Here is a 115,343-nt window from a genome sequence, read left to right on the forward strand (position 1 = left end):
GGGCGACGCCATCGCGGCGTCGCCCCCTCGTCGTTCGTTCAGGTCACGGGTTCCCGCGGGTCCAGAGCAGAAGGATCGCGACGACCTGCAGGACAAGGCACCCGACCAGGATCGCGGCACGGCGACGCGGGGTCGACGACCAGCGCTCGTCGGCCATCATCGGCGCCATCGGCATGAGCAGACGGAACGTGCTCTGCTGCGGAAGGAACACCGCGAGGATGTAGACCCCGTAACTGAACGCGTACGACACGACCATGAGTCCGAGACGGCGGACCGGACGCGACCACATCAGCGCGACGAAGGCGACGATCAGGGCGATCACCAGCACGATGCCGACGACGCCGAGGTGCGTGCCCGCCTGGCGGAACCACGGCGTGAACGGCGTGAACGCGTCGTTGCCGACGTAGTCGAGCCACCAGCCGAGCTCGGTGCGGATGTAGGCGTTGTGGGTCCCGGTCACGTACTGCGCGATGTGGTTCCACGACAGACCGGCGATCGCGATGGTTCCGCCGGTGACCATGAGAGACGCCCACTCGCGGACGGGGAACGGATCCACGCGGCGACGGAAGAACCGCACCAGGAAGACGATCCCGAGAGCGAGCCCGAGGGCGAGGACACCCGGCCGCGTGTAGGCGGTGATGAGGCCGATGGGGAGGATCCAGAGGTACTTGCGCTTGATAGCGAGCAGCATCGCTCCGAACATCAGCGCCATGAACAGGCCCTCGCTGTACCCGATGACGAAGAGGAACGACATCGGCGCGAAGGAGAAGAACACGACCGCCCACCAGGCCGGCTGGGGCTTGGTGACGGTGCGCAGCAGGAGGAAGAGCAGCCAGGTGGCGCCGAGGCTCGCGCCGAGGCTGAGGAGCACCGCGATGGGCTGCCACCCGAGGCCCGTGGCATCCGAGAGAACCCGGACGAGTCCGGGGAAGACGGGCAGGAACGCCCAGTTGTTGGGGAGGATGTCGCCCGACACGTTCATCGGGAGCGACATCGGGTACCCCTGCGCCGCGATCTGCCCGTAACGGTCGGCGTCCCAGCCGGTGAGGTAGTCGAAGAAGGTGCCGAGGCGCTCGCTGTCGGGACCGAAGCCCCAGCGGGCGGCCTTCGCGATCGAGTAGAAGCCCCAGAGGAATCCGAAGTTCACCGCGCGCGCGACGGCCCAGAGCAGCAGAACCCGGGTGAACGATCCGCGCTCCACGGGCACCGCGCCCTGCGGCGGACGCAGGACGTCTTCGCCGTACTGCCGCAGTGCACGGCCGATGCGCGACCCGCGCAGGCGGTCGAGGCGACGGTATCGGCTCGGGCGCTCGATGACGCGCGAGGGACGCGTCGGGGAGGCAAGCTCGCTCGGCGGTGCGCTCACTCGGAACCTTTCACAGAGGAAGATGTGGGCGAGTGACGACGGTGTCGGGCCCGGACAAGTGCAGTGAAGCCAGATCGTAGCGGATCAAACCGAACGTTCCATCCGGTTGACTTTCAGGAAAAGTCCCTGGTCAGTGGGTGTCGCTGACCAGCTTGAGGCCGACGACGCACCCGACGAGCCCCAGCACGAGCAGCACCTTGACCACCGAGAGCGCCTCAGCTCCCGTGGCCATGGCGAAGACGACCGTCAGGGCCGCACCGATTCCGACCCACACCGCGTACGCGGTGCCGGTGGGAATCTCGCGCATCGCGAAGGCGAGTCCGCCCATGGATGCCACGAGCGCGACGCCGAAGACCACGGTCGGCCAGAGCCTGGTGAAGCCCTCCGAGCGGCCGAGCGCGGTGGCCCAGACCGCCTCGAGGATTCCGGACACGATGAGGACGATCCACGACATGGCTGTACTCCCTGGCCAGTCTTGTCGCGCTCCGGGTACTGATCCCTCGTCCGGGGACGCGATCGAGCGTCCTCCTCCTACGGTAGGGAACGCGCCTGGGCAGAGCCCGTGCGGGGCACCGGGGGTCGGCATCCGCTCGTCCGTGATGTGGGTTGCCGGAGCGGGGCGGGTCCTGCGCGGGGTGCGGGTGCGGGCGGGTCCTGCGCGGGGTGCGGGTGCGGGCGGGCGCATAAACGCGATTCGCGCACGGAAACACGCTCTCCTCGCGTTTCTGTGCGCGAACGGCGTTTATGCGCGAGGCGGCGGCTCTGCGGAGCCCGGCCGGGGCACCGACGGCACCTCCGCGCGCGTCAGAGCAGGAAGACGGATGCCGCCGACGGATTGTGCGCGTGCACGAGCACGCCGAAGACCACGGCGTCGAAGAGCAGGTGCACCGTCACGACGTACCAGAGCGAGCGGGTCTTCAGGAACAGGAAGCCCTGGACGATCGCGAAGGGCACGGTGAGCAGCGGTCCCCACGCCTGGTAGCCGAGCTCCCACAGGAACGAGACGAACACGATCGCCTGCAGGAGGTTCGCTGTCAGGTCGGGGAAGTGCCGGCGCAGCAGCACGAACACGGTGCAGATGAAGAAGAGCTCGTCCCAGATGCCGACCGCGCCGACCCCCACGAACAGGCGCGCGATGAGGTCGGGGGTGTCCACGACGGGCCAGTTCATGTAGACGCCCGAGGTGATGAAGTAGAACGGCAGGATCAGATACCCCAGCACGATCACCCCGGCGAGCCACACCCACTGCCACCACGTCCACCGGCCGCCGCCGCGCCAGGGGAAGCGGATCGCATAGTCGCGGTAGACGAAACGCGAAACGACGTAGGGAACGACCACCGCGCCGCCCAGGGCGAGGGTGAACCGCACGAAGGCGGCGTTGTCGAGCTCGGCGTGCAACGGGATCAGGCTGACGATGAACTGCCCGATCGCCACGAGCGACACGTCGCGGGCGATGCTGGGCTCTTCGCTCCGGGCGAGGGCGACCCCGTTGCGGCGGTCGACGAGGACCGCGGATGCCACGGCGAGAGCCAGCAGCAACCACCCGAGCCACACGATCTGGACGACGAACAACACCGGGGCGGCGAGGCACACCAACAGCGCCGGGAGGAGCTTCGGCGTCCAGGTGGAACGCTCGCGCACCGGCACCGCGGTGTGCGCGGTCACGGGGAGACCCGTGTATAGGTCAGGTCGCGGATGTCGCGGCCGACCCGGAGCCCCTTGCGCTCGAAGGCGGTGAGCAGCCGGCCGTCGAAACGCTCGGCCCACTCCCCCGTGAACGCCCGCTCGAAGCCGTCGGCCTCGTCGAGGACGTCGCGCATCTGGTCGGCGTAGTCCTGCCAGTCGGTGGCGAGGCGCAGGGTTCCGCCCGGGCGGATCGCCTGAGCGGCGATGCGCGTGAACTCCGGGGCGACGAGCCGGCGCTTGGTGTGCTTGTTCTTGTGCCACGGGTCGGGGAAGAAGACCCAGAGCTCGTCGACGGATGCCGCGGGCAGCATATGCTCCAGCACCTCGGGGGCATTGGCCTCGACGAGGCGGAGATTCTTCACGCCCTCGCGGTCGGCGTCGAGCATGGTGCGCGCGAGGCCCGCCGTGAACACCTCGACCGCGAGGAAGTTGGTCTCGGGGTCGCTGGCTGCGGCCGAAACGATCTGGTGGCCTTGCCCCGAGCCGATCTCGACGACGAGGCGGGCCGAGCGCCCGTAGACCTGCGCGAGGTCGACAGTCGCACCGGCCTTGACGCTCGTCGCCGCCGCGGCGCGCTCCACGGGCAGCAGGTAGAACGGCGAGAGCTCGGCCCACGCGCGGTCCTGCGCCTCGGACATGCGGCCGCTTCGACGCACGAACGACACCGGCTTGTCGCGGAACACGGGCGCGGCATCCATGGCATCCGGGTTATCCGCCGCGTGAGGGGTCATTTTCTGTCGCTCGAGCGACGCGGAAGCGACAGATTCTGACCCCTCACGCGAGAGGGCACGCTTGCGGCCGCTCACGGGACGGTCACGAAATCGATGAGCTCCTCGACGCGGCCGAGCAGGGCCGGTTCGAGGTCGCGGAACGTGGTCACTCTCGACAGGATGTGCTGCCAGGCGCGGGCGAGGTCGGCCTGCTCTTCCGCGGGCCAGCCGAGGGCGCGGCACACGCCGACCTTCCACTCGATCGAGCGGGGGACCTCGGGCCAAGCGGCGATCCCCAGGGCACGGGGCGTGACGCACTGCCACACGTCGACGAAGGGGTGACCGACGATGCGTACGTGGGCGCCGTGGCGGCCGCGTGCGATCTTCTCGGCGATGCGCGACTCCTTGGAGCCCGCGACGAGGTGATCGACGAGCACGCCGTAGCGTCGCTCGGCGGTCGGGGGCTCGGCATCCAGGGTCTGTTCGAGCAGGTCGACGCCCTCGAGATACTCGACGACGACGCCCTCGGCGCGCAGGTCGGCGCCCCAGACCTTCTCGACGAGCTCGGCGTCGTGCTTGCCCTCGACGAAGATGCGGCTCGCGCGCGCCGTGCGGGCGCGCTGGTCGTCGACGGCGAAGGACCCGGATGCCGTGCGTGTACGACCCTTCGCGGCGGCGGCCGGGCCGGTCAGCACGACCGGCTTGCCGTCGACGAGGAAGCCTCCGCCGAGGGGGAAGAGCCTGCGCTTGCCGAAGCGGTCCTCGAGCTCGACGTTCATGCCCTCGACCCGGGTCACGGCGCCCACGTAATCCGTGCCGGCGACCTCGACCACCAGATCGACGGATGCCGCCACCCGGGCGGGCTTCACTCGTCCGGCGTCGCGCCAGCCGCGGGCGAGCACATCGGTGCCGTAGCGGTCGTCCATTCCTACCTCCGAGCGTCCGAGCCTATGCGGCGCTCCTGTGCGCTGAGAGCGGACGCGCCGCTCCTACCCCCGTGTCGGAGGTCGTTTATAGAGTGGACGGGTCCGGCAGCCGAAGGGGGAGGCATGCGAAAGCCCAGTGCCGCGAAAGCGACGGTGGCTCTGCTCGTGCTGATCGCCGGGGTGCTCGGGTGGCCGCTGTCCGCCGCGGCCGTTCCGCCGCCGTCACTGGGTTCGAGCTTCGTCCTCGACCAGGCCGACGTCCTCACCAACGCGCAAGAGGCCGAGGTGCAGTCGCGACTCGTGCGGCTCACCGACGACACCGGCTTCGACATGTGGGTCGCGTACGTCGACGAGTTCACGCAGCCCGAGGCGGCCGCGGACTGGGCCAACGAGACGGCCAACCGCAACAACCTCGGTCCGCACCAGTACCTTCTCGCCGTCTCGGTCGGCGGCCGCGCCTACTACCTGTCGGGCGACGTCGACGACGGTGCCCTCACGTCGACGCAGCTGGCCGACATCGAGCAGGACCTCGTCCAGCCCGCCCTCTCGAACGGTGACTGGGCCGGGGCGGCGATCACGGCCGCGGACGGGCTCACGGCCGCCGAGCGCGCCGCTCCCGCACCCGCCCCGCCGACGCCCGCCGGGAGCGGGCCCGACATCGGCCTCATCGCGCTCCTCGTCGTGCTCGTGCTGGCGATCGGCGGCGGCCTGCTGTGGTTCGGGCTGCGCCGTCGGCGCGCGGCATCCGGGGGCTCGTCGACGCGCGAGGAAGACATCGACGATCTCGCGAAGCGGGCGGGGTCGGCGCTCGTCGCCACCGATGACGCGATCAAGAACAGCGAGCAAGAACTCGGGTTCGCCCGCGCGCAGTTCGGCGACGAGGCCGCGGCCCCGTTCGTCGAGGTCCTCGCGCAAGCGAAGGCCGACCTCGACCGTGCCTTCACGATCTCGCAGCAGCTCGACGACGAGACGCCGGAAAGTCCCGAACAGCGCCGCGCGGGGTACACCGAGATCCTCCGCCTGTGCGCGTCGGCCGATGAGGCCCTGGATGCCAAGGCGACGGCGTTCGAAGAGCTTCGCGCTCTCGAGGCCGAGGCCCCGGAGGCCCTGGCGCGCGTGCAGGAGCAGCACGCCGCGGCTGCGGCCGCGCTCCCCGGCGCCGAGGCCGAGCTCGCGCGACTACGCCGGCGATATGCCGACACCGCTCTCGCCCCCGTCGCCGACAACCCGGCGCAGGCGCGCGCACGGCTGGACCTCGCCGCGCAACAGATCGCCGCGGCCTCGAGCGCTCTCGCCGCGGGTGAGAAAGGCGATGCGGCCGTCGCTCTGCGCGCGAGCCAAGCCGCCGTGAGTCAGGCCGAGACGCTCGAGAAGGCCGTGTCGACGCTGGCCGCCGACCTGGCGACCGCTGAGCGGCGGTGCGCCGACCTCTCGGCCGAGATCGACGGCGACATCGCCGCCGCGGGCGCTCTCCCCGACCCTGACGGCCGGATCGCGGGAGCCGTGGCGGCCGCGACGGCGCAACGCAACGCGGCACGCGCCTCGCTCGGCGGGGAGCGCTCGGACCCTCTCGGAGCACTCGGCACGCTCGAGAAGGCCAACGCGACCATCGATGCGGTCCTCGCCGAAGCGCGCGACGCGGCCGAGCGCCAGCGTCGCGCCGCCTCACAGCTCGACAGCACCCTCGTGCAAGCGCGCGCTCAGGTGTCGTCGACCGAGAGCTTCATCGCCGCGCGGCGAGGAGCCGTCGGGCCCACGGCCCGGACGCGTCTGGCCGAAGCCGGTGCCGCCCTCGTGCAGGCCGAGCAGTTGCGCGCGAGCGATCCGGTGACGGCGCTATCGCTCGCTCAGCGCGCGGTCCAGCTCTCCGGCGAGGCCGGATCGCTCGCCCAGAACGACGTGGGCGGTTTCAGCGGCGGCTCCGGTGGCGGACCTGATGTGCTCGGCGCGATCCTGGGCGGGATCGCGGTGAACTCGCTGCTCGGCGGGGGCGGTTCGCGCTCGCGCGGCGGCTTCGGCGGTGGTTTCGGTGGGAGCGTGCGCTCCGGCGGCTCCCGGTCGCGCTCCGGCGGTGGCGGCATGCGTTCGGGCGGGTCGCGGAGCAGTGGCGGCGGCCGGTCGCGTCGCGGAGGCGGGCGCTTCTGAGCCACCGCCGCAAGCCGATCCCGGCCGTCACAGAAAATTCGTAGCATTCGACACCAGACTCGACATCGTCGCCCTAGGAAGGAACCCCCGCATGGCCAAGCAGTCCATCTTCGGTCGCATGACCACCCTCGTCCGCGCGAACATCAACGCGCTCCTCGACCAGGCCGAGGACCCGCAGAAGATGCTGGATCAGCTCGTCCGCGACTACTCCAACTCGATCGCCGACGCCGAATCGGCGATCGCCGAGACCATCGGCAACCTGCGCCTCCTCGAGCGCGACCACCAGGAAGACCGCCAGGCCGCCGCGGAGTGGGGCAACAAGGCCCTCGCCGCGAGCCGCAAGGGCGACGAGCTCCGCGCGTCGGGCAACATCGCCGAGGCCGACAAGTTCGACAACCTCGCCAAGATCGCTCTCCAGCGTCAGATCACCGCCGAGGGCGAGGCCAAGGCCGCCGAGCCGACCATCGCCGCGCAGACCGAGGTCGTCGACAAGCTCAAAGACGGTCTCAACGGCATGAAGACCAAGCTCGAGCAGCTCAAGGCCAAGCGCAACGAGCTCACGGCACGGGCGAAGGTCGCCGAGGCGCAGAACAAGGTGCACGACGCGGTCCGCTCGATCGACGTCCTCGACCCGACGAGCGAGCTCGGCCGCTTCGAAGACAAGATCCGCCGTCAGGAGGCCCTGGCCGCCGGAAAGCAGGAGCTGGCCGCTTCGAGCATCGACGCGCAGTTCAACGCTCTGGAGGACGTGGGCGAGCTCACCGAGGTCGAGGCACGCCTCGCCGCCCTCAAGGTCGGCGGCCCCCAGCGCGCCGCGATCGACGCCCCGAGCCCCGACCAGGTCTGATCCGTTCCGAGAGTGCATCGCCCGGCCCGCCGGGCGGTGCACTCTCGGTCTCTTCCGGAGGTACCCATGGCGCGTTTCATCGTCGCTCCCCAGTGGCAGGGATCTTCCTCGTCTCGGGCGATGCAGCTCATCGACGGGGCCGAGGCGATCGCGGGCGACCTGCCGCGCGCCTCCACCACGGTGCTCGACGCCGTACCCGAGGCCGGCGACGCCCAGGGCACCCCCGTGCATCGGCTCAGCGCCCTGATGCGGATGCGCGAGCGGATCGAAGACGCCGTCCGCGCGAGTGCCGATCCCGCGATCGTCGTCGGCGGCGACTGCGGCGTGGCCCTCGGCGCGGTCTCCCCCGTCGCGGGCGACGACCTCGCCGTGGTCTGGATCGACGCGCACGCCGACCTGAACACCCCCACCTCCTCCCCCAGCGGCGCCTTCCACGGGATGGTCCTACGCGCGATCGCCGGAGAGGGCGACGACCTCCACCGCCTCGAGCCCGGAATCTCGCCGACCCGGATCGTTCTCGCGGGAACTCGGGCTCTGGATGCCGAGGAGCAGCGCTTCATCGACGAGCACGGCATCCGTGTCATCGCGCCGGACGCTCTCGCCGACCCCGAGGTGCTGGCCGACGCGGTGCAGGCGACCGGAGCCTCCCGTGTGTACGTGCACGTCGACCTCGACGTGCTCGACCCGGCGGAGATGACCGGCGTCGCCCTGCCCGAGCCCTTCGGCGCGCGCACGACCGACGTCGTGGCATCCCTTCGTCTTCTGCGAGAGCGGGTGCCTCTCGCGGGGGCCACGCTCACCGAGTTCTCGCCGTCGTCGCCCGCGGCCGCCGTCGACGACCTGGGGACGATCCTCCGGCTCATCGGGGCCTTGGCGTGAGCCGGATCCCGAGGCCGCCGGTCGGATGGCGTGAGCGCGCCGACCGGGCTGTCGCGCGGGGGCGCTTCTGGGACCGCTTCATTCCCGGCTTCCTGCTCGACTCCCCCGTCAGCCGCGTCGGGTACTGGTACGGCTGCACCGTCGGATGGGTGTGGGGATCCCTCTGGAGCACCGGTCGCGTCGAGAAGCGACACGGCCTGTGGGTGTTCCGCGGGCTGCCCTCGTGGGCGTATCCCCGCGGCGGCGTCTGCGTCGGCGGGTGCTTCCTCACCGGCGACGCCCGCCCGACCGACACCGTGCTCGGCCACGAGGCCGTGCACAAACGCCAGTGGCAGCGCTACGGCTTCCTCATGCCGGTCCTTTACGCCCTCGCCGGCCGCGACCCCTTGCGCAACCGCTTCGAGATCGAGGCGGGGCTGGCCGAGGGCAACTACCTGCCGCGCGGCAGCTGAGCGGCGCGGTCTCGCGGCGGCGCGGTGTCGGTGCCGCCTCGTTCCCCGCCGCCCCGGCGCTCCGCGCGCCGGCGCACGGCACCGCCGCCGAACGCGCATAAACGCCATCCGCTCACAGAAACACGAGCACAGCGCGTTTATGCGCGCGGATCGCGTTTATGCCGTACCGAAAGCGCGCACGCGCCGGCGCTCCGGGGCCCAGCGCTCCGCGGGCCCGCGCACGCCGTGCGACGCGACGCCGTGCACGCGCATAAACGCCATCCACTCACAGAAACACGAGCACAGCGCGTTTATGCGCGCGGATCGCGTTTATGCAGCCCCGAACGGGCGCACACGCACCAGTCGCGCGTTGGCGAGACGATCCTCAGCGCGCGGTCGCGAGACCGAAGCGCTCGGGCGTGTGGATCGACTGCGCATCGACGCCGTGGCGGGCGACGAGCTCGTCCACGATCTCGGCCGTGCCGAGGTATCCGCCCAGCAGGAAGATGCGGGTGTCGTCGTCGTCGCAGCACAGCATCTCGCCGGCCCAGCCCGAGACCGCGCGGACGAGCGCCTCGCCCGCGGCGCAGCAGCGGCCGGTCCCCGGCGCGCCACCGCGGCGGGAACGATCGAGCCAGGTCAGGGTCATGCGCGCGGGAGCCGCGATCCGGCCGATCCACGACGCGTCGGGGACCTCGACGAACACGCGCCCCGTCGAGCAGATCGGCAGCGTCGCCAGCAGGGCCTCGAGCTCGGCGAGAGAGGTCTCGTCGGCGGTCACGAGGTGCTGCACACGGGTGTGCCGCGACGCACGGCAGGCGGCGTCGTTGTGCTCGGAAGAAAGGGACATGATGCCCCCACTATACCCGCGAAGAAGGGTTGCCTAACCTGAGTTCCCGCTTTGTATCGCGACGTCGAGCAATCGCTCAGTCGATCAGCACGTCGTGCAGGCGGCGCACCTCGTCGTCGCTCATCCCGTGGGCCCGGAGGTATCCGGCGGGTGAGCCGTACGCGCGATCGAGACGGTCCAGCAGAGCACGCATCGCGGGGGCCGGTGACCGGGTCGCCAAGGCCTCGGCGTTGACGTTCTCGGGATGGAACGCCCGGATCGCCCGCAGCACGGCAGCGTTGCGCTCGGGCGGCAGGAGGGCCTCGGTACGCGCGTAATCGGCGACCACGGCCTCGCGGTCGACGCCCGCAGCCGCGAGCGCGATCGCGACCGTCACCCCGGTGCGATCCTTGCCCACCGTGCAGTGCACGAGTACGGGCTGGGCCTTCAGGATGCCGCGCACCGCCGACACGATCCGTTCGGCGGACTCCTCGACGAGCTCCGCGTAGAGCTCGTCGAGCGTCACGTCACGGGCGAAGAACGAGTCGACGGAGCCGAGGAACAGCGGCTCGTGCTGCACTTCGACCGGAAGGTCGTCGAAGCGGCTCGGCGCGTGGGCGAGCTCGGTCTCATCGCGCAGGTCGATGACGCGGCGGATGCCCAGCGCGCGCAGCGTGTCGATGCCGTCGTCGTCGACCGCGACGAGATTGCCGGAGCGGAAGAGGACCCCGGCTCGCGTCCGGCGGTCACCCGCGGGCAGCCCGCCGACGTCGCGGAAGTTCGCCGCCCCCGAGACCAGCGACGTCACGCGTTCTCCCCGTGGTCGTGAGCAGCCCGTGGCGGGACGGGGTATCGTCCGGCGATCGCCACGCGGTTGAAGGCGTTGATCGCGATAAGGATCCAACTGAGCGCGACGTACTCTTCTTCACTCAGGATGCCGCCGGCCCGGTCGTAGACGTCGTCGGGGATGCCGTCCTCGTGGATGAAGGTGAACGACTCGGTGAGCTCGAGGGCCGCCCGCTCACGCTCGTCGAACACGCCGGACTCCCGCCAGCTGGCGATCTGCGCGATCACATCGGCGTCGAGGCCGGCCTTCACCGCCGCGTCGACGTGCAGACGCACGCAGTAAGCGCAGCCGTTGAGCTGGGAGGCGTGGATCTGCACGATCTCGCGCACACGCGCGTCGACACCGGCTTCGGCGGCGAGCCGCCCGACGGTGCTCGAGAACGATCGCAGTGCGGCGTACGCCTCGGGGGCCTTCTTCGACAGATGAACGCGCTTCTCCTCACCCATGGCGACAGCCTACGGCGAGCGCGCGACGCGGGCGCGGAAAGGGACGGCGCAGTGGCGGCGCGCGGGCACGGAATGGGAGGGTGGATGCCATGCCCGAGGTCGACGAGTTCTCGTTCCTTCCCGCCCAGGCCGCCGAGGCCGGCCGCCCGACACCGACCGTCGAGCGCGTGCAGCTGACGCTCGACGACGGGCGCGTCCTGAGCGGTCTGCGGTGGGGCGACGCTCCCCCCGCGGTGACGCTCCTCCACGGCGCGGGCCTGAACGCCCACACCTGGGACACGACGCTGCTGCACCTCGGGCTCCCCGCGCTCGCGCTCGACCTCCCGGGGCACGGCGACTCGTCGTGGCGCGACGACGCCGCCTACGTCGCCCGCGTCCTCGCCCCCGACGTGGTGACAGCTATCGAGACATGGGCGGAGGGACCGCAGACGCTGATCGGCCACTCGCTCGGCGGTCTCACGGGTGCCGCGGTCGCGGCATCCCGTCCCGATCTCGTCTCACGACTCCTCGTCGTCGACATCACGCCGGGCATCGACCCGAGCGGCGGTCCCGCGCAGTTGCGGGCGTTCTTCGCCGGCCCCACCGACTGGGCGTCGCGCGACGAGCTGGTGGAGCGCGCGCTGTCGTTCGGTCTCGGCGGATCGCGCGCCGCCGCGGAACGCGGGGTGTTCCACAACTCCCGCGTGCGCCCCGACGGTCGGGTGGAGTGGAAGCACCACTTCGCGCACCTCGCCGCCGCCGCGGTGAACGCCGGGGCGGATCCCTCGACCCCGGATGCCGTGCGCGCGGTGCTCGCGACGACGGGCTGGGACGATGTGGCCCAGGTCACCTCCCCGATCACCCTGATCCGCGGCGAGCGCGGCTTCGTGACCGCCGACGACGCCGACGACCTCGTGCGGCGGGTGCCGACGGCCGACGTCCGCGTCCTCTCGACCGGGCACAACGCCCAGGAGGAGGACCCCGCCGGTCTCGCCGCCCTGATCCGCGAGGTCGCGTCCGCGCACTGACGCCCTGCGCGCGGCGTCATCCTGCGTCGCGCGGCGTCATCAACGGCGTGCGGGGAATACGGGTGAAAGTAGGCTGTTTGCACCCCTGCACGGCATCCACAGCACTCGGATGCCTTCGGCCTGCGAAAGGACATCCCGCAATGCTGCGCCGCACTGCCCTCGCCACGAGCGCGCTCCTGATCTCAGCCCTGCTGCTCACCTCGTGCACGGGCTCGAACACCGCGCCCGGCCCGACCGGCGAGGCCGACCCGAACGCCACTCTCACGGTGCGCCTGTCGCTCGAGCCGTCGAACCTCGACATCCGCCACACCAGCGGAGCCGCCCTCGAGCAAGCCCTCGTCGACAACGTCTACCAGGGCCTCGTGACCCGCAACGGCGACGAGAACAACGCGATCGTGCCCGCGCTGGCCACCGAGTGGAACGTCTCGCCCGACGGTCTGACGTACACGTTCACGCTCCGTCAGGGCGTCACGTTCCACGACGGCAGCGCGCTCACCGCCGACGACGTCGTCACCTCGCTGCAGACCGCGAAAGACGACGCGACGGTGCAGAGCAGCGCCGACCTCGCGAATGTGGCATCCCTCTCCTCCCCCGACGCGTCCACCGTCGTCGTCACGCTCGCGAAGCCCAACATCGACTTCCTGTTCGCGCTGACGGGTCGCGCGGGCCTGATCTTCAAGAACGGCGACACGACGAGCCTCCAAACCGCCGAGAACGGCACGGGTCCCTTCCGCGTCGCGTCGTGGAACACGGGACAGAGCCTCACGCTCGCCCGGTACGACGGCTACTGGGGCGACAAGGCGGGAGTCGCCGAAGTCGTGCTCGACTACATCCCCGACCAGAGCGCGGCCACCAATGCGGCGGTCAGCGGCGACGTCGATGTCGCGCTCGAGATCGACCCCGACCTGCAGGGCCAGATCGAGGGGACCGGCAACTTCACGATCGAGTCCGGGCTCACCACCGACAAGGGCACCCTCGCGTTCAACAACCAGCGCGCCCCCCTGAACGACCAGCGCGTGCGCGAGGCCCTGCGTCTCGCGGTCGACCACAACGCGCTCGTCGAAACGCTGGTCACGGCGCAGCCGCTGAACGGTCCGATCCCCCCGCTCGACCCCGGCTACGAAGACCTCACGGGCAGCGTGTCGTACAACCCCGATCGTGCGCGCGAGCTGCTCGCCGAGGCGGGGGCCGACAACCTCACGCTCACGCTGAAGATCCCGAACGTCTACCCGAGCACGCTCGCCACCTTCCTCGTGTCGTCGTACGCCGATGTGGGAGTCACGCTCAAGGTCGACTCCGTCGACTTCTCCACGTGGCTGACCGACGTGTACACCAACCACGACTACGACCTGAGCTTCGTGCGCCACGTCGAGGCCCGGGACTTCGGCAACTGGGCCGACCCGACCTACTACTTCGGCTTCGACAACGCCGAGGTCCAGCGACTGTACGCGGAGGCCCTGGCGAGCACCGACGACCAGCAGTCGTCCGACCTCCTCGCCGAAGCCGCGCAGATCGTCGATGATCAGGATGCCGCCGACTGGCTGTTCCTCTCGGCCCCGCGCACCGCGGTCGCCACGAACGTGTCGAACTTCCCGAAGAACTCGCTGAACGTGCGCCTGCCGCTGGCGGGCGTGACCGTCTCGTCGGAGTGATCCGCTACGCGCTGACACGGCTGGGCCTGCTCGTGCTGGGCCTGGCCGTGGCCAGCGCGCTGATCTTCCTCTCGCTCCGGGTGCTCCCGGGCGACGTCGCCCAGCTGGTCGGGGGCACGCAGGCGAGCCCCGAGCAGGTCGCCGCGTTGCGCGAGAGGCTCGGGCTGAACGTCCCGCTGTGGCAGCAGTACCTCGACTGGATCGGCGGACTCTTCCGCGGCGACCTCGGCAGCTCGCTTCTCACGGGTACGCCGGTGATGAGCGAGCTGCTCAGCAAGGCGCAGGTGACCGTGCCCCTCGCGGCGATGTCGCTCACGGTGGCCCTCGTCGTCGGCATCCCCCTCGGAGTGATGTCGGCCCTGGGCCGTCGGAGCGCGGGCGGGACCGCGATCAGCGTCGGGGCGCAGGCTCTCGCAGCCGTCCCCGTCGTGTGGGCGGGGATGATGCTCGTCGTCGTGTTCGCCGTGTGGCTGGGGTGGCTCCCACCGCAGGGCTTCCCCCGTGCCGGCTGGAACGATCCGGCTGCGGCGTTCCGGGCGCTCGTGCTGCCGGCGGTGACGATCGGCGTGGTCGAGGGGGCGATGCTCCTCCGCTTCGTGCGGAGCGCGACCCTGCAGGCGCTCGGCCAGGACTACGTGCGCACGGCGGCCGCGAAGGGCCTCACCCGGACGGCGGGCACTGCTGCGCCACGGCCTGCCCAACGTGGGCCTGTCGATCATCACGGTGCTGGGGCTCCAGATCGCGGGGATCATCGTGGGCGCTGTCGTCATCGAGCAGCTGTTCACCCTCCCCGGCGTGGGGCGCATGCTGGTCGCCGACGTGGCGGCGCGCGACCTCCCCAAGGTGCAGGGAGAGCTGCTCGCCCTGACCGGTTTCGTGCTCATCGTCGGCTTCGTCGTCGATCTCGTCCACCGGCTGATCGACCCCCGGCAGAGGGAGGCCTCGTGAGCACCCTCAGACGTCTCTGGGCCCTCGGCACCGGGCGGTTCGGCATCCTGATCGTCGTTCTGCTGGTCGTGGTCGCCCTCGTCTCGTTCGTGTGGACGCCGTTCGACCCCGCCGCGGTCGATGCCCGCGCGCGCTGGACCGACCCGTCCTGGCCGCACGTACTCGGCACCGACAACAACGGCCGCGACATCGCGAGCCTCCTCATGGCCGGCACGCGCACGACGATCGCGGTCGCGGTGGGCGCCGGGGTCGTCGCCTCGGTGCTCGGCATCGCCCTCGCCGCTCTCGGCTCGCTCACCGCCCGGTGGATCCGCGAAAGCGTCGCGGTGCTCGTCGACATCCTCGTCGCCTTCCCCGTGCTGATCATCGCGATGATGATCTCGGCCGTGTGGGGCGGCTCGCTCGCCGTGGTGATCTGGGCCGTCGGGATCGGCTTCGGCGTGAACATCGCGCGCGTCACCCGACCGGAGCTGCGCCGGGTGCTGCAGAGCGACTTCGTCCTGGCGGGGCGCGCGAGCGGGCTCACGACGTGGCAGAACCTCACGCGGCACCTGCTCCCGAACGTCGCGCCCGTCTTCATCGTGCAGTTGTCGTGGGGCATGGCCGTCGCCGTCCTCGCGGAGGCGGGCCTGTCGTACCTCGGCTTCGGCGCCCCGATCACCCAGCCGTCGTGGGGGGTGCTTCTCAACGACCTGCAGGCCTACATCGCCGTGCACCCGCTGACGGTGGTGTGGCCGGGGCTCGCGATCACCCTCACCGTGCTCGGACTCAATCTGCTCGGAGACGCTCTCCGCGAGGCCGCCGATCCGACGCTCGCCGAGCGCACGTCCGCCGCTCGCACCCATGTGCCGGGGGTGGTCGCGTGAGTCTCCGGGTGACCGACCTGCGCGTCGAGATCGACGGTCGCGCCGTCGTCGACGGGATCTCGTTCGAGGTGCCCGACGGTGCCCGCGTCGGCCTCATCGGAGAGTCCGGTTCGGGCAAGTCGCTGACGGCCCTCGCGATCCTCGGGCTGCTCCCCGACGGCGCTCGCGCCACCGGTAGCGTCCGCTGGAACGACCTCGAGATCCTCGGCCTTCCGGATCGCGACCTCGCCACCCTGCGGGGCGACGACATCGGCATGGTCTTCCAGGAACCCCGCACCGCTCTCAACCCCCTCCACACGGTGGGCCGACAGATCGGCGAATCCGTGCGCATCCACGAGAGGGTCTCGCGTCGTGAAGCGCTCCGACGCGCCGTCATCGAGGCCGAGCGCGTGGCCCTGCCCGACCCCGAGCGCATCGTGTCGCGCTACCCGCACCAGCTCTCGGGCGGTCAGCGTCAGCGGGTCGCGATCGCGATGGCGCTCGCATGCCGTCCGCGTCTGCTCATCGCCGACGAGCCGACCACCGCTCTCGACGTGACCATCCAGGCCGGTGTCCTCTCGCTGTTGCGTGAACTGGTCCAGGATGCCGGGATGTCGCTCGTCTTCATCACCCACGACCTCGCGGTCCTCGCGCAGGTCGCGACCCACGCGGTCGTCCTCGAGCACGGACGCGTGGTCGAGCGGGGCGAGGTCTCGGAGCTGCTGCGCGCACCGTCGTCCCCGATCACGCAGGCCCTGCTGCGGGATGCGACGGCGACGCTGTGGCATCCGGAGCATCCTGGTCGGGATGCCGGGACCCCGGACGATCCGCCCACGTTCGCGCACGGCGAAGGTTTCGCGGACGAGGAGGCGCCGTGAGCGAGACGCTGATCCACGCGCGCGGCCTGTCGCGGAGCTACCCCGCACCCCGCCGCGGCTTCGGCCGGCCCGAACGCACGGTCGGTCTCGACGACGTCGACCTGACGGTCCGCGCGGGCTCCGCCGTGGGTGTCATCGGCGAATCGGGATCGGGCAAATCGACGCTCGTCCGCCTGCTGCTGGGTCTCGACGTGCCGACGACCGGCACCGTCGAGGTCGACGGTCGGGCCGTCGACGCGCGCGGGTCGGCCCGGTCGCTGCACTGGCTGCGGCGGGCGACGGGCATCGTCTTCCAGGACCCGTACGCCTCGCTCGACCCCCGCATGAGCGTCGGCCGGATCGTCGGCGAGCCGCTCTGGGCGCTCGGCATCGAGGGCGACCGGCGCGCGCGCGTGCGCGAGGTGCTCGAGCAGGTCGGGCTCGATGCCGACATCGCCGCGCGCTTCCCGCACGAGTTCTCGGGAGGCCAGCGCCAGAGGATCGCCCTCGCGCGCGCGATCGTGCACCGCCCGCGCATCCTCGTCGGCGATGAGCCGCTGTCGGCGCTCGACGTGACCGTGCGCGCGCAGATCCTGCGGCTGCTCGCCCGCCTGCGCGCGGAAGAAGACCTGACGCTCCTGCTCGTCTCGCACGACATCGGTGTGGTGCAGAACGTGTGCGACCAGGTCGTCGTCATGAAGGACGGCCGCGTCGTCGAGCAGGGACCGACCGAGAAGGTGCTGTTGCAGCCCCAGGCCGCGTACACGCGGCAACTGTTGGCATCCGTTCCGACGCTTCCGCGCTGAGCGCACGGATCACTTTGGCGCCACGCGCGAGGTCGGGCACCTGGGCGTGCCGGCGACCGAGGCACGAGAACCGCGAGAGCCGACCCGTCCTCGTCTCGTCCCGTGCTCGGGGCGACGGATGCCGCGCCCCGGCGCCCGCGGACTCTTCGCGCAACTGTGGACAAGGGATGTCTCAACGTCGGAGGTCGGCGCTAGCCTCGGCGCATGATCCCCGGAATCGTTCCCCCCTTCCTGCTCGATCGGCTCGCCTCGACCGATGACCCCCGTCTCGCGCGAGCGGCCGCCGCCGCGCGGAAGACGCTCGCGATGCCGCGGCCGCAGCGTGCCACCCGTCGACGGCTGCGCCTGTCGATCGACGGCGATGCGCTCGTCGCCGAGGCCGTACCGGCACCCGACCGGGTCGTCTCCGACGCACGGAACACCGAGAACCTGCCCGGCCGCCGGGTGCGCAGTGAAGACGAGCCGCCGTCCGTCGACAGCGCCGTCGACGAGGCATACGACGGCCTCGGGGCCACGTACGACTTCTTCTGGGACGCCTTCGCTCGCGACGGCATCGACGCCGCCGGCGGCTCGCTGCTCGCGACCGTCCACTTCGGGGACGACTACGACAACGCGTTCTGGAACGGCGAGCGCATGGTCTTCGGCGACGGCGACGGCGAGGTGTTCGTGGGGTTCACGCGATCACTGAGCGTCATCGCGCACGAGCTGGGGCACGGGGTGACCGAGGCCGCCGGGGGCCTCGAGTACCAGGGGCAGTCGGGTGCGCTGAACGAGTCGCTGTCGGACGTGTTCGGGGCACTCGCCGAGCAGCACCACCGCGGCGAGCGGGCCGACGAGGCGTCGTGGCTGATCGGGTCCGGCATCTTCGCCGAGGCCGTCCAGGGCGAGGCGCTGAGGTCGATGAAGGCGCCGGGTACCGCGTACGACGACGACGTCCTCGGCAAGGACCCGCAGCCGGGGCACATGCGTGACTACGTCGAGACCGACGACGACAACGGCGGTGTACACATCAACTCCGGCATCCCCAACCGGGCCTTCTTCCTGGTCGCGACCCAGCTCGGCGGGTTCGCGTGGGAGCGTGCGGGCCTCATCTGGTACCGCACCCTGACCGCCGGAACGCTCTCGCCCACGGCCGACTTCGCCGCGTTTGCCCGCGCCACCCTGGCCGCGGCGGCGACCGAGTACGGTGAGAAGTCGGAGGAGGTCGCCGCCGTCCGCGCCGCGTGGGCCGGCGTCGGCGTCGAGGAGGATGCCGCAGCCTGACACCGACGAACGCTTCGCCATCGTGGTGGTGCGCTCCGGTGGGATCACCGGCCTGTCGAAGCAGTGGCGGGCGGAACCCGATCCCGAACGGACACCGCACTGGCGCGAGCTCGTCGAGAGCTGCCCGTGGGATGCGCCTCCGACCCCCGCCACCGGGGCCGATCGGTTCCAGTGGCGCATCGAGGTGCGTCGTGGCGACACGGCGGTGCGCCAGGCGCGGCTCAGCGACCAGCAGGTCGAGGGGCCGTGGCGGTCGCTCGTCGACGAAGTGCGCCGGATCGCGGTTCAGGACCGACCGAGCGGGCAGAACTCCTGAGAAACCGGACGTCGATCCTCCCGCAAGCGCGGCACGCGGCATCCGGGGCGGAAACTCACGAGTTCCGCCCGCCTCCCGGCCGCCGACACCGCGCGCGGCTCAGCCGAACAGCTTCCGCCGCTTCTTCTTCGACGGGATGCTCTTCTGCAGGTAGACCACGCCGAGCCACCGCCCGAACTTGAAGCCGACGCGGCCCATACGGCCCACCTCGGTGAAGCCGAGCTTCTCGTGCAGGGCGATCGAGGCGTCGGCGCCCTTGTCGCTGATCGCGGCGACCATCTCTCGGATGCCGAGATCCTGGCACGCCGCGATCAGCGCCTCGAGCAGCGCGCGGCCGAGCCCCTTGCCCGCGGCCGCCTGGCCCAGGTAGATCGAGTTCTCGACCGTGTACCGGTAGGCGGACTTCGACTGCCACGGCTGCACGAGCGCGTACCCGAGCAGTTGGCCGCTCGGCGACTCCGCCACGAGGAACGGAAGTCCGAGCCGCTTCAGCGTCGCGAACTTGTCGCGCCACTTGGCGATCGACCACGCCTTCTCGTCGAAGGTGACCACGGAGTTGCGGACGTAGTAGTTGTAGATCTCGCGGATGTCGGGGATGTCCGCTTCCGTCGCGGGGCGGATCTCGTACGAGAAGGGGCGTTCCGGCTCGGGTGCGCGACGCAGGTGCGCCGGCAGCCGCCGACGGCTCTTCTCGTACTCTTCTTCCAGCACGCACGCCACTCTACGCAGACAGGCGTTTCGGGCGTATGACCCGAGCCGCGTCGACCCCAGCCGCGCGAGGACGTCCTCAGGCCGGAAGGCGCCAGTCCACGGGCTCCGCGCCCTGTTCCTCGAGCAGCGCGTTGACCCGCGAGAACGGCTTCGACCCGAAGAACCCGCGACTCGCCGACAGGGGTGACGGATGCGGCGACGAGACGATCGCCGTGTCGCCGAGCAGGGGCGTGAGGTTCATGGCGTCCCGGCCCCACAGCACCGCCACCAGCGGGGCGTCGCGCGCGACGAGGCAGCGGATCGCGTGCTCGGTGACACGCTCCCAGCCCCAGCCGCGGTGGGAAGCCGGGGCTCCCGGCGCCACCGTCAGCACCCTGTTCAGGAGCATGACGCCCTGCGCCGCCCATGCCGAGAGGTCGCCGTGGGGAGCGGGCGAGATGCCGAGATCGTCGGACAGCTCGCGGTAGATGTTCCCGAGGCTGCGGGGCAGCGGCCGGACGTGCGGGTCGACCGCGAAGGACAGGCCAATCGGATGCCCGGGCGTCGGGTACGGATCCTGGCCGACGATCAGCACGCGCACCGCGTCGATCGGCGTGCGGAATGCCCGCAGCACGAGGTCCCCCGCCGGCAGATAGGGCTTAGCCTCGCTGCGCAGACGCTCACCGATCGCGGCGATGTCGGCGGCCACCGGGGCCAGCGGCTCGACCCACGACGCGTTGATCAGCCCGGCATCCGCGAGCTCGACGAGAGACTTCGCCGTCACGCCGCGTCTTCTTCGTGCACCGACCCCTGGAACGACCAGGGGAAGTCGATCCACAGGTCGGTGTCTTTCCACGAGTAATCGGGCGTGATGATCGTCGACGGCTTGGTGTAGATCACCGCGGATCGCGTCTCGGCACCGTGCCGGGTGAGGAGCTTCACGGCGAGGTCCAGCGTGCGGCCGCTGTCGGCGACGTCGTCGACGAGGAGCACGCGGCGCCCGCTCAGGTACGACAGGTCGAGGGCGGGAGGGAGGACCTCGGGGTCGTCGAGCACCGTGCCGACCCCGGTGTAGAACTCGACGTTCAGCGCCCCGCAGTTCTTGGCTCCCAGGCCGTAGGCGATCGCGCCACCGGGGAGCAGTCCGCCGCGTGCGATCGCGACGACGACCTCGGGCTCGAAGCCATCCGCCACGATCGCTCGCGAGATGTCGCGGGTCGCCGCTCCGAAATCGTCCCAGCTCAACCGCTCACGCTCGTCCGTCACGCCGGACTCCTCTCATCGACTGCTTTCACCCTAGGGCGCGGGCCGCCGCTCTCGCGCCGCGCGCTCGCGAAAGCGACTACCGGATGCCACGCCCCCGCGGTGCTATCGTCGCGCCATGTCGCGCGTCTCCGGCGCGGTCGGCCGGGTGCGCGGGTCCGCGCTCGGGGTGACCGCGGGTCTCATCGGCTGGTTCGTCGTGGTCGAGCTCGCCAGCGGCATCCTGCAGGGGTACTACGTGCCGCTGCTGCCGAACATCGTCGCGCATCTCGGCATCCGCGATGCCGACGTCAACTGGTTCGAGGCCGCCCAGCTCCTGCTGTCGGCGCTCGTCCTCCCGATCCTCGCCAAGCTCGGCGACATGTTCGGGCACAAGCGCATCCTGCTCGCGTCCGCGATCGCGACCGCCGCGGCCAGCTGGTGGCTCGTCTTCGCCGACTCGTTCACGTCGTTCCTGCTCGCGTGGGCGCTGCAGGGGTTCTACGTCGTATGGCTGCCGCTCGAGATCGCCCTCATCTTCGACCGCGGCCGACGCCTCCAGCGCGGCGTCTCGCGCACCCGCAGCGCCGCGGGCCTGCTCGTCGTCGGCCTGCAAGCGGGCGCCATCATCGGCGCTCTCGCTGCCGGCCGCCTGTTCGCCGCGACGGGCGGAGACCTGCGACTCGCCCTCGCCGTCCCCGCGGTGGTGGTGACCCTCGTCTGCCTCGTCATCTGGCTGGGCGTTCCCGAGTCGGAGCGTACTTCCGACCCGCGGCGACTCGATGTCGGCGGCTTCGCGATCCTCGCGGGTGCACTCCTGTGCGTCACGGGCGCCCTCTCGTTCGTCCGGCTGCCGGAGGGGCCCGGACCCGTCGCGATCGGTGCGCTCCTCGTCGCGGGCGTCGCACTCGGCGCGATCTTCGTCTTGTTCGAGCTGCGTCAGCCCGATCCGGCGGTCGACATCCGCGTCCTCCGTCGCCCCGAGATGTGGCCGGTGCAGACGACCGCCTTCCTCGTCGGCATCAGCCTGCTCGGCGCGCAGGGCCCCCTCGCCACGTACGCCGGAACCGACCGGGCGCTCGGGTACGGACTGGGATTGGATGCCACCGACCGCTCGAACGTGATCGGTGTCTACCTCGTCTCGCTCATCGTGGGGGCCGTGCTGTTCGCCGTGACCTCGCGCCGCGCGAGTCCGCGGGCGGTGCTGATCGGCGCGGCGGTCCTCGTCGGTGCGGGATACGCGTTGCTCCTCCCCCTGCACGTCGAGCTGTGGCAGGTGCTGATGTGCCTCGCGATCGCCGGGCTCGGCTCGGGAGCGCTCGTCGCGGCGATGCCCGCGGCAGCCGCCGCCGCCGCACCGCGCGGGCAGACGGGTGTGGCATCCGCTCTCACGAACACGACGAAGACCGTGGGCGGAACGATGTCGTCCGCGGTGTTCGGGGTGGTGCTGGCGGCCGGGGCGGGCTCGGCGGTGGCGGCGACGGCCGCTCCCCTCGCGGGTTACCTGACCGTGTGGTCGATCTGCGCCGCCGGCGGGTTCGCCGCGGCGGTGCTGCTGCTCTTCGTCCCCCGCGTCGCGTTCGCCGACCGCCCCGAGGCCGAGGTGGATGCGCGCGCCGCGCAGGGCGACGTGAGCTGATCCTCGCCGTTCAGGGGCGCCCGAGGAGGAAGAACCCGACGACCAGCGCCACGACGATGCCGAACGACACCCAGGCCGCGAGGCCCCACGACGTCCTCAGACGGCGACCGGCCGGCGCCACCTCACCGGTGTCGCGCCGGAGCCCCGTCACCGCGGGGTCGTCTCGGAGCTGGCCCTCGCGCCAGCGCTCCCACTGCTCGAGCTTCGCGGCGAAGGCGTCCGCGGTGCGCATGACCTCGACCCACCGCTCCGGGTCGGTCGTGACGACATCGCGCGGGTGCACGAGAAGGAGCAGATCGTCGACGATCTCGATGTCCCATCCGCCCGCGTCATCGATCGCCTGGGCCATGACATCGGGCGTGAACAGGTAGAGCGCATCCGCCTCGTACCCCTCGGGGCAGTACAGGTCGAAATGCTCGTCGAAGTCGCCCTCGAGCGAGAGCCTCTGGGCCGAGTCGGGGACGGCCGCCACCGCGAACGCGCGGGTTCCGCGCCGGGCCGCGCGCACGATGATGTGCGGCAGCGGGCGCCGGAGGCCGATCCTGATCCACCCGCCCACGGGCGGGTAGGTGAACCGGCGGGTGGCGTTGCGGATCTCGTAGTCCGCCCACTCGACGGTCCGCCCGTCCGCGTTCTCGCGCGTCATCGCCCGCGAGACGGTGTGGCCCGTGATGCTCCACCACGCGCGCATCGTGCCCGAGCGCGGACCCGGGGTGTAGATGAGGCCGTTGTCTTCCGCGAAGTGCGCGAGGGCCCAGTGTTCGCGGGGGCGCGTGCGCCCTTTGGCCGTGCGGATGACGCCCCACACGCTGAAGACGAACACCCCGAGGAACATGAACGCGAACAGGGCCATCGGCCGGACCTCGTCGGACCCGCCGTGGCGGATCTCCGACGTGATGGTGGCCCACGACCCCAGCGCGCCGATCGTCGACACGATCAGGAGGAAGGTGAAGACGGCCCGCCGCCCCCTCCTCTCGGGGTCGCGGACGCGCGGGTACTCCCGCCGGAACCTCGCCCAGAACCGCCGAAGCTCCGATCGGCTCGGACGGGCTCGAAGCGCATCGACATCGAGCGTCGTCGGTTCGGTCATGACAGCGGGCTCCGCGTCACCGCGTACGCAATGGCCCGCGCGCGAGGAGGTGCTGCGCCGACTGCGCCACCGGCCGCACGGTCACGAGGTCGAGGTTCACGTGACCCGGCGCGTCGAGGGCGTACGCGATCACGTCGGCGACGTCGTCGGCCACGAGCGGCGCCTCGACGCCCTCGTAGAGCTTTTCGGCGGCATCCCTGTCGCCGCCCAGCCGGTTGAGCGTGAACTCCTCGGTGCGGACCATGCCCGGCGCGATCTCGATGACGCGGAGCGGCTCGCCGTTCAGCTCCTGCCGGAGCGCGTGCACGAGCATGGATTCGCCGGCCTTCGCGGCGTTGTACCCGCCGCCACCGGGGTACGCGGTCTGGGCGGCGGTCGAGGTGACGAAGAGCAGGTCGGCGTGCCCGGCGGCGTCGGCGGCGCGGCGCAGCGAAGGCAGGAGGGATGCCACGAGCCGCTGCGACGAGAGCACGTTGGCCTCGAACATCCAGCGCCAGTCGTCCGGGTCGCCGTCTTCGACCCGGTCACTGCCGCGCGCTCCGCCCGCGACGTGCACGAGGGCGTCGACCCCGCCGGTCTCGTCGAGCCAGGCGCTCAAGGCGGCGACGTCGTCGGCGTCGGTCAGGTCGGCCGCGCGAGCGACGACCCCCGTCTCCGCTTCGAGAGCCGCGAGCCGGTCGGCGCGGCGGGCGACACCCACGACGTCCCACCCCCGCGCGCGCAGGAGGCGTGCGGTCGCCTCTCCGATACCCGAACTGGCCCCGGTCACCACTGCGCGTCGCGTCATGGCATCCACGCTACTCGTCCCCTCCGACGTCCAGCGGTCCGGGCGCGACCACGCGTGACGGTGGTATTACGGCCCGTGACCCCGGCGGTTGTCGGTGTCGGAGGGGGTCCGTACGCTCGCAGGAGGCCACGGCGACCGCCTCGGCCCCCAGACCAGAGGAGCAGCCATGTCGGCACCCGAGAACTGGCGTTTCGAGACCAAGCAGATCCACACGGGCGCCCAGCCCGACCCGGTGACGAAGGCCCGCGCCACCCCGATCTACCAGACCACGTCGTACGTGTTCGACAACGCCGACCACGCGGCGAACCTGTTCGCGCTGGCCGAGTTCGGCAACATCTACACGCGCATCCAGAACCCCACGCAAGACGTCGTCGAGCAGCGCGTCGCGGGCCTCGAGGGCGGCACCGGCGCCCTCCTCGTCGCCAGCGGCCAGGCAGCCGAGACGTTCGCCGTGCTCAACATCGCGCAGGCCGGCGACCACATCGTGTCGTCGAGCTCGATCTACGGCGGCACGTACAACCTCTTCAAGTACACCCTCGCCAAGCTCGGCATCGAGACGACCTTCGTCGAGAACCAGGACGACGCCGAAGAGTGGCGCGCCGCTGTCCGTCCGAACACGAAGCTGTTCTTCGCCGAGACGATCGGCAACCCGAAGATCAACGTGCTCGACATCCGCACGGTCGCCGACGTCGCGCACGAGGCCGGCGTCCCCCTCATCGTCGACAACACGATCGCGACGCCGTACCTCATCCGTCCCTTCGAGCACGGGGCCGACATCATCGTGCACTCGGCGACGAAGTTCCTCGGCGGGCACGGCACCACCATCGGCGGCGTCATCGTCGACGGCGGCCGCTTCCCGTGGTCGGAGCACTCCGAGCGCTTCCCGGGCCTGACCACGCCCGACCCCTCGTACCACGGAGCGGTCTACACGCAGGCGGTCGGCGACGGCCTGGCCTACATCATCAAGGCGCGCGTGCAGCTGCTGCGCGACCTCGGTGCCTCGATCTCGCCGCAGAGCGCGTGGCAGCTCATCCAGGGCATCGAGACCCTGTCGCTGCGCGTCGAGCGTCATGTGCAGAACGCGCAAGAGATCGCGGAGTGGCTCGAGAGCCACGACGATGTCGCGAGCGTCAACTACTCGGGTCTGCCCACCTCGCCCTGGTACGCCGCCGCGAACAACTACGCCCCCAAGGGCGTCGGCGCCGTGCTGTCGTTCGAGCTCAAGGGCGGCGTCGAGGCGGGTCGCGAGTTCGTCAACTCGCTGAACCTCTTCAGCCACCTCGCGAACATCGGCGACGTGCGCTCGCTCGTCATCCACCCCGCGTCGACCACGCACTCGCAGCTCACCCCCGAGCAGCAGCTGACCGCGGGCGTGACCCCCGGTCTCGTGCGCCTGTCGGTGGGTCTCGAGAACATCGACGACCTCAAGGCCGACCTCGACCAGGCCCTCGCCGCCGCGCGCCGCCTGTCGGAGGCCGCTCGCGCCTGACCCTCGCGCAGACACGCCCCGATCCGGCTTCGGCCGGGTCGGGGCGTCGTCGTGTGCGCCACCCCGTGCCGGTGCCGGGCATTCCGGTGACGAGCGGAGGGCGTGGGATGCCGGGAGGAACCGCGCCGCGAGATCCTCCTCCCTCCGTCCCTGCCCCTCCCTCCGTCACACCTTCTGCCGCGGCCGGAGGCTCCCGAGACCCCCGTCGACGCCGAGCACCTGGCCGGTCATCCAGGCGTTCTCGGGCGACAGCAAGAATTCCACCGCACGGGCGACGTCATCCGGCTCGCCGAGGCGGCCCAGCGGGTGCATCACCTCCGACACCTTCCGCGACAGGTCGCTCGAGGTGAGCTTCTCGGTCAAGCGCGTCTGGACGAGGCCGGGGGCGACCGCGTTCACCCGCAGACCGTGGGCCGCGTAGCTCGCCGCGGCCGACAGCGTCAGCCCGATCACCCCGGCCTTGGCCGCCGCGATCCCGTCGTGGTTCGGAAGCCCCGCGAGCGCCGCCGCCGACGAGACCAGCACGACCGCCCCGCCGCCGCGCAGGTGGGCCCCCGCGGCTCGGACCGCGGCGAACGCGGTCGTCAGCGACGCGGCGATCAGGCCGTCGTACTGTTCGCGCGAGATCAGGTGCGCGGGCTTGAGCAGCATCGATCCCGCGAACACCGCGATGCCGTCGAGCTCGCCCGCCTCGCGCACCACCCGGTCGACGGCGTCGAAGTCGGTGGCATCCAGGACGAAGTCGGGCTCGATGACCGAAGAGTCCCGTGCCGTGGTCAGGACGCGGTGGCCCGCGTCGCGCAGTCGCGTCGTGGTCGCGCGGCCGATGTCGCTCGACGCCGCGATGAGGAGGAAGGTCGCCATGCGGCGATCATCCCCACCCCCGCTTGCGGAGAGCGGGGGCTGGACAAGGCGCTCAGTCGGTGGTGAGCGCCGCGCGCAGCCTCTCGTTCTCGGCGAGCCACTCGGGATCGCCCTCCCACAGATCAGCGAGCTCGCCCTCGCCGGACGTCGCGACGGCGAGCGCCGAGGCGGCGAGGTCCACCAGCTCGGCAGACGGCGGCGACACCCGCGCCACGAACGCCTCGACGCTCTCGGCGGAGTCCGTCACCCGCCCCCGGCCCCGCGCCACGACCTCTGCCGCGGCGATCGCCGTCACCGCGTCGTCGGAGTCGAGGTCTGCCGGCGCCGACTCCGTCGCGACGCGCAGGGCGTCGCTCACGACGCTCCAGTCGCTCGCGTCGTCGAGCTCGTACGCCCAGTCGGCGGCACTGTCGTTTCCGAACGGTTTCGCGCTCCATGTCCCCATGCGTGGCATCGTAGACCGCGGTTCCGACATCGCCGTAACAGTCCGGTGAGGCTCCACCGGACCGGAGAGAATGGATGCCATGGACTGGCAGATCTCCGAAGACACGGTGCCCTCGGCACCGATCACGGAGGCCGACGCCCGCTCCCTGCTCGGCCGTCCTCCCGCGACGGGCGCCTGGCGCGACGGCGACCCGGTGGGCGAGCGCCGTTTCGCCGCTTTCGGAGCGTTCGCGACCGAGAACGGCGAGTCCCTTCCGGCGTTCCGTCTCGCGTACGAATCGTGGGGTGAGCTCTCCACCGCACGCGACAACGCCGTGATCGTGCTGCACGCCCTGACCGGCGACAGCCACGTGCGCGGAGCGGCAGGTCCGGGCCACCCGACCGCCGGCTGGTGGAGCGATCTCGTCGGCCCGGGAGCCGCGATCGACACCGACCGGTGGTTCGTCGTCGCTCCCAACATGCTCGGCGGATGCCAGGGCTCGACGGGACCGGCGAGCATCGCGCCCGACGGTTACGAGTGGGCGTCGCGCTTCCCTTACCTGACCATCCGCGACCAGGTCCGCGCTCAGGCGCAGTTGGCCGACGCGCTCGGCATCGACCGCTGGGCCGCGGTGATCGGTGGATCGATGGGCGGAATGCACGCCCTCGAATGGGCGGTCGGGCACCCCGACCGGGTGGAGCGCGCCGCGATCCTGTCGGCCCCGCCCATCACCACCGCCGACCAGATCGCGCTCAACTCGGTGCAGCTCGACACGATCCGGATGGACCCGCGCTTCGCGGGAGGTGAGTACTACGACTCCGGCGACGGCGACGGCCCGCACCGCGGACTCGCCCTGGCCCGCCGCATGGCGCTGCTGAACTACCGCAGCCCCACCGAGCTCAACCAGCGTTTCCAGCGGTCGTGGCAGTCGGGCGTGAGCCCGCTCGGGCGGGGCGGCCGTTTCGCGGTCGAGTCGTACCTCGACTTCCACGGCAACAAGTTCACCCGGCGCTTCGACGCGAACAGCTACCTCACCCTCGTCGAGGCGATGAACTCGCACGACGTCGGGCGCGACCGCGACGGGGTCGAAGACGCCCTGCGTCGTGTCACCGCCACGACGCTGGTGCTCGGCATCGACAGCGACCGCCTGTTCCCCATCGACGGTCAGCACCGCATCGCGCGCGGCATCCCGAACACGCTCGACGGCGACGAGGCGGTGGTCCTCGCGAGCGACTTCGGCCACGACGGCTTCCTGATCGAGACCGCGGCCGTCGCCACGCACCTCCGCCGCCTGCTCGCGACCTGACGATTCCGGATGCCGGGCCCCCGGCATCCGTCCCGCTCGCGCCACTTCCGGTCGGGGTGTGCCGCGCTCGCGTTGGCTGTCCAAGACACGCCGTAACCGCCGGGCGCTCTACGGCGTGTCTTGGACACTCAACGGGCTAGGGCGCGGCGCGGGCGCCGCCGGGCTCAGCCCTGCGTCGGGATCGAGCCGGTGATCGCGGTGGTCGCGGCCTCGGCGGCCGGCATCCGGTGCTCGGGGTGACGACCCGAACGGTCCTCGACGCGGTACGACACGACGGCGACGATGAGCCCGCCGAGGGCCAGCACCGCGCCCACCCAGGCGGGGGCCACGAGCCCCAGGCCCGCGGCGATCGCGAGGCCGCCGAGGAACGCACCGAGGCTGTTGCCGATGTTCAACGCCGAGTGGTTCAGCGCGGCGGCGATGGACTGGTTGTCTTCGGCGACGTCCATCAGCCGGGTCTGGATGCCAGGGCTCAGGGCGGCGCCGCAGAACGCGACGAGGAAGGCGAAGACCACGAGCGTGACGATCCATCCGGCGGTGAGCGCGAGCCCGACGGACGCCGCGCCGAGCGCGAGCAGGCCGACGAAGAGCCAGAACCGCAGGTCTTTGTCGGCGAGCGCCCCGCCGACCACGTTGCCCACCGTCATGCCGACGCCGACGAGCACCAGGACGAGCGACACGGCCCATTCCGGCTGCCCCGCGACCTCGGTGATCATGGGCGCGATGTAGCTGTACATCGCGAAGAAGCCGCCGAAGCCGACCGCGCCGATCCCGAGGGCGAACCAGACCTGGCCGATACGGAACACGCGCAGTTCGTCGCGCAGCCGTCGTCCCGGCGCGCCGGGATGCTTCGGGACGAACAGGGCGATGCAGATCGTCGCGAGCACGAAGATGCCGGTGACGACCGCGAACGCGGCGCGCCAGCCGACCTGCTGTCCCAGGAGCGTTCCGAGGGGGACGCCCACCACGTTGGCGATCGTGAGTCCGGTGAGGACGAAGGCGACGCCCTTCGCGCGGTTGCCGGGTCCGAGGGCATCGGCGGCGACGAGAGCCCCGATGCCGAAGTACGCGCCGTGCGGGAGTCCCGCGAGGAATCGCGACGCGGCGACGAGCTCGAACGTCGGGGCGATGACGGTCAGAAGTGTGAAGAACGCCAGGGCGGCCGCGAGCACGATCATCACCCGGTGCCGCGGGAAACGCGCGACGGATCCCGCGATCGTGGGGGCGCCGACGACGACGCCGAGGGCGTAGAGCGACACGAGCCAGCCGGCTCGGGCGATCGCGTCGTCGGGCGACGCGGCCCACGCGGTGGGCACCAGTTCTCGGGCGATGTTGGGCAGGAGGCCCATCACCACGAACTCGGTCATGCCGATGCCGAAACTGCCGATGGCGAGAGAAAGGAGCGCCCGCATCGCCGCACCTCTCGAGGTCGTCGAAGAGGTCACCCGACGATGGTAGTCGGCGGGAGAACGCCTGTCGAATCGTTTCGAGGCGAGGGGCCGCCGCCCGCGTGAACGCCGGATGCCGACGAACGGCAGTGGGGTCGGATGTCAAGCTCGGCCCCCGAAACCGGCGATGTCAGCGGGACCGACTACGATCGACGGCGGCTGCCGGACGGTGTTCAAGGGGGACGGATGTCAGTGGGGAAATCTGTAGAGGGTCGGCGTGCGCTGCCGCGCGTCATCGCGGCGATGGTCGCTGTCGGCGCGCTCGTCACGGTGACCGCGTGCACGAACGGCGAGGCGCAGATCACGCCCACCCGACTGCTGCAGTCCGTCGCCGTCGGGGTCACCACCGACGCCGCCATCCAGAGCGTGCAGTCCACGACGATCGCCATCGGCAACTCCCCCTCGGAGACGACCAGCGAGACGGCCTCGTTCACCCCGGCCGACGTCGCGAACGACATCCCCGTGCGTATCCGCACCTCGTACCGCACCGCGGACTCGAGCGGCACCGACCTGGGCGACCTCAAGGGCTACTCGGGCCGCGTCGAGATCGACGTCACGATCGAGAACCTCACCGTGAAGCCCCAGGAGCTGACCTACGACGCCGCGGGTCAGTCGCGCACACGCGAAGCGCTCGTGGGCGCGCCCCTGACGATCGCCGCGTCGACCGTCCTCGGAGGCGTGGCCCCCAGCCGCGTGGTCATCGACTCCGACACCGACTCCGCCGTGACCAACGGCGTGCTGAGCCGCTCCGACGACGGCGACGCCGTGGTGCAGTGGGCGTCGCTGCTCGCCCCGCCCTCCGGTCGCGCCAGCAGCACCCTCACCCTTGTCGCCGACGTCGACGACTTCTCGGTGCCCGCGTTCGACATCGCGGTGCAGCCGGGGATCTCGACCGATCCGTCGATCGGCGGTGTCCTCGACGCGGCGTTCAACGACGACCCCACGTCGCAGCTCGCCCTCCAGCGCCGCACCATCGAGGTCGTCGCGGCGGTCAACGAGGTGCTCGGCCGCGCGGGCACCACGATCACCGAGGTACGCACGAACCTCGAGAGCACGGCCGACACCCTGGGTGTGCGCACGGCGCGAGAGCTCGCCGACAGCACCACCTCGCTCGGAACGTCGATGCGGGGTCTCACCGCGCAGCTCACGGGTCTGCAGTCCGACCTCTCGACGACGGTGAACAGCACCAACTCGGCGGTCCTCCAGCAGCTCGGCAGCGCCCTGTCGGCCGTCGACGGCATGCTCGGTGACACCAGCGCACCGCCGCCCCCGTCGATCCCGAGCGGCAGCGGATGCTCGGCGACGTCGACGATCCCGGGCGAAGCGAACACGATCTACGGCAACATCCAGCGCCTCGCGGTCGAGCTCGACAACTACGCCTCCGCCGCCGACGAGTGCAAGGGCGAGGTGCAGAACGCGCTGCGCTCGACCATCGGCCCCGACGCTCCCAGCGCCGACACCTGCCAGACCCCGTCGACGACGTGCGCCCTGTTCAGCGCCCAGGGCGAGGTGAACGCCACCCTCGCCCAGCTGGTGGTCGACGGTCGCGAGCTCGTCGACTCTCTCAAGCCCGAGCTCATGTCGTCGGTCGTGACGCAGTTCGACCAGACCTCGCAAGCCGTCGAAGCCGTTCAGGACGCGACGAAGAAGGTCACCGACGGCCTCCCCGACGGCTCCGTCCCGCAGTCGCTGGGCGAGGTCAGCGCGGCGCTCGACACGCTGTCGGGTTCGCTCGGATCGCTCAACTCCGCGCTGTCGCAGGTCAACCAGATCGCTCGCGACGCCCAGACGGAGTTGGGCAACCCGGATGTGCGCGGCTCGATCCGCGAGCAGGCGAACCGACTGGCGGACGAGATCTGCACTCTCGCCCCGGACGACGACTGGACTCCCCCCGGCGGCGGCAACGAGCCCACGCCCAAGCCCACCTCGACGTCCGGAACGGACGGCGACGGCAACGGCGACGACTCCGACGCGAAGAGCTCCTCCTCCCCGGTCGTCATCGGCGGCCCGACGCTCGCCGAGGTCGACCGTCTGCGCTCGTTCCTCACGTCCGAGGGATGCGAGGGAGACCAGCTCTCGACCCCGTGGGGTTATTCGGCACCGCTCCTCGACCGCCTGAAGGCCGACACCGCCGCGTGGATCAGCGTCGATGAGAAGACGCAGCCCTCCGGCGACCTCGGCACCGCCATCGCGGGCCTGCTCGACCAGACCTCGAAGGTCCGCGACGCGGTCAACCGCATCAGCTCCTCCGCGTGGAACGGCAACGAGAACCTCACCGCCCTGGTGACCTCGCTGACCGACTCGACGAAGGCCCTCGCCGACCAGCGCACCGAGCTCGACCAGCGCATCAACGCCCTCAAGAAGCAGCAGGACGGCCTCGGCCCGAGCATCGAGCGGGCATTCGCCGACGCCGACGCCGAGGCGGCCAAGAAGGTCTCGGCCCTCATCGAGGAGCAGGTGCGCGTCATCTCGGCCCGCGGGAAGACGGATGCCGCCACCATCGGCGCCATGTTCGACCGTTCCGTGTCGGGTCTGACCTCGACCTCGACCGACATCGCGCAGAGCGGCAAAGAGACCGTCGAGTCGCAGCGCGACGATCTCAACGCCGCCGGCGAGGCGATCTCGCAGAGCGTCTCCGCGCAGACCCTGTCGTCGCTGTCGTCGATCTCGTCGAGCATCGGCGCCGCCACCCGTGACACGGACGGCGCGTCCTCGCTCCTGCAGGCCGACCTGAACAAGGTCCTCCTCGACCTGGGCGACCGTCAGGTCAACGGCTCGGGACTGCTGGGTTCGATGGTCACCAGTGCCGCGAAGGTCGACACCGCCGACGTCCAGCTCGCCCTGGCCTCGCAGCAGGCGCAGGGATACGCCAACGTGCGCTCCGAAGACGTCGCGGGCATCCTGCTCCAGCAGGCGCAGACGCAGGCCTCGCTGGAGGCCGGAGCGAAGCTGCCGCCGTTCCACATCGAGGCTCCCGCGGGCGCCGCGACGCAGACGGTGTACACCTTCCGGATCGGAGACGGCAAGTGAAGCGTCGCACCGTCGCCCTGATCGCCGGGGCCGCCGCCGTGGTCCTCGTCGCCGCCGGGGTCACCACCTGGTCGCTCACGCGCCCCACCGAGGCCCAGGCGGTCGGCTCGATCCCCGTCGCGATCTCGGCACCGGTCCCCGATGACCTGACGATCGGCGTGATCGTCTCGCTCTCCTCCGCTCCGGGCGAAGGCGCGGAGTGGAAGGATGCCGCGAACGGCGCGGTCGTGGCCGCCCGCCGCCTGGCGCTCGGCGGTCACGACATCACGGTCCGCGCCGTGGACGACAAAGGCACCGCCGACGGCGCTCGCGCCGCCGCGCAGGAGCTCGTCGACGACGGAGCCGCCGGCATCGTCGTCGCCACGAGCGGGTCGCACGTCACCGGCGCGGTCGAGGTCGCCCGCTCGGCAGGCGTCCCCGCCGTCCTCCCGTACGTGAGCGACGGCTCGCTCGCGGGCGACGGCGTCTGGTTGACGGGCCCCACGAGCGACGCGATCAGCGCGGCTCTTCCCGCAGCACTGAAGGGCGCCTCGTCCGTCCTCCTCGTGGACGCCGGGTACGGTACGCCCGCGGGTCTCTCCCCCGCCGCCATCGTGCCGTTCGCCGCCGGCGGTGACGCCGCGGCCTTCCGTGCCGCCGTCGCCGCGGCCCGTGGATCGCGTCCCCTCGACGCGGTTCTCATCAACGGGCCCGCCTCGACGCAGGCGAGCGTGGTGCAGCTGCTCCAGAGCGACGACGCCGATCTCCCGATCGTCGTCACCCCCGAGGCCACGTCGCCGGCGTTCTCCGAGGCGCTCGTGTCCGCGGGCGGCACCCTCTCGACCGACCTGACCACGGTCGGCGCGGGCTGGAGCGACACCGTCGCCCTCTCGTCCGACGCCGATGGCCGAGCCATGTCCGCCTTCCTCGCGGGCGTGCGCGTCGTCGCCGACGACTCCTCGGCCACGACGCTCTTCGAGGACCGCTCGTTCGCCTCCGTCGCCGGCCTCGCCGACTCGCGCAGTCACGACGCCACCGTCCTGCTCGCGCTCGCCGCGGCATCCGCCGGTAGCACCGAACCCTCCGCGGTCGCCTCGGCGCTCGGCACATTGTCGGCCGGCGCGGCCGACGGCATCGCCGGTCCGCAGCTCGACGGCACGAAGCCCACCGCCCTGGTCCCCGGAATCGTTCCCCTGTATTCGGCGGATCAGAACCTGGGTCTGCGCCCCCTGTCGACCGACACCACCGCACCGCTGGTGTGGTTCGCCGGACAGCCCGACTGACATCTCCCGGAGGCTCCGATGCGTCTGCTGATCGCGATCGACGAAGACGAGCAGGTGGTCGACCTCGCCCGTCACCGCAGCCAGGCGACGCTGGGCGAACTGATCGCGGCGGCGACGGGACACGATCTCGCCCCCGACACCCTCGTCGCGGTCGACGCCGAGCGTCACCCCGCCTCGACGGCGCTGAGCGAGGTGCTGATCCTCGAGGGCACCCGCATCGCCCTCTCGGCGTCGCCCCGACCGAAGCCCGCGACAGACTGGACGGCGACCCTGTCCGGCGGGTTGGAGGCCGGACCGGTCGTCGACGTGCCGCGCGGGCGGGCGCTGATCGCGGGACGCTCCCCCCAGGCCGACCTCAGGCTCCCCACCACGAGCGCCTCGTGGGAGCACTTCTCGGCCGCGCGCGACGAAGACGGGCTCCGCGTCGACGACCGCGGATCGACGAACGGCACCCTCGTCGACGGCACAGCCGCCGCCGAGGACGGCACGGTCGTCGAGGGTCCCGCCGTCATCACCGCGGGAGGCACGACCGTGCTCCTGCGCCCCTCGATCGATGAGACCGGTGCCCCCGAGCCCGGCTCCCTGCACAACATCACCCCCGCCGCGACCGCGCCCTTCAACCGTCCGCCGCGGCCCGGCCGGCCGCCGGAGCCCGAGCCGATCACGCCGCCGACCCACAAAGACGTCCCGCCGGCGTCGAAGTTCAGCATCATCACGGTTGCGGCGCCCCTCGTGCTCGCGTTCGCGATGGTCCTCATGCTCGGCGACGCGCGGTACGCCCTGTTCGCCGCGCTCAGCCCCATCCTGGGCGTCGGCGTGTGGTTCGAGCAGAAACGCCGCTACACCCGGAACGTCAAAGAAGAAGACGAACGGTTCGCCCAAGCCCTGCAGACCCTTCGCGACGACATCGCGTCGGCCGGTCAGGCCGAGAAGGCCCGGAGAATGGATGCCATTCCCGACCCGGCCACGACGCTCCGCCGCGCCGCGATCCCCGCGACCACGCTGTGGCAGCGCCGTGCGGGCTCGCCCGACCTTCTCGCCCTGCACGCCGGCATCGGCGATGTGCCGTGGCGCCCCGCGACCGACGAACGCTCGGGCACCCGCCTCGAGGACGACGTCCGCCAGATCCTCGACACCGCCGCCATCCCCGCCGCACCGGTCGAGATCGACCTCACCGCCGGCGGAGTCGTGGGAATCGTCGGCGACCGCGACGGGGCTCTCGCGCTGGCCCGGAGCCTCGTCATCCAGGCGGGCATCCATGTCGGCCCGGCCGATCTGACCGTCGGCGTTTTCTGCGATGCCGGCCGCTCTCCCGAATGGGCGTGGGCGGGTTGGCTCCCGCACACGCGCCGACAGGGCACGGGCACCCAGGAACGCTGGATGTCCGACAACCGCGAACGCAGCACCGACCTTCTGCGGGGCCTTCGCGACGGCATCCACGACATCCCGACGGCGGCCGTTCTCCTCGTGCTGGACTCCGACGTGCTCACCGAGGGTCGCAACGCCCCCGCGCGCGAGCTCCTCGGCCATGGCCGACCGGACGGTGCGACCACTCTGTCGCGCGACCGTCAGGGCGTGCAGGTCTCGGGGATCGTCCTCGCGTCGTCCGAAGAGCAGCTCCCCGCCGCGTGCACCGTCGTGGTGCGAGTGGCGCCGGATGCCGCGGCCACCGTCACGCGTCCCGGTGACCTCGTGACGGTCGACGACGTCATCCTCGCGGGCATCGACGTCGACACCGCCGCAGCGGGAGCCCGCGATGTCGCCCGCTTCGACGATCCCGAGCTGGTCGTCCCGGGCGCGGCGCTGCCCGGCCTCGTGCGTCTCCCCCCGCTCCTCGGCCTGGACGAGGTGACGGCGGCGGCGGTCCGCGAGCTGTGGGCCAACGCCCGCGGCATCACCGCGCCCATCGGGACGGGCGAGGGCGGCACGATGGAGCTCGACCTCGTGCACGACGGCCCGCACGGTCTCGTCGGCGGCACGACCGGCTCGGGCAAGAGCGAGTTCCTCCGCTCGCTCGTCGCGGGGCTCGCCCTGCGCAACGACCCCACCCGCCTGAGCTTCATCCTCATCGACTTCAAGGGCGGCGCGGCCTTTGCGGCGTGCGAGCGGCTCCCGCACACGATCGGCACCATCAGCAACCTCGACGAACAGCTGGCCGACCGCGCCCTCCGCTCCCTCGAGGCCGAGATGCGGCGGCGCCAGCGCATCTTCGCCGCGGCGGGCGAGGGCGTCGACAACCTCGACGCCTACCTCGCGACGAAGCCCGCCGAGCCCATGCCGCGGCTGCTGCTCGTCGTCGACGAGTTCGCGATGCTCGCCAAGGACTTCCCCGACGTGCTGTCGTCGCTCGTGAGCGTCGCCGCCGTCGGCCGTACGCTCGGCGTCCACATGATCCTCGCCACCCAGCGCCCCGCGGGTGTCGTCAACGACGACATCCTCGCGAACACGAACCTCCGGGTCGCTCTGCGCGTGCAGAGCCGCGACGACTCGAACAACGTGATCGGTGTCCCGGCGGCATCCGCGATCGGTCGCGCCCAACGCGGTCGCGCGTACATCAAGCGCGGACAGGACGACATCGCGCCCGTGCAGACCGCGCTGGTCACCGGCGCCTCGGAGCGCGCCGTCGTCGAGGCCGTCGAGCTGCAACCGGTGACGTTCTCGGGGATCGCTCCCGCGTCCAAGACGACCGTTGTCGACGACTCGACGACCGACCTCGACGTCGTGATCGATGCCATCCGCGCGGCGGCCGACGAGGCGGGGATCGCCGCTCCGCGACCGGTGTGGCCCGAGGCGTTGGGCGCCCGTGTGCCGCTGGCCGGGTTCGGCGACGACGCCACGGCGTCGGGGGTCCTCGCGGTGGGCGGCGTGCAGGGTGCGGAGGTGTTCTTCGCCCTCGCCGATGAGCCGGACAGTCAGCGGCAGGTCGCCGCCGGGTGGAACCTGTCGCGGGGCAACCTGCTCGCGGTCGGCATCCCCGGCAGCGGCACCAGCACGGCCCTGTCATCGATCGCTCTGGCCCTCGCGGCCGAGTCGCACCCCGACGACCTCGACATCCTCGTGCTCGATGCCGGTGCCCGCGACCTCGCGCCCCTCGCCGACCTGCCCCACACCGTGGCCTACGTGGGGGCCGGGGGCGGTGCGCGCGAGCAGCAGGCGCGATTCCTGCGCCACCTCCGCACCGACCTCGAGCGGCGCCGCGCCGACGAGGGACAGCGGCGCCGCGCGATCGTGCTGATCGACGGGCTGGCGGCCCTGCGCGACGAGTTCCAGGACCACGAGGGACAGCAGCTCCTTGACGGCCTCTACCGCGCGTACGCCGACGGCCCCGAGCTCGGCCTGCATTTCGCCGTGTCGACGACCCGCGCCAAGGCGGTCCCCTCTGCGATCGACGAGGTCACCACCCAGAAGTGGATGTTCCGCCTCGCCGACCCCTACGACTACACCTCCGCGGGCCTGCGCCCCAAGGACGCCCCGGCATCGGTACCGGGTCGCTGCGTCCTCGCCGAATCAGCCCGGCAGGCGCACGTCGCCACCCCCGCCGGCGGCTTGGCCAGCGCCGTCACCCGCGTGAAAGAGACGTACGCGGGCGCCGCGCCGAAGGCTCCCGTGGTGGGCCGCCTGCCCGAGCAGGTCGGGATCGCCGACCTCGGCGTCGCGGCCGACCTCCGGCAGGAGCCGTGGCGCATCCCCATCGGCGTCGCCGAGTCCGACCTCGCCCCCGCTTTCCTCGAGGTCTACGAGGGCGAGCACGTCCTCGTCGCCGGACCCGCCCGCTCCGGCAAGTCGACGCTGCTCCTCGCGATCGCGCAGGCCCTGCGGACGACTCCGGATGCCACGGCCCCGGTGACCGTGTGGGGTGTCTGCGGCCGCCGCTCACCGCTGGCCACGGCCGACCTCGACCGCGTCGTCGTCGGATCCGACGACATCCCCGCGCTCGTGGCATCCGTGCGTCTCGAGAAGGGGCCGGTCGTCATCCTGGTCGACGACGCCGAGTCGTTCGAGGATTCCGACCAGTCGCTCGCCGGCCTCCTCACGATGTCGCAGCCGCACGTGCTGGTCATCGCGGCGGGACGCTCCGCCGACCTCCGCGCGCAGTACTCCGGCTGGACGAAGACCCTGCGCAAGTCGCGCTGCGGGGTCCTGCTGCAGCCCGACGTCGACTACGACGGCGATCTGCTGGGCGTCACGCTCCCCCGCCGCGCCCCCGTCGCCGTCACCACCGGCCGCGGGTACGCGTGCGTCGCGGGTGCGGCCCGCTTCGTCCAGGCGGCGGGGCCGTCGGTCGCCGTCCCCGCGGGCTGAGCGGAACGCCTGCTCCGCACGCGACTCGGCGCGCCCCAGCGCGACTCCGCGCGCCTCAGCGCGTCGTGATGCCGAACGGCGGGCTCACGAGGTCGGTGAAGTTGCCGACCCGCGCACGTACCGTGCAGTCGGGGGCGACCGACAGCGCCGTCACCACGAGACCGTCCGATGAGACCGTCAGCGCTCCGGCGCACCCGTCGCTGAAGCGCACCCCGCTGGTCCCCCCGGCGACGGCGTCGAGCATGGCGCTCGGCTCCCCGACCGACGGGCTCGTGAACAGGGGGTTCACCGGATCCGGACCGCTGGGCCAGACGGGGAGCAGCGTGACGGGCAGCGCCGTCCCGCCGACGGTGCGAGAGGGCGTCGTGACCTGAACGCTGCGCAGCCGCTGCACGGGATACGCCGCCCCCGACACCTCGGAGTCCGAGATCGCCTTCGTCGTGGCCGTCGCGGCCGCCTTCAGCCAGGCATCGACGGCTTCCTGGCCGTTCAGCGCGATCGAGACCTGAGCGGTGACGGTGACCGAGTCCTGCGTCGGGACGGTCAGGCCGTCGACGCTCCAGCCGCAGGGCACCGAGATGCCGGTGACGCTCGCTTGGTTGCGATCGACCGTGGCATCCGACCACGTGACGGCGGGACACGCGTCCGATTCCGCGGCCCCGGGCAGCACCTCGAGGAACGGCCCGCCGAGGGGAGCATTCTGCGCGCCGTATTCGATCGTGACGGTCGCCAGCTTCTTCTCCGGGTCGTAGCTGACCGAGCGGCTCACGCTCAGCCCGGTCGGCAGGGCCCGGTCCTGCTGGCTGGAGGTCACGACGGGTCCGGCCGCCGCCGGTGCGGCCTCCCCCGCGGGAGGACGGAACACGAAGAACGCCGCGACCGCGGCCACGGCGACCACCGCGGCGCCCGCGATCCAGAGGGCGCGGCCGCGCGGCATCCGCGTCCACAGCGAGGTCTTCGCCTCGGGCTCTGCCTCGACCGGCTGGGGCGCCTCGCGACGCGGCATCGGTCGGAGCACCGTCGTCTGGGTCGCCGCACCGAGGTCGGGCGCCGGCTCGTCCGACGACGCCGCGACCGGTTCGGGAGCCGTCGGGGCGACGCCCCGGAGCACGGTCGCGGGTCTCTCGGCCTCGGCGAAGCCCTCGGGAGCCGCGACCGGCGTGAGAGCCGCGAGCTCCGCGACCGACCCTCGTAGGCGCCGCAGGGTCGTCGCGGCCTCCGTGGCCGACGGGCGCTCCGCCGGCGCTTTCGCGAGCAGGCGGGCGAGAACACGCCAGAGGTCGTCGGGCACGTCAAGGCGGGGCACTTCGGCGCTGACGTGCCGATACGCGACGGTGAAGTCGGTACCCGGACCGGCGAACGGCGTCCGACCCGAGAGGAGTTCGTAGAGCAGGATGCCGGTGGCATAGACGTCGCTCGGAGGCCCGGCCTCGCCGAGGGTGACGAGTTCGGGCGACATGTACTCGGGCGTGCCGATGACGGCGGTCGTCGAGCGGCGACGCTCGTCGAGCACGCGCGCGATGCCGAAGTCGACGACACGGACGGCAGCCCCGGGGTCGTCGCCGTCTCGCGCGTCACGATCGAGGAGGACGTTGTCGGGCTTGATGTCGCGGTGGACCGTGCCCACCGCGTGCGCGGCGGCCAGCGCGTCGAGCACGGCCGCGGTGAGGGCGACGGCTTCGGCGGGCCGCAGGGTGCCGCGCTCGTCGAGGGCCTGACGCAGGCTCCCGCCCTCGACCAGGTCCATGACGATCGCGAGGCGCTCGCCCTCGACCACGAGGTCGCGCACCGCGACGACGTGCGGGTCGCGCAGTCGGGTGAGCACGGTGCGCTCGCGGATGAACCGCTCGACGAGGTCGGCATCCTGCGCGTGTTCCCGGCGGAGCACCTTCGCGGCGCGCAGTGACTCGTCGCGCACGTCGCGCACACGCCACACCTCGCCCGCGGCGCCGGATCCGATCCGATCGACGAAACGGTACGAGGCGCCCAGCGCCTCACCGATCTCCGGTTCCACCCGTTCCCCCCGCTCTCCCTCTCTCAATTTATCCGGCCGCGCGCTTCGATCCTGACGCTTGCGCGACGCGTGGTCCCGCCGCTTGCGCGACGCGCGACGGCGCGGCAAGGGGCCGCCGAGCGGACGGCCGCGCGACGCCCGCCCGGGTCAGCGCGGACTCACTCCGACGCGGCGTCGTCGATCGCGCGCTCGAGGCGCTCGATCTTGCCGTCGATCTCACCCGTGCGGCCGGGCCGGATGTCGGCCTTCAGCACGAGCGACACGCGCGAGCCGTACGGCAGGACCGCCTCGGTGGCGCGCTTGACGACGTCGAACACCTCGTCCCACTCGCCCTCGATCTCGGTGAACATCGAGGTGGTGCGGTGCGCGAGGCCCGAGGAGCGCACGATGGAGACCGCGGCGGCCACGGCATCGTGCACCGACCCGTCGGTGTTCTCGGCAGACAGGCTGCCCGTTCCGGACGGGGCGACGGAGAAGGCGACGAGCATGCTGTCGAGGTTAGTCGGCCGTCGTCGCGACCGTCGTCGTGCGGCGGCCCGTCACCAACTCGCGCAGGTCGCCGGGGCGCGCGACGCGCCCGACGGGCACCCGCACCACGCGCGCGATCGCCCACACCATGAGCACGAGCGCGAGGATGTTGCGCGCCTCGAGCAGGAAGACCGGGAACGGGGCGGGGTGCGTGGCCATCAGGCCGTCGTAGACCATCGGGTACATCCACTGCGTGAGCCCGGCGATCACGAGGGTGAGCGCCGCGAGACCGTACCACCGGCGGCGATCGATCATCAGCCCGAGGATCACGGGGGCGAACACCCACACGTAGTACTGCGGCGAGCCGACCTTGTTGAGCGCGATGAACGCCGTGACGAGGGCCAACGAGAGCGGCGGGAACAGGGTCACGAAGGTGGCTCCCGCCCAGAGCTTGCGTGCACCCACGACCGCCACCCCGGCCATGACGAGCAGCATGAGCGGGGTCATGATCGCGATGACCGGGTCGACGCCGGGACCGGTCACCTGGAACGTGAGCACGCCGCCGTCGTAGTAGACCTCCGAGCCGGGTACGTAGAACGAGGCGAGGATCATGTAGAGGCCCCCGACGGGCGCCTCCATCTGGATCCCACGCGAGGTCTGATCCCCCACGAAGCCGAGCACGAACGGCGCACCGCCCAGCGCCACGACCGGGATGACCGTGGCGAGCGACACCGCGACCGCGCCCCAGATGAGCGAGAGCCGGCGGCGCACGACGATGAGCCCCGCCGCCAGGATCGCCGCGGGCCACACCTTCATCCACACCGCGATCGACAGCAGGACGGATGCCACGAACGGCCGCCGCACGAGCCAGATGCTGCCGAGGATCGCGAACGGCACCGTGATCCCGTCGATGCGGTAGAGCCCCACCGGTCCGATCAGCAGGATCGCGGCGAGCCAGAACCACGCGGCCACGACCCGGCCGGTCGAGCGACCCTTGCCGACGAGGATGACGAAGGCGACGAGGTTCGCCAGCGACACGGTGAGCGCCCACGCCGGGGTGTAGCCGATCGCCCACGCGAACACCCACGCGAAGGTCATGGGCACGAAGGCGAGCTGCGGGTAGATCCACTTCTCGGTGATGCCGGGCCATTCCCACGTCGCGGACCGCGTGCAGGAAGTCACGTCGATGCCCCCGAACAGCGCGCAGCGCGACCAGGGTTCGTAGACCAGGTACACGTCGCCCATGGGTTCGTTCGGCTGCTGGTAGCCGAGGACCGCCACGGTGACGTGCACGGCGACGAACGCGATCAACAGGGGAACGACACGCCTCAGCACCGCCTCATCCTAAGCGGGAGACCCTCGACGGCCCGGACGGGCAGCCGCCCTCGGCCGGTGCGGACGCGGCAACCGTTACGCGATCGAGTCCGACAGCACCTCGGCGATCACCCGCGGCAACGCCTCCGCCACGTCGAGCGCGGTGATCGGTCCGCCCGCTCCCCCGTGGATTCCGGATGCCGCCCGCCCGGCCGTCCCGTGCAGCCACGCCGCCGTCGCGGCGCACGCGGCGAGGTCGTCGAGACCGACGCGATCCTCGGCGACCGCGCCCGCCGTCACGGCGCCGAGGACTCCCGCGAGCACGTCACCGGTTCCCGCGGTCGCGAGCCAGGGTGTGCCCGCCCGCACCCGACGGGTCCACCCGTCCGCGGTCGCGACGATCGTCGTCGCCCCCTTCAGCAGGACCACGCCGCCGAACGCCGCAGCGGTCTCGCGCGCCGCCTCCTCGCGAGCGTCGTCGTCCGTGGCATCCATCGACGGCAGCCCCAGGTCGGAGCGGAGACGATCGAGTTCCCGCGCGTGCGGCGTCACGATGACGGGGGCGCTGGCCCCGACGACGAGATCGAGCGCGCCCGCGTCGACGACGACGGGAAGGTCGCCGTTCAGAAGGCCGCGCAGCGCCGCCGTCTCGGCCGCGTCGCGCTCGGCGGCATCCGTTCCCGACCCGATCACCCACGCCTGCACGCGCCCGTCGGCGGTCACCGTCTCGGGTCGGCGCTGCAGCACGAGGTCCTGCGCGCGCTCGGGTCCGAGGTAGCGCACCATGCCCGTGCCGGTGCGCCACGCGGCCTCGACGCCGAGCATCGCCGCGCCGGGGTACCGGGTCGATCCCGTGCGAAGCCCCAGCACCCCGCGGGAATACTTGTCGTCGTGGGCCGTTGGCCTCCGAAGGACACGGGATGCATCCTCCCCGGTCCATTCCTTCGCCGTCATGGCGTCACCATAGAACGCAAAGGTCCCCGTGAGCACCCTCTTCACACCTCTGTCCGTCCGCGGTATCGAGACGCGCAACCGCCTGTGGGTCTCGCCCATGTGCCAGTACAGCGCGACCGAGGGGATGCCCAACGACTGGCACCACGTCCACCTCGCCCAGTTCGCGGCCGGGGGTGCGGGTCTGGTCATCGCCGAAGCGACCGCCGTCTCACCGGAGGGGCGCATCTCGCCCGACGACGTCGGCCTGTGGAACGCCGCCCAGGTCGAGGCCTGGGCACCGATCGTCGCGGCGATCCGCGCGCGCGGATCCGTCGCCGGCGTGCAGCTCGGCCACGCGGGGCGCAAAGCGTCGACCACGTCGCCGCTCACCGGTGGCCGCGGCAACGTCGCGCCCGCCGACGGCGGCTGGACGACCGTCGCCCCCTCGGCCCTCGCATACGACTCCTTCGCCGAACCGGTCGCGTTGGATGCGGCGGGCATCGAGAAGGTCGTCGCCGATTTCGCGGATGCCGCCCGCCGGGCGGTCGCGGCCGGATTCGAGGTCGTCGAGATCCACGCCGCCCACGGCTACCTCCTGCACCAGTTCCTCTCCCCGCTCACGAACCACCGCGACGACGTCTACGGCGGCTCCTTCGAGAACCGCGTGCGCCTCGTCGTGCGCGTGACCGAGGCCGTGCGCGCCGCCGCTCCCGATGCCGCCGTGTTCGTCCGGTTCTCGGCGACCGACGCCGCCGAGGGCGGATGGGACGTGGCCGACACCGTCGCCGCGTCCCGGCTGGTCGCCGAGGCGGGCGCCGATCTCATCGACGTCTCGAGCGGCGGGCTCGTGCCGCATCAGCACATCGTCCCCGGACCGGGATATCAGGTCGACTACGCGGCGACCGTCCGCCGCGAGAGCGGGCTGCTCGTCGCCGCCGTCGGAATGATCGACGACCCGACCTTCGGCGAGCAGATCCTGGCCGATGGCCGCGCCGACGCGATCCTGTCCGCCCGCGAATGGCTCCGCGACCCGCACTACGCGCTTCGCGCCGCGGCCACCCTCGGCGACCCCGTTCCCGCACCCGCGCAGTACCTCCGCGCCTACTGAGCCACGCGGGCGGGCGCACGGCGAACCCCGGCGAACGGGCGGCCCACGCTGCCGCCCGGCGGTGAGAACACCGGATGCCACGAGGCCAGGGCCCCGTGGCATCCGGTGTTCTGCGTTCAGGCGAAGCGGCGACGCGCGGTCGCGTCCTGCACCTCGCCGACCAGCTCTTCGATGACGTCCTCGAGGAAGAGCACCGCGCGCACGTCGCCGGCCTCATCGCGCACCTGCGCGAGGTGACGACCGGAGCGGCGCATGAGAGCGAGGGCGTCCTCCAGGTCGGTCGTCTCGAGCACCGACACCATGTGGTGGATGCGCTTGCTCGGGATGGGGCGCGCCATGTCGGCATCCGACCCGTCCGCGGCGCGGAGCACGTCCTTGAGGTGCACGTAGCCCGTGGGATGGCCGGCTTCGTCGACGATCACGTATCGCGAGTAACCGTGCTGCGCGACCGCGCGCTCGATCTCGCCCGGCGTGGTCCGCTCCGGCAGCGTGACGAGCTCGGCCATCGGCACGGCGATGTCGGCGGCCTTCTTCTCGGTGAACTCCACGACCGCCGTGACCGTACCCGCGGCGTCGTCGAGCACGCCCTCGCGCCGCGACTGGTTCACGATGGTGGCGACCTCATCGAGGGTGAAGGTGGATGCCGCCTCATCCTTGGGCTCGACCCGGAACAGCCGCAGCACGTGATTCGCGGTCCAGTTCAGCGCGACGATGATCGGGTGGAACGCCTTCGACACCGCGACGAGCGGCGGGGCGAGCATGAGCACCGCCCGGTCGGGCAGCGAGAACGCCAGGTTCTTCGGAACCATCTCGCCGAACACGACGTGCAGGTACGACACCAGCAGCAGGGCGACGACGAAGCCGACCACGCCGACGGCCGCCTCGGGCAGCCCGGTGAGCCCCAGCGGCCCCTCGAGCAGGTGGTGGATCGCCGGCTCCGAGACGTTCAGGATCAGCAGCGAGCAGATCGTGATGCCGAGCTGGCACGTGGCCAGCATGAGCGTCGCGTGCTCCATCGCGTAGAGGGCCGTCTTGGCCGCGCGAGAACCGCGCTCCGCGAGCGGCTCCACCTGCGAGCGACGCGCCGAGATGACGGCGAACTCCGCGCCGACGAAGAAGGCGTTGGCGACGAGGAGCACGACCAACCAGGCGATTCCTGCCCAATCGCTCATCGCTGATCACCGCCCTTCGCGGCGCGCACGAGGTCGTCGATGTTCTCCTCCACCGGGTTGGCCGTGTACTGCACGCGATCGACACGACGGCCGTCCATGCGGTTCACGGTCAGGACGCCGTCCTCGATGTCGACGGTGTCCCCCACCGCGGGGATCCGTTCGAGGGTCGCCATGATGAAGCCGCCCACGGTGTCGTAGGCGTCGCCCTCGGGCACGCGGACGCCCGCACGGTCGAGCGCCTCGTCGGGACGCAGGTCGCCGGGGAAGGTCAGCGACACGGCCGTGCGCACCACGCCCGCGCGCGAGCGGTCGTGCTCGTCGAGCACCTCGCCGACGATCTCCTCGACGAGATCCTCGAGCGTCACGATGCCCGCTGTCCCGCCGTACTCATCGACGACGATCGCCATCTGGTAGCCGCGCGAGCGCAGCTCCGACACGAGGGCGTCGAGGTGCACCGTCTCGGGAACGCGGAGCGGTTCGGTGGCAAGGGCCGCCACCGGCACCTCGCCGCGCTTCTCGCGGGGCACGCCGATCGCGGCCTTGAGGTGCACGACGCCGACGATGTCGTCCATCGACTCGCCGTACACGGGGAAGCGGCTGTGCCCGGTCCGTCGGGCGAGCTGCACGACGTCGTCGGTGGGGTCGCCGGCGGCGAGCGCGTGAACGCTCGGGCGGGGCGTCATGACATCGGCCGCGCTGAGGCGTGCGAACGTGAGGCTGCGATCCAGCAGCGAGGCGGTGTCCTTCTCGAGCATGCCGGCGCTCGCCGACCGCTTGACGAGGCTCGACAGCTCCTCGGCCGACCGGGCTCCCGACAGCTCCTCCTTGGGCTCCACGCCCATCGCGCGCAGCACGCCGTTAGCGCTGCCGTTGAGCACGACGATCGCGGGCTTGAAGACGGCGGTGAAGGCGACCTGGAACGGGATGACGAGCTTCGCCGTCTGCCGCGGGATGGCGAGCGCGAAGTTCTTCGGGACCAGTTCGCCGAGGATCATCGACAGCACGGTCGCGAAACCGACGCCGATCACGGCCGCGACCGAGACGGTCACCGCCTCGGGAAGCCCCCACGACGCGAACACGGGGCGCAGCAGGTTCGAGATCGCCGGTTCCATCGTGTAACCGGTGAGAAGCGTCGTCAGCGTGATGCCCAGCTGCGCGCTCGACAGGTGCGTCGAGGTGATGCGCAGCGCATCGATCGTGAGCGACAGTCGGGACTCACCGGCTTCGCGGCGGGCTTCGAGGTCGGCGCGGTCGAGGTTGACCAGCGCGAACTCGCTCGCGACGAAGAGTCCGGTTCCCACGGTGAGGAGCAGCCCCACGCCCAGCATGACGTAATCCATCAGGCATCACCCCCGCTCGAGCGTTCGGCGGAAGAGGGTCGTTGGGGCCAGGGTCTACAACTGGGAGGGTCGTCCATCGTGCCGACGATTCTAGGGCAGCACCACGACCCTCGCGGCCGGTCGGATCGGATCCGTGCCGCGGGCAGGATGGAGGAATGGATGCCACCTCCCCGGCGCAGGCGCGCGCAATGTCGGCCGAGGCCGCCGTCGTCCGCCGTTTCGTCCACCGTTTCGGCCCGGTGGCGTGGGCGCACGCCGCGGCGCCCGAGGTCGCGGGGGCACGCACGTGGCACTACTGGTGGCACGCGCATCTCCTGCACGTGTTCAGCGAGGCGCAGGAGCACCGCCCCGATCCCCGGCGCGCGCGGCTGCAGCGCGAGCTGCACCGCGGCGTCACCCTCCGCACGATCGGTCGCTGGACGACGCCGTTCTACGACGACGTCGCGTGGATGACCCTCGCGCTGCAGCGCTACGACCTCGGGGATCGGCGGATCGAGCGGCTCGTCCGCCGACTCGCCGACGCGATCGACCCCGCCGTGGGGGCTCTGCCGTGGGCGGTGGATAGCAGCCTCTACAACGCGCCCGCCAACTCCCCCGCCGCGATCGCCCTGGCGTGGACGGCGCGACGCGGGGCGGCTGTCGACCTCGACGCGTGGGTCGCGGCGACCCTCGACGACGCCGGGACGGGACTCGTCCGCGACGGCGTCGAGCAGGGCGTCGTCCGGCCCGAGCTGTGGACGTACAACCAGGGGGTGGCGATCGGCTCGGCTCTCGCCCTCGCGGAGACGGCGCCCGACGCCGATTCGCGCGATGCGCACCTTGCTCGCGCGGCGGGCCTCGTCGCGGCTGTCGAGCGCTGGTGCGCCCCGGACGGCGGCCTGTTCCCCGCGGCCGGGGGTGGCGACGGCGGGCTCTTCGCCGGTATCCTCGCCCGCTACCTCGCCGAGGCGGCCGCGTCGTTCGCCGGCGGTCCCGCCGACGATGAACAGCGCGCGGTGGCCGAGAGCGCGCGACGCCTGGTTCGCGTCAACGCCGAGGCGCTGTGGGAGGGCCGTCGCGGCGACCTGTTCCCCGCCGACCCGCGTCGGGCGGCACGCGCCGACGGCGACGACCTCGACCTCTCGGTCCAGCTCGGGGCGTGGATCACGCTCGAGGCCGACGTCGCGGCATCCCTCACCAGCTGACGGTCCTCACCAGCTGACGGGGAGCGCCTTACCCTCTTCGTACCCGGCGGCCGACTGGAGTCCGACGCGCGCACGCTCGTGGAAGTCCGCCACCGTGGCCGCACCCGCGTACGTGAACGACGAGCGCACGCCCGAGGTGATCATGTCGAGCAGGTCTTCCAGCCCCGGACGCTGCGGGTCGAGGTAGATGCGCGACGACGAGATCCCCTCGGCGAAGAGCTCTTTGCGGGCGCGTTCGAACGGATCGAGCCGGCCGAAGCGCCCCTGCACGGCCTTCGTCGAGGCCATGCCCCACGACTCCTTGTAGACGCGTCCGTCCTCGTCGGTGCGCAGGCGCCCGGGAGATTCGATCGTGCCCGCGAACCACGAGCCGATCATCACGGATGCCGCGCCCGCCGCGAGCGCGAGGGCCACGTCGCGGGGGTAGCGCACCCCGCCGTCCGCCCACACGTGCGCCCCGACGCCGCGCGCCGCCTCCGCCGTCTCGAGGACGGCCGAGAACTGCGGGCGACCGACGGCGGTCATCATGCGGGTCGTGCACATCGCGCCCGGACCGACACCGACCTTGAGGATCGACGCGCCGGCGTCGGTGAGGTCGCGCACGCCCTCGGCGGTGACGACGTTGCCCGCGGCGATCGGGATGCCGAGGTCCAGCGCCGCGACCTCGCGGAGCGCGCGCAGCATCTGCGCCTGGTGCCCGTGCGCCGTGTCGACGACGAGCACGTCGACCCCGGCCGCGGCGAGCGCGCGGGCCTTCCCCGCGACATCGCCGTTGACGCCGACGGCCGCGGCGACGATCAGGCGCCCCTCAGCGTCGACGGCCGGACGGTACACCGAGTCGCGCAGCGCGCTGCGCGCGGACAGCGTGCCGACGATCCGGTCGCCGTCGACCACCGCGACGATGTCGGCCTCGCCCACGAGCGCGAACACCTCACGGGGATCGCCGACCTGCGTCACCTCGACCAGCGGCGCATCGGTGCGGGCGATGTCGCCGAGGGTGGCATCCGGGAGCGCCGTGGCCAGGCGCGGAGCGGGAACGATGCCGCGGAAGTCGGTCAGGGCGATCACGCCGTCGTCGCGGGGATCGGCGACGACGATCCCGCGGCCCGGCACGGGAGGGAGGATGAGACGTGCGTCGGCGACGGTCGCCGACGGGGGAAGGACGAGCGGAGCATCCCACGCCACGGGCTGCGCCTTGACCCAGCCGACCGCGTCCACGAGCTCGGGCAGCGGCAGATCCTGCGGCAGGACGCCGAGACCGCCACGGCGCGCCAGCGTCGCCGCCAACCGCGTCCCGGTGACCGAGTTCATGTTGGCCGAAACCAGCGGCAGGGTCGCCCCGCTCCCGTCCCCCGGGGCGAGGTCCACATCGAGACGGCTGCGCACCTCCGAATGCCGCGGGACGAGAAAGACGTCCGAGTAGGTCAGATCGACGTCAGGCTGAGCACCGGAGAACTCCATGGCATCCACCTCACCACATCAGGGGAATGTAAAGACCCGGAAGCCGTACAGATTCCTCGGCTAGGGTTGAGAGAGTGCGTGACGGTGACGTCGTGCGCATTCCACAGGAATCTTCATCGAGGAAAGCAGGCGATCGACTGTGTCGAGCCAGGTGACGGGCGTCGGTACTTCGAGCGAGGGCGAGTTCGGCGCGAACGAGTGGCTCGTAGACGAACTCTACGAACAGTTCAAAGTCGACAAGCACTCCGTGGACAAGGCCTGGTGGCCGATTCTGGAGGCGTACCACCCGGTCGTCGACGGATCCGCCGCGGCCGGCAGTCCGCCCTCGGCCCCCGCGGCCGAGCCGAAGCCCGTGACGGCCCCCATTCCCGTGGTCGGTCAGGCTCCGGTGGCCCGCACCACGACGAAGCCCGCGGCTCCTCAGCCCATCCCCGCGCAGGCGCCCGCCGCGGCGCCCTCGTCGGGGACCGAGAGCACCGAAGAAGACCGCGTGACGGTCCTGAAGGGGATGCCGAAGGCACTGGCATCCAACATGGACGACTCGCTGACGGTCCCGACGGCGACGAGCGTCCGCACGATCCCGGCGAAGCTGATGATCGACAACCGCATCGTCATCAACAACCACATGTCGCGCACGCGCGGCGGCAAGGTGAGCTTCACGCACCTCATCGGGTGGGCGCTGATCCAGGCGCTCAAGGAGTTCCCGAGCCAGAACGTCTACTACGCCGAGATCGACGGCAAGCCCTCGGTCGTGGCGCCCGCGCACATCAACCTGGGCATCGCGATCGACATGCCCAAGCCCGACGGGTCGCGCGCCCTCCTCGTGCCGAGCATCAAGCGCGCCGACACCCTCACGTTCGGCGAGTTCCTCGCCTCGTACGAAGACCTCGTGCGCCGTGCGCGCAACAACAAGCTGACCCCGGCCGACTTCCAGGGCACCACGATCTCGCTGACGAACCCCGGCGGCATCGGCACGGTGCACTCGGTCCCCCGCCTCATGCGCGGCCAGGGCGCGATCATCGGCGCCGGTGCGCTCGACTACCCGGCCGAGTTCCAGGGCGCGAGCGAGAAGACGCTCAACGAGTTCGCGATCGGCAAGACGATCACCCTCACCAGCACCTACGACCACCGCGTCATCCAGGGGGCGGGCTCGGGCGAGTTCCTCAAGAAGGTGCACGAGCTGCTCATCGGGCAGCGCGGCTTCTACGACGACATCTTCGCGGCGCTGCGCATTCCGTACGCACCGATCCACTGGGCCGCCGACATCAACGTCGACATTTCGGAGCGCATCGACAAGAGCGCACGCGTGCAGGAGCTCATCAACTCCTACCGCGTCCGCGGCCACCTCATGGCCGACATCGACCCGCTCGAGTACGTCCAGCGCACGCACCCCGACCTCGAGATCGAGTCGCACGGACTCACGTTCTGGGACCTCGACCGCGAGTTCGTGACCGGGGGTCTCGGCAACCGGCGGGTGGCGAAGCTCCGCGACATCCTCGGCGTTCTGCGCGACTCGTACTGCCGCACCATCGGCGTCGAGTACATGCACATCCAAGACCCCGTGCAGCGCACCTGGTTCCAGAACAACGTCGAGGTCAAGTACACCAAGCCCGGCCACGACGAGCAGCTGCGCATCCTGTCGAAGCTGAACCAGGCCGAGGCGTTCGAGACCTTCCTGCAGACGAAGTACGTCGGCCAGAAGCGCTTCAGCCTCGAGGGCGGCGAGTCGCTCATCCCGCTGCTCGACCAGATCCTTCAGGGCGCCGCATCCAAGGGCCTCGACGGCGCCGCGATCGGCATGGCCCACCGCGGTCGTCTCAACGTGCTGACCAACATCGGCGGCAAGACGTACGGCCAGGTCTTCCGCGAGTTCGAGGGCGCCGTCGCCGTGGGCAGCAAGCGCGGCTCGGGCGACGTGAAGTACCACCTCGGAACCGAGGGCACCTTCGTCGGCGACAACGGCGAAGAGCTCCCCGTGTACCTCGCTGCGAACCCGTCGCACCTCGAGACCGTCGACGGCGTGCTCGAGGGCATCGTCCGCGCCAAGCAGGACCGCAAGCCCATCGGGACCTTCTCGTGGCTGCCCATCCTCGTGCACGGCGACGCCGCGTTCGCGGGTCAGGGCGTCGTCGTCGAGACGCTGCAGATGTCGCAGCTGCGCGGCTACCGCACCGGCGGCACGATCCACGTCGTGGTGAACAACCAGGTCGGCTTCACCACCACGCCGACCGACGCCCGCACCTCGGTGTACGCCACCGACGTCGCCAAGACGATCCAGGCTCCCGTCCTGCACGTGAACGGCGACGACCCCGAGGCCGTCGTCCGCGCCGCGGAGCTCGCGTTCATGTACCGCGAGGAGTTCCACCGCGACGTCGTGATCGACCTCGTCTGCTACCGCCGCCGCGGTCACAACGAGGGCGACGACCCCTCGATGACGCAGCCGCTGATGACGAACCTCATCGAGGCGAAGCGCTCGGTCCGTCGCCTGTACACCGAGTCGCTCGTCGGCCGCGGTGACATCACCGAAGACGAGTACGAGCAGGCCAAGCAGGACTTCCAGAACCGTCTCGAAGTCGCTTTCGCCGACACGCACGAGGCCGAGACCGGGACGAACCCCGTCATCTCGACCGAGGCCGCCGACGACGTGCCGACCGGCGCGCCCGAGACGACCGGCGTGTCGCGAGAGGTCGTCCACCACATCGGCGACGCCTTCGTGAACAAGCCCGACGGCTTCACGGTGCACAACAAGCTCCAGCAGCTGCTCGAGAAGCGATTCGACATGAGCCGCAACGGCGGCATCGACTGGGCCTTCGGCGAGCTCCTCGCCTTCGGCTCGGTGCTCATGGAAGGAACGCCCGTCCGCCTCGCCGGTCAGGACTCGCGCCGCGGCACGTTCGTGCAGCGTCACGCGGTGCTTCACGACCGCAAGAACGGCCAGGAGTGGCTGCCGCTCGCGAACCTCAGCGAGAACCAGGGTCGATTCTGGGTCTACGACTCGCTGCTGAGCGAGTACGCCGCGATGGCGTTCGAGTACGGCTACTCGGTCGAGCGCTCCGACGCGCTCGTGCTGTGGGAGGCGCAGTTCGGCGACTTCGCGAACGGCGCCCAGTCGGTCATCGACGAGTTCATCTCGTCGGCCGACCAGAAGTGGGCGCAGCAGTCGAGCGTCGTCCTGCTGCTCCCCCACGGCTACGAGGGTCAGGGTCCCGACCACTCGTCGGCACGCATCGAGCGCTACCTGCAGATGTGCGCGCAGGACAACATGATCGTCGCGCGTCCCTCGACGCCCGCGTCGTACTTCCACCTGCTGCGTCGCCAGGCGTACCAGCGCCCCCGCCGTCCGCTCATCGTCTTCACCCCGAAGGCCATGCTGCGCCTGCGCGGGGCGACGAGCCCGGTCGAGGACTTCCTCGAGGGGCGCTTCGAGCCGGTGCTCGACGATGACCGCGGTCTCGACGGCGGCGCCGTGAAGCGCGTGCTGCTGCACGCCGGAAAGATCCACTGGGATCTGCGGGCCGAGCTCGACAAGAACCCGAACCCCGAGATCGCCCTCGTCCGGCTCGAACAGTACTACCCGGCGCCGATCGAAGAGCTCACCCGCGCGCTCGACCAGTACCCGAACGCCGAACTGGTGTGGGTGCAGGACGAGCCCGAGAACCAGGGCGCGTGGCCCTTCATCGCGCTCGAGGTCGACGACAAGCTGGGTCGCCCGATCCGCGTCATCTCGCGCGCTGCCGCAGCCTCCACGGCGACCGGCTCACCCAAGGTGCACGCGAACGAGCACGCCGCGATCATGAAGGCTGCTCTCGAGCGCTGATCCTCCCCACGAGAAGGGCCCGGTCGGAAGACCGGGCCTTTTCTCGTGCGCGCCCTCACGCCGTCTGGGCCCGTGCGCTCCCGACCCGCGCGGGTCCATGGCCCCGCAGGACGCCGGGACCCGTCAGGGCACAGGCGCGTCAGGACGCGGGCGGAGCCAGACCGAGCACCCGGGCCAGCACGGGGAGGGAGTACGCGAGGCTGGCATCCAGTGCTTCACCCGTGTGTCCCGCTCCCGGCACGACGTAGGTCACGACGGTGAATCCCGCGGCCTGGGAGGCCTCGGAGTTCGCCTTCTGCCCGGGGCCGTAGGTGGTGTCCTCGCTCCCCCACGTGAAGATCGCGAGGTGGCCGGTGTAGGTGCCGGGCAGCGCGGCGGCCATGATGACCGACGGCTTCGTCGCCTGGAACGCGTTCGCGTCGCCGTTGAACACCTCCGCGACGGTCTTGTCGACGTGCTCGGAGCCCGGGAACTCGTTGCCCATGATGTCGAGCATCTGGCCCCACACCTCGGGATACTTCGCGCCGTACACCGCGGCGCACGACCCCCCGTTCGAGAAACCGCCGATGGTCCAGTACCGGTGGTCCTTGACGATGTTGAGCTTCGCCTCCGCCCACTGCGGCACGAGCTGGTTGATGTAGGTCGACACGGCGCCGTACTTGGCGGAGTCGACGCAGGCGGGGTCTCTGTCGGGGGCGCCCAGCTGGTCGACGACCACGGCGATGGGAGCGAGACCGTTGTGTTGAGCGGCGAACGCGTCGAGCGCCTTGGCGAGGTTGGTCGGGTCGGGAGAACCCGGCTGCCCCATCATGAACACCAGGAGCGGAAGGGCCGGCGGGTTCGCGACCTGCGCCGCCGGCGGGAGGTAGAGCGAGGCGTCGCGCGCGGCGTACTGCCCCGTCGGGATCTTGGCATCCCCCGTCAGGGCGCTCACCGAGCCCTTCGACGGCATCCCCGCGGGGGGCTGCCAGTTCTGGTACAGCGTCGCCGGATCGCCCGCTGTCGCGGTGGGTGCGGGCAGCGACGCGGGGTCGAGGGCCTGCACGCCCAGAATGGCCGCGAGGTTGTGCGTGACGCCGTACGACGTGTTGACGCCGAGCGCGGCCGCGAAGAGGCCGGCGAGCACCGTCACCACACCCACCACCCGACGCCCCCACGGGCGGCGGCAGATCCCCACGACGCCGATGGCGACGGCGACGATCCCGCCCGTGGCCCAGGTGGCCGCGTGGGCCGGCAGCGGCCCCTGGAAGAGTCCCCTGGCCTCCAGGATGTGCGCGACGATGTACATGAGGATGCCCGCGCTGACGCCGATGAGCAGCGTCGGGACGATCCGCCGCGGCGACCACGCGATCACGGCGATCACGCCCAGACCCGCGATCACCGCGCAGATCGTGAGCAGCGGACTGTCGATGAGTTCGAAGGACAGCACGAAACGGTTCACCGGCGCCCCTCCCATGCGGTTCTCGCCAAAGCGACGATCTCACGGCGCGACGCGTCGGGGAGGTAGGCGCGGCCGACGGCCGCCCCGATCGCCGGAAGCTGGAGCGGGTCACGGTAGGCGAGCGAGAGCGGGCGGTACCGCGGGCGGAACTTGCCCTTGAATCGGAACAGCGACGCGAAGCCGTACGCGGGTTCGAGCACCTCGGCGAGCCACCGCAGCAGAGCCCGCAGCGGACCGGGGTCGCCGTCCGCCGGCTCGTCGGGATCGTCCGCGAGAGGCGCTCCCGACAGGCTGAGGACCGTCGCCCCCTCCGACTGCAGCTGCAGGGCCGCCTTCGCGATGAGGAACTCCATCATCCCGTTGGGCCCGTCGGTGCGTCGACGCATGAAGTCGAGCGTCCACCCCGTGAGCTCGCCGTCGGTCCAGCTCGGCATCCAGCTCGTCACCGCTTCGATGCGGTCGTCGGGCCCGACCGCCAGGAGCAGACGGACGTCGCGGTCGCGCAGCTCATCGAGGGAGCCGAGCGTGAAGCCCATCTCGGGCAGGGCGCGATCGGCCACCCATTCCTCGTCGATGGCGGTCACCTGCGACACCTGCGACACCGTCAGCTCGTGCCATCGGGTCCAGACGGCGGTGTAGCCCTCGCGCTCCGCGCGCGTCATCGGCTGCCGGACCTTCTGCCACGCTTTGCCCGCGAACGTCAGCCCGGGAAGATCCATGACCGTCTCGACGCCGACGGGGATCTGCCTCCACCCGAGATCGCGCAGATCGTCCGCGGTATCGGAATGGATGCTGTAGAACGCAGGTGTCCACCCGTGCTCGACGCAGAAATCGGTGAAGGCCCGTAGAGCCTCGGGGCGCCCACCGGGCGGCGTCAGGGGGTCGCCGACGGCGAGCGCCACGTCGCCGACCAGTCGATACGCGATCGCGCTCTGCCGATCGGCCGACGACCAGTGCCGGTTTCCCTCCCACGTGCCGAGGAAACCGAGGGTGTCGCTCCCCCGCCGCAGCAGTTCCCGGTAAAGCGAGTCGTCGTCGGCATCCGGGCGCTGCACCCGGCGGTACAGCCACAGGATCGCCGCGATCACGATCGCCCAGAAGAGAACGCCGACCCACTGGTAGGCGAAGAGGGCCACGCCGTGGTGCGGGAATCCCGAGGCTCCGGGCGTGGTGTACGACGGCGGGAAGAACCGGCGCAGCGTGAGCCCCAGCATGTCGAGCACCGAGATCTCGCGGTCGAAGGCACGCCGCCCCAGCTCCTCGGTGACGAAGAAGCCCGAGCCGATGGCGACGAAGGCGAGCCCGACGATGACGGCGAAGGTGCGCGCCGCGCGCCGCGTCGCGCGCACGGGGAAACGGCGCCTCGCCACCACCAGGGCGGCGGCAAGAACCAGGGGGATGACGACGGATGCCAGGGCCCACAACACATACTCGGCACCACTGCCGTCGACCCACGGATCGATGCGCAGCCGGCCGTTCGCCAGGGCGACGAGGGGCGAGACGGCGGACATCACGAGGGTGAGGACCGCGAGGACGAGAGCCGCGCGGCGACCCTGGCGCAGCCCCCACGCGGCGACAAGCATGAGGGCGAGGGGAACGATCGCCAGCAACGCCGGTCCCAGCCCCCGGGTCATCAACAGCGCGACCTGCTCGTTGCAGACCGACTCCGAGAGCTGTTCGCACCGCGCGAGGAGGGCGTCGTCGTACTGGGTGTACGCGTCGACCACGAGAGACAGGGGTCCGCGGCCGCCGCCGCTGATGAGCGCGACGAGTGGCCCGCTCCCCACGACGGCGACCATCAGTGCCAGGAGCGTCCGCGTCTCGCGCGCGGAGCTGCGATGCCAGGACCGTCGCTCGATCCCCCGGGCGAGCACCGCGCCCACGACGAGTCCGATGGTCGCCGCGATGATGCGGTACCAGGAGTCCGCGTCACCGGCGTAGAGCGCGAAGAGCGAGAGCAGGGCGAACCCGACCAGGCGGAGTCGACGACGCCACAGGGTGAGGGCGAAAGCGCTGGCCACCATCACGACACCCGCGAGCGGTGTCGTGGGGTCGAGGACCGGCACCTCGGCGGCCACGACCGGCCGCAGATCGGTCACCGACCAGACGGCCGCGTGCATCCCCACACCGGCGAGAAGCCCGACGATCCCGATGACGAGATACAGGATGCCGGTCCGCCGAGAGCCGAGGAGTCGTTCGGCCGCGGCGAGCGCCGTCAGGGCGAGAACCACCGACGTGATCGCGTCGATCGGCGAGTCCGGGATGAACAGCGCGGTCGCGATCGTCCACCACCGTCCGGAGGCGAACGTGGTGAGGGGGCCCGCGCCCCAGATGAGAGCGTCCTCGCCCCAGAGCGTGCCCGTCGCCGCCGCCGACGCGGTGACCAGCACCGCGATGCACACCGCGACCGGGTTGGCCCGTACGTATCGCCCGAGGGCCGCCGCGAGGGCGCGCGGATCGACCCGGAACCGCGAGCGCCGCGGCGGGGAGGGGGGTGGGGCGTCGGACATCGGCAGGAGGTTACGGGGCGACCCTATGAGAGACGCTCAGTACCAGATGTCCAGGAGAGGGGCGACGTCCGGAACGAAGGCGGCGTCGACCGCGGCCAGTGCCGCCGCCGAACCGCGCACGAGGCCCGCGGCAGCGAGCTCACGGGCTCGGACGCCGCCGAGCAGCAGCGAGCTGAGCGCGGCGACAGACAGCTCGACGTCGACGTCGCGGGACTCGGGGGCCGCGTCGACCTCCGCCACCCCGTCGGCGTCGATGCGCAGGCTCCACGCGCCATCGGCGAAGCCGAGGGGATCCTCGACCCGCAGGACGACGTCGAGAGCACGCGCGTAGCGGCGCGCGCTCAGGGCCGTGGGCACGTCGAGGATGCGCAGCCAGTGGTGGTCGGTGAGCGTCGCCGTCACGGCCCGACGGTCGGCGACCATCCACTGAACCGGCGGGACGGCGGGCTGCAGCGACGCCTTGACCTCGCCGACGAGATCGTGTTCGATCGCGAAGCGCCACAGCGCGGCTGCGGCCTCGTCGCCGTCGGCGAAGAGCGCCCGCACGCTCAGGACGTGCGCCGAGTAGTCGTCGTTCGGTCCGGGGTCGAGCGTGTACACGAGGATGCCGCGTTCCTCGCCCGCCGCGTCGCGGTACGACACGGCGCGCACCTTGTTGCCGTCCTTGGCGTCGGGGGTGAGACCGGCCATGCCGCGCCAACGCCCCTCCCAGCCGGGCACGGACCCGGGACGTTCGAGGCGAACCCTCTCGTGGACGCGGCTCAGTCGCTCGGGGAGGCTCTCGCGCGAGACGAAGTCCAGGCGCCCCGGTGCGACGGGACCGGTCCACCGCGCGCGCCGCGTGTCGACGACGACGTCGGAGGCCCAGGCGGCGGGAGAGAACCCCCACCGCCCGTAGATCGTCGCCTCGGTGACCGTCAGTCCGGCGAGCGGAAAGCCCGCGGCGGCCGCGGTGCGCAGTTCGCCCGTGAGCATCGCGCGGGCGATCCCCCGGCGTCGGTGGGTCGGAGCCACCGTGACGGCGCTGATCGACCAGAGGGGGATCGTCCGCCCGGGCGACACGGTGAGCTCGGTGGCCCACGAATCGACGGTCGCGACGGGTGACTCGGGGGCGACGCCCGCACGGTCGAACACGCCGGTCAGACGACGCGGCGTCAGCGCCCGGCGAGCACTCTCGACCTCGTCCGCGGAGGGATCCTCACCGAGGAATCCTCGTGACACCGCACGCAGGAAAGGCTCGAAGCCCTCGTGGTCGGCCTGTACAAGGGCGTACTGGAGGCCGCTGGCCTCCAGGTCGGCGGCGGAGGTGGCGTCGAGAGCGAGAGCGCGCGTGTCGGTCGTGGCCATACCCCCAGCCTACGGACCCGCGTGCGGCCGCCGCCCGTCCGCGTCAGTGAGCGGCCTGAACCGAGCGGAGTCTGGCGAGCACCTGGTCGCGGAGTTCCTCCGGCGCCGTCTCTTTGCAGGCCCGCGCGACCACTTCGGTCAGCGTGCGGGCGACGAGCGCCTCGTCCTGGCATCCGGGGCAGTTCTCGAGATGGTCCCGGATGTCCTTCGCCTCGGTCTTGCAGACCTCGTTGCGGAGGTACTCCTCCAGGTCGCGCCGTGCCTGGTCGCAGCCGCAGTCGCTCATTTCTTCTCTCCTGTCGCGGCCTGGAAGCCGCGTTCTTTCGCGTAGTCCGACAGCAGGTCACGCAGCAGCCGTCGGCCGCGGTGCAGACGACTCATGACCGTGCCGATCGGGGTTTTCATGATGTCGGCGATCTCTTGGTAGGCGAAGCCCTCCACGTCGGCGAGGTACACCGCCAGGCGGAAGTCTTCGGGGATCGACTGCAGCGCGTCCTTGACGACCGACGCGGGCATGTGATCGATGGCCTCGGCCTCGGCCGAGCGCGCGCTGGTCGCGGTCGTCGACTCGGCGCCGCCGAGCTGCCAGTCCTCGAGGTCGTCGATCGCGCTCTGGTACGGCTCGCGCTGCTTCTTGCGGTACGTGTTGATGTACGTGTTCGTGAGAATCCGGTACAGCCACGCCTTGAGATTGGTGCCCTGGGTGAACGTCGCCCACGACCCGTAGGCCTTGACGAACGTCTCTTGCACGAGGTCGGCCGCGTCGGCGGGGTTGCGCGTCATGCGCATCGCCGCCGCGTACAGCTGGTCCATAAAGGGCAGCGCCTGCTCTTCGAACTGCGCGCGGGGTTCCGCCACCGGCGGGAGGGTGTCTGCCGTGTCGTCCATTGGGCGCCAGTCTACGTCGGGCGTGTCGACGACCACCGGGATGGTCGTGCGCACGCCGGAGCGCTCGAGAAGTGCGGTCACGTGTCGTCCCCTTTCAGTAGGCTAGAAACCGATGACACGTCTCGGGTATTCCCCTTCCGCCGCCACTCCTCGTGGGGCGTGGAACGCGCCCGTCGCCGACGCAGCGGTGGATGCCACCGTCACGGTGCCCGGCTCCAAGTCGCTCACCAACCGCGAACTCGTGCTCGCCGCGATCGCCGACGGCCCCGGCATGCTGCACGCTCCGCTGCACTCCGACGACTCGGCGCGCATGGTCGAGTCGCTGCGCGAACTGGGGGTCGGCATCGAAGAGGTGGCCACCGACTCACCCTTCGGACCCGATCTCCTCGTCACCCCGCCTGCCGCGTTCTCGGGCGACGTCACGATCGACTGCGGGCAGGCCGGTACCGTGATGCGCTTCGTCGCACCGGTCGCGGGGCTCGCGCGCGGCGACGTCCACGTCACGGCGCACGAGAGCGCGCTGCACCGTCCGATGGGCGCGATGATCTCCGCGCTGCGCGAGGTCGGCGTCGACATCGACGACGGCGGCCACTGGGCGCTCCCGTTCACCGTCCGCGGCCACGGTCACGTGCGCGGCGGCGAGGTCGAGATCGACGCGAGCCAGTCGAGCCAGTTCGTCTCGGGCCTGCTGCTGGCCGCTCCGCGTTTCGACGTCGGTCTGCACCTGCGCCACGTGGGCTCTCGCCTGCCGAGCATCCCGCACATCGACATGACCGTCGAGGCCCTCGCGCACCGCGGCATCCATGTCGAACGACCGGCCGTCGGCGAGTGGATCGTCCCCGCGGGCCCGATCCGCGCGAAAGACGTCGCGATCGAACCCGACCTCTCCAACGCCGCTCCGTTCCTCGCCGCGGCGATGGTCACCGGCGGATCCGTCACGGTCACCGGATGGCCCCTCCACAGCACGCAGCCCGGCGCGCTCCTGGCCGACATCCTCAGCGAGATGGGGGCCAGAGTGAGCCGCCGGGGCGGTGCCCTCACCGTGTCGGCGGGCGAGCGCATCGCGGGACTCGAGCTCGATCTCTCCGCCGCCGGCGAACTCGCCCCGACCCTCTTCGGTCTCGCGGCGTTCGCCGACGGCCCGACGACGCTGCACGGCATCGGCCACATCCGGGGTCACGAGACCGACCGCATCGCGGCGCTCGTCGGCAACCTGCGCTCGCTCGGCGGCGAGGCGCACGAACTCGAAGACGGCATCCGCATCGTGCCGCAACCCCTGCGCGGCGGCGAGTGGAAGGCGCACCACGACCACCGCCTGGCGACGACGGGCGCGCTGATCGGCCTGCGGGTCCCCGGCGTCGAGATCGACGACATCGGCACGACCGCGAAGACGCTCCCCCAGTTCGCCGGACTGTGGCACGCCATGCTGGGTCTGGACGAGGGCACGGATGCCGCGCGCTGACGCCCGGAGCACCGGGTGAGCTGGCTCGACGACGGCGACGACGACGACCTCGAGTACGACGAGTCGTCGATTCGGGTCCGCCCCAACCCCAAGGCGAACCGGCCGCGCACGAAGCGTCGGCCCGCGCACGCGGACGCCCGGATCGCCCGTGTCCTCGGCGTCGACCGCGGTCGCTACACCGTGCTGCTCGACGAGGACGAGCCGACCGAGCGCAGGGTCCTCGCGACCCGCGCGCGAGAGCTGCGCAAGCAGCCGATCGTCAACGGCGATCGCGCCCGCGTCGTCGGAGACCTCTCCGGCGACGAAGGCACGCTCGCGCGCATCGTCGGGATCGAGGAGCGCACGTCCCTGCTCCGCCGCAGCGCCGACGACACCGACCAGGTCGAACGGGTGATCGTGGCGAACGCCGACCAGATGCTCATCGTCGTCGCGGCGGCCGATCCCGAGCCCCGGGAGCGGCTCGTCGACCGGTACCTGGTCGCGGCGCTGGACGCCGGCATCCGTCCCCTGCTCGTCGTCACGAAGACCGACCTGGCCGATCCGACGGAGTTCCTCTCGCACTTCGACGGCATCGACCTGCGCGTCTTCACCAGCGCGCAGGGAGCCATGCCGCTCGATGAGATCGGCGAGGCCATCGCGGGGCACTCGACGGTGTTCGTCGGGCACTCCGGCGTCGGCAAGTCGACGCTCGTGAACGCGCTCACCGGATCGGAGCGCGCGATCGGGCACGTCAACACCGTCACGGGCCGCGGGCGCCACACCTCGTCATCCGCCGTGTCGCTGCGCTACCGCGGTCCCGCGGGTTCCGGCTGGGTCATCGACACCCCGGGCGTGCGCTCCTTCGGCCTCGGCCACGTCGATCCCGCCCACGTGCTCGGGGCCTTCACCGACCTCGCCGAGGCCGCGGAGGACTGCCCTCGTGGCTGCACGCACCTGCCCGACGCCCCGGACTGCGCGATCGCCGAAGCCGTGGCATCCGGTCGCCTGGGCCCGGGGGCCGAGGCCCGACTCGACTCGCTTCACCGATTGCTGACCACTTTCCAGGCCATCGAGCGTTCTAGGCTGGAGGGGTGACGAACCTCTCAAAGGGCGACACCGCCCCCGACTTCACCCTGCTCGACCAGGACGAGCACCCCGTCTCGCTGAGCGACTTCCGCGGGCGCCGCGTGATCGTGTACTTCTACCCGGCGGCGCAGACCCCCGGCTGCACGACGCAGGCATGCGACTTCCGCGACAGCCTCGCGTCGCTGCAGGGCGCCGGTTACACGGTGCTCGGCGTCTCCCGCGACACCACCGAGAAGCTGCGCGCGTTCCGCGACAGCGACGGCCTGACCTTCCCGCTGCTCAGCGACCCCGACCACGCCGTGCACGAGGCGTACAGCGCGTGGGGCGAGAAGCAGAACTACGGCAAGACGGTCACGGGCGTTCTGCGCTCGACCTTCGTCATCGACGAGGACGGCACGATCGTCGAGGCGCAGTACAACGTCAAGGCCACCGGCCACGTCGCGCGCCTGCGCAAGGCGCTCGGCCTCGCCGCCTGACACGGACGCCACGGCCCCGCCCCGCGCTCGCGGCGGCGGGGCCGCTTCGTTCCCCGCGCGGCGCGCCGCCCGCGCGGTGGCGGGGCCGCTTCGTTCCCGGCGTCGCAGCGCTGCGCGGCGCCGCGCACCTCGGCCCACACGCCCCATAAACGCTCTCCGCTCACATAAACGCGAGCAGCACGTGTTTCTCAGCGCGGATAGCGTTTATGGCGAGGGCGGGCGGGCTCACCGCTGACCCTGCCCGCTCGGCGGGACCGGCTCACGGCCCCGGCCCCCGGCCACACCGAGCACGGTCGGATCCGCGACGGCGCGCGGTCGACACGACCCATAAACGCTCTCCACTCGCATAAACGCGAGCAGCGCGTGTTTATGAGCGCGGATTGCGTTTATGGCGACGAAACGCGACCCACACCGTCGGCGCTCACGCCACGACCGATGCCCTGCGACGTCGTCGCCGCGGATGGGCGAACGTCAGGCGCCGTCGCCGTCGGCAGCGTCACGGCGACGCGGCGCGGCGGCCCGAACGGCGAGCACGAGAAGGACGAGACCGATCACCGCGGGAACCGCGATGAGCAGCGCGACCGCGGGCGCGGCCCACTCCCCCGTGATCGCACCGAGGGCGACGGAGAGGATCAGCAGCTGGGTCACGATGCCGCCGGAGCGTCCGGCCGATACGCCGCGCGCGGTGGCCACGCCGAACGCCGCGACGATGACCGCACCGATGACGGTGAGCACGATCAGGGCGATCGAGCTGACGACGGAGTCGGTATCGCCGCCGATGAGGGCGACCACCTGCCAGCCGGCGAGGGCCAGGATGCCGAGGGCTTCGAGGCCCAGAACGAGCGCGGCCCAGAGGCGAACAGGCATCGGAAAAGCCCTCCCGGCGGAGATCATCACGCCGTTACGATCTGGAAACCTACCGGTTACCTCTTGATCGTGCGGAATCGCTATGGGAGCATGGAACAAGCCGTGTGCTCCCACAGCGAAGTGGGGCGAGCAATCGCTCGCGTTCCCACCAGGGTACCGGACCCGAATGCCGGTGCCGAATCGACCATTTTTTCTGTTACAAGGAGCACCCCCTATGGATTGGCGCGACAAAGCAGCCTGCCTGACCGTCGACCCCGAGCTGTTCTTCCCCGTGGGCAACACCGGCCCCGCGGTCGACCAGATCGAGAAGGCCAAGTCGGTCTGCGCTCGCTGCACCGTCACCGAGGTCTGCCTGCAGTACGCCCTCGAGTCCGGTCAGGACTCGGGCGTGTGGGGCGGTCTGAGCGAAGACGAGCGTCGCGCTCTCAAGCGCCGCGCCGCTCGCGCTCGCCGCGCGTCCTGACCTCGCGGCATCCGCCGTTCGACGAAGCCCGTCCCTCCGGGGGGCGGGCTTCGTCGTGTGTCCGCGCGGCCCCGCGAGAGCAGGTCGGACCGACGGAGAACGGGCCACCCCGGGACGATGTGTCATCCCGGCGGACTTGCGGGACGACCCGGGAAGTACGGCGCGTACCGTCACGCGGAGTCGGTCGGCGACACGCCGCGTGGACGTGACGACCCCCGGCGCGTCGCGCACGGACTCCGCCGGACGGCACAACCCGGCGGCCCGACACTGGACGGCCCGGGAAGTACGGCGCGTACCGTCGCGCGGAGTCGGTCGGCGACACGCCGCATGGGCGTGACGACCCCCGGCGCGTCGCGCACGGACTCCGCCGGACGGCACGACCGGGCGAGCCGACAGGCCCGCGCGCGACGGATGGGTGTTCTCCCCGAACAGGAATCCGCCGTCCCCGCCGTTCTCGGCGGCGCCCGCCGAAGCGCGCGTCAGACGGACGTACCGCCGATGTAGCGCAGCGGGATCTCGATCGTGACTTCGGTGCCGCTGCCCATGAGCGTGTGCCAGTCGATCGTTCCGCCGAGTTCGCCCTGAATCAGCGTGCGCACGATCTGCGTGCCGAGACCGCGGCCGACCTGTCCCTCGGGCAGGCCCACCCCGGTGTCGCGCACACTCACCGCGAGCACCTCGTCGGTGCGCTCGGCGGCGATCTCGACGTCGCCCTCTTGGCCGGCGAGGCCGTGCTCGACGGCGTTCGTGACGAGCTCGGTCAGGGCGAGCGCGAGCGGCGTCGCGAACTGACTCGGCAGGGTGCCGAACTGCCCCGTCGTGCGGGTGCGCGCGCGGGTGTTGGGTGCCGCCGCGACCTCGGCGACGAGCTTGAGCACGCGGGCGAACACGTCGTCGAAGTCGACGTTCTGCGCGAGGCCCTCCGAGAGCGTGTCGTGTACGACGGCGATGGCCGAGACACGCCGCATGGCCTGAGTGAGCGCGTCGCGCGCCTCGTCGGAGTGGGTGCGACGGGCCTGGATGCGAAGGAGTGAGGCGACCGTCTGAAGGTTGTTCTTGACGCGGTGGTGGATCTCGCGGATCGTCGCGTCCTTGGTGATGAGTTCCTGTTCCTGGTGGCGGATCTCGGTCACGTCGCGGCTGAGGACGATCGCCCCGATGCGGGTCCCCCGGTCGCGCAGCGGGATCGTGCGCAGCGACACCTGCACCCCGCGCGCTTCCATGTCCGCGCGCCACGGCGCGCGGCCGCTCACGACCACGGGGAGCGACTCATCGACGTCGAGCCGTTTGGCGGGCAGGATGCGGGCGGTCACCTCGGCGAGCGACTCCCCCTCGAGCTCGTCGTCGAACCCCATGCGGTTGAAGGCCGAGAGCGCGTTGGGGCTCGCGAACGTGGTGATGCCGTCGACGTCGAGGCGGATGAGACCGTCCGAGGCGCGCGGAGCGCCGCGCCGCGGTGCGGTGGGGGCGGCGAGATCGGGGAACTCGGCCGAGGCGATCATGCCGAAGAGATCGTCGGCGCAGTCGTTGAACGTGATCTGCTGGCGCGAGGGGGTGCGCGTCTCGCCGAGGTTGGTGTGCCGCGTGAGCACGCCGACCGTCGTCACCGCGTCGCCCTCGCGCGAGAGCTCACGCACGATCGGTACCGCGCGGACGCGGGTGGGCGTCTCTTCGAACCAGTCGGGGGATGCCGAATCCACGATGCGTCCGCTCTGGAACGCGTCGCGCACCTGCGTACGCCACTGCGGGCGGACCCGGTCGCCCACGATGTCGCGGTAGAACAGGGTGGCCGCTCCCCCGGGCCGCGTGTGCGCGACCGCGACGAACGAGTCGTCGGGCGTCGGCACCCAGATCACGATGTCGGCGAACGCGAGGTCGGCGAGGAGCTGTCCATCGCCGGCCAGGCGGTGCAGCCACTCGACATCGGCCTCGCTGGCGCGGCCCTGGGCGTAGACGAGTTCACTGAGTGTCGACACCACTCCACACTAGAGGCCGCGCCCCTTCCCGGCAGTGCGCGGAACGCCTACCCTCTCCCCACAGGACACATTCTTCTGAATGCGCCACGCATCCCGTGGGTGAGGCCGTTCTCCCGACCATACGGCGGACATAATGAGGGCGTGACCGACATGAGTTCACCTCCGAGCCGATACGTGGACCCGGATGCCGTCGCCTCGCGCCTCGGGATGACGCGCGACGAGGTGCTCGGGCTCGTCGGTCGCGGCGAGATCCGCGGCATGGAGGTCGGCACTCCCCCGCACTGGGTCATCGACGAGGAGAGCGTCACGTCGTACGTCGACGACCGTATCGAGATCGCCCGGCGGGCTGCCCTGTGGAATCAGTCCCAGGAGGCGAGCTTTCCCGAGCTGTGGGGAGAGGGCGACATCCGGCATCCGGACTGACCGCTCTTCCCCATGCATTCACCCTGCGTTTCTTATCCACAACCTGAGTTCCTCACCCCGTCGACGGGGGTGGCGGTGTCCTACTGTCGAGCGACGAAGACCGCTTCCACCGCCGCCACACAAGGAGGAACGTATGACCGTTCCGCTCACGATCGTCGACTCCGCTCGCCTCGCGCCGGCCTCGCAGGTCGATGATTTCGCCCCGCAGAAGACCCCCGCCGCGCGACTGCCGCGCGCAGACGTCTTCACGCGGAACATCGTCCGCGGCGTCTTCGAGGTCTTGGCAGGTGTTCGCGAGGTCGAACAGTTGGCGCGCTGGACGTCGGAGGAGGTCTACCGCTCGCTCGTCGTGCGCGCCAGTCTCGCGAAACGTGCACGCAGCGCCCGCGGTGTTCCCGTGCCGCGCGACGTCCACGAGATCCGGAACGTGCATCTCTTCGCCCCGACGGACGGGGTCTTCGAAGCGACCGTGACGGCCGCAGCCCGAGCGCGGACCCGCGCCGTCGCCCTGCGTCTCGAGGGCATCGACGGACGCTGGCGCGTCACCGCCCTCGCGCTGCTCTGAGGGTTGGCGGCCGAGGGCTCAGGGCCGCGGGTTCAGGGCCGCCACGACGCGAGGAAGTTGCCCAGGCGTTCGATCGCGTCACTGATCACGCGAGCCTCGGGCAGCGTCACGATGCGCACGTGGTCGGTCGCGGGCCAGTTGAAGCCCGAACCCTGTACGAGCAGGACGTGCTCGGCGACGAGGAAGTCACGGACGAACTTCGCGTCATCGGGGATCTCGTACACCTCGGGATCGAATCGCGGGAAGGCGTACAGGGCGCCCCTGGGCATGACGCACGAGACACCCGGGATCGCCTCGAGGCCCTGCCACGCGGCATCCCTCTGCTCGTGCAGACGACCGGTGGGGGCGATCAGCGCGTCGATCGACTGCACCCCCGACAGCGCCGCCTGCACCGCGAACTGCGCCGGCACGTTGGGACACAGACGGGTGGATGCCAAGAGGTTGATGCCCTGCAAGAAGCCGGCGGCGTGCGTCTTGGGGCCCGTGATCGCGAGCCATCCGGAGCGGTAACCCGCCACACGATAGGTCTTGGACAGGCCGTTGAAGGTCAGCACCAGCAGGTCGGGTGCGACCGTCGCCATCGGGATGTGCACGGCATCGTCGAACAGGATGCGGTCGTAGATCTCATCGGCGAGCACGAGCAGCGAGTGCTCACGAGCGATGTCGGCGATGCCCTCGAGCACCTCACGCGAGTAGACCGCACCCGTCGGGTTGTTCGGGTTGATCACCACGATCGCCTTGGTCCGCGCAGTCACCTTCGACCGGATGTCTTCCAGGTCGGGCTGCCACTCGCGCGACTCGTCGCACAGGTAGTGCACGGGCGTTCCGCCGCCGAGGCTCGTCATCGCGGTCCACAGCGGGTAGTCGGGGGCCGGGATCAGCACCTCGTCCCCCTCGTCGAGGAGCGCCTGCATGGTCATCGTGATCAGCTCGGACACGCCGTTGCCGAGGTACACGTCGTCCGGGTCGAGGTGCGGGAAACCGGGCTCCTGCTCGTACCGCGAGACCACCGCGCGCCGCGCGGAGAGCACTCCCCGGCTGTCGCTGTAGCCGTGGGCGTTCGGCACGGCCGCGATCATGTCGCGCACGATCTGGTGCGGCGCCTCGAACCCGAAGATCGCGGGGTTGCCCGTGTTGAGCTTGAGGATCGCGTGCCCCTCGGCCTCGAGCCGGTCTGCCTCGACGAGGGCCTCTCCACGGATCTCGTAGAGGACATCCTTCAACTTCGACGACTGATCGAGGGGGCGCAACGGGCTCATCGGTTCAGGATATCCCCGCCCCCTCCGAGCCAATCGACACCGGGTGGACTGTCCTTGGACACACGGATGCCGCGCCCCCGGCGAGCGTCAGGGGCGCGGCATCCGTGTGTTCGTTACTTCTTCTTGCCGGCGGCGCGGCGATCGGCGCGGTTGTTCGCCACGGGCTGCTCGGGAGCCTCGGTGCGCTGGCCGAAGGCGCCGCGTGGTCCGCTCGGCGCCGCGGCCTCGGCGGCGGGAGCCTGCGCGGCGGCCTGACGCAGGCGGTTCGTCGCCGCCTGCTGCACCTGGCCGCGGTCGTTGCGGACCTCGACCTCGCCGGCGTCGTTGGCCGCGGAGTACTCCAGGCGCTGGCCCTCGACGGGAGCGGGGGCGAGACCCTTCGCCTCGACCTGAGCGCTCTCTTCGCCCTCGACCTTGCGGACCTCGACCTCGAGGTTGTAGAGGAAGCCGACCGACTCCTCCTTGATCTGCCCCATCATCGACTGGAACATCTGGTAGCCCTCGCGCTGGTACTCGATCAGCGGGTCGCGCTGGGCCATGGCGCGCAGGCCGATGCCGTCCTTGAGGTAGTCCATCTCGTACAGGTGCTCGCGCCAGCGGCGGTCGAGGACCTGCAGCACCACGCGGCGCTCGAGCTCGCGCAGGGCGGGAGCACCCAGCGACTCCTCGCGGTTCTGGTAGGCGATGCGGGCGTCCGAGATGATCTCGCGCTTGAGGCCCTCGGCCGTGATGCGGCCCTTGTTGCCGCCGGCCTCGGCGACGACCTCGTCGATCGTCACGCTCACCGGGTAGAGGGTCTTCAGCTCGGTCCACAGCGCGTCGAAGTCCCACGACTCGGTGTGCCCCGAACCCGTGTGGTCGTCGATGACCGCGGTGATGGCGTCTTCGATGAAGTGCTGCACGCGGTCGGCGATGTCATCGCCCTGCAGCATGTGGCGGCGGTCGGCGTAGATCGCCTCGCGCTGGCGGTTCAAGACGTCGTCGTACTTGAGGACGTTCTTGCGCATCTCGGCGTTGCGCGCTTCGACCTGAGACTGCGCGCTCTTGATCGCGCGCGAGACGAGACCCGACTCGATCGCGACGTCGTCGGGGAAGTTCGTGCGGGCGAGGATCGCCTCGGCCGCGCCCGACTGGAACAGACGCATGAGGTCGTCGGTCAACGACAGGTAGAAACGGCTCTCGCCGGGGTCGCCCTGACGGCCGGAGCGACCGCGCAGCTGGTTGTCGATGCGGCGCGACTCGTGACGCTCGGTGCCCAGCACGTACAGGCCGCCGGCCTCGACGACCTTCGCCGCCTCTTCCGCGACGGTGTCGCGCACGCCCTGATAAACGGCATCCCACTCGGCCTCGTAGGCCTCGGGCGTCTCGACCGGGTCGAGGTTCTTCGCCTTCATCTCTTGCACGGCGAGGAACTCGGCGTTGCCGCCGAGCATGATGTCGGTTCCACGACCGGCCATGTTCGTGGCCACGGTGACGGCACCGAGGCGTCCCGCGCGCGCGACGATCTCGGCCTCGCGCGCGTGGTTCTTGGCGTTGAGCACCTCGTGCTTGACGCCCTTCTTCGCGAGGAGGCGCGAGAGGTACTCGCTCTTCTCAACGCTGGTCGTTCCGACCAGCACCGGCTGGCCTTTCTCGTGACGCTCGGCGATGTCTTCGACCACCTGCGCAAACTTCGCCGTCTCGTTCTTGTAGACGAGGTCGGGCTGATCCTTGCGGATCATCGGCTTGTTCGTGGGGATCGGGACCACGCCGAGCTTGTAGGTCGACATGAACTCGGCCGCCTCGGTCTCGGCGGTACCCGTCATGCCGGCGAGCTTGTCGTACAGGCGGAAGTAGTTCTGCAGGGTGACCGTGGCCAGCGTCTGGTTCTCGGCCTTGACCGGCACGTTCTCTTTGGCCTCGATGGCCTGGTGGATGCCCTCGTTGTAGCGGCGCCCGACGAGGATGCGACCGGTGTGCTCGTCGACGATCATGACCTCGTCGTTCATGACGACGTAGTCGGTGTCGCGCTTGAACAGCGCGATCGCCTTGATCGAGTTGTTCAGGAACGAGATGAGCGGGGTGTTGGCCGACTCGTAGAGGTTGTCGATGCCGAGGTAGTCTTCGACCTTCTCGATGCCGGGCTCGAGCACACCGATCGTGCGCTTCTTCTCGTCGACCTCGTAGTCGACGCCGGGCTCGAGGGTGCGGGCGAGCTTGGCGAACTCGGCGAACCAGCGGTTGGCCTCGCCGGACGCGGGGCCCGAGATGATCAGCGGGGTTCGCGCCTCATCGATGAGGATCGAGTCGACCTCGTCGACGATCGCGAAGAAGTGGCCGCGCTGAACGAGGTCTTCCTTACGCCACGCCATGTTGTCGCGCAGGTAGTCGAAGCCGAACTCGTTGTTCGTGCCGTAGCTGATGTCGGCCTCGTACTGCTGGCGACGGACCTCGGGGGTCTGCCCCGAGATGACGGTGCCGGTCGTCATGCCGAGCGCGCGGTACACGCGGCCCATCAGCTCGGACTGGTAGCTCGCAAGGAAGTCGTTGACGGTGATGACGTGCACGCCCTGGCCGGCGATGGCGTTCAGGTACGCCGGGAGCGCCGCGGTGAGCGTCTTGCCCTCACCGGTCTTCATCTCGGCGATGTTGCCGAGGTGCAGGGCGGCACCACCCATGATCTGCACGTCGTAGGGACGCTGACCGAGCGTGCGCTTGGCGGCCTCGCGCACCGCGGCGAAAGCCTCGGGCATCAGCTGGTCGAGGGTCTCGCCGGCTTCGTACCGTGCGCGCAGTTCGACGGTCTCGTTGCGCAGCTCGTCGTCGGTGAGGTGTTCGTAATCCTCTTCGAGCGCACCGGTCGCCTTCACGACGCCCTGCAAGCGGCGCAGGATGCGTCCCTCACCGGCGCGCAGCAGTTTCTCGAGCGGATTGGCCACGAAGCATCTCCATCTGTCGGGTGCGACGCCCGTGCGGACGCCGGCCTGCGAACAGGCATACATCGCCCATGCTATCCGTGTTACCCGTTCGTGACCTGCGAGCCGGCCCGATGCGCTCGCGCCCGTAGCGAACACACGGCTCCCTCCTCGATGACGCGGCCTAGGATCATGCCATGGCCGGTTTCTGGGGCAGAAGGAAGCGCGAAGAACAGGATGCCGCGGACGCCGATCTGGCGCGACGGGCGGAGCTTGCGATCGTCGCGGCGGACGAACGCGTGCGGCTGACGTCGGACGAACTCGACTTCGCCCGCGCCGAGCTCGGCGACAAGGCCACGGAGGACCTCGCCGCCGCGCTGGACTCGGTGAAGACGCACCTCGCGGAAGCGTTCCAGCTGCACCAGCTCAACCACGACGAGATCCCCGACACCGCCGAGGAGCTGCGCACGCGCAACGCGCGCATCATCCAGCTGTCGAAGTGGGCGGAGGACCTCCTCGAAGAGCGCACGCTCGTTCTGCAGCCCAAGATCGACGCGGTGCGCCGCGCCCCCGAGATCCTCGCCCGGGTACGCGCCGACCGCGAGCGTCTCGCGGAACGCGTGCCGCACGCCCGCGACGTCGTCGAGCGTCTCTCGCACCGGTACAACGATGCGGCCCTGCAGCAGATCGGCGGGAACCCCGACGAGATCGACCAACTGCTGGACTTCGCCGTGCACACCGCCGGCGTCTCCGAGCGCCGACGCGAAGCGGGTCAGCGCGAACAGGCGTCCGTCGCCCTCGAGGCGGCCACCGAAGCGGTGCGCCGAGCCGAGTCGTTGCTCGACGCCGTCGACACTTTCGAGATCGAAGCCCTCCGCGCCGAATCGACGCTCGCGGCCGTCATCGACGACTCCCGCAGCGACCTGGCCGAGGCCCGCCGCGGGCCGATGACGCCCATCGTGACCCGGGCGATGGCGAACCTCGAAAAGGCCCTCGCTTCCCTTCCTCCGGCCGGGTCGCGGACCGACCCGTTCAGCTCGCTCTCGGCACTTCGCCAGGCCAACGCCGAACTCGACGCGGCGCGTGAGCGTGCGGCGCGTCCCGTGCCCTCTCAAGAACAGGTCGACCACGCGATCGACGACGCCGACCGCCAGCTCGCCGTCGCACGCGGACTCATCACCGGACACCGCGGGTGGATCGGTGCCGACGCCCGTACGCGCTTCGTCGAAGCCGAGCGCCTGCGCTCGGGACTCCCGCTCGGCCCCGTCGCCGAGGACGACCGCGAGACGGTGCTCGCCACCGCCCGACGCACGGGAGCGTTGGCAGCCGAGGCCCTGCAGATCGCGCAACGCGATATCGAGCAGTCCCGACCCTCGGACTGGGGTGACGGCGGCGGCTGGGGCGGCGGCGGTCGCGGACAGGGGGGCATGAGCGGCGGCAACATGGTCGGCGGGATGCTCGGCGGCCTCGTCATCGGCTCGCTCCTCGGCGACATCTTCGACGGCTGACCCGCCGTCGCATACATTCAAGAAGCCCCCGGCCGATGGCCGGGGGCTTCTGTACGTACGTGGGCGGGCTTCAGGACGCGACGGCCTGCGGCGGAGCCTGTGTCGACAGGGCGATCACGCCGTAGTCCCAGCCCTTGCGGCGGTACACCACGCTCGGGTGGTCGGTGCGCGCGTCGATGAAGAGGAAGAAGTCGTGGCCGACCAGTTCCATGCGGTCGACGGCCTCTTCGGCCGTCATCCACTCGGCGCCGAACTCCTTCTCGCGGATCACGACGGGCGAGTAGTCCGCTTCGTCGGCGGAGTCGTTCTGCACGGGAACCTCGCCCGTGGCGACCGCCCGCAGGACGTCGACCGAGGCCGGCTGCACGTCGATTCCGGAGAGCTCGCCCGTGCCCTTCTCGAACTTGGCTCCGCGGGGGTGGTTGCGCGCGTCGATGCGCTTGTCCTTGGCTCGGCGGATCTGCTCCGAGATCTTGTCGACCGCGAGGTCGAGGGCGGCGAACTTGTCTGCGTCGGTCGCTTCGGCACGGACGACGGGGCCCTTGCCGTCGAGTGTCAGTTCGACGGTGTCGTCCTCCATCCGCCCGTTGCGATAAGAGCGGTGAGTGACCTTGACCTCGAGCGCCTGCGCTCGCGGGGCCAGGTGCTCGATACGGCTCACCTTTTCTTCGACCACCGAGCGGAAACGATCGGTGATACCGACTCCCACGCCGACGATGTTGGTGTCCATCCGTGACCTCCTTGTTCCGGGTTCCGCCCGGTCTAAGGGCGGAACGTCCGTCGCCTTCAGTCATCCCCACGCTAGTAGCGCGACCGCCGCCTGTCACGCGTGAATCACCCTTTCGTCATCCGCTCTTATCTTTCGCATGCTGTCTCGACCGATCGACGCGGAGGGGCGTGTGCGCGAGCGTCGCCGCGACGACCTCCGCGACTCCAGCGACTCGGAGTGCTCTCGACGCGTCGTCCAGCGTGGCGCCGGTCGTGACGACGTCGTCGACGAGCACCACGCGGCGCCCGCCGACCGCGCGCGACACGAACACTCCCCCGACGTTGGCCCGTCGAGCCTCACGATCGAGCCCCCGCTGGTCCCGCGGAGCCCGTGCCACCCGCAGGAGCGGAACGGGAACGTGTCCCCCTCGGCGCACGAGCAGGTCGACGGGTCGATAGCCACGACGGCGATACGCGGCCCGTGACGAGGGAACCGTCGCGACGACGGTGTCGGGACCGACCTCGTCGGCGAGCACGACCGCGAGCGCCGGTGCGAGAACACGCGCCAGGGACGTGCGCCCCTCCTCCTTGAGGGCGCGGAGGACGCGCGCGGGCACGCCGGAGAACTCCATCGCGCTGGTCACGACCAGCCCGTCCGCGGTGCGGCGGCGGTGCGGGGCCGCGGCCAGTGCCGCGCGGCATCCGGAACACAGCCCGACATCGAGCGCGCCGCACCCGGCGCACGCGATCGGCAACCAGAACGTCAGCGCCTCGTGCAGGGCGGGGACGACGGCGGCGGACAGGGCGGAGCCGGAGAACATGCCCTCATGCTCATCGACCGGCCCGCGGCGGCGGGCTCGGCATCCGTCCATCCGTGGAGGGGTCGCGCGGACACCGTCATGGGGAGGACGAGTGCGGTCAGGACGCCGTGCCCTGCTGCGCCGCCAGGACGCGGATGTCGTCGGCCACGAGCGTCCACGAGCTGCCGCGTCGGCTGAACAGCCGACCGGTGTCATCGAGCACGCGCACGCTCGTGCTGCCGCCCGCGACGCTCCGCGCGCCGTCGGGGGCGCCGCCCGTGGTGCCTCGGCCTCCCACACCGAGTTCGCGCAGGTGGCTCACGCCGTCGTCGAGGGCGAGGATACCGAGGGTCGCGTCGTCCAGCCAGGCGAGGTCGAAGGCCCCCGACTCGGTGAACGACAGCACATGGGGCGGCCCGAGGTTGATCTCGCTCGACGTGCGCTGGATGCCGGCGAGCCAGACCTCGCGGACGCCCGCCACCGTGACGATCGCCGCGACGCGCGTTCCGTCGCGCGAGATCTGGAAGGCGGTGATCTCGGACGCATCCGGCCACGCGTTCCCGATCTCGGACGGCACGCCCTCGGGCGTGAAGGCGCGCAACTGCGAGGGCGACGACGACGGCACGCTCCAGATGAGCCCGGTGGAGTCGATCGAGGGTGCGACCAGCCCGGGCCGGTCGTCGAGGAGGAAGGTCCGGCCGTCGGCGAGCGCGCTGGCCACGGTTCCCTGGGTCGTGCGGACCGCGGCGAGGGAGCGATCGGCCTCGAGCTCGATCGACTGGGGAGACAGCGACTCGACGGCGTCCGAGAGCCCGGGGATCGTCGTCACCTGATCTCCGGAGAGGATGCCGAAGGTCCCGTCCGTGGTCATGACGGCGGGTGGCGGATCGACGCGCGTGACGCGGACCGGCACCTCCTCGGCCGCGATCGGGGTCCCCTCGACCGTCATCTGCACCTCGCTGATGCCCGCCGTCGAGAGGCTCCGGGTCAGCTGCGTCTGCATGCGGTTCAGCGTCGTGGTGTCCAGACTCAGCGCGGACCGGGGAAGCTGCACCTGGGCGACGCCACCCGACGAGAGCGTCACCGAGCGCCCGACGAGCGAGAGGTCCTCGGGGAACGCGTTCTTCACCGCCCCCTCGAGCCACGCGCTCGGCTGCCCGTCGACGAGCGCCGTCGCCACACGACTCGCCACGAGCGGGCGCGGGAACCAGCGCACGTCCGGCACGATGAACGTCCAGGTGGGATCGAAGTACGCGATGGATGCCGACTGGTAGACGGTCGGGAAGACCTCCTCGTACAGCACCACGCCGTCCGGAGCGGCACTGATACGCCACTGGTCGTCGACGCGCACCAGCGAGTAGCCGAGCGAGTCGGTGGTGCCCGCCACGCTCGGCGAGTAGGCGCCGTTCCCGTCGACGCTCGCGACCGTGGACAGCGACACGGTCACGGTCGCGCCGTCGGAGGACGCGGTGGCGCGGCGATCGGCCAGTCGGTCGATCGTGACGCGCGCGCGAGGATCCCACTGGGTCCCGGGGGCGAGGAACAGCTTCGCCGTCGCCCAATCGTCGGCGGGGCCTGAACCTGCTCGAAGGAAGCCCTCGACGATCTCGGCGGGCGAGGCGTCGTCCTGCGGGCCGTCGGGGACGAACGCGAACGTCTGCGCGTCGTCGCTCTGCGGGCCCCGACCGGGGTTCACGTATCCCGAGGTGGGAAGGCCCGTGCACGCGGTGAGCAGGAGCACCAGCGCCAGGCCCACCACCGACAGTGCGCGCTTCATGTGGCCCTCCCGGTCGTGCGCCCGAGCGAGATCGGCTGGGTGATGCCGAGCGCGCCCAGAGTGCCGCCCTGCTCGTCCTCGGGGACGAGGGGCAGGGGCGAGCTTCCCAGCGGGCGACCGTCGCGGGGCAGGGTGAGGACGAAGTTGGAGCCACGGCCCGGCTCCGACCACACCGCGAGGGTGCCGCCGTGCAGGCGCGCGTCCCCGAGGGCGATCGAGAGGCCGAGACCGGTACCGCCGATCGTGCGCACACGCGACGGATCGGCACGCCAGAACCGGTCGAACACGCGGTCGACGTCTTCGGCGCGCATGCCCAGACCGAAGTCGCGCACCCCGAGGGCCACGGCATCCCGACCGCTGTCGACGGACACCACGATGGGCCTGCCCTCGCCGTGCTCGATCGCGTTGCCGAGGAGGTTGCGCACGATCCGCCGGATGCGGCGGGCGTCCATGTCGACGGGCGTGTATCCGCCCGGGGCGACCAGGCGCACGTCGGTACCGTGCTTCTCGGCGAGTTGCTCCATCGACGCGATCACGTCTTCGGCGAGCGAGGCGAGGCTCGTGGGCTCGAGTTCGAGCTGCACGGATCCCGCGTCGTAGCGGCTGATCTCGAGCAGGTCGGTCAGCAGCACCTCGAAGCGCTGCACCTGTGCGTGGAGGAGTTCGGCGGCGCGTCCCGTGACGGGGTCGAACTCGTCGCGCTGATCGTTGATCATGTCGGCCGCGAGCTTGATCGTGGTCAGCGGCGTGCGCAGTTCGTGCGAGACGTCGGAGACGAACCTCTGCTGCACGAGCGACAGGTCGGCGAGCTCCTTGATCTGGGACTCGATGCTGTCGGCCATCGCGTTGAAGGAGCGGTTCAGAGTGGCGAGCTCGTCCTCGCCGCGCACGGGGAGCCGCACTCCCAGATCGCCCGCGGCGAGCTTCGCGCTGGTCTCGGCGGCATCCGCGATCGGCGTCGTCACCGAACGCAGCACGACCCAGGCGATCGCCCCGATCAGCACGACGAGGATCAGGCCGACCACCCACAGCAGCACCTGGACGAACGACAGCGTCTGCGCGGCGCTCGCGAGGTCGTATCCCATGTAGAGCTCGTAGTAGTCGACCCCGTCCTGCGCGGGGAAGCGCAGCTGATGACCGACCAGGATGCCGGGAACCTCGCGATCGTTCTCCGCCGGCAGCGCCACCGACTGCCACCACTGCAGGTCGGGGCTCGACTGGACCTGCGTGCGCAGCTCGGGCGTGACGAGGTCGGACTCGAAGGTCGGAGAGATGAAGGGTTGCGGCGCGAGGGGCGACGGAGGGCCGATGCGGTACAGCGCGATGAGGTCGCTCGACGACTGCTGCGACAGTCGCGTCGCGATGCCGTTCATGAGGGTCTGCGCGGCGGCCGGGTCGGTGGAGTCGACGGCCGCGTCGAGGGTGGCCTGCGCCGAGGCGGTCGCGCGCTGCGCCTCGAGGAGCACCTGGTCTTTGCGGGCGGTGAAGAGCTCGTTCTGGATGACCAGGGCCATCGCGAGGCAGGTCACGAGGATGGTCGTCGCGGTCAGGGCGACGGTGATGACGATGGTGCGGAAGCGCAGCGAGCGACGCCACAGGGTGATGAGCCGGTCCCGGTTCGCGCGCCAATCGCGCGTGCGCCACCCCCGCGGCGTCGCCAGAGTGCGCACCGCGCCGGTCATGACGACCTCAAGCCACCGCGCCGGCGCGATAGCCCACACCGCGCACGGTGGTGACGATGCGAGGGTTGTCGGGGTCGGCCTCGATCTTGGCCCGAAGTCGTTGCACGTGCACGTTCACGAGACGCGTGTCGGCCTTGTAGTGGTAGCCCCAGACCTGCTCGAGCAGCATCTCGCGAGAGAAGACCTGCTGCGGCTTCTCGGCGAGCGCGACGAGGAGCTCGAACTCGAGGGGCGTGAGAGCGATCGGGGTGTCGCCACGGCGCACCTCGTGCGCGGCCACGTCGACGACAAGATCGCCGATACGCAGCGTCTCGTCGACCGGCGCCTGCACGGGGCGTAGGCGCGTGCGGATCCGGGCGACGAGCTCCTTCGGGTTGAAGGGCTTCATGATGTAGTCGTCGGCACCCGACTCCAACCCCTTCACCACGTCGGCGGTGTCGGTGCGGGCCGTCAGCATGATGATCGGGACGCCGGACTCGGCGCGCACGCGCGTGCAGATCTCGATGCCGTCGACGCCCGGCAGCATGAGGTCGAGCAGGATCAGGTCCGGCCGCTCGGAGCGCCAGGCCTCGACCGCCTGCGCGCCGTCGGCGCAGAAGACCGTGTCGAATCCCTCGGTGCGCAGCACGATGCCGATCATCTCGGCCAGCGCGGTGTCGTCATCGACAACCAGGATCCGTGAAGTCATCGGGTGTACGTCTTCCGTCTCGAAACCCGCTCGGGAACGGGCCAGGGCCCCCCGGGTGAGGGAGCGATCCATAAGAGCGTAGTCGACATGCCCGGGAAGGGGCCGAGCGCGCAGGGGGTGTCCCCATGACGGGGTGTCGGAGGTCTGTGACACGATGAGGACACGGCCGACCACCGAGGAGGCGTCATCGTGACCGCGTACCCCGCCTGGACCCCCGCGTCGCGTCCGGGGATCGTCCCGCTGCATCCGTTCGGGTTCGGCATGATCCTCGGCCGGTCGTTCACTGCCCTGCGCCATAACCCCCGCGTCCTGCTCGGTTTCGCGCTCGGGGTGCAGACCGTCGCCTACATCGTGCTGAGCGCGGCCATCGCCGGTGCGGCCATCGCGAGCTTCTCGCGACTGGACACCCTGGTCGAGGGCAGCGACGACTTCAATGCCGTGATGGCCGGCTCGTTCGCGCTCACGGCCGTCGTCGCGCTCGTGCTCGGGGTCGCGGCGAGCGGCCTGAGCGTGCTGGTGCAGGGCGTCGTCGTCGCCGAGGTGGCGCACGGCGTGGTCGCCGAGAAGCCGACGTTGAAGGTGGTCTGGCGGCGGGTTCGCCCGGTCGTCTGGCGCCTGATCGGCTACGCCGCCCTGACGTTCACCGCGGTGATCCTCGTCCTGGCCATCCTCGCCGGAATCGTCGTCGCGGTGTCGTTCGCTTTGCTGCCGGTGGGCATCCTCCTGGGTCTTCTGCTCGCCCTCGGGTGCGTGCCCCTTTACCTGTGGCTCGCGACCAAGCTCTTCCTCGTCCCCTCGGTGATCATCCTCGAGGGCACGGGCATCCGGGCCGGGATCGCCCGGTCGTGGCGGCTCACCCGCGGGCGATTCTGGTCGACGCTCGGTGTTCTGGTCATCATCTCCGTCGCGTTCAGCGTGGTGGCGCAGATCATCTCGTTCCCGCTGAGCTTCGGTGCAAGCTTCCTCTCGACGCTGCTCGCACCCACTGGAGACCCCGAGCCGGGAGCGATCGTCGGCTTCATCGTCGTGCAGCTGCTCGGGCAGGCCGGCGTCCTACTCGTGCAGTGCATCGCCCTCGTCGTGCAGTCGACCTCGGCGGTGCTCGTCTACGTCGACGCGCGCATGCGCACCGAGGGACTCGATCAAGATCTCGCCGCCTACGTGGAGGCGCGCGATGCCGGCGCGGACGACCTTCCGGATCCGTACCGCGTGGGCGTCGGCCGCAGCATCGCGCCGCTCCAGCCGTGGGGCGCTCCCCCGCCGGGTGGGGCGCCGGGAGCGTGGGGTCCCCCCGCGGCGGCTCCGTACGGCGCTCCTACGGGTGTCCCCTCCGGCGCGGCACCGGCTGCACCGCCGTACGGCGCTCCCGCGGGCGTCCCCTCTGGCTCAGCGCCGCCGTATGGCTCAGCTCCGCCCTACGCTGCCGCGCCCGCCGCGCCGCCCTACGGCGCCCCGCCGACCGCGCCGCCCTACGCTGCCGCGCCCGCCGCTCCGCCGGTCCCGCCCGCGCCGCCGCACGGAGCCGCACCCCCCTCAGCCCCCTCCGGCACCGTGGTGCCCCCGCCGCCCTCCTCTCCGACGGACGGCGCGGCCGATGCGGCGGGTCGCGAGCCCACGTCGACGGATGCCACGGGCACCTCGAGCACTTCCACGCCCTCGACGACGACCTGGGCCGCGCCCGGAAGCCGGTCCGACGACGCATGAGTCCCTCGCTCTCAGCGGCGGTCGCGGTGGTGACCTCGCTCCTCCCCGACCCGGACGAGGCGCGGGAGTGGGCCGAGAAAGAGCTCGCCGACCCCGCGTATCAGGCCGCCGAGCCGACGCCGATCGACCGTCTCGCACGAGCCGTCGTCGACTTTTTCGGCAGGCTGCTGCAGAACTCGGCGAACGGCGACTGGGGGCCTCCGGCGCTGATCGTGCTGGCGATCATCATCGTCGTCGGGATCGTCATCGGCATCCTGATCTGGGGGCGACCGAGAGCGATCGTCCGTGCGCAGCCTCCGGCACGCGCGCTCTTCGACGGCGATGACGGCCGCTCGGCCGACGAGCTCCGCGGGGATGCGGCCGCTGCGGCGGCTCGGGGAGACTGGGACGCGGCGATCGTCCTACGGTTCCGCGCTTTCGCCCGTGGCCTGACCGAAAGAGGTCTCGTCGACCCACCGCCCGGCGCCACCGTGCGGGCGTTCGCGCGCGCCGCTTCGGCGGCTCTCCCCGGCCTCGTCCCCGGGCTCGACGAGGCGGCCGCCATCTTCGACGACGTCCGCTACCTCCGCCGCCCGGGCACCGAGCAGCGCTACCGCGTGGTGGCCGACCTCGACGCCGAGGCCGTCCGCACGCGCCCCGCGCCCGTCACCGCGGCGGCGACATCGTGACGACCGTCTCGGCAGCGCCGCTCACGGTGCGCCCCCGCCGTCGGGCCGCGCTCGGGTGGATCGGCATCGCCCTCGCCCTGCTCCTGATCGGACTGGTGGGAACGACCCTGGTGTACGGGGGCTGGACGCAGAAGGACGCGCTCGACCCCGAATCCCCGGCGCCGGACGGCACCCGCGCACTCGTCCGCATCCTCCAGCAACAGGGCGTGGCCGTCACCGTCGCGCGCGACCGCGCGGCGGCGGAGCGGGCCCTGGCCGACCACGACGCCACGCTCGTCCTGCGCGATGCCCCGATGCTGTCGGATGCCACCCTGACCGCGCTCGCCGACCGTGCACGCGACGTCGTGCTCATCGAGCCTCGCTCACGCACCCTCGACGTGTTGCTGGACGGCTCCTCCCTCGGGGGCTTCGCGAACGACCGCGCCATCGAGGCCGGATGCGAGCTGCCCGCCGCGCGCACGGCCGGGACCGCGCGGACGGGTGAGCTGAGGATCCCCGGCGCGGGCGTCAGCGGCTGCTACCCCGTCGACGGCGAGTACGGCCTGCTCTCGACCGAGGCGAGCGACGGCCGCACGGTCACCGCCCTCGACGGGTCGGCGACGATGACGAACGCGACTCTCCCCCTCGACGGGAACGCGGCGCTGGCCATCGGCGTGCTGGCTCGGACCGACGCGGTCGTCTGGTACGTCCCCTCCCTCACGGATGCCGACGCCGGCTCGGCGCCGCAGACGATCGGCGACCTCACACCGCCCTGGGTCACGCCCGGCATCGTGCTGCTCCTGCTCGCAGCGAGCGTCGCCGCCATCTGGCGCGGTCGACGGTTCGGCCCGCTCGTGACCGAACGCCTCCCGGTCATGGTGCGCGCGAACGAGACGACCGAGGGTCGCGCCCGCCTGTACGCCGCCTCCGGCGACGCGGCCCACGCCCTCGACGAGCTGCGTCGAGCGACCCGAACCCGGCTGGTCCGTCGGCTCGGGCTCGCGACCCACACCCCGGCGGAGCAGGTCGCCGACGCCGTCGCCGACCGCCTCGGCGCGGATCGAGCGGCGATCCGCGGCATCCTCCTCACCGACATCCCCACGACCGACCGCGACCTGGTCGCCGCGAGCGACCGCCTCCGCGACCTCGAGACGAGCGTGCATGCCGCGTTCGCCACCGAAAGGACCACCCGATGACCGACAGTCCTCTCGACGCTCCCCTGCCGCCCGCCACCGAGAACGCGCCGGGACGCTCGGAGCCCGCCCCGACGGCCCCGGGGCTCGACGACGCAGCCCTGCGCGAGGCGATGAACCGGGTGCGGGTCGAGGTCGGAAAAGCGGTGATCGGGCAGGACGGCACGATCACCGGACTGCTCATCGCGCTCCTCTCGCGCGGACACGTCCTGCTCGAGGGCGTCCCGGGCGTCGCCAAGACCCTCCTCGTGCGCTCTTTCAGCCGCGCGCTCGGCCTCGACACACGGCGCGTGCAGTTCACGCCCGACCTCATGCCCGGCGACGTCACGGGCTCCCTCGTCTACGACGCCCGCGCCGGGGAGTTCGAGTTCCGCGCGGGACCGGTGTTCACCCACGTGCTCCTCGCCGACGAGATCAACCGCACGCCGCCGAAGACCCAGGCCGCTCTGCTCGAGGCGATGGAGGAACGACAGGTCTCGTCGGATGGGGTGAGCCGCGCTCTCCCCGACCCCTTCCTCGTCGCCGCGACCCAGAACCCCATCGAGCACGAGGGCACCTACACGCTGCCCGAAGCCCAGCTGGACCGCTTCCTGATGAAGCTCGTCGTCGATCTCCCGGGGCGCGACGCCGAGGTCGGTGTGCTCCGGCGCCACGCCGGCGGCTTCGACCCGCGCCGCCTCGACGCTGCGGGCCTCGACCCCGTCGTGACCGCCGACGAGATCCTCGCCGCCCAGCGCGCCGCGGCGACCGTCGCCGTCGACGACGACCTGTTGGGCTACATCGTCGACCTCGCGCGGGCGACGCGGCAGAGCCCATCGGTGCTCCTGGGCGTCAGTCCGCGCGCGACCACGGCCCTCCTCGCCGCGGCGAAGGCCTGGGCATGGCTCGGCGGATACCCGGCGATCACCCCCGACCACGTGCAGACGATGCTCGTGCCGGTGTGGCGTCACCGCATCCGGCTGCGCCCCGAGGCCGAGATCGAGGGCGTGTCGGTCGACGCGATCCTGACCTCGGTGCTGCAGCAGACCCGCGTTCCCATCTGATGTTCGTCACCGGTCGCCTCGCGCTCCTCGTCGCCCTGGGGGTCGCCCCTCTCGTGCTCTTGAGCACGGCGGGCGTTCCGGCATGGCTCGTCGTGGGCGGGTGGGTCGTGCTCTGTGCGGTCGGAGCGCTGGTCGATGTCGCCGTCGCGGCCAACCCGCGCGCCGTCGAGATCACGCGACGTCTCCCGGACCGCACGCTGCTCGACGAACCGGTGGCCGGTGAACTGCGGGTGCGCAACCTCGGGACCCGCGCGCTCCGCGCCCGCATGCGCGACGCCTGGCAACCCACGGCCGGTGCGCCCGAGGAACGGGCGCGATTCGTCGTGCCGCCGGGCGAGCGCCGGAGCGCGCCCCTCCCTCTGCTCCCCCGTCGCCGCGGCGAGATCCGCACCGATTTCGTCGTGGTGCGCTCGGAGGGTCCCCTGGGCCTGGCAGGCCGGCAGGCGGTCGTCGACGCTCCCGGCCGGATCCGCGTCCTCCCTCCCTTCACCTCGCGGCGGCACCTCCCGTCCCGGCTGGCGCGCCTGCGCGAGCTCGACGGGAACACGAGCCTTCAGGTGCGCGGTCAGGGCACCGAGTTCGACAGCCTGCGCGAGTACGTCCGCGGCGATGACGTGCGCTCGATCGACTGGCGGGCGACGGCGCGCGCGGGTACGACCATGCTGCGCACGTGGCGTCCGGAACGCGACCGGCACGTCGTCATCGTCATCGATACGGGCCGCACGGCCGCGGCGCGCGTCGGCGACGGCGCGCGCCTGGACGCAGCGATGGAGGCCACGCTGCTGCTGTCGGCGCTGGCGACCCGGGCGGGCGACCACGTCCACCTGGTGATGTTCGACCGCGTTCCGCGGGCCCGTGTCACGAGAGTCGACGGTTCGCAGCTCCTCCCCGCACTCGTCGACGCGATGGCCCCCGTCGAGCCGCAGCTCATCGACACCGACTGGGATGCCGCTTTCGCGCAGGTCCGCCAGCTCGCGGTGCGGCCCGCTCTCGTCGTCCTGCTCACGGCGCACGATGACCCCGAGGCAGCCCGTGGTTTCCTCGCGGCGCTGCCGACGGTGGCGGCTCGCTCGCGACTGCTGGTCGCGACGGCGACGGACGGGCCGGGCGACGACCCCGAGCGGACGGATGCCGCCTCGGTCTACGCGGCGGCCGCGATCGAGCGCGCGCGCCACGACGCGGACCGCGTGCGCGCCGCCGTGGTCCGCGCCGGTGGCGACGCCGTCTCCGCCTCAGCGGAAGACCTGCCCCCGCTCGTGGCCGACCGCTACCTCGCGCTCAAGGCTGCCGGGCGGCTCTGAAGCGCGCACCCGGCCGGGTTAGCACACCCAGGCCCCATGCAGCCCGGGACATACGTCGCGGCTTATCCTGGGGGGTAACCTTCGAGCCGACAGCGCGTCCCCTCCGCGCTCGGTTGCGCCGTCTACGCACAGGATGCGGGAGAACTCTTGCCAGGAAACGCCACGACCCGGTTCGACGATGTGGCTCTTGTATCGGTGGCGAGCGTCCTGCCCAGCCGTGTGACCACGTCGGACGACATCGAGGACCGCCTCGCTCCCGCTCTTCATCGTCTGAAGCTCAAGCCCGGCCTCCTCCGCCGGGTCGCCGGTGTCAACGAGCGGCGCAACTGGGCCGACGGCGAGTCGAGCGACGAGGCGACGATCGCCGCGGGCAAGCAGGCGCTGGCCGAGGCGGGAGTCGACCCGAGCGAGATCGGGCTCATCATCAACACCTCCGTGACCCGCAAGCACCTCGAGCCCTCGGTGGCCGTGCGCCTGCACCACGGCCTCGGCCTCCCGAGCTCGGCGATCAACTTCGACGTCGCGAACGCCTGCCTCGGCTTCATCAACGGCATGAGCCTGGCCGCCGGCATGATCCAGTCCGGACAGGTGAAGTACGCCCTGATCGTCAACGGCGAGGATGCCGACGAGATCCAGGTCAACACGATCAACCGGCTCGTGCGCGAGGACCTCGACCGCGACGCGTTCATGCAGGAGTTCGCGTCGCTGACGCTGGGCTCCGGCGCGGCCGCCGCGGTGCTCGGCCGCGCGAGCGACCACCCCGAGGGACACCGGATCGTCGGCGGCGTGACGCGCGCGGCGACCCAGTTCTACGACCTCTGCGTCGGAAGCGTCGACGGAATGTTCACCGACGCGAAGGCCCTGCTCAAGGGCGGCCTCGATCTCGTCGTGTCGGCGTGGAACGAGGCGAAGGGCGAGTTCTCGTGGACGGGCATGGATCGCTACATCACCCACCAGGTCTCATCGGTGCACACCTCGGCGATCGTCCGCGCGGCGAAGCTCGACCGTGACCGGGTGCCCGTGACCTATCCGCACCTGGGCAATGTGGGCCCGGCATCCATCCCGATCACCCTCGCCGACGAGCAGAAGACGCTGCGTCGGGGTGATCGCGTCCTTCTGATGGGAGTGGGCTCCGGGCTGAACACCGGCATGCTGGAGCTGGCCTGGTGAGGGTCACCGCCCCGGACGCGACGCTTCCCCCCGCGGGCCTCCCCGGTCTCGACCCGGCGCTCTCGCGTCTGATCGACGTGCCCGGTGCCGCCGCCGATGCGGGCACGACGCGCACGTGGCACGTGCTCGACACCGGCGCAGCCCTCGCCGCGCGCGGTCTCGAACCTGTCGGCACGATCATCGCCGTGCACGGCAATCCGACGTGGTCGTACCTGTGGCGCACGCTCGTGAACTCCTCGCTCGCCCGCGCCGAGGCCGGTGCCACGGCGTGGCGGGTCGTGGCCGTGGACCAGCTCGAGATGGGCTTCTCGGAGCGCTCGGACCGCCGGCGCACCCTGGCGCAGCGCATCGCTGACCTCGACGCGCTCGTCGGCGAGCTCGGCATCCGGGGTCCGATCGTGACCATCGGGCACGACTGGGGCGGTCCGATCTCGCTCGGCTGGGCCGTCGAGAACCGCGACCGTCTCGCCGCGGTCGTCGCCCTGAACACCGCGGTGCACCACCCCGACGGTGCGCCGCTGCCCTTCGCGCTGCGCGTGGCCACCGCCCGCGGCATGCTCGCCGCGGGCACCACCGGCACCACCGCCTTCCTCGACACCACGCTCGCCCTCGCCGATCTCGACCCCGCGGTTCGCGCTGCTTTCCGCGCGCCGTACGCGACCGTCGCGCGACGCCGCGGGATCGGCGGCTTCGTCGCCGACATCCCCGCGACCGCGGCTGACGAGAGCACTCCCGCGCTGCGTCGCATGTCGGCGGGGCTCCGCGAGCTCGACGTGCCCGCACTGTTCCTGCGCGGACCGAAGGACCCCGTCTTCGGCGAGGGTCACCTCGACGACCTGACCGAGCGACTTCCGCACGCCGACGTGCACCGCTTCGAGGGCGCGGGGCACCTCATCGCCGAGGAGCGGCCGTACGCCGACGTCGTGCTCGACTGGCTCGACGAGAAGGGCGTGGCGACGGATGCCGTGGCACCGGCCCCCGGGGACGCCTTCACACCGCCGGCTGCCGCCGCACCGCCGACCGCCGTCGCGACCGGCCACCTCTGGGACGCCCTCGACGCGCGCCGCGACGACGACGGCACCGCCGTGATCGACATGACCACCTCCCGCGACGGCGAGCCGCTGCGCGTAAGCTGGCGCCAGCTGTCCGCGCGCGTCGACGAGATCGCCGCGGGCCTCGACGCCTTCGGTGTGCGCCCGGGAGACCGGGTCTCGCTGCTCGTTCAGCCCGGCCCCACGCTGACCGCAGCCCTGTATGCGTGCTTGCGCATCGGCGCGGTCGTCGTCGTGGCCGACCGGGGTCTCGGCATCCGGGGGCTGTCGCGCGCCGTCAGAGGTGCCGTTCCCGACGTCGTGATCGGCGAGATCGCCGGGCTCGCCGCCGCGCGCGCCCTCGGCTGGCCGGGGCGGCGGATCTCGGCCGCGGCCCTCCCCGCCGCGACATCGCGCGCGCTCGGTGTCGAGGCGAGCCTGTCGGACCTCGCCCGCGCCGGTCGCGGCCGGACGCTGCCGGAGCCGCCCGCGCCCGACGCCGACGCCGCGGTGCTGTTCACCTCGGGTTCGACGGGGCCCGCGAAGGGCGTCGTGTACACGCACGCGCAGCTGACCGCCCTGCGCGACACTCTCGCCGCGCACTTCGGCGTCACGGCCGAGACGGGGCTTGTGACCGGCTTCGCGCCCTTCGCGCTGCTCGGACCCGCGCTCGGCACGCGATCGGCAACGCCCGACATGGACGTCTCGGCCCCCCGCACGCTCACCGCGGCGGCGGTCGCGGCGGCCGTGCGCGCCTCCGACGCGCGGATCGTGTTCCTCTCCCCCGCGGCTGTCGCGAACGTCGTCGCCACCGCGAGCGCCCTCGACCCCGACGACCGAGCGGCCCTCGCGCGCGTCGAGACGTTCCTCTCGACGGGAGCCCCCGTGGGCATCGACCTCCTGCGCCGCGCGCACGAGCTCATGCCGAACGCCGTCGCGCACACCCCGTACGGCATGACCGAGTGCCTGCTCGTCGCCGACGTGACCCTGCCCGAGATCGAGAGCGCGGCGGGCGACCGCGGCGTCTGCGTCGGACGGCCGCTGGGCACGGGCCGGGTGCGCATCTCGGCGATCGACGCCGAGGGACGCGCGACGGGTGAACCGACGACGGATGCCGGGGTCACGGGCGAGATCGTCATCTCGGCGCCCCACCTCAAGCGCGGATACTTCCGCCTCTATCTCACCGACCGCGAGGCGCGTCGCGGTCTCGCCGACCGTTGGCACCGCACCGGCGACGTCGGCCACCTCGACGCCGACGGGCGACTCTGGGTCGAGGGGCGCCTCCCCCACGTCATCACCACCGCCGAGGGTCCGGTGACCCCTGTCGGCATCGAACAGGATGCCGAGACCGTCGAGGCCGTCACCCGTGCCGCGGCGGTGGGTGTCGGGCCCGTCGGCCGACAGGTCGTCGTCGCCGTCGTCGAAGCCGGTGCCCGACGCCCCGGCCTCGCCTCTCCCGAGCTGACGGATGCCGTTCGCGCCGCGACCGCGCAGCCGCTCGCCGCGGTCCTCGTCGCGCCGACGCTGCCGACCGACATCCGACACAACTCGAAGATCGACCGGTCCCGCCTCGCCGCGTGGGCCGAACGCCTGCTCGCGGGCGAGAAGCCGACCGCGCCGTGAGGGTCCTCGCCACCGGGGCATCCGGCTTCCTCGGCCGGGCCGTCGTCCGCGCCCTCCAGGACGCGGGACACGAGGTGCGCACGCTCCAGCGCCGCCCCTCCGGTGTCGCCGGCGCCGACGACCGGCTGGGCTCGGTGACGGATCCGGATGCCGTGGCATCCGCTCTCGACGGGATCGACGGCGTGGTGCACCTGGCCGCGAAGGTGTCGCTCGCGGGAGATCCGGCCCAGTTCCACGCGGTCAACGTCGAGGGCACGCGCACGCTGCTGGACGCCGCCGCCGCGGCGGGCCTCTCGCGGGTCGTGCACGTGTCGTCGCCGTCGGTCGCGCACGCGGGCCACGCCCTCGCGGGAGTGGGCGCGGAGCCCGCCGATCCCCGCGCCGCGCGCGGCGAGTACGCCCGCACGAAGGCCGCGGCCGAGGTGCTCGCCCTGTCGCGTGCCGGTGACGGTCTCTCGCTGGTCGCGATCCGTCCCCACCTCGTGTGGGGTCCGGGCGACACGCAGCTCATCGCGCGCGTGGTCGACCGCGCACGCCGGGGCCGGCTGCCCCTGCTGAACGGCGGCACAGCGCTCATCGACTCCACGTACGTCGACAACGCGGCATCCGGAATCGTCGCCGCCCTCGACCGCGTCGACGACGTCAGCGGCCGCGCGTACGTCTTGACGAACGGCGAACCGCGCCCGGTCGGCGACCTCCTCGCGGGCATCTGTCGTGCTTCGGGCGTCGAGCCGCCGCGCTTCAGCGTGCCCGCGGGACTCGCCGAGGCCGCCGGTGCCCTGGTAGAGCGCGTCTGGGCCGTCCGCCCGGGCGAGGACGAACCGCCGATGACGCGCTTCCTCGCCGAGCAGCTGTCGACCGCGCACTGGTTCGACCAGACCGAAATCCGCCGCGACCTGCGCTGGGCCCCGGCGGTGTCGCTGGACGAGGGCCTGCGCCGCCTCGCGCGAGCCTGACCTCACGCGCCTCTCGCCTGAGGCCCCCCTCCGCTGGCGTGTCCCACTTTGTGCGAACCGGAGGGCCTGGCTCTGCACAAAGTGGGACACGGATGCCGGCATCGACCATCGCGCCGAAACGCGACGGGTCGGGCGCTCAGACCAGGTCGAAACGGTCCAGCTCGGTGACCTTGCGCCACGCGGCGACGAAGTCACGGACGAACTTCTCCTTCGCGTCGTCGGAGGCGTACACCTCGGCGAGCGCGCGCAGCTCGGAGTTCGACGAGAACACCAGGTCGACGCGGGTGCCGATCCCGACCTTCTCGCCCGAGCCGTCCTTCGTGCCCTCGAACGCGTGCTTGCCGCTGTCGAGCGGCTTCCACGTCGTGCCGAGGTCGAGGAGATTGACGAACACGTCGTTCGTCAGCGCACCCGGGGTGTCGGTGAACACCCCCCAGTCGCTGCCGTCCCAGTTGGCGCCGATCGCGCGGAGACCGCCGACCAGCACGGTCATCTCGGGCGCGGTGAGCGTGAGCAGGTTGGCCTTGTCGAGCAGCAGGAACTCCGCGGGCAGCCGCGCCTCGCGCGAGGCGTAGTTGCGGAAGCCGTCGGCGACCGGCTCGAGCCAGCGGAACGACTCGATCTCGGTCTGCTCCTGCGACGCGTCGGTGCGGCCCGGGGTGAACGGCACCTCGACCTCCACGCCACCGGCACGCGCGGCCTGCTCGACACCGGCGTTGCCGGCGAGAACGAGCAGATCAGCGATCGAGACCTTCTTCTCGCCCTGCGCGTCGAACTCGGCCTTGATCTTCTCGAGGGTCTCGAGAACGGATGCCAGCTGCTCGGGGTTGTTGACCGTCCAGCTCTTCTGGGGCTCGAGGCGGATGCGCGCGCCGTTGACACCGCCGCGCTTGTCGCTGCCCCGGAAGGTGGATGCCGCGGCCCAGGTCGTCGTGACGAGCTGCTGCACCGTGAGGCCGCTGTCGAGGATCTGCTGCTTGACCGCCGCGGCATCCGCCGAGTCGATCAGCGGGTGGTCGACGGCGGGCACGGGGTCCTGCCAGACGAGCACCTCGGAGGGGACCTCAGACCCGAGGTAGCGTTCACGCGGGCCCATGTCGCGGTGGGTCAGCTTGAACCATGCGCGGGCGAAGGCATCCTGGAACGCGGCGGGGTCCTCGGCGAAGCGGCGCGAGATCTTCTCGTACGCCGGGTCGACCCGCAGAGCGAGGTCGCTCGTGAGCATGCGGGGCTCGCGACGACCCTCGGAGTGGGCGAGGGGGACCATGTCGGCTCCCCCGCCGTTCTTCGGACGCCACTGGTGCGCGCCCGCGGGGCTCTGGAAGAGCTCCCACTCGTACGCGAAGAGGATGTGGAAGAACTCGTTGTCCCAGCGCGTGGGGTGATAGGTCCAGGTGACCTCGAGGCCGCTGGTGATCGTGTCGTCGCCCTTGCCGGTGCCGTGGTCGTTCTTCCAGCCGAGGCCCTGGTCGTTGATGTCGGCGGCTTCGGGGTTGGGTCCGACGTGCGAGTCGCTCGCCGCGCCGTGCGTCTTGCCGAAGGTGTGACCACCGGCGATGAGGGCGACGGTCTCCTCGTCGTTCATGGCCATGCGGCCGAACGTCTCGCGGATGTCGTTCGCCGACAGCTGGGGGTCGGGGTTGCCGTTGGGGCCCTCGGGGTTGACGTAGATGAGCCCCATCTGGACGGCCGCGAGCGGCTTCTCGAGCTCGCGGTTACCCGTGTAGCGCTCGTCGCCGAGCCACGTGGTCTCGGGGCCCCAGTACACGTCGTCGTCGGGCTCCCACACGTCGGTGCGGCCTCCGGCGAAGCCGAAGGTGGGGAAACCCATGTCCTCGAGCGCGACATTGCCGGCGAGGATCATGAGGTCGGCCCACGAGATGGCCTGGCCGTACTTCTTCTTGACGGGCCAGAGCAGGCGGCGCGCCTTGTCGAGGTTGACGTTGTCGGGCCAGCTGTTCAGCGGGGCGAAGCGCTGCATGCCCGCGCCCGAGCCCCCGCGACCGTCGGTCACGCGGTAGGTCCCGGCGCTGTGCCAGGCCATGCGGATCATGAGCGGGCCGTAGTGACCGAAGTCGGCGGGCCACCAGTCCTGCGAGGTCGTCATGACCTCCTTGAGGTCCTGCTTGACGGCGGCGAGGTCGAGCGCCTCGAACGCCGCCTTGTAATCGAAGCCCTCATCGAGCGGGTCACGCAGCGCGTTGTTCTTCGCGAGGATCTTCACATTGAGGGACTCGGGCCACCACACACGGTTGGCCGATCCCTGGGTCGGGTGGGGCAGGGCGCCGGCGGGCTCGCTGTCGGCGGGGGCTTCACCCACCGGCAGTCGGTTGTCGTCGGGGGCGGCTCCATCGTGGAAGACGGGGCACCCGTTCAGAGCGTCGCTCATCGGGATCCTCTCGGTTTTTCGGCTTCGGTCGTCGCTCGACAGTCGGGGCAGACCCCCCAGAACGTCACTTCGGCGGTCTGGATGGTGAACCCGCTCCCCTCCGGCACATGCAGGCACGGCCCTTCCCCGACGACGCAGTCCACGTCGTCGATGCGTCCGCACCCGGTGCACACCACGTGGTGGTGGTTGTCTCCCACGCGCAGTTCGAACGTGCCGGCGTGACCGGCGGGTTCGATGCGACGAGCGAGTCCCGCGTCGGCGAAGTCGCCGAGCGCGTTGTACACCGATTGCTTGCTCGTGCCGGGGAGCGTCCCGCGGATGCCGTCGTACACGGCATCCGCGGTGGCGTGCGGGCGGGCGCGCAGGGCTTCGAGGACGGCGACCCGCGTCGCCGTCACCCGCAGTCCGGCACCGCGGATGAGGGCATCCGCGGTGGCATCCGTCCGATCGTCGAGCACGACCCTACTCTAGCTTCTTTTGAGTAAATCAAAAGTGACACGCGGAGAAACGAACGGATGCCGTCAGCCCGCGGTGAGCGTCGGAGTCCCCGCCTCGTACTCGGTCAGGTCGCCCGTCTCGCCCGCGCGCGCGGCTCGCTTGCCGACCCACAGCATGTAGAAGAGAAAAACTCCGAGCGCCACCGCACCGATCGCGATCTTCACCTGCCACGGCCAATCGCGCGGCGTGACGAACCCCTCGACGACCCCCGAGAGGGCGAGGGCGAAGATCAGGCCGACCGCGACCGTGGCCAGGGAACGACCCTCGGCCGCCAGCGCGGCGCCGCGCGTGCGTCGGCCGGGAGCGACCCACGCCCAGAAGATCTGCAGGCCCGCGGCCCCCGCGACGAAGATCGCCGTGAGCTCGAGGAGGCCGTGCGGGAGGATGAACTGGAAGAACACGTCGGCGCGGTCGAAGGCGATCATGACCGCGGCCGATTGCCCCACCCCGATCGCGTTCTGCATCATCGCCATCAGCGGCCAGATGCCCGTGACGCCGAACAGCACGCACTGCGCGGCGATCCAGGCGTTGTTCGTCCACACCGACCCCGCGAAGATCGCGTTGGGGTTCTCACGGTAGTAGTTCACGAACTGCTCGTCGGCGTAGTTCTGCAGCTCGCTGCGGCTTCCGAGGGCGGCGACCGTCGCGGGGTCGCCCGAGATCCACAGGGCCACCATCGTCGCGACGATGACGAAGCCGACGGCGACGACCAACGTCGTCCACCGCACGCGATACAGCGCGGCCGGCAACTGCAGGAGGAAGAAGCGGGGCATCTGCTTCAACACGTTCTCGCGCACACCGGTCAGCCGCAGGCGCGTGCGCGCCAGCAGGATCGAGACGTAGTCGCCCTGGGGTGTGCGGCCGGCGGAGGTCTTGATGTCGGCGAGGTCGGCGGATGCCGCGCGGTACCGCGTGACGAGCTCGTCGACCTCGCGGCCGCTCAGGCGTCGTGTGCGCCCCAGTTCGTCCAGACGCGCCCATTCCTCGCGGCGAGCGGCCGTGAGGGCGTCGAGGTCCATGTGATCAACTGTACGCATGGCTTCGTCGACGGCATCCTCACGGACCGGAGTCCGTGCGCCCGCGGCGCGCGGTGTCACGCTCGTCGACACCGCCTCCGAGGAGATCCTGACCGGCGAGGCCGTCGCCCTCGACGTGCAACCGCTCGGATTCTTCCTGCGGGCCCTCTGCTGCCTGATCGACATGATCGTCGGCGTCGTACTGCTGATCGGCGGCGGCCTGCTGCTCGTGACCATGGCGGCATCCGGGACCCTTCCGGACAGCGCCCTGCGGATCGCCGTGATCACGCTCATCGTGCTCGTGCTCGTCGTCCTCCCCACCGCCGTCGAGACGCTGTCACGCGGACGCAGCCTCGGCCGACTCGTCGTGGGTGGGCGGATCGTGCGCGTGGACGGCGGCGCCGCGGGTTTCCGCGCGGCGTTCATCCGCGCGCTGATCGGCGTCCTCGAGCTGTGGCTGACCCTCGGCGGGATCGCCGCGGTCGTCGGGATGTTCACTCCGCGCGCGCAGCGCCTCGGCGACCTCGTCGCGGGCACGGCGAGCGAGCGGACCCGCACGCGGCCCCTCCCCCCTCCCGCCCCGGGGATTCCGGCAGGGTGGGAGTCATGGGCGCAGGTGGCCGACGTCTCGCGCCTGCCCGACCGCCTCGCCGCCCGGGTGTCGCAGTTCGTCCGGGGCGCCGACGTGCTCGATCCGGCCGCACGGGTCCGTCTCGCGGCCGCGCTGGCCGATGCGGTCGCCCCGTTCGTCTCGCCGCGGCCGCCGGCCGACCCCGAGGCGTTCGTCCGCGCGGTCGCCGCCGTGCGGCGCGATCGCGAGTACCGAGCACTCGTGATCGAGCGCGAGCGGGCAGCGGTGCTCACCGACCGCTGAGGAGCGTCAGGCCCGCAGCGTCTCGTGGCGCACGACGACCCAGCCACGCGGCACCGAGAGCCGGTCGGCGTGGATCGCACAGAGGTCGTGGGCGTGCGGGTCGTCGACGCGTCCCAGCGGGCCCAGCGCGGCCATCTGGTCGCCGTAATCGTAGGTGAGCGTACTCATCGCCTCGCGGGCGCATCCCACCTTCGAGCAGAGTCTGTCGCGCATCGCGGGCAACACTAGCCCGCCGCCACCCCGGCGCCGACGCGCCGCGCCGTCGCGAGCCCACCCCGACCGAGGGTCACGCTGTGCCGGACGAACGTAGGATGGGCGCATGGTGCGTCGACGAACCCGCGAAGCCCGGCCGGTCGCCCGCCCCTCCCGCCATGGCCGACACGGCCGCGAGAACCGCAGCCCGGTCGTTCGTCCACCGCTCCCCCCGATCGACACCCGGGTGGAACGCTTCGACGTCGCCGTCGGCGCCGCGGCGGAGTTCCTCCGCTCGGCCTGGAGCGAGCTGCGGGAGGTCTCGTTCGAGATCGGCATCATGCCCCCGGCCGCCACCGATGGCATCCCTCGATGGACCGTTCTGCGCGATGAGAAGCGCATCATCCTCTACCGCGTCCCAATCGAGCGGCTCGGTCACCCTCATCACGACGACGACCTGCACCGCCGGATGATGATCGAGGGTGCCGTCTTCCGCGCCGCCGCCGAGTACCTCGACCGCGACCCGTGGGATCTCGGCCCCGAGCGCTTCCGCGACTTCTGACCCGGCGTGGCCGCGCGCTCCGCGTGCCGCCGCGGGCCCCGCGCGCGCCGGACCACGCGTCCCCGCGCTGTCCCCAGGAACCCGCGCCGGACTGGCTCCCCATGCCCGCGCGTGTTCGGCGCTGACCGGCCCACCCTCACGCATAAACGCGATTCGCGCACAGAAACACGTGCTCCTCGCGTTTATGCGAGTGGATCGCGTTTATGGTCGCCCGCCACGATGCCGACGCGCTCGAACGCGGGAGACCCGCACGGCGCCGGGAACGCCGGGGCGCCCGCCGACACAGCCTCAGCGGCAGCGGTACCCGCCGCGCCCGGCACCCCGCCCTTGAGGCCGACGCGCTCCCTGTTGGAGCCGCCCCTCTTGCATAAACGCGATTCGCTCACGAAAACACGTGCTCCTCGCGTTTATGCGAGTGGATCGCGTTTATGCGCGCGGGCCGCGACGCAACCAGCGCGCACCGCCGCCCCGCCGCGCGCAACCACGCCGCGCGCAACCGCGGAACGCCAGACCTACGGCAGGACGGTCACCGCCGACTCGGCGGTGTTCGCCGGCCACAGCGGATACCCCGCGAGAGCGCCGGTCGACGAGTACGTCACCGCGCCCCGTACGGGAGTGCTCGCCTCGAGCGTGTAGACGCCCGCGGCGACGGCTGTCGAGACGCTGCCCCCGTCGGGCACGGCGAGGGTCAGCGGCGCGCCGCCGTCGGCCGGGGTGAGAGTGACCGTGGCGTCGCCCCCGCCGGCATCCGTCGTGAGCACGAGCGCGGCACCGGCGCCCGACGCCACCGCCACCGCGCTGGAGACCGCGATCCGGGGGGCGGGGCTGTACCACGCGAAGTCGGCGCCCTGGCCGAACCCCGTGGTCGACCACGCGCCGGCGACCACGGGCTGATCGGCGGTGATGTCGACCGTGTACGCCCCGAGGTCCACCCCCGACAGGTCGAGCGAGGTCGGCTTGCCCGCCTCGAGCGGGACGGTGCGCGGCGTGCCCGGGGTCGCCGTGCCCACCGGGATGAGGGTCACGGTCGCGGTGGCTGCGGAACCGGGGGCGAGCAGCCGCAGAACGGTGCCTGCGTCGCCGCCGCCCGCCGTCAGGATCTGCACGCCGGGGATGACCAGGTGCGTATCCGCCTGGGCCGAGGGGGCGGCCTGGTCGACGCCGCCCGGGAGGAGCAGACGCGTGAGGCTCGCCTGCAGCGAGGCGTGCACGGGGGCACCCGACGCCGTGACGCGCACGACGGGGCTCTCTTCGCCGAGCAGAAGGCCGGCCAACGGCACCACGCGCTGCGTACCCGGCGCCACGACGAGGTTGCTGCCACCCGGGGGCGTCGACACGCCCTGCGCTCCATAGACGGACAGCTGCACGGTCGCGGGCACATCGCCCGGATTGCCCAAGACGACGAGGTCGTTCGCCCCGGTCGTCGTCGCGCCGGCGACCAGCCAGGACTCGGCCAGCGGAGGGCGGCACGCGGATGCCGCGAAGCCGATGAGGTCTTCCGAGGTCGCCGTCGCGGAGCCCGCGGCGGCGAGCGGCGCGGGCGCCCCGCCGAGAGGTTGGGCGCGAAGCGCCGTCGCATCACCCGAGCCGTCGCCGGTGGATCCGGTCAGCGCGCTGTCGACCGCGCCGCTGTCAGCCGGTCCGCTCAGGACCTGCTGGGGCGCGGCCGCGCTGAGCGCCCCCGCCTGTTCGGCACTGCGCCCGAGCGCCAGCAGCGGACCGTCGCACGCGAGCACGGTGTCGGACGCGGCGGGCGTGGCCTCGATGCGGACGGGGCTCGCGGTGAGCGTCGGCCAGGGCGCGGCGATCCCGGCCACCGTTCCGACCACGACCGCACCGGCCACGACGGATCCGGCGACGACGCGGGCGCTGGTCGTCGCCCAGCGGACGAGTCGGCGGTCGCTGCTCATCGGCTTCCTCCCGGGTTCGGGCCCACGATGCGGGGCGTGCGGCGCGCGACCCGGCGGGAGGCGCTGGTGGGCACGGCCAGCAGCAGGGCGACCAGGAGGACGCCCAGCGACCCGAAGGTCACGAGGCTTTGCACGCGCGCCTGGTGGTCGTCGAGCGGCGGCCGCGGCTGCACGGACGCGGTCACGCGCCACAGGTCGCCGCGCGAGGTGGTGCCGACGCCGTCGAGCGCGTCGCGCTGGTCGAGCGACGTCGCGGCCGCGAGGCGCGCACCGCGGATGACGTCGTTCTCGCCCGCCGAGGCGGACTGGAGCAGGACGAATCCGATCCCCCGCTCCCCCAGACGCTCGATGACGTCGTCCGACGAGGGGGTCGTGAGATCGGCGGCCAACGCGGCGAGCTCGCGGTCGGCGGGCTGCGCCTCGATGCGCGTGGCCCGGACCGTGCTCTGCCCGCCCACGGTGGCGCTCCCGCCCCACACGACGTCCACGCGCAGACCGTCGGCGCGCGGGTCGAGCACGATCGTGCCGATCGCGGTCGAGCCTCTCCCTTCCGCGGCGACGAAGGCCGGAAGCGTCGAGGTCGGACCGTTGGTGAGCACCGAGCGCGGGTGCGACTGATCCAGGGATGCCGTGAGCGCGGGGCTCACGGCGACGAGCAGGGCCGCGAGAGTCACGAGAGCGCCGATCGGCCGGAGCACGCGCACGCGTTCGACGATCCCGGCATCCAGAGCCACCATCGCACTGCCGACCACGCCCAGCCACGCGAGGCTGAGGCCCGCACCGGGCCAGAGCGGCACCGCCGTGCCGTGGTCGAAGGAGACGGCCACCCCGACCGCCGCGAAAGCCGTCGCGAGGCCCACGGCCGCGATGATCAGCAGGGCGGATGCCGTCACCCAACGCGGGGTGAGGACAGCCAGCAGAGCGAGGACGGCGAGCGGAGCGATCAACAGCCCGACCCACCAGACCGGGCCGTCGATGACGCTCGCCCATCCGCCGGGATCCGAGCTCGGGAAGCCCGCGGCCAAGAGCGCGCGCCCCACCGGGTCGGCCGAGACCTCGTTGCCCGCGTAGGGGATGCCGGGGTCGGCGAGCAGCCCCCAGGGGTTCCCGGTGCGCACCTGCGTCCACACGAGGGGCGCGAACACCACGATCGACGGCACTACGAGCCAGACGACGCGCGCCACCCCGCGTCCGGCGACGAGAGCCACGACCACGAGGGCCGCGGACCACAGCACCACGACCGCGGGGGCGAACGACGGCGCGCACGCCAGCACGAGCACGAGCAGAACGGATGCCGCTCCCGCCGGCGCCCAGGCCCGGTGGGCGACGCTCGCGGCGTAGAAGAGCCAGGGCAGGAGCAGGTGGGCGATCAGGGCGGCGGGGCGACCCTCCACGATCGCGGCGAGGAACGTCGGGGCGAGCGCCCACGCGACCGCGGCGGTGATGCGCAGCAGCGACGACTCGGTGACGCGCGTCGCGGCGAACCACCCGCCGAGGACGGCGAGCGGGAGCGCGAGAACCCAGAGGACGACGAGGGCGCGAGAGGGATCGCCGGGTGACAGCGTGCCGATGACCGCGATGATCGCGGAGAACGGATCGGCCGGGCCGATGGCATCCAGGCCCAGGGGGCGCTCGCCCCACGCGGCGTCCTGCCACAGCTGCACGACCGTGGCACGCAGGGGCGCGAGAGCGCCGCCTCCCAGCACGGGCCAGGCCAGCAGCGGGAAGAAGAGCGCGGCCGAGACCGCGAGGGCGCCGAGCACGGCCCACGCGCCTCCGCCGACGAAGAAGCGCAGTTCGGGGCGGACCGGGGCGTCGGTGACACCGCCGTCCGCGGCCTCCCACCGCAGCCGCATCTCGGAGCGCGAGACGCGCAGGGGGGCGATGCGGGACCAGCCGACCGAGCGGACGGCGCGGATCCGGCGCCGCGCGCGCGCCACCGCCGCGATGCGGGCCATGACGAGGATCGTCGCACCCCACTCGGGGAGGACGCGGTAGGGCACCTTCCCGATGAGGTGGAGGATCGTGCGCCACAGCGCCAGCGGGAGGAAAGACAGCCAGTGCAACGGGACGGCCGCCGCCGGTGCGTAGACGAGACGGCGGTGCAGCTGCGCGGTCCGCTCCGCGAAGGCGCGGCGGCGCGCGCGGCGGCGACCGCGGGCCATGGCCGCGACGCCGTCCCCGGCGACCGCGACGCGCGCCGCGGGGACGAGGGAGACACGGTCGCCGGCCAGGCGGGCGCGGACACCCAGGTCGACGCCTTCGTCGGCACCGCCGAGGGCGGGGTCGAGACCGCCCAGGGCCGTCCAGGACTCGCGGCGGATCAGCAGTCCGCGGACGTCCGCACCGAGGACGTCGGCGTCGCCGTCGTGCTGGCCCTGGTCGAACTCGCCCGCCGCGAGCTCGACCGTGCGCCCGTAGCGCGTGAGGCTGATACCGAGGGAGACGATCTCGTCCGGCTCGTCCCAGCGGACGAGCTTGGGAGCCGCGACCGCGAGTGACGGCGAGAGCTCGAGCGCCCCCGCGAGCCGGACGAGGGCGTCGGATTCGGGGGCGGTGTCCTGGGCGAGGAGCCAGACCGCGTCGCCGGTGAGCCGGGGGGTGGCCAGGGCGGTGGCGACGGCGAACGGAGTTCCGGCCGAGGCGGTGATGACGCCTTCGGCACCGGATGACGCGGCCAGTTGGGTCAGCTCGGGATCGGCCCCGCACAGCACGATGGTGAGCGCATCGACGGGTCGGCTCTGCGCGGAGATCGCCGCGAGCGTGCGCTTCAGATGGTGCGCGGCGGGAGTCCGGCCCTCGGGGCGGACGACGAGAATGGCGTGAACACGGGCGGGCATGGCGCAGTCAGCCTAAGCGCGCTCCCGCACGTTCGCGGACGCCGCGCCGGGGTGAGGGCGATCGCCCGGAAAGGACCGTCGCGTCGGACGACGGATCAGGCGCGGCGCTTCAGCTTGCGACGCTCGCGCTCGCTGAGACCGCCCCAGATGCCGAAGCGCTCGTCGTTCTGGAGGGCGTACTCGAGGCACTCGGACTTGACGTCGCACGAGGTGCAGATGCGCTTCGCGTCGCGCGTGGAGCCGCCCTTCTCGGGGAAGAACGCCTCGGGATCGGTCTGCGCGCAGAGCGCATCGGTCTGCCACGCGAGCGTGTTCTCTTCGACGGCGTCGATGTCGCGACGGACTCCGGGGACACCGAGGTCGACCGGATCGACGAACCAGTTGTCCGGAACACCGGACCGGTACTGCGACGTCATGTCGTCCTCCCCCACAGTCGAGCCCTCGTGACGCGGATTCGCGTACGAGTAATTACACCTGTGTCATTCGGATTGGTCAAGTCGCGGATCGTAAACCCTCAAGGCCGACCTGAACCTTCACGCGGGCCGTCGGCGTGTCGCGGCTCACTCCCCCGGCATCGCGACGAACACCTCGCCGCCGCTCACGACGAGGGGACCTTCGTCCGCCGTGGCGAGCGCCGCCTGGCCGGGCGCGAGCGCGACGCTCGTCCCGGACGCGCCGGTGACGGTCGCCTCCCCCGACACGCCCGCCGCGATCGAGACACCGCGCAGGGTGACCCGCGCCGGTGCCGCCGACGGCGCGACGTGCGCGAGGGCGAAGTCGGCGATGCCCGGGGCGAAGAGTTCGACACCGGAGTCGTCCGCTCGCGGTTCCAGGCGCGGCGGCGCCGCCGGGCGGAAGTCGACGAGGCCGAGCAGCTCGGCGACGTCGATGTGCTTGGGCGTCAGGCCTCCGCGCAGGACGTTGTCGCTCGCGGCCATGATCTCCACCCCCAGGCCCGACACGTACGCGTGCAGCACGCCGGCCGGAACGAAGATCGCCTCGCCGCGCGGCGCAGCTCGACGAGGTTCATGAGCAGAGCCACGACGATGCCGGGGTCGCCCGGGTACTCGGCGCGGAGGTGGCGGACGAGGGCCGCCTCGGCGGCGAACTCCGGGGAGATCGCCGATGCCGCGGCCTCGACGATCTGCTCGATCTGCGGCGTGCTCGCTTCGCCGAGCGCCCAGCCGATCGCCCCGCGCAGGGCCGAGGCCGGGTCGACGTCGGCGAGGCGCTGCCGGAGCACCCGGACGCCCTCGTCGTCGCCGAGAGCGTCGACGAGGCGCCGCGTCTGATCGAGGTCGCGCAAGCCGGCGAGAGCGGTGAAGGTGTCGCTGAGGGCGACGATGACCTCGGGCTTGTGGTTGTCGTCCTTGTAGTTGCGCGAGCCGGCGTCGCGCGCGACGCCCGCGGCCTCCTCGCGGGCGAAGCCCTCGACCGCCTGGTCTTTCGAGGGGTGAACCTGGATCGAGAGCGGGGAGCCCGCGGCGAGCAGCTTCAGCAGGTACGGCAGTCGCTCGGGGGCGCCGGGCGTCGTGGGAAGCCACTCGTCGAGAGTGCGCCCCGAGCCGTCGAGCACCTGAGCGGGCGAACCGGGGTGATCGCCGAACCACACCTCCGCTTCGGGGGCGCCCGTGGGGACGCGCCCCTCGAGCTCGGCGAGGAGGGTCGGGCTTCCCCAGGCGTAGTCACGGGGAGTGTTCGAGAGGGCAACCAGCACGGGCGAAAGCCTAGCGTTCCGGCCCGTCGTCGATCGGACCCGGACGGTAGCCTGAGTCCACCATGGTCATGTACACGAACCACCCGGTCTCGGCGCCGCCCTCGGCTCCCGTCCGCGAGACCACCGGGCACCTGCTGCTGCGGGCGTGGTGCGTGTTCGTCATCGTCCTCGCGCTCGGCGGTGTCGGTCTCGTCAACGCCGTGGGCCCGGTGGTCAGCACCGTGATCGTCATCGCGACGGCGGTGGTCTCGGCCGTCGTGTGGATCGTCGTCCGCCCGCCCGTGGCCTGGCGCCGACTCCCCTGGCTCGCGTTCGGGTACGTCGCGTGGGCGTTCCTCTCCGTCCTCTGGAGCGCCTGGCCCGCGGCATCCGTCCTCACTCTCCTGCTGCTCGGGATCACGACCTTCCAGGGGCTGTTCGTCGGTGCGGTCCTCACGTGGCGCGACGTCGTGCGCGCGGTGGCATCGGCGGCGAAGTGGATCGTCGGTCTGTCGCTGCTGTTCGAGCTCGCTGTCTCCGTGTTCGTGCGCGGACCGATCCTGCCGGGCTTCGCGCTGCCGGCCTCGCGCATGGACCCCATCGTCTACTGGTCGCGCGACAACCTCTTCGACGGCGGACGCATCCAGGGCATCTTCGGCAACGCGAACCTGCTGGCATCCGTGATGCTCGTGGCGATCATCGTGTTCGCGATCCGCTTCGCCGCCGGCGCTCCCCGTCGCCTGTGGCTGCTCGGCTGGATCGTGGTCGCCGGGTTCCTCTTCGTCCGCGCGGGGTCGGCGACCGCCCTCGTCTCGGCGGCCTTCGTGGCGCTGGTGCTGGCGACGGTCCTGGTGATGCGCACCGCGCGACGTCCCGGCGAGCGCACGCGGTGGTACGTCCTCTACGCCCTCGTGGGGCTCGGCGGCGGCGCGGCCCTGTGGTTCGGCCGCGACACGGTGTTCGGACTGCTGGGGCGCGGGGCCGACCTCACCGGCCGCGAGGGCATCTGGGCTGACGTGCTCGCCCGCGCGGCTGAGCGTCCGTTCACCGGCTGGGGCTTCTCGACACCCTGGATCGCCTCGGAGCCGCTCATCGACGGCTGGATCGTCGACCACGGCCAGACGGTCGTCCAGGCGCACAGCGTGTGGATCGACGTGTTCTTCCAGCTCGGCGGCGTGGGGATCGTCCTGCTCGCGCTCGTCTACCTCGCCTATCTGTGGCGCTCGTGGTTCTTCGCGATCGATCGCCCGCGGTGGGATCTGCGGGCCGATCGCCCGTACTCGCCCCTCACCCTCCTGCCGACCCTCATCGGGGCGCTTCTCGTGGTGCAGGGGCTGACCGAGTCGGGGCCGCTGCTCCTGTGGGGCTGGATGTTCGTGGTGCTCTTCGGAGCGAAGATCAAGCAGGCGCCCCTGGTCGGCGTCGGCCCCGCCGAGCAGAGCATCGCGATCGAGCGCGGCGAGCCCCAGAGCCACGGATCGTGAGGGCGGCGCCCGCCCTGCTCGCCTCGGCGGGCTTCGCGCGAGCTTTCACCCTCACGGTCTTCGCGGCCGTCTTCGGCTCGACCGCCATCCGCGGGGTGTCCGGCGACGTGACCCTCGCGACGATCGTGTTCGGATTGTGCGCCCTCGGCGTGGGAGTGCTCGTCGTTCGACGGCGCGAGATCGAACTCGTCCGCCTCGCCCCCACGACCCTCGTCCTCTTTCTGGTGTGGGCCGGCGCGAGCGTCCTCTGGAGCGCGGATCCCCTCTCGAGTCTCGGCGGGTGGGCCGAGCTGGTCGCGGTGTCGTTCCTCGCCGTGGTGATCGGGCACGTGCGCGACGCCCTGCAGACGGTGCGCGCCCTGGGAGACGTGCTCCGGTGGCTCCTCGGCGCCTCGCTCGCGCTCGAGATCCTCAGCGGCATCCTGCTCGACCTTCCGATCCCGTTCCTGGGGATCCAAGGCGACATCGCCTCGCTCGGCCCCGTACAGGGGCTGTTCGGCACGCGCAACGTGCTCGGCTTCGTCACCGTCATCGCCCTCATCACCTTCCTCGTGGAGTACCGCACGCAGTCGGTGCGCGCGGGGACGGCGATCGCCTCGGTCGTCCTGGCCGGATCGCTCGCCACGCTGAGCGGCTCGCCCACGGTGATCGCGGTGGCCGTGACCACCGGTGCCGCGACCCTCGCGCTCACGCTCGTGCGTCGCCTCTCGGCTCCTCGCCGCCCTCTCGCGCAGCTCATCCTCGGCGTCGGCGTGATCGCGGCCGTGGCGACCGGCTACGGCATGCGCGACACGTTCGTGGCAATGGCCGACGCGCGCGCCGACTTCTCGCTGCGCACCGACCTGTGGTCTCGCCTGCTGACCTACGTGGCCTACCGGCCGGTCGAGGGTTTCGGCTGGTTCGGGACGTGGTCGCCCGATTCGTTCCCGTTCGCCTCGCTCAACTTCACCCTCGGCGAGCAGCACACCTCGGCGCTCGACGCCTACCTCGACGTGCTGCTGCAGCTGGGCTGGGTGGGACTCCTGCTGTTCCTGACCCTCGGCGCCCTCGCCCTCGCCCGGGGCTGGCTGGTCGCGACCGAGAGACGCTCGATCGTGCACGCGTGGGGCCCGCTGACCCTCGTCGCGCTCCTGACCTTCTCGCTGTTCGAGAGCTTCACCCTCTCCGGCGCGGGTCTGCTCCTGCTGGTCGTCTGCGCGGTGCGGGCGGGTCAGTCGCGCTCTTGGCGCGAGAGCCTCGGACTCCGGATGCCATCGGCCTCCGCGCCGCACGAGGGGCCGGGCGTTCAGGGCCCGCCCACCGCTGCCGGGTAGACTCCGGGTCGGCCCGCCCGACGGCCTGCGCCTTCGACGAAAGACCCTTCGTGACGTACACCCTGCAGAACGCCGTGCTCCCGCTCGACCGCGACCCCGACCTTCTCCCCCTGTACGTCGACCCCGAGACGTGGTCGACGATCGATGAGGAGCCGGTGCGCGTGACCAACGTCGCCCAGTTGAGCAACGTGCTCGACCGCCACCGCGCCCGCATCGTGGCGGGGCGCCGCGTCTCGTTCGGCACGTACTTCAACGCTTTCCCCGCGTCGTACTGGCAGCACTGGACCGCGGTCCGCCGGGTGCGCCTGACCGTGCACACCTCGGGTGACGCGACGATCCTCGTCTACCGCTCGAACGGAGCCGGGACGAAGCAGCGCATCGAGACCCGTGAGGTCCGCGGTGATTCCGCCGAGACCGCGTTCGAGCTCGTCCTCGACCAGTACAGCGACGGGGGCTGGATCTGGTTCGACGTCGCCGCCGACCGCTCGGACGCGATGTTCGAGGGCGCGACGTGGACGACCGACGAAGAGCCGGTGCGCGCGGGCAAGGCCAGCATCGGCATCACGACATACAACAAGCCCGACTACTGCGTGAACACGCTGCAGGCCCTCGCCGACGCCCCCGACGTGCTCGACGTCGTGGACCGCGTGTTCCTCATCGATCAGGGCACCGACCTCGTGGCCGACCAGGCCGCGTACCCCGAGGTCGCGTCGCGCCTGGGCGAGACCCTCCAGGTGATCCGTCAGCCGAACCTCGGCGGTTCGGGCGGCTTCGCGCGCGCCATGACCGAGACCCTGCAGCGCCCCGAGAGCGACTTCGTCCAGCTGCTCGACGACGACGTCCGCATCGAGCCCGAGTCGATCCGCCGGTCGGTCGTCTTCGGGCGCTACGCCTCGGTCCCCACGATCGTCGGCGCGCACATGTTCGATCTGCTCGACCGCCCCAAGCTCCACGCCTGGGCCGAGGTCGTCGACGACGCGCCCTTCATGTGGCGGGCGCTGTACCAGGAGCGCCTCCCCCACGACTTCAGCGTCGCGAACCTCCGCCAGAGCCCGATCCTGCACATGCGGCTCGACGCCGATTACAACGGCTGGTGGATGTGCCTCATCCCCACCAGCATCCTGCGCGAGATCGGTCTGTCGCTCCCGGCGTTCATCAAGTGGGACGACGCCGAGTTCTGCCTGCGGGCTCGGGATGCCGGCTACCCGACGGTGTCGATGCCCGGTGTCGCGCTGTGGCACGTCTCGTGGGTCGGCAAGGACGACTCGATCGACTGGCAGGCGTACTTCCACGCCCGCAACCGCATCGTCTCGGCTCTCCTGCACTCGCGCTCACCGCAGGGCGGCACGCTCATCCGGCACAGTCGACGCCTCGACCTCAAGCACCTCATGATGATGCAGTACTACCCGGTCGAGCTCCGTCATCGGGCGCTCCGCGACGTGCTGTCCGGCCCCGCGCACATGCGCCGCGGTCTCGCGACCGCGATGCCCGAAGCACGGGCCATCGCCAAGAAGCACCCCGAGACGATCATCCACAAGGACTCCGGAGTGCCGCTGCGCTCGCGCCGCGGACGCCAGGTGTTCCGTCGCCTCAAGCGCCACGAGTTCGACAGCCCCACGGGCGTGCGGCTGCGCGTCTTCACGCTGCGCACGCTGCTCTCGCACTGGTTCCACACCCCGCGTCCCGAGAACGTCGCGCAGCCCGAGGTCGAGTTCGGCAAGGGCGACGCCCACTGGTGGCGGGTGCCGCACTACGACAGCGCCCTCGTCAGCGCCGCCGACGGGTCGGGACAGAACATCTACACGCGCGACCGGGCGCAGTACCGGCGGATGCTGCGCGAGAGCCTGCGTCTGCACCGTCGCCTGCAGCGTGAGTGGCCGCGCCTGTCCGAGCAGTACCGTCGGGCGCTGCCCGACCTGGTGTCCGAGGCGCAGTGGCGCGCAACCTTCGAGGAGCGTTCGTGAGCATGGCATCCTTCGATCCGAAGACCGCGACCATCGTCGTCGTCACCTACAACCGCACGCACCTGTTGACGCGTCTGCTCGAGAGCATCGAGCGCATGGACCCCGCCCCGGGACACCTCGTCGTGATCGACAACGCCTCGACCGACGACACGACCGAGGTCGTCGAGTCGTTCCGCGATCGCCTGCCCACCGAGCTGGTCTACCGCCGCCTCGAGACGAACACGGGCGGCTCCGGCGGATTCAGCGAGGGGATGCGCGTCGCCTACGAACTCGGGTCCGAGTGGATCTGGCTCATGGACGACGACGTCGAGGTGGTCTCGGACGGCCTCGCCCGCATGGGCCACTGGACGCCGCGGTTCCGGAGCATCCAGGGTCGGCGCTACGACTACGACGGCAGCGAGTTCTACTGGCAGTACCGCGTCGCCGAGTCGATGGCGATCCCGATCCCCTTCGCTCCGGCCGGATTCGACGACTCCGGCTTCAAGCCGATGAACTCCGGATGCTTCGAGGGCATGTTCATCCACCGCGACATCGTCGCGAAGATCGGCCTGCCCGACCCCCGCTTCTTCATCTACTGGGACGACCAGCTCTACGGCTGGCTCGCCTCCCGTCAGACGCCGTCGGTCATCGTGAACGAGTTCGTGCTGCGCCGCACCCGCGAGATCAAGCAGTGGGACATGGGCATCCGGCACATGAACGCCTCGAGCGACGCGTACCGGTACTACATCATGCGCAACAGGGCATACCTGCAGAAGTACTACCGCGAGCTCGGGGTCTACCAGCCCCTCCCCTTCTCGGCCGGCACCGCGTTGACGTTCGTGAAGGAGCTGATCCGCCTGGTCATCGTGGAGCGCAAGGTCCGCGGAACGAGCCACCTGTTCCGCGGGCTGCGCGACGGCCGCCGGATCCTGCGTGACACGTCGTGGACGCCGATGCCGCCGCTGGAGCGCGCTCAGCCCGTCGGCTGACGCCGCTCGCGCGACGGCCGCCTGCCCGGGCGGCTCAGCGCGTGGCGTAGTCCTCGTTGTAGCGGTCGAGCACCTCGGCGATCGGCGCGTCGAGCTGCAGCCGCCCGCCGTCGAGATACAGGCCGCGACGGCAGAAGCGCCGCAGGTCTTTCTCGTTGTGGCTGACGAAGAAGAGCGTGCGCCCCTCGGCGAGGAGTTCGTCGATACGGCGGTAGCACTTCTCGCGGAACGCGCGGTCTCCCACGGCGAGCACCTCGTCCACGAGAAGGATTGGCTCGTCCAGCTGCGACACGACCGAGAACGCCAGCCGCACCTTCATACCGTTTGACAGGTGCTTGTACGGGGTGTCGACGAAGTCGCCGATCTCGGCGAAGGCGATCATGTCGTCGAAGCGGCGTGCGACCTCGGCGCGTGGCATCCCGTGCAGTCCGGCGGTCAGGCGGACGTTCTCGCGGACCGTGAGGTCGCCGACGAACCCGCCCGTGATCTCGATGAGCGGGGCGACTCCGCCGTCGACCTCGACGCCGCCCTCGTCGGGGAGGAGGACACCGGCGACGAGCTTGAGCAGCGTCGACTTCCCCTGGCCGTTGCGGCCGACCACGCCGATGGACTCCCCGGGCTCCACGCGGAACGACACGTCGCGCAACGCCCAGAACTCGTCGGGCCGGGAGCGCCGCTCCGCGCCGCCGAACAGATCTTTGAGGCTGCGGGTGCCGCGGCGATTGCGGCGGAACCGCACGCCGAGCCCGTGCACATCGATCGCGGGGCCGACCATCACAGCTCCTTCAGCACGGGACGTTCGAGGCGAGGGAACACCAGCAGCCCCAGTCCCAGGATGCCGAGGCTCACCGCCGCCCCCACGAGCACCGTCATCGTGTCCCACTGATCGGGGAAGAAACCGACGCGGTAGAGGGTGAAGATACCCGCGAGCGGGTTGAACGCCGCGATATCGGCGAAGACACCCGGGAGGTTGCCGACGCCGTAGATGATCGGCGAGGCGTAGAACAGGGCGCGCAGCACGAGACGCGTGGTCCGCTCGAGGTCGCCGAACATCACGCACAGCGGAGCGACGATCAGGCCGAGCCCGACGAGGAGGACCGTCTGCAGGATCACCGCGAGGGGGAAGGCGAGGAGCGCCCACGACACCTGAGCCCCGCCGAAGACCGCGAACAGCACGAGCACGGGGAGGGAGAACAGGAACTCGATGCCCTTGCTCACCACGATGCGGTTGACCCAGATCCAGCGCGGGATCGAGGTCGAGCGCACGAGACGGGCGTCCTTCTTGAACGCTTTCGTGAAATCGGTGACCGCGGAGTTGAACCACACCCAGGGCAGCAGCGCCGTGATGAGGAAGACGATGTACGGGTCCTCACCCACCGAGCGGTGGAACACCTGGGTGAACACGAACCAGTAGATGCCGCTCATCACGAGCGGATCGAGCACCGACCACAGGTACCCCAGAGCGCTGGTGGAGTAGCGCACGCGCAGGTCGCGCGACGACAGCAGCCACAGCGAGTGGAGGGAGCGCCGCGCCGAACCGGGGGCGCCGACGGTGGCGGGGGTCACCCGAGAATCCTATGTGCGAGCGTCATCCGAGGCTGGGGGGAAGCTGCTCGGCCAGCAGGGGCGCGAGGGTCGCGGCGTACGTGCGCGACAGGTGGTTGTCGTCTCGGTACAGTGCGACGTTGCCCACGACGCCGACGCACACGTCATCGGGGCAGATCCACGGGGTGAGGTCGACGAGCTGGACCCCCGCACGATCGAGCACGACGGCCGGATTGTCGTCGGCGAGCGAGCCCGCGCGCGGCACGGCACACTCCACAGGATCGGCCGCCTCGGCGACGCAGCTGTACATGTCGAACCCGAACCGCGGGTTGTCCCGGATGCCGAGGACGTCGATGCCGGCGTCGCCCATGCGATCGAGGAAGCGGTCGATGCCGGGGCGGAGCGCCTCGTCGGCCTCGCCGTGGTCCGATCGCGTCACGACGGTCACGACGGCATCCGGTCGCATCCGTTCGACGTGGTCGACCGCAGCCTCTCGCCACGCGTCGCACGTCGGGTCCATTCCCGGTTCGTCGAGCCCCATCGAGCAGCCGCCCTTGACGAGCATGACCACGCCCCACCCGTTCTGCTCCGCGAGGGGCGCGAGGGCCGCGGTGATCTGCTGCGAGTGAGAGTCGCCGACGACGACGATCGTCCGTCCGGCGCGGGCCGTGTGCGTGGTCTCGTTGCACGTGCCGATCAGGATCTCCGCCGTCGGCACGCGATCGCCGGTGCAGGGGCGGTCGAGTTGCATCCACTCGTCCTCGAGAGCGGCGGGCATCGGGAGCAGGACCGCGTCGGCAGGCGGCTCGGGCAGCGTGGGATCGTGCAGCACGGCCGCACCCGGGTTGGAGATGGCCGCGCGCGCCGCGACGGCCCGCGCCTCGAGCTCGCTCGAGACCTGCCACGCGGTCACGGGCACCACGACCACCGCCGCGGCGACGACCACCACCGCGATGGGGACGAGCCGGGAGGGGTCGCTTCTCCTCCACGCGCGGACGGGGGTGTCGACCGCCGCGGTCAACGCCCGGGCGAGGGCGAGCGAGAGCACGATGACGAGCGTTCCCCCGACGATCCCGGCGCCTTCCCTGCCCGTCACGACGAGGAAGGTGACGAGGATCGGCCAGTGCACCAGGTAGAGGGCGTAGGCGTCGCGACCGAGGAACCGCAGGGGACGGGATGCCAGCAACCGCGCCGGTCCCCCGGAGGCCACGCCGCTTCCCGAGACGACGATCGCGGCCGCGCACAGCACCGGCCAGAGTGCGAGGAAGCCGGGGAACCCGCCCTGCACGTCGACGACGAGACCGAGGACCAGGAGTCCGAACAGCCCCGCCCACCCGAGCAGCGCGCGGATCACCGGCCCCGGGCGCACGTGCGGCAGCACGACGACGAGGAGCGAGCCCGCGGCGAACTCCCACAGGCGCGCGCCCGTGTCGAAGTAGGCACTCTGCTGCTCCGCCGCCGTCCGGACGATCGCGTACGACAGCGAGAGAGCGAACACCACGGTGAAGACGACGCCGACGACGCGGTCCGGCGACAGGCGGAAGCGGCGGACGATCGCCTGGCACACGGCGAGAAGGATGACCCAGAGCACGAACGCCTGCCCCTGCACCGACATCGACCAGAAGTGCTGGAGCGGACTCGGCACCTCCGTCCGTGCGTAGTAGTCGACGGCATCCGCCGCCAACAGGGCGTTCTGCATGTAGAGGAGCGACGCCCAGGTCTGCTCCCAGATCGCGCGCCACGTGGCCGGCGGGAAGAACGTCCAGGCGAGGGCGAGGACGCCCACCAGCGTCACTGCTGCCGCGGGCAGCAACCGGCGGAAGATGCCGATGAGGTGCGCGACCGGACGAACGGGTGTCGGTCCGTCCATCCGACGCACGAAGCCGCGGGTGAGGAAGAACGCCGACAGCATGAGGAAGACGTCGACGCCGCCCGAGACCCGGCCGATCCACACGTGGTAGGTCACGACGAGCAGGATCGCGACGGCGCGCAGGCCGTCGATGTCGGGGCGATACGCCCAGCGCCCCTCGTCCGCCCGGTCAGCGCTCGCCGACCGGACCTCGGACCCGTGGGTCATACGCACGGAGGCGTCACGCGAGCTGGTTGTTCCACATCGACAGGGCGGAACCGATGGCCATGTGCATGTCGAGGTACTGGTACGTGCCGAGGCGACCACCGAAGTGCACGTCGCGCTCGCCCTTGGCCAGCTCGCGGTACGCCAGCAGACCGGCACGGTCGTCGGCGGTGTTCACCGGGTAGTACGGCTCGTCCGCGCGGGTCGCGAAGCGGGAGTACTCGCGCACCACGACCGTCTTGTCGGTCGGGTAGCGGTCGGCACGCTCGGGGTGGAAGTGCTTGAACTCGTGGATGCGCGTGTACGGCACATCGGCGTCGGCGTAGTTCATCACGCTCGTGCCCTGGAAATCGCCGATCGGCAGGACCTCCTGCTCGAAGTCGAGCGTGCGCCACGACAGCTCGCCCTCGGCGTAGTCGAAGTACCGGTCGACCGGGCCGGTGTACACGACGGGCACCTGGCCGACGGTGGCCTTCTTGTTCAGCGGCTGCGACTCGTCGAAGTAATCCGTCGACAGCTTCACCTCGATGTTCGGGTGGTCGGCCATCCGCTCCAGCCACGCGGTGTACCCATCGACCGGGAGACCCTCCCACGTGTCGTTGAAGTACCGGTTGTCGTACGTGTACCGAACGGGCAGACGAGAGATCACCTCGGCCGGCAGATCCTTCGGGTCGGTCTGCCACTGCTTCGCCGTGTAATCGCGGATGAACGCCTCGTACAGCGGGCGTCCGATGAGGGCGATCCCCTTCTCCTCGAGGTTCGCGGCATCCTTCGCATCGAACTCGCCCGCGAGCTCCTGAACGAGCGCCTTCGCCTGATCGGGGGTGTACGCGGCCTGGAAGAACTGGTTGATCGTGCCGAGGTTGATCGGCAGCGGGAACACCACACCCTTGTGCGTCGTGTAGACGCGGTGGACGTAGGAGGTGAAATCCGTGAAGCGGTTGACGTACTCCCACACCGTCGGGTTGGACGTGTGGAACAGATGCGCCCCGTACCGGTGGACCTCGATCCCCGTCTCGGGCTCGTCCTCGGAGTAGGCGTTGCCACCGATGTGGGCGCGACGGTCGATCACCGTGACGCGGCGGCCCGCGGCTGCGGCGCGCTCGGCGATGGTGAGGCCGAAGAAGCCGGAGCCAACGATAAGGAGGTCCATGAAGTGGTGCGTCTTTCGTGTCGCGGACGCGCGGAGAGCCCTCCCGCGCGCATCCAGTCTAAAGGGGCACCCCGCCGCGGCCTTCAGGGGCGGGTCAGCGACCGTCCGTTAGCATGGCTGACTGTCGTCCAGCGAGAAATGGGAGTGCATGAGCGATTCCTGGTGGGTGATCGTGATGCCTCTGATCATCTCGGTCCTCGCTCTCGTCGTCCCCGGAATCGTGGTCCTCGCCGCGGGATGGGGCGTGCCGCGACTCCCGGTGCTCGCGCTCTCCCCCGTCGTGTCGATCGCCGTGCTCTCGGTCGCCGCGATCGCCGCCCCCCTTGCGGGCCTGTCGTGGTCGCTCCTTCCCGTCGCGATCGTCACGATCGTCGCCGCTGCGGCCGCCTTCGGACTGCGCCGCTGGGTCGGTCGCGAGACGGATCCGTCGACCTCCGCCCGGACGGCGCTGTGGGGCGGCCTGTCACTGGTCGTCGCGGGCGTCGTCATCGCCGCGCAGCTGGCCTGGACCTTCGGCGGCCCCGCGCACATCTCCCAGACCTTCGACGCGATCGTGCACCTGAACACGGTGGCCTTCGCCGTCGACTCCGGCAACGCCTCGGCTTTCCATATCGGTCTCACCTCTGACATCGGCTTCTACCCGAACGGCTGGCACACCGTCGCCGCGCTGGCCGCGCAGGTGACGGGGGCCTCGATCCCCGTGGCCGTCAACGCCGCGAACATCGCGCTCGCGGCCGTCGCCTGGCCGCTTTCGGTCGTGGCGCTCAGCGTCGTCCTGCTGTCCGAGCGCACGGCCGTGGTCGTCAGTGCCGCGGCCCTGTCGACCGGCTTCGGCGCCTTCCCGCTCCTCTTGATGTACTTCGGCGTCCTCTATCCGAACGCCATGGGCTACGCCGTCCTGCCGGGCGGCGTCGCCGTCGTCGTCCTCCTTCTGCGGGCGACCGGCCTCGCCGCGCGCGTGCGCGCCGCAGTCCTTGTGCTCGTCTCCGCCGCGGGCGTGGGCCTCGCCCACCCCAACGCCTTCCTGTCGATGGCCGCGCTCGGCGCCGCTGTCGTCGTGGTCGAGCTGATCGGCCGGGCCGTGCGGCATCCGTCCCGCCGACGCTGGTGGTGCACCACCGCGGTCCTGCTCTCCCTCACCGTCGTGCTCGGCGTGCTGTGGCGCGTCATGCGCACCAATGCCGCGATGTCCGGCTGGGCCCCGTGGCAGACCACGGCGCGCGCCCTCGGAGAAGCGCTGCTGCTCTCCCCCGGCGGGTACACCATCACCGTCACGATCTCGGTGATGATCGCCGTGGGCGTGTTCCGCATCGTCCGCCAGCCCCGCCTGCTCGTGGTGGCCACACCGATGATCGTGGCGACGATCCTCTTCATCGTGGCCTCCGGGACGGCCGCCGGCAACGCGCTGCGCGAGTTCCTCACCAACCCCTGGTACAACGACTCGTACCGCCTCGCCGCGCTGCTGCCGGCCGCCGGGATACCGGTCGCCGTCCTCGGCGCGGTGACGATCGCGGATGCCGCATCCCGCGCCCTCACCCGCGCTCGCGCCGGACGCTTCGTACGCGTCGCGGTGGCCGCGTTCGGCGTCCTGGCGGTGTTCTCGGTCGGGGTGAGCCCGAACATCCTGCGCACCGCCGCGGACGCGCGCGCCGCCTACGACCTCGGTGCCACGTCCCCCCTGCTCACCGCCGACGAGGAGGCGCTGCTGGAGCGCCTCTCCGAGACGACCCCCGCCGACGCGGTGATCGCGGGCAGCCCGTGGACCGGAGCCTCGCTCGCCTACGCGATCGGCGACCGCGAGGTACTGCGCAAGCACGTATTCGGCGCGATCGGCGCCGACGAGCAGTACCTCGACAACCGGTTGAGCTCGATCGACTCCGACCCGCGTGTGTGCGAGGCCGTCGACCGTCTCGGGGTGGACTACGTGCTCGACTTCGGTGCCCAGAACGTCTGGAACAACCCCGGGGTCGGTCTCGATCGCCAGGGCCTGTACAACCTCACCCCGTCCGAGCACCTCGTTCTCGTGGACTCACAGGGCCCGTCGGCGCGCCTGTTCAAGATCGAAGGGTGCTGACGTGTCCCGCGAGAGCCGCATCGCCGTCGCGTACGACTGCCTCTTCCCCTACTCTACGGGGGGTGGCGAGCGGCAGTACCGCGCGCAGGCCGACGAGCTCGGGCGCCGCGGACTCGAGGTCGACTACCTCACCTCCGTCCAGTGGGACGGTCCGACACCGACCGAGGAGCACTTCCGCATCCGGCCCCTCACGGGCCGCCTGAACCTCTACTCCCCCGGCGGGGTCCGACGGATCCCGGCGGCCCTGCGCTACGCCGCCGCGCTGTTCCGCGCGCTCGTTCGCCGCCGTCGTCGCTACACCGCGGTGATCGTGAGCGGCCTGCCGATCTTCAACGTCTTCGCGGCGCGTCTCGCCCTGCTCGGCTCGGGTACGCGCATCGTCGTGGACTACCTCGAGGTCTGGCACCGGCGGCAGTGGGTCGAGTACTCGGGCATGGTCACCGGAACGATCGCGTGGATCCTGCAGCGCGCGGCGATCGCGATCACTCCGCTCGCCACCTGCCACTCACAACTCACCGCGACGCGGCTTCGCGGCGAGGGCCTGCGCCGAGAACCGCTCGTCAGCCCCGGGCTCATCGACGACGCCGTCGAGGTCGAGACCCCCGGCCCCGCGGCACACCCTCCCTACGTCCTCTACGTGGGCCGCCACATCCCCGACAAGCAGGTCGAGGTCATTCCCGCCGCGGTCGCCGCCGCGCGCGAGAGCCTCGCCGACCTCCGCCTGGTGATCCTCGGTCACCGGCCCGAGCTCCGACGCCGTGCGCGCCGAGGTGCGCAGGGTCGGCGGAGAGGAGTGGACCGAGTTCCCCGGATTCGTCTCGGATGCCGAGCTCGACACGCTCCTGCACGGAGCACTCGCGCTCGTGCACCCGTCGCGCCGCGAGGGCTTCGGTCTCGTCGTCGTCGAGGCCAACGCCCACGGCACCCCGGTGGTCCTCGTCGCGCACGAGGGCAACGCCGCCACCGAGCTCATCGACGAGGGCGTCAATGGCGTCGTCGCCGCGACCACCCGCCCCGACGATCTCGCCCGCGCCATCCGGGCCGTCGCCGACGGGGGTGACGACCTCCGCCGCACCGCGCGCGCCTGGTACGACACCGCCGTCCGCACCCGCACCATCCGCCGCACCGTGGAGGGCATCGCATCGGCACTCGCGTTGCCGAACCGCTCCACGGTGAAGACGAAAGAAGACACGCCTTGACCAGTCCCGTACCAACCGATCCCGCCTCGAGCGATCCCGCCTCGAGCGGTTCCGCCTCGAGCGACGGCGTCGAGCTGACGATCCTCATGCCCTGCCTCAACGAGGCGGAGACCCTCGAGGTGTGCATCCGCAAGGCGCAGGGGTTCCTCGCGCGCAGCGGCATCCGCGGTGAGGTCCTCATCTCGGACAACGGCAGCACCGATGGATCGCAGGCCATCGCCGAGCGGCTCGGCGCCCGCGTCTCGCACGCCCCGCGGCGCGGCTACGGAGCCGCGCTCATCAACGGCATCGAGACGGCCCGTGGCCGGTTCGTGATCATGGCCGACGCCGACGACAGCTACGACTTCGAGAACCTCGAGCCCTTCGTCGAGCGCCTGCGCGCCGGTGCCGATCTGGTCATGGGCAACCGCTTCCGCGGGGGCATCGCCCCCGGCGCCATGCCGCCGCTGCACAAGTACCTCGGAAACCCGGTGCTGTCCTTCATCGGAGAGCTGTTCTTCCGTCCCGGCATCCGCGACTTCCACTGCGGTCTGCGCGGTTTCAACCGCGCGCGCATCCGCGACCTCGACCTCCAGACGACCGGCATGGAGTTCGCCTCCGAGATGGTCGTGCGCGCCTCGCTCGCGCGGTACCGCATCGAAGAAGTCCCGACGACGCTGAAGAAGGACGGACGCTCGCGCCCGCCGCACCTGCGCAGCTGGCACGACGGCTGGCGCCACCTCCGGTTCCTGCTGCTGTTCGCCCCGCGGTGGCTGTTCGTCTACCCCGGGCTCGTCGCATTCTTCCTGGGCGCGATCGCCGTCGCCGTGCTCTCGTTCGGCGGTGTCGAGATCGCCGGGGTCGGGTTCGACGTCACGACGATGGTCTACGCCAGCGCCCTGTGCGTGATCGGCTTCCAATCCCTGTTGTTCTTCTGGCTGACCAAGCTGTACGCC

The 115,343-nt window shown here is 71.3% G+C and carries 94 protein-coding genes, 2 pseudogenes and 1 riboswitch (1 of these 97 cut by a window edge); of the genes and pseudogenes, 45 read left to right on the plus strand and 51 right to left on the minus strand.

Going from position 1 to position 115,343, the window contains the following annotated elements; genetic code table 11:
• Positions 1 to 43 precede the first annotated feature (43 nt).
• The 5 genes from QE388_RS00560 to QE388_RS00580 all read right to left on the minus strand — a co-directional run bounded on the left by QE388_RS00560 (position 44) and on the right by QE388_RS00580 (position 4,688).
• Positions 44 to 1,366 (minus strand): hypothetical protein, encoded by a 1,323-nt coding sequence (locus QE388_RS00560; protein ID WP_307382123.1) that lies wholly within the window; start codon positions 1,364 to 1,366, stop codon positions 44 to 46.
• A 130-nt stretch (positions 1,367 to 1,496) separates the two neighbouring features.
• Positions 1,497 to 1,820 carry a multidrug efflux SMR transporter gene (locus QE388_RS00565; RefSeq protein ID WP_307382124.1) on the minus strand — a complete coding sequence of 108 codons (324 nt, stop codon included), beginning with the start codon at positions 1,818 to 1,820 and terminating at the stop codon, positions 1,497 to 1,499.
• 10 nt (positions 1,821 to 1,830) lie between these two features.
• A riboswitch (guanidine-III (ykkC-III) riboswitch) is annotated at positions 1,831 to 1,895 on the minus strand.
• Positions 1,896 to 2,170: 275 nt separating this feature from the next.
• Positions 2,171 to 3,031: a CPBP family intramembrane glutamic endopeptidase gene (locus QE388_RS00570; RefSeq protein WP_307382125.1), complete on the minus strand. Its 861-nt coding sequence runs from the start codon at positions 3,029 to 3,031 to the stop codon at positions 2,171 to 2,173.
• Entirely contained in the window at positions 3,028 to 3,783 is a 756-nt protein-coding gene (gene trmB / locus QE388_RS00575; RefSeq protein ID WP_307382127.1) for a tRNA (guanosine(46)-N7)-methyltransferase TrmB, read from the minus strand. Before trmB ends, QE388_RS00570 begins: the two co-directional genes overlap by 4 nt.
• Before the next feature lie 71 nt (positions 3,784 to 3,854).
• Complete coding sequence (locus QE388_RS00580) at positions 3,855 to 4,688, minus strand: DUF3097 domain-containing protein (RefSeq protein WP_307382129.1); 834 nt, start codon at positions 4,686 to 4,688, stop codon at positions 3,855 to 3,857.
• 123 nt (positions 4,689 to 4,811) lie between these two features.
• On the opposite strand from QE388_RS00580, the gene QE388_RS00585 reads away from it, so the two are divergent.
• From QE388_RS00585 to QE388_RS00600, 4 genes are all read left to right on the plus strand, one after another.
• Positions 4,812 to 6,833: a YgcG family protein gene (locus QE388_RS00585; protein WP_307382134.1), complete on the plus strand. Its 2,022-nt coding sequence runs from the start codon at positions 4,812 to 4,814 to the stop codon at positions 6,831 to 6,833.
• A 91-nt stretch (positions 6,834 to 6,924) separates the two neighbouring features.
• On the plus strand, positions 6,925 to 7,680 hold the full coding sequence (locus tag QE388_RS00590) for a PspA/IM30 family protein (protein ID WP_307382136.1): 756 nt from the start codon (positions 6,925 to 6,927) through the stop codon (positions 7,678 to 7,680).
• Positions 7,681 to 7,746: 66 nt separating this feature from the next.
• A complete protein-coding gene (locus QE388_RS00595; protein WP_307382137.1) occupies positions 7,747 to 8,559 on the plus strand; it encodes an arginase family protein in 813 nt (270 codons plus the stop codon).
• The gene (locus tag QE388_RS00600) at positions 8,556 to 9,011 is read left to right on the plus strand and encodes a Fe-S oxidoreductase (RefSeq protein WP_307382138.1); all 456 of its coding nucleotides are present in this window, start codon (positions 8,556 to 8,558) and stop codon (positions 9,009 to 9,011) included. Before QE388_RS00595 ends, QE388_RS00600 begins: the two co-directional genes overlap by 4 nt.
• A gap of 364 nt (positions 9,012 to 9,375) precedes the next feature.
• Here the strand turns inward: QE388_RS00600 and QE388_RS00605 are convergent, their stop codons facing one another.
• The 3 genes from QE388_RS00605 to QE388_RS00615 all read right to left on the minus strand — a co-directional run bounded on the left by QE388_RS00605 (position 9,376) and on the right by QE388_RS00615 (position 11,112).
• The gene (locus QE388_RS00605; RefSeq protein ID WP_307382139.1) at positions 9,376 to 9,840 is read right to left on the minus strand and encodes an SIP domain-containing protein; all 465 of its coding nucleotides are present in this window, start codon (positions 9,838 to 9,840) and stop codon (positions 9,376 to 9,378) included.
• 76 nt (positions 9,841 to 9,916) lie between these two features.
• Positions 9,917 to 10,627 carry a tyrosine-protein phosphatase gene (locus tag QE388_RS00610; protein WP_307382140.1) on the minus strand — a complete coding sequence of 237 codons (711 nt, stop codon included), beginning with the start codon at positions 10,625 to 10,627 and terminating at the stop codon, positions 9,917 to 9,919.
• Positions 10,624 to 11,112 carry a carboxymuconolactone decarboxylase family protein gene (locus tag QE388_RS00615; RefSeq protein ID WP_307382141.1) on the minus strand — a complete coding sequence of 163 codons (489 nt, stop codon included), beginning with the start codon at positions 11,110 to 11,112 and terminating at the stop codon, positions 10,624 to 10,626. The genes QE388_RS00610 and QE388_RS00615 overlap by 4 nt, the downstream gene beginning before the upstream one ends.
• A gap of 89 nt (positions 11,113 to 11,201) precedes the next feature.
• Between QE388_RS00615 and QE388_RS00620 the strand changes: the two genes are divergently transcribed.
• From QE388_RS00620 to QE388_RS00655, 8 genes and pseudogenes are all read left to right on the plus strand, one after another.
• On the plus strand, positions 11,202 to 12,119 hold the full coding sequence (locus QE388_RS00620) for an alpha/beta fold hydrolase (RefSeq protein ID WP_307382142.1): 918 nt from the start codon (positions 11,202 to 11,204) through the stop codon (positions 12,117 to 12,119).
• 140 nt (positions 12,120 to 12,259) lie between these two features.
• Positions 12,260 to 13,771, plus strand: coding sequence for an ABC transporter substrate-binding protein (locus tag QE388_RS00625; RefSeq protein ID WP_307382143.1), 1,512 nt, complete (start codon positions 12,260 to 12,262; stop codon positions 13,769 to 13,771).
• Positions 13,768 to 14,719: pseudogene (locus QE388_RS00630) on the plus strand (ABC transporter permease). The gene QE388_RS00625 and the pseudogene QE388_RS00630 overlap by 4 nt, the downstream one beginning before the upstream one ends.
• Entirely contained in the window at positions 14,716 to 15,585 is an 870-nt protein-coding gene (locus QE388_RS00635; RefSeq protein WP_307382144.1) for an ABC transporter permease, read from the plus strand. Before QE388_RS00630 ends, QE388_RS00635 begins: the two are co-directional and overlap by 4 nt.
• The gene (locus QE388_RS00640) at positions 15,582 to 16,442 is read left to right on the plus strand and encodes an ABC transporter ATP-binding protein (protein ID WP_307382145.1); all 861 of its coding nucleotides are present in this window, start codon (positions 15,582 to 15,584) and stop codon (positions 16,440 to 16,442) included. The genes QE388_RS00635 and QE388_RS00640 overlap by 4 nt, the downstream gene beginning before the upstream one ends.
• Positions 16,439 to 17,227, plus strand: a complete 789-nt coding sequence (locus tag QE388_RS00645; RefSeq protein WP_307382146.1) for an ATP-binding cassette domain-containing protein — start codon at positions 16,439 to 16,441, stop codon at positions 17,225 to 17,227. The genes QE388_RS00640 and QE388_RS00645 overlap by 4 nt, the downstream gene beginning before the upstream one ends.
• 204 nt (positions 17,228 to 17,431) lie before the next feature.
• Positions 17,432 to 18,490 (plus strand): M4 family metallopeptidase, encoded by a 1,059-nt coding sequence (locus QE388_RS00650; protein ID WP_307382147.1) that lies wholly within the window; start codon positions 17,432 to 17,434, stop codon positions 18,488 to 18,490.
• Positions 18,477 to 18,806 carry a protealysin inhibitor emfourin gene (locus QE388_RS00655; RefSeq protein WP_307382148.1) on the plus strand — a complete coding sequence of 110 codons (330 nt, stop codon included), beginning with the start codon at positions 18,477 to 18,479 and terminating at the stop codon, positions 18,804 to 18,806. Before QE388_RS00650 ends, QE388_RS00655 begins: the two co-directional genes overlap by 14 nt.
• 99 nt (positions 18,807 to 18,905) lie before the next feature.
• On the opposite strand, the gene QE388_RS00660 is transcribed toward QE388_RS00655, so the two are convergent.
• The 3 genes from QE388_RS00660 to QE388_RS00670 form a co-directional block, all read right to left on the minus strand.
• Positions 18,906 to 19,517 (minus strand): GNAT family N-acetyltransferase, encoded by a 612-nt coding sequence (locus QE388_RS00660; protein WP_058596554.1) that lies wholly within the window; start codon positions 19,515 to 19,517, stop codon positions 18,906 to 18,908.
• Positions 19,518 to 19,593: 76 nt separating this feature from the next.
• Positions 19,594 to 20,280 carry a uracil-DNA glycosylase gene (locus QE388_RS00665; RefSeq protein ID WP_275800865.1) on the minus strand — a complete coding sequence of 229 codons (687 nt, stop codon included), beginning with the start codon at positions 20,278 to 20,280 and terminating at the stop codon, positions 19,594 to 19,596.
• The gene (locus tag QE388_RS00670) at positions 20,277 to 20,762 is read right to left on the minus strand and encodes a phosphoribosyltransferase (protein WP_275800866.1); all 486 of its coding nucleotides are present in this window, start codon (positions 20,760 to 20,762) and stop codon (positions 20,277 to 20,279) included. Before QE388_RS00670 ends, QE388_RS00665 begins: the two co-directional genes overlap by 4 nt.
• A gap of 115 nt (positions 20,763 to 20,877) precedes the next feature.
• Here QE388_RS00670 and QE388_RS00675 point away from each other — a divergent pair, with 115 nt between their 5' ends.
• Positions 20,878 to 22,377 carry an MFS transporter gene (locus tag QE388_RS00675; protein WP_307382149.1) on the plus strand — a complete coding sequence of 500 codons (1,500 nt, stop codon included), beginning with the start codon at positions 20,878 to 20,880 and terminating at the stop codon, positions 22,375 to 22,377.
• A gap of 10 nt (positions 22,378 to 22,387) precedes the next feature.
• On the opposite strand, the gene QE388_RS00680 is transcribed toward QE388_RS00675, so the two are convergent.
• Together QE388_RS00680 and QE388_RS00685 are read right to left on the minus strand one after the other, a co-directional pair.
• A complete protein-coding gene (locus QE388_RS00680; protein WP_275800869.1) occupies positions 22,388 to 23,467 on the minus strand; it encodes a hypothetical protein in 1,080 nt (359 codons plus the stop codon).
• A gap of 16 nt (positions 23,468 to 23,483) precedes the next feature.
• Positions 23,484 to 24,254, minus strand: a complete 771-nt coding sequence (locus QE388_RS00685) for an SDR family oxidoreductase (protein WP_307382150.1) — start codon at positions 24,252 to 24,254, stop codon at positions 23,484 to 23,486.
• A 166-nt stretch (positions 24,255 to 24,420) separates the two neighbouring features.
• Between QE388_RS00685 and QE388_RS00690 the strand changes: the two genes are divergently transcribed.
• Positions 24,421 to 25,743, plus strand: a complete 1,323-nt coding sequence (locus QE388_RS00690) for a bifunctional o-acetylhomoserine/o-acetylserine sulfhydrylase (RefSeq protein WP_307382152.1) — start codon at positions 24,421 to 24,423, stop codon at positions 25,741 to 25,743.
• A 165-nt stretch (positions 25,744 to 25,908) separates the two neighbouring features.
• Here QE388_RS00690 and QE388_RS00695 read toward each other — a convergent pair whose 3' ends face one another.
• Together QE388_RS00695 and QE388_RS00700 are read right to left on the minus strand one after the other, a co-directional pair.
• Complete coding sequence (locus QE388_RS00695; protein WP_307382153.1) at positions 25,909 to 26,607, minus strand: SDR family NAD(P)-dependent oxidoreductase; 699 nt, start codon at positions 26,605 to 26,607, stop codon at positions 25,909 to 25,911.
• A 52-nt stretch (positions 26,608 to 26,659) separates the two neighbouring features.
• A complete protein-coding gene (locus tag QE388_RS00700; protein ID WP_275800625.1) occupies positions 26,660 to 27,052 on the minus strand; it encodes a DUF4259 domain-containing protein in 393 nt (130 codons plus the stop codon).
• A 79-nt stretch (positions 27,053 to 27,131) separates the two neighbouring features.
• On the opposite strand from QE388_RS00700, the gene QE388_RS00705 reads away from it, so the two are divergent.
• Positions 27,132 to 28,337, plus strand: a complete 1,206-nt coding sequence (locus tag QE388_RS00705) for a homoserine O-acetyltransferase (protein ID WP_307382158.1) — start codon at positions 27,132 to 27,134, stop codon at positions 28,335 to 28,337.
• A 164-nt stretch (positions 28,338 to 28,501) separates the two neighbouring features.
• On the opposite strand, the gene QE388_RS00710 is transcribed toward QE388_RS00705, so the two are convergent.
• On the minus strand, positions 28,502 to 29,749 hold the full coding sequence (locus QE388_RS00710) for an MFS transporter (protein WP_307387024.1): 1,248 nt from the start codon (positions 29,747 to 29,749) through the stop codon (positions 28,502 to 28,504).
• A gap of 222 nt (positions 29,750 to 29,971) precedes the next feature.
• On the opposite strand from QE388_RS00710, the gene QE388_RS00715 reads away from it, so the two are divergent.
• The 3 genes from QE388_RS00715 to QE388_RS00725 are packed head-to-tail and all read left to right on the plus strand — an operon-like array spanning position 29,972 to position 38,379.
• Positions 29,972 to 32,815: a hypothetical protein gene (locus QE388_RS00715; RefSeq protein ID WP_307382161.1), complete on the plus strand. Its 2,844-nt coding sequence runs from the start codon at positions 29,972 to 29,974 to the stop codon at positions 32,813 to 32,815.
• Positions 32,812 to 34,077, plus strand: a complete 1,266-nt coding sequence (locus tag QE388_RS00720) for an ABC transporter substrate-binding protein (protein ID WP_307382163.1) — start codon at positions 32,812 to 32,814, stop codon at positions 34,075 to 34,077. The genes QE388_RS00715 and QE388_RS00720 overlap by 4 nt, the downstream gene beginning before the upstream one ends.
• Positions 34,078 to 34,095: 18 nt before the next feature.
• Positions 34,096 to 38,379, plus strand: coding sequence for an FtsK/SpoIIIE domain-containing protein (locus QE388_RS00725; RefSeq protein ID WP_307382165.1), 4,284 nt, complete (start codon positions 34,096 to 34,098; stop codon positions 38,377 to 38,379).
• A 55-nt stretch (positions 38,380 to 38,434) separates the two neighbouring features.
• Here QE388_RS00725 and QE388_RS00730 read toward each other — a convergent pair whose 3' ends face one another.
• From QE388_RS00730 to QE388_RS00745, 4 genes are all read right to left on the minus strand, one after another.
• Entirely contained in the window at positions 38,435 to 40,393 is a 1,959-nt protein-coding gene (locus tag QE388_RS00730; protein ID WP_307382167.1) for a serine/threonine-protein kinase, read from the minus strand.
• A gap of 158 nt (positions 40,394 to 40,551) precedes the next feature.
• Positions 40,552 to 40,881 carry a thiamine-binding protein gene (locus QE388_RS00735; RefSeq protein WP_275800638.1) on the minus strand — a complete coding sequence of 110 codons (330 nt, stop codon included), beginning with the start codon at positions 40,879 to 40,881 and terminating at the stop codon, positions 40,552 to 40,554.
• 10 nt (positions 40,882 to 40,891) lie between these two features.
• Entirely contained in the window at positions 40,892 to 42,196 is a 1,305-nt protein-coding gene (locus QE388_RS00740) for a hypothetical protein (protein WP_307382170.1), read from the minus strand.
• 75 nt (positions 42,197 to 42,271) lie between these two features.
• The gene (locus QE388_RS00745) at positions 42,272 to 43,129 is read right to left on the minus strand and encodes an ADP/ATP-dependent (S)-NAD(P)H-hydrate dehydratase (protein ID WP_307382172.1); all 858 of its coding nucleotides are present in this window, start codon (positions 43,127 to 43,129) and stop codon (positions 42,272 to 42,274) included.
• 28 nt (positions 43,130 to 43,157) lie between these two features.
• On the opposite strand from QE388_RS00745, the gene QE388_RS00750 reads away from it, so the two are divergent.
• Positions 43,158 to 44,216: an NADH:flavin oxidoreductase/NADH oxidase gene (locus QE388_RS00750; protein WP_307382175.1), complete on the plus strand. Its 1,059-nt coding sequence runs from the start codon at positions 43,158 to 43,160 to the stop codon at positions 44,214 to 44,216.
• Positions 44,217 to 44,332: 116 nt separating this feature from the next.
• Here QE388_RS00750 and QE388_RS00755 read toward each other — a convergent pair whose 3' ends face one another.
• Positions 44,333 to 45,388, minus strand: a complete 1,056-nt coding sequence (locus tag QE388_RS00755; RefSeq protein WP_275800645.1) for a hemolysin family protein — start codon at positions 45,386 to 45,388, stop codon at positions 44,333 to 44,335.
• Positions 45,385 to 46,728, minus strand: a complete 1,344-nt coding sequence (locus tag QE388_RS00760; protein ID WP_058597194.1) for a hemolysin family protein — start codon at positions 46,726 to 46,728, stop codon at positions 45,385 to 45,387. The genes QE388_RS00755 and QE388_RS00760 overlap by 4 nt, the downstream gene beginning before the upstream one ends.
• A 155-nt stretch (positions 46,729 to 46,883) precedes the next feature.
• On the opposite strand from QE388_RS00760, the gene QE388_RS00765 reads away from it, so the two are divergent.
• Positions 46,884 to 47,912 carry a glycoside hydrolase family 76 protein gene (locus QE388_RS00765; RefSeq protein ID WP_307382181.1) on the plus strand — a complete coding sequence of 343 codons (1,029 nt, stop codon included), beginning with the start codon at positions 46,884 to 46,886 and terminating at the stop codon, positions 47,910 to 47,912.
• 6 nt (positions 47,913 to 47,918) lie between these two features.
• Here the strand turns inward: QE388_RS00765 and QE388_RS00770 are convergent, their stop codons facing one another.
• Positions 47,919 to 49,373, minus strand: a complete 1,455-nt coding sequence (locus tag QE388_RS00770) for a GuaB1 family IMP dehydrogenase-related protein (RefSeq protein ID WP_307382184.1) — start codon at positions 49,371 to 49,373, stop codon at positions 47,919 to 47,921.
• Between the two features lie 139 nt (positions 49,374 to 49,512).
• Between QE388_RS00770 and QE388_RS00775 the strand changes: the two genes are divergently transcribed.
• Positions 49,513 to 53,190 carry a multifunctional oxoglutarate decarboxylase/oxoglutarate dehydrogenase thiamine pyrophosphate-binding subunit/dihydrolipoyllysine-residue succinyltransferase subunit gene (locus tag QE388_RS00775; protein WP_307382186.1) on the plus strand — a complete coding sequence of 1,226 codons (3,678 nt, stop codon included), beginning with the start codon at positions 49,513 to 49,515 and terminating at the stop codon, positions 53,188 to 53,190.
• Positions 53,191 to 53,329: 139 nt separating this feature from the next.
• Here QE388_RS00775 and QE388_RS00780 read toward each other — a convergent pair whose 3' ends face one another.
• Genes QE388_RS00780 through QE388_RS00800 form a run of 5 tightly spaced genes read right to left on the minus strand, consistent with a single transcriptional unit; the run spans position 53,330 to position 59,376 of the window.
• Positions 53,330 to 54,631 (minus strand): esterase family protein, encoded by a 1,302-nt coding sequence (locus tag QE388_RS00780; RefSeq protein ID WP_307382189.1) that lies wholly within the window; start codon positions 54,629 to 54,631, stop codon positions 53,330 to 53,332.
• Complete coding sequence (locus QE388_RS00785) at positions 54,628 to 57,141, minus strand: bifunctional lysylphosphatidylglycerol flippase/synthetase MprF (protein ID WP_307382191.1); 2,514 nt, start codon at positions 57,139 to 57,141, stop codon at positions 54,628 to 54,630. Before QE388_RS00785 ends, QE388_RS00780 begins: the two co-directional genes overlap by 4 nt.
• Positions 57,142 to 57,177: 36 nt before the next feature.
• The gene (locus tag QE388_RS00790) at positions 57,178 to 58,488 is read right to left on the minus strand and encodes a GNAT family N-acetyltransferase (RefSeq protein WP_307382195.1); all 1,311 of its coding nucleotides are present in this window, start codon (positions 58,486 to 58,488) and stop codon (positions 57,178 to 57,180) included.
• 43 nt (positions 58,489 to 58,531) lie between these two features.
• Entirely contained in the window at positions 58,532 to 58,774 is a 243-nt protein-coding gene (locus tag QE388_RS00795) for a zf-HC2 domain-containing protein (protein WP_058597188.1), read from the minus strand.
• The gene (locus tag QE388_RS00800) at positions 58,771 to 59,376 is read right to left on the minus strand and encodes a sigma-70 family RNA polymerase sigma factor (RefSeq protein ID WP_058597207.1); all 606 of its coding nucleotides are present in this window, start codon (positions 59,374 to 59,376) and stop codon (positions 58,771 to 58,773) included. Before QE388_RS00800 ends, QE388_RS00795 begins: the two co-directional genes overlap by 4 nt.
• 112 nt (positions 59,377 to 59,488) lie before the next feature.
• Here QE388_RS00800 and aroA point away from each other — a divergent pair, with 112 nt between their 5' ends.
• Genes aroA through bcp form a run of 3 tightly spaced genes read left to right on the plus strand, consistent with a single transcriptional unit; the run spans position 59,489 to position 62,379 of the window.
• Complete coding sequence (gene aroA / locus QE388_RS00805) at positions 59,489 to 60,838, plus strand: 3-phosphoshikimate 1-carboxyvinyltransferase (RefSeq protein ID WP_058597187.1); 1,350 nt, start codon at positions 59,489 to 59,491, stop codon at positions 60,836 to 60,838.
• A gap of 15 nt (positions 60,839 to 60,853) precedes the next feature.
• A complete protein-coding gene (gene rsgA / locus QE388_RS00810) occupies positions 60,854 to 61,912 on the plus strand; it encodes a ribosome small subunit-dependent GTPase A (RefSeq protein WP_058597186.1) in 1,059 nt (352 codons plus the stop codon).
• Positions 61,909 to 62,379, plus strand: a complete 471-nt coding sequence (gene bcp, locus QE388_RS00815; protein ID WP_307382199.1) for a thioredoxin-dependent thiol peroxidase — start codon at positions 61,909 to 61,911, stop codon at positions 62,377 to 62,379. Before rsgA ends, bcp begins: the two co-directional genes overlap by 4 nt.
• 471 nt (positions 62,380 to 62,850) lie before the next feature.
• Here bcp and QE388_RS00820 read toward each other — a convergent pair whose 3' ends face one another.
• Positions 62,851 to 63,246 carry a histidine kinase gene (locus tag QE388_RS00820; RefSeq protein ID WP_275799060.1) on the minus strand — a complete coding sequence of 132 codons (396 nt, stop codon included), beginning with the start codon at positions 63,244 to 63,246 and terminating at the stop codon, positions 62,851 to 62,853.
• Positions 63,247 to 63,460: 214 nt separating this feature from the next.
• Here QE388_RS00820 and QE388_RS00825 point away from each other — a divergent pair, with 214 nt between their 5' ends.
• The gene (locus QE388_RS00825; protein WP_013583608.1) at positions 63,461 to 63,709 is read left to right on the plus strand and encodes a WhiB family transcriptional regulator; all 249 of its coding nucleotides are present in this window, start codon (positions 63,461 to 63,463) and stop codon (positions 63,707 to 63,709) included.
• Between the two features lie 479 nt (positions 63,710 to 64,188).
• On the opposite strand, the gene QE388_RS00830 is transcribed toward QE388_RS00825, so the two are convergent.
• Positions 64,189 to 65,685, minus strand: coding sequence for a sensor histidine kinase (locus QE388_RS00830; protein ID WP_058597206.1), 1,497 nt, complete (start codon positions 65,683 to 65,685; stop codon positions 64,189 to 64,191).
• 150 nt (positions 65,686 to 65,835) lie between these two features.
• On the opposite strand from QE388_RS00830, the gene QE388_RS00835 reads away from it, so the two are divergent.
• Positions 65,836 to 66,108 carry a DNA-binding protein gene (locus QE388_RS00835; protein ID WP_275801411.1) on the plus strand — a complete coding sequence of 91 codons (273 nt, stop codon included), beginning with the start codon at positions 65,836 to 65,838 and terminating at the stop codon, positions 66,106 to 66,108.
• 133 nt (positions 66,109 to 66,241) lie between these two features.
• Positions 66,242 to 66,673: an Rv3235 family protein gene (locus QE388_RS00840; protein ID WP_275801409.1), complete on the plus strand. Its 432-nt coding sequence runs from the start codon at positions 66,242 to 66,244 to the stop codon at positions 66,671 to 66,673.
• A gap of 32 nt (positions 66,674 to 66,705) precedes the next feature.
• Here QE388_RS00840 and QE388_RS00845 read toward each other — a convergent pair whose 3' ends face one another.
• Both QE388_RS00845 and secA read right to left on the minus strand, forming a co-directional pair.
• Positions 66,706 to 67,932, minus strand: coding sequence for a pyridoxal phosphate-dependent aminotransferase (locus tag QE388_RS00845; RefSeq protein ID WP_307382205.1), 1,227 nt, complete (start codon positions 67,930 to 67,932; stop codon positions 66,706 to 66,708).
• A gap of 113 nt (positions 67,933 to 68,045) precedes the next feature.
• Positions 68,046 to 70,850: a preprotein translocase subunit SecA gene (gene secA / locus QE388_RS00850; protein ID WP_307382208.1), complete on the minus strand. Its 2,805-nt coding sequence runs from the start codon at positions 70,848 to 70,850 to the stop codon at positions 68,046 to 68,048.
• A 173-nt stretch (positions 70,851 to 71,023) separates the two neighbouring features.
• Here secA and QE388_RS00855 point away from each other — a divergent pair, with 173 nt between their 5' ends.
• Positions 71,024 to 72,334 carry a hypothetical protein gene (locus QE388_RS00855; protein ID WP_307382211.1) on the plus strand — a complete coding sequence of 437 codons (1,311 nt, stop codon included), beginning with the start codon at positions 71,024 to 71,026 and terminating at the stop codon, positions 72,332 to 72,334.
• Between the two features lie 70 nt (positions 72,335 to 72,404).
• On the opposite strand, the gene hpf is transcribed toward QE388_RS00855, so the two are convergent.
• From hpf to mtrA, 5 genes are all read right to left on the minus strand, one after another.
• Positions 72,405 to 73,064, minus strand: a complete 660-nt coding sequence (hpf, locus tag QE388_RS00860; protein ID WP_058598172.1) for a ribosome hibernation-promoting factor, HPF/YfiA family — start codon at positions 73,062 to 73,064, stop codon at positions 72,405 to 72,407.
• 115 nt (positions 73,065 to 73,179) lie between these two features.
• A complete protein-coding gene (locus QE388_RS00865; protein ID WP_307382214.1) occupies positions 73,180 to 73,863 on the minus strand; it encodes a ComF family protein in 684 nt (227 codons plus the stop codon).
• A 97-nt stretch (positions 73,864 to 73,960) separates the two neighbouring features.
• A complete protein-coding gene (locus QE388_RS00870; RefSeq protein ID WP_307382216.1) occupies positions 73,961 to 75,619 on the minus strand; it encodes an LpqB family beta-propeller domain-containing protein in 1,659 nt (552 codons plus the stop codon).
• Entirely contained in the window at positions 75,616 to 77,301 is a 1,686-nt protein-coding gene (mtrB, locus tag QE388_RS00875) for an MtrAB system histidine kinase MtrB (RefSeq protein ID WP_275801402.1), read from the minus strand. The genes QE388_RS00870 and mtrB overlap by 4 nt, the downstream gene beginning before the upstream one ends.
• A gap of 7 nt (positions 77,302 to 77,308) precedes the next feature.
• Positions 77,309 to 77,989 carry an MtrAB system response regulator MtrA gene (gene mtrA, locus QE388_RS00880; RefSeq protein ID WP_058598168.1) on the minus strand — a complete coding sequence of 227 codons (681 nt, stop codon included), beginning with the start codon at positions 77,987 to 77,989 and terminating at the stop codon, positions 77,309 to 77,311.
• Between the two features lie 189 nt (positions 77,990 to 78,178).
• Between mtrA and QE388_RS00885 the strand changes: the two genes are divergently transcribed.
• The 8 genes from QE388_RS00885 (at position 78,179) to QE388_RS00920 (ending at position 88,657) form a co-directional block, all read left to right on the plus strand.
• Positions 78,179 to 79,693 (plus strand): glycerophosphoryl diester phosphodiesterase membrane domain-containing protein, encoded by a 1,515-nt coding sequence (locus tag QE388_RS00885; RefSeq protein ID WP_307382218.1) that lies wholly within the window; start codon positions 78,179 to 78,181, stop codon positions 79,691 to 79,693.
• Positions 79,690 to 80,361 carry a DUF4129 domain-containing protein gene (locus tag QE388_RS00890; RefSeq protein ID WP_307382221.1) on the plus strand — a complete coding sequence of 224 codons (672 nt, stop codon included), beginning with the start codon at positions 79,690 to 79,692 and terminating at the stop codon, positions 80,359 to 80,361. Before QE388_RS00885 ends, QE388_RS00890 begins: the two co-directional genes overlap by 4 nt.
• Positions 80,358 to 81,536 (plus strand): DUF4350 domain-containing protein, encoded by a 1,179-nt coding sequence (locus QE388_RS00895; protein ID WP_307382222.1) that lies wholly within the window; start codon positions 80,358 to 80,360, stop codon positions 81,534 to 81,536. The genes QE388_RS00890 and QE388_RS00895 overlap by 4 nt, the downstream gene beginning before the upstream one ends.
• A complete protein-coding gene (locus tag QE388_RS00900; protein WP_373426598.1) occupies positions 81,533 to 82,576 on the plus strand; it encodes an AAA family ATPase in 1,044 nt (347 codons plus the stop codon). The genes QE388_RS00895 and QE388_RS00900 overlap by 4 nt, the downstream gene beginning before the upstream one ends.
• The gene (locus QE388_RS00905; RefSeq protein ID WP_307382224.1) at positions 82,576 to 83,877 is read left to right on the plus strand and encodes a DUF58 domain-containing protein; all 1,302 of its coding nucleotides are present in this window, start codon (positions 82,576 to 82,578) and stop codon (positions 83,875 to 83,877) included. The genes QE388_RS00900 and QE388_RS00905 overlap by 1 nt, the downstream gene beginning before the upstream one ends.
• Before the next feature lie 147 nt (positions 83,878 to 84,024).
• Positions 84,025 to 85,047, plus strand: coding sequence for a 3-oxoacyl-ACP synthase III (locus tag QE388_RS00910; protein WP_307382226.1), 1,023 nt, complete (start codon positions 84,025 to 84,027; stop codon positions 85,045 to 85,047).
• Complete coding sequence (locus QE388_RS00915; protein ID WP_307382229.1) at positions 85,044 to 87,701, plus strand: alpha/beta fold hydrolase; 2,658 nt, start codon at positions 85,044 to 85,046, stop codon at positions 87,699 to 87,701. The genes QE388_RS00910 and QE388_RS00915 overlap by 4 nt, the downstream gene beginning before the upstream one ends.
• The gene (locus QE388_RS00920) at positions 87,698 to 88,657 is read left to right on the plus strand and encodes an NAD(P)-dependent oxidoreductase (protein WP_307382232.1); all 960 of its coding nucleotides are present in this window, start codon (positions 87,698 to 87,700) and stop codon (positions 88,655 to 88,657) included. The genes QE388_RS00915 and QE388_RS00920 overlap by 4 nt, the downstream gene beginning before the upstream one ends.
• A gap of 136 nt (positions 88,658 to 88,793) precedes the next feature.
• On the opposite strand, the gene katG is transcribed toward QE388_RS00920, so the two are convergent.
• The 3 genes from katG to QE388_RS00935 all read right to left on the minus strand — a co-directional run bounded on the left by katG (position 88,794) and on the right by QE388_RS00935 (position 92,563).
• Positions 88,794 to 91,046, minus strand: coding sequence for a catalase/peroxidase HPI (gene katG / locus QE388_RS00925; protein WP_307382234.1), 2,253 nt, complete (start codon positions 91,044 to 91,046; stop codon positions 88,794 to 88,796).
• Complete coding sequence (locus QE388_RS00930; RefSeq protein ID WP_307382237.1) at positions 91,043 to 91,504, minus strand: Fur family transcriptional regulator; 462 nt, start codon at positions 91,502 to 91,504, stop codon at positions 91,043 to 91,045. Before QE388_RS00930 ends, katG begins: the two co-directional genes overlap by 4 nt.
• Positions 91,505 to 91,567: 63 nt before the next feature.
• On the minus strand, positions 91,568 to 92,563 hold the full coding sequence (locus QE388_RS00935) for a stage II sporulation protein M (protein WP_307382238.1): 996 nt from the start codon (positions 92,561 to 92,563) through the stop codon (positions 91,568 to 91,570).
• Positions 92,564 to 92,579: 16 nt separating this feature from the next.
• Here QE388_RS00935 and QE388_RS00940 point away from each other — a divergent pair, with 16 nt between their 5' ends.
• On the plus strand, positions 92,580 to 93,434 hold the full coding sequence (locus QE388_RS00940) for an RDD family protein (protein ID WP_307382241.1): 855 nt from the start codon (positions 92,580 to 92,582) through the stop codon (positions 93,432 to 93,434).
• 6 nt (positions 93,435 to 93,440) lie between these two features.
• Here QE388_RS00940 and QE388_RS00945 read toward each other — a convergent pair whose 3' ends face one another.
• The gene (locus QE388_RS00945; protein WP_013583633.1) at positions 93,441 to 93,647 is read right to left on the minus strand and encodes a DUF3499 family protein; all 207 of its coding nucleotides are present in this window, start codon (positions 93,645 to 93,647) and stop codon (positions 93,441 to 93,443) included.
• A 106-nt stretch (positions 93,648 to 93,753) separates the two neighbouring features.
• Between QE388_RS00945 and QE388_RS00950 the strand changes: the two genes are divergently transcribed.
• Positions 93,754 to 94,188, plus strand: coding sequence for a hypothetical protein (locus QE388_RS00950; protein ID WP_307382245.1), 435 nt, complete (start codon positions 93,754 to 93,756; stop codon positions 94,186 to 94,188).
• A gap of 512 nt (positions 94,189 to 94,700) precedes the next feature.
• Here QE388_RS00950 and QE388_RS00955 read toward each other — a convergent pair.
• From QE388_RS00955 to QE388_RS00975, 5 genes are all read right to left on the minus strand, one after another.
• Positions 94,701 to 96,098 carry a DUF5719 family protein gene (locus QE388_RS00955; RefSeq protein ID WP_307382247.1) on the minus strand — a complete coding sequence of 466 codons (1,398 nt, stop codon included), beginning with the start codon at positions 96,096 to 96,098 and terminating at the stop codon, positions 94,701 to 94,703.
• Positions 96,095 to 98,938 (minus strand): glycosyltransferase, encoded by a 2,844-nt coding sequence (locus tag QE388_RS00960; RefSeq protein ID WP_307382250.1) that lies wholly within the window; start codon positions 98,936 to 98,938, stop codon positions 96,095 to 96,097. The genes QE388_RS00955 and QE388_RS00960 overlap by 4 nt, the downstream gene beginning before the upstream one ends.
• A 95-nt stretch (positions 98,939 to 99,033) precedes the next feature.
• Positions 99,034 to 99,354, minus strand: a complete 321-nt coding sequence (locus tag QE388_RS00965) for a WhiB family transcriptional regulator (RefSeq protein WP_013583637.1) — start codon at positions 99,352 to 99,354, stop codon at positions 99,034 to 99,036.
• Positions 99,355 to 99,498: 144 nt separating this feature from the next.
• Positions 99,499 to 99,876, minus strand: coding sequence for a hypothetical protein (locus QE388_RS00970; RefSeq protein WP_307382253.1), 378 nt, complete (start codon positions 99,874 to 99,876; stop codon positions 99,499 to 99,501).
• On the minus strand, positions 99,840 to 100,655 hold the full coding sequence (locus QE388_RS00975) for a type I phosphomannose isomerase catalytic subunit (protein WP_307382256.1): 816 nt from the start codon (positions 100,653 to 100,655) through the stop codon (positions 99,840 to 99,842). The genes QE388_RS00970 and QE388_RS00975 overlap by 37 nt, the downstream gene beginning before the upstream one ends.
• A 62-nt stretch (positions 100,656 to 100,717) precedes the next feature.
• On the opposite strand from QE388_RS00975, the gene QE388_RS00980 reads away from it, so the two are divergent.
• The 4 genes from QE388_RS00980 to QE388_RS00995 are packed head-to-tail and all read left to right on the plus strand — an operon-like array spanning position 100,718 to position 106,363.
• Positions 100,718 to 102,118 (plus strand): O-antigen ligase, encoded by a 1,401-nt coding sequence (locus QE388_RS00980; RefSeq protein ID WP_307382258.1) that lies wholly within the window; start codon positions 100,718 to 100,720, stop codon positions 102,116 to 102,118.
• Complete coding sequence (locus QE388_RS00985) at positions 102,115 to 103,431, plus strand: O-antigen ligase family protein (RefSeq protein ID WP_307382261.1); 1,317 nt, start codon at positions 102,115 to 102,117, stop codon at positions 103,429 to 103,431. Before QE388_RS00980 ends, QE388_RS00985 begins: the two co-directional genes overlap by 4 nt.
• A gap of 50 nt (positions 103,432 to 103,481) precedes the next feature.
• Positions 103,482 to 105,395, plus strand: a complete 1,914-nt coding sequence (locus tag QE388_RS00990; protein ID WP_275798249.1) for a glycosyltransferase — start codon at positions 103,482 to 103,484, stop codon at positions 105,393 to 105,395.
• A gap of 2 nt (positions 105,396 to 105,397) precedes the next feature.
• Positions 105,398 to 106,363: a glycosyltransferase family 2 protein gene (locus QE388_RS00995; protein WP_307387028.1), complete on the plus strand. Its 966-nt coding sequence runs from the start codon at positions 105,398 to 105,400 to the stop codon at positions 106,361 to 106,363.
• A 34-nt stretch (positions 106,364 to 106,397) separates the two neighbouring features.
• Here QE388_RS00995 and QE388_RS01000 read toward each other — a convergent pair whose 3' ends face one another.
• Genes QE388_RS01000 through glf form a run of 4 tightly spaced genes read right to left on the minus strand, consistent with a single transcriptional unit; the run spans position 106,398 to position 111,135 of the window.
• Positions 106,398 to 107,138 (minus strand): ABC transporter ATP-binding protein, encoded by a 741-nt coding sequence (locus QE388_RS01000; protein WP_307382264.1) that lies wholly within the window; start codon positions 107,136 to 107,138, stop codon positions 106,398 to 106,400.
• Positions 107,138 to 107,929, minus strand: a complete 792-nt coding sequence (locus tag QE388_RS01005) for an ABC transporter permease (protein ID WP_275798253.1) — start codon at positions 107,927 to 107,929, stop codon at positions 107,138 to 107,140. The genes QE388_RS01000 and QE388_RS01005 overlap by 1 nt, the downstream gene beginning before the upstream one ends.
• Positions 107,930 to 107,951: 22 nt before the next feature.
• Entirely contained in the window at positions 107,952 to 109,985 is a 2,034-nt protein-coding gene (locus QE388_RS01010; protein WP_307382267.1) for an acyltransferase family protein, read from the minus strand.
• A 13-nt stretch (positions 109,986 to 109,998) separates the two neighbouring features.
• Positions 109,999 to 111,135, minus strand: a complete 1,137-nt coding sequence (glf, locus tag QE388_RS01015) for a UDP-galactopyranose mutase (RefSeq protein ID WP_307382268.1) — start codon at positions 111,133 to 111,135, stop codon at positions 109,999 to 110,001.
• Between the two features lie 148 nt (positions 111,136 to 111,283).
• On the opposite strand from glf, the gene QE388_RS01020 reads away from it, so the two are divergent.
• Positions 111,284 to 113,209, plus strand: a complete 1,926-nt coding sequence (locus QE388_RS01020; protein WP_307382270.1) for a DUF6541 family protein — start codon at positions 111,284 to 111,286, stop codon at positions 113,207 to 113,209.
• Positions 113,210 to 113,714: 505 nt separating this feature from the next.
• Here QE388_RS01020 and QE388_RS01025 read toward each other — a convergent pair.
• Positions 113,715 to 113,948: a hypothetical protein gene (locus QE388_RS01025; protein WP_307382272.1), complete on the minus strand. Its 234-nt coding sequence runs from the start codon at positions 113,946 to 113,948 to the stop codon at positions 113,715 to 113,717.
• Between the two features lie 16 nt (positions 113,949 to 113,964).
• On the opposite strand from QE388_RS01025, the pseudogene QE388_RS01030 reads away from it, so the two are divergent.
• Positions 113,965 to 114,408, plus strand: a pseudogene (locus QE388_RS01030) (glycosyltransferase); the annotation flags it as partial.
• A protein-coding gene (locus QE388_RS01035; protein ID WP_307382278.1) for a glycosyltransferase family 2 protein crosses the window boundary here: on the plus strand, positions 114,405 to 115,343 show its 5' portion. It continues 306 nt past the right edge of the window; 939 of the gene's 1,245 nt are visible here — the first part of the coding sequence; its start codon is at positions 114,405 to 114,407; its stop codon lies beyond the right edge, outside the window. The pseudogene QE388_RS01030 and the gene QE388_RS01035, both read left to right, overlap by 4 nt.

The organism is Microbacterium sp. SORGH_AS_0969 (genome assembly GCF_030818255.1).
Taxonomy (GTDB): domain Bacteria; phylum Actinomycetota; class Actinomycetes; order Actinomycetales; family Microbacteriaceae; genus Microbacterium.

Bases quoted from the DNA above. Each gene is read 5' to 3' on its own strand.
- QE388_RS00565 (WP_307382124.1), bottom strand. From the start codon at position 1,820: ATGTCGTGGATCGTCCTCATCGTGTCCGGAATCCTCGAGGCGGTCTGG.
- trmB (WP_307382127.1), bottom strand. From the start codon at position 3,783: ATGACCCCTCACGCGGCGGATAACCCGGATGCCATGGATGCCGCGCCC.
- QE388_RS00580 (WP_307382129.1), bottom strand. From the start codon at position 4,688: ATGGACGACCGCTACGGCACCGATGTGCTCGCCCGCGGCTGGCGCGAC.
- QE388_RS00585 (WP_307382134.1), top strand. From the start codon at position 4,812: ATGCGAAAGCCCAGTGCCGCGAAAGCGACGGTGGCTCTGCTCGTGCTG.
- QE388_RS00590 (WP_307382136.1), top strand. From the start codon at position 6,925: ATGGCCAAGCAGTCCATCTTCGGTCGCATGACCACCCTCGTCCGCGCG.
- QE388_RS00595 (WP_307382137.1), top strand. From the start codon at position 7,747: ATGGCGCGTTTCATCGTCGCTCCCCAGTGGCAGGGATCTTCCTCGTCT.
- QE388_RS00605 (WP_307382139.1), bottom strand. From the start codon at position 9,840: ATGTCCCTTTCTTCCGAGCACAACGACGCCGCCTGCCGTGCGTCGCGG.
- QE388_RS00615 (WP_307382141.1), bottom strand. From the start codon at position 11,112: ATGGGTGAGGAGAAGCGCGTTCATCTGTCGAAGAAGGCCCCCGAGGCG.
- QE388_RS00620 (WP_307382142.1), top strand. From the start codon at position 11,202: ATGCCCGAGGTCGACGAGTTCTCGTTCCTTCCCGCCCAGGCCGCCGAG.
- QE388_RS00625 (WP_307382143.1), top strand. From the start codon at position 12,260: ATGCTGCGCCGCACTGCCCTCGCCACGAGCGCGCTCCTGATCTCAGCC.
- QE388_RS00650 (WP_307382147.1), top strand. From the start codon at position 17,432: ATGATCCCCGGAATCGTTCCCCCCTTCCTGCTCGATCGGCTCGCCTCG.
- QE388_RS00655 (WP_307382148.1), top strand. From the start codon at position 18,477: ATGCCGCAGCCTGACACCGACGAACGCTTCGCCATCGTGGTGGTGCGC.
- QE388_RS00675 (WP_307382149.1), top strand. From the start codon at position 20,878: ATGTCGCGCGTCTCCGGCGCGGTCGGCCGGGTGCGCGGGTCCGCGCTC.
- QE388_RS00680 (WP_275800869.1), bottom strand. From the start codon at position 23,467: ATGACCGAACCGACGACGCTCGATGTCGATGCGCTTCGAGCCCGTCCG.
- QE388_RS00685 (WP_307382150.1), bottom strand. From the start codon at position 24,254: ATGACGCGACGCGCAGTGGTGACCGGGGCCAGTTCGGGTATCGGAGAG.
- QE388_RS00690 (WP_307382152.1), top strand. From the start codon at position 24,421: ATGTCGGCACCCGAGAACTGGCGTTTCGAGACCAAGCAGATCCACACG.
- QE388_RS00695 (WP_307382153.1), bottom strand. From the start codon at position 26,607: ATGGCGACCTTCCTCCTCATCGCGGCGTCGAGCGACATCGGCCGCGCG.
- QE388_RS00700 (WP_275800625.1), bottom strand. From the start codon at position 27,052: ATGGGGACATGGAGCGCGAAACCGTTCGGAAACGACAGTGCCGCCGAC.
- QE388_RS00705 (WP_307382158.1), top strand. From the start codon at position 27,132: ATGGACTGGCAGATCTCCGAAGACACGGTGCCCTCGGCACCGATCACG.
- QE388_RS00710 (WP_307387024.1), bottom strand. From the start codon at position 29,749: ATGCGGGCGCTCCTTTCTCTCGCCATCGGCAGTTTCGGCATCGGCATG.
- QE388_RS00715 (WP_307382161.1), top strand. From the start codon at position 29,972: ATGTCAGTGGGGAAATCTGTAGAGGGTCGGCGTGCGCTGCCGCGCGTC.
- QE388_RS00725 (WP_307382165.1), top strand. From the start codon at position 34,096: ATGCGTCTGCTGATCGCGATCGACGAAGACGAGCAGGTGGTCGACCTC.
- QE388_RS00735 (WP_275800638.1), bottom strand. From the start codon at position 40,881: ATGCTCGTCGCCTTCTCCGTCGCCCCGTCCGGAACGGGCAGCCTGTCT.
- QE388_RS00745 (WP_307382172.1), bottom strand. From the start codon at position 43,129: ATGACGGCGAAGGAATGGACCGGGGAGGATGCATCCCGTGTCCTTCGG.
- QE388_RS00755 (WP_275800645.1), bottom strand. From the start codon at position 45,388: ATGAGCGATTGGGCAGGAATCGCCTGGTTGGTCGTGCTCCTCGTCGCC.
- QE388_RS00760 (WP_058597194.1), bottom strand. From the start codon at position 46,728: ATGGATTACGTCATGCTGGGCGTGGGGCTGCTCCTCACCGTGGGAACC.
- QE388_RS00765 (WP_307382181.1), top strand. From the start codon at position 46,884: ATGGATGCCACCTCCCCGGCGCAGGCGCGCGCAATGTCGGCCGAGGCC.
- QE388_RS00770 (WP_307382184.1), bottom strand. From the start codon at position 49,373: ATGGAGTTCTCCGGTGCTCAGCCTGACGTCGATCTGACCTACTCGGAC.
- QE388_RS00785 (WP_307382191.1), bottom strand. From the start codon at position 57,141: ATGTCCGACGCCCCACCCCCCTCCCCGCCGCGGCGCTCGCGGTTCCGG.
- QE388_RS00790 (WP_307382195.1), bottom strand. From the start codon at position 58,488: ATGGCCACGACCGACACGCGCGCTCTCGCTCTCGACGCCACCTCCGCC.
- QE388_RS00795 (WP_058597188.1), bottom strand. From the start codon at position 58,774: ATGAGCGACTGCGGCTGCGACCAGGCACGGCGCGACCTGGAGGAGTAC.
- QE388_RS00800 (WP_058597207.1), bottom strand. From the start codon at position 59,376: ATGGACGACACGGCAGACACCCTCCCGCCGGTGGCGGAACCCCGCGCG.
- aroA (WP_058597187.1), top strand. From the start codon at position 59,489: ATGACACGTCTCGGGTATTCCCCTTCCGCCGCCACTCCTCGTGGGGCG.
- QE388_RS00820 (WP_275799060.1), bottom strand. From the start codon at position 63,246: ATGCCTGTTCGCCTCTGGGCCGCGCTCGTTCTGGGCCTCGAAGCCCTC.
- QE388_RS00825 (WP_013583608.1), top strand. From the start codon at position 63,461: ATGGATTGGCGCGACAAAGCAGCCTGCCTGACCGTCGACCCCGAGCTG.
- QE388_RS00835 (WP_275801411.1), top strand. From the start codon at position 65,836: ATGAGTTCACCTCCGAGCCGATACGTGGACCCGGATGCCGTCGCCTCG.
- QE388_RS00840 (WP_275801409.1), top strand. From the start codon at position 66,242: ATGACCGTTCCGCTCACGATCGTCGACTCCGCTCGCCTCGCGCCGGCC.
- QE388_RS00845 (WP_307382205.1), bottom strand. From the start codon at position 67,932: ATGAGCCCGTTGCGCCCCCTCGATCAGTCGTCGAAGTTGAAGGATGTC.
- QE388_RS00855 (WP_307382211.1), top strand. From the start codon at position 71,024: ATGGCCGGTTTCTGGGGCAGAAGGAAGCGCGAAGAACAGGATGCCGCG.
- hpf (WP_058598172.1), bottom strand. From the start codon at position 73,064: ATGGACACCAACATCGTCGGCGTGGGAGTCGGTATCACCGATCGTTTC.
- QE388_RS00865 (WP_307382214.1), bottom strand. From the start codon at position 73,863: ATGTTCTCCGGCTCCGCCCTGTCCGCCGCCGTCGTCCCCGCCCTGCAC.
- QE388_RS00870 (WP_307382216.1), bottom strand. From the start codon at position 75,619: ATGAAGCGCGCACTGTCGGTGGTGGGCCTGGCGCTGGTGCTCCTGCTC.
- mtrB (WP_275801402.1), bottom strand. From the start codon at position 77,301: ATGACCGGCGCGGTGCGCACTCTGGCGACGCCGCGGGGGTGGCGCACG.
- mtrA (WP_058598168.1), bottom strand. From the start codon at position 77,989: ATGACTTCACGGATCCTGGTTGTCGATGACGACACCGCGCTGGCCGAG.
- QE388_RS00890 (WP_307382221.1), top strand. From the start codon at position 79,690: ATGAGTCCCTCGCTCTCAGCGGCGGTCGCGGTGGTGACCTCGCTCCTC.
- QE388_RS00900 (WP_373426598.1), top strand. From the start codon at position 81,533: ATGACCGACAGTCCTCTCGACGCTCCCCTGCCGCCCGCCACCGAGAAC.
- QE388_RS00905 (WP_307382224.1), top strand. From the start codon at position 82,576: ATGTTCGTCACCGGTCGCCTCGCGCTCCTCGTCGCCCTGGGGGTCGCC.
- katG (WP_307382234.1), bottom strand. From the start codon at position 91,046: ATGAGCGACGCTCTGAACGGGTGCCCCGTCTTCCACGATGGAGCCGCC.
- QE388_RS00935 (WP_307382238.1), bottom strand. From the start codon at position 92,563: ATGGACCTCGACGCCCTCACGGCCGCTCGCCGCGAGGAATGGGCGCGT.
- QE388_RS00940 (WP_307382241.1), top strand. From the start codon at position 92,580: ATGGCTTCGTCGACGGCATCCTCACGGACCGGAGTCCGTGCGCCCGCG.
- QE388_RS00945 (WP_013583633.1), bottom strand. From the start codon at position 93,647: ATGCGCGACAGACTCTGCTCGAAGGTGGGATGCGCCCGCGAGGCGATG.
- QE388_RS00950 (WP_307382245.1), top strand. From the start codon at position 93,754: ATGGTGCGTCGACGAACCCGCGAAGCCCGGCCGGTCGCCCGCCCCTCC.
- QE388_RS00955 (WP_307382247.1), bottom strand. From the start codon at position 96,098: ATGAGCAGCGACCGCCGACTCGTCCGCTGGGCGACGACCAGCGCCCGC.
- QE388_RS00960 (WP_307382250.1), bottom strand. From the start codon at position 98,938: ATGCCCGCCCGTGTTCACGCCATTCTCGTCGTCCGCCCCGAGGGCCGG.
- QE388_RS00965 (WP_013583637.1), bottom strand. From the start codon at position 99,354: ATGACGTCGCAGTACCGGTCCGGTGTTCCGGACAACTGGTTCGTCGAT.
- QE388_RS00970 (WP_307382253.1), bottom strand. From the start codon at position 99,876: ATGGCCGCGAGCGACAACGTCCTGCGCGGAGGCCTGACGCCCAAGCAC.
- QE388_RS00980 (WP_307382258.1), top strand. From the start codon at position 100,718: ATGGTCATGTACACGAACCACCCGGTCTCGGCGCCGCCCTCGGCTCCC.
- QE388_RS00995 (WP_307387028.1), top strand. From the start codon at position 105,398: ATGGCATCCTTCGATCCGAAGACCGCGACCATCGTCGTCGTCACCTAC.
- QE388_RS01000 (WP_307382264.1), bottom strand. From the start codon at position 107,138: ATGGTCGGCCCCGCGATCGATGTGCACGGGCTCGGCGTGCGGTTCCGC.
- QE388_RS01010 (WP_307382267.1), bottom strand. From the start codon at position 109,985: ATGACCCACGGGTCCGAGGTCCGGTCGGCGAGCGCTGACCGGGCGGAC.
- glf (WP_307382268.1), bottom strand. From the start codon at position 111,135: ATGGACCTCCTTATCGTTGGCTCCGGCTTCTTCGGCCTCACCATCGCC.
- QE388_RS01020 (WP_307382270.1), top strand. From the start codon at position 111,284: ATGAGCGATTCCTGGTGGGTGATCGTGATGCCTCTGATCATCTCGGTC.